Source organism: Kitasatospora sp. NPDC086801 (assembly GCF_044745805.1).
Taxonomy (GTDB): Bacteria; Actinomycetota; Actinomycetes; order Streptomycetales; family Streptomycetaceae; genus Kitasatospora.
In genome coordinates this window covers 479,161-592,217 of sequence record NZ_JBIVAX010000001.1, presented here as the reverse complement: position 1 = coordinate 592,217, position 113,057 = coordinate 479,161, and the positions used below count along the sequence as shown (strand labels likewise).

General features: G+C 72.9%; 100 protein-coding genes, 2 tRNA genes, 1 other RNA gene and 1 pseudogene (2 of these 104 only partly in view). 54 read left to right on the top strand and 50 right to left on the bottom strand.

The window, feature by feature from the left end:
- Positions 1-1,740 carry the 3' portion of a germacradienol/geosmin synthase gene (locus ACIPLC_RS02695; RefSeq protein WP_400470295.1) on the top strand. The gene continues 681 nt to the left of window position 1, outside the view, so the window shows 1,740 of its 2,421 coding nt (coding positions 682-2,421); the start codon falls outside the window, past its left edge; it ends in the stop codon at positions 1,738-1,740.
- A gap of 45 nt (positions 1,741-1,785) precedes the next feature.
- Here ACIPLC_RS02695 and ACIPLC_RS02690 read toward each other — a convergent pair whose 3' ends face one another.
- The gene (locus ACIPLC_RS02690; RefSeq protein ID WP_400470292.1) at positions 1,786-2,472 is read right to left on the bottom strand and encodes an ArsR/SmtB family transcription factor; all 687 of its coding nucleotides are present in this window, start codon (positions 2,470-2,472) and stop codon (positions 1,786-1,788) included.
- Positions 2,473-2,593: 121 nt separating this feature from the next.
- Between ACIPLC_RS02690 and ACIPLC_RS02685 the strand changes: the two genes are divergently transcribed.
- A complete protein-coding gene (locus ACIPLC_RS02685; protein ID WP_400470289.1) occupies positions 2,594-2,755 on the top strand; it encodes a hypothetical protein in 162 nt (53 codons plus the stop codon).
- Positions 2,752-3,525 (top strand): isocitrate lyase/phosphoenolpyruvate mutase family protein, encoded by a 774-nt coding sequence (locus ACIPLC_RS02680; protein WP_400470286.1) that lies wholly within the window; start codon positions 2,752-2,754, stop codon positions 3,523-3,525. Before ACIPLC_RS02685 ends, ACIPLC_RS02680 begins: the two co-directional genes overlap by 4 nt.
- A gap of 7 nt (positions 3,526-3,532) precedes the next feature.
- Here the strand turns inward: ACIPLC_RS02680 and ACIPLC_RS02675 are convergent, their stop codons facing one another.
- Entirely contained in the window at positions 3,533-4,285 is a 753-nt protein-coding gene (locus tag ACIPLC_RS02675) for a TetR/AcrR family transcriptional regulator (RefSeq protein ID WP_400470283.1), read from the bottom strand.
- A 216-nt stretch (positions 4,286-4,501) separates the two neighbouring features.
- Here ACIPLC_RS02675 and ACIPLC_RS02670 point away from each other — a divergent pair, with 216 nt between their 5' ends.
- The 11 genes from ACIPLC_RS02670 (at position 4,502) to ACIPLC_RS02620 (ending at position 15,882) form a co-directional block, all read left to right on the top strand.
- Positions 4,502-6,043, top strand: coding sequence for an MFS transporter (locus tag ACIPLC_RS02670; RefSeq protein ID WP_400470280.1), 1,542 nt, complete (start codon positions 4,502-4,504; stop codon positions 6,041-6,043).
- 314 nt (positions 6,044-6,357) lie between these two features.
- Complete coding sequence (locus tag ACIPLC_RS02665; protein WP_400470277.1) at positions 6,358-6,534, top strand: hypothetical protein; 177 nt, start codon at positions 6,358-6,360, stop codon at positions 6,532-6,534.
- Positions 6,535-6,643: 109 nt separating this feature from the next.
- Positions 6,644-6,889, top strand: a complete 246-nt coding sequence (locus tag ACIPLC_RS02660) for a hypothetical protein (protein ID WP_400470274.1) — start codon at positions 6,644-6,646, stop codon at positions 6,887-6,889.
- Between the two features lie 27 nt (positions 6,890-6,916).
- Positions 6,917-8,518 carry a Rieske 2Fe-2S domain-containing protein gene (locus tag ACIPLC_RS02655; RefSeq protein WP_400470271.1) on the top strand — a complete coding sequence of 534 codons (1,602 nt, stop codon included), beginning with the start codon at positions 6,917-6,919 and terminating at the stop codon, positions 8,516-8,518.
- A 12-nt stretch (positions 8,519-8,530) separates the two neighbouring features.
- Positions 8,531-9,553, top strand: a complete 1,023-nt coding sequence (locus ACIPLC_RS02650; RefSeq protein WP_400470268.1) for a glycosyltransferase family 2 protein — start codon at positions 8,531-8,533, stop codon at positions 9,551-9,553.
- Between the two features lie 18 nt (positions 9,554-9,571).
- Positions 9,572-10,633 (top strand): NAD-dependent epimerase/dehydratase family protein, encoded by a 1,062-nt coding sequence (locus ACIPLC_RS02645; RefSeq protein ID WP_400470265.1) that lies wholly within the window; start codon positions 9,572-9,574, stop codon positions 10,631-10,633.
- Positions 10,634-10,650: 17 nt separating this feature from the next.
- A complete protein-coding gene (locus ACIPLC_RS02640) occupies positions 10,651-11,643 on the top strand; it encodes a decaprenyl-phosphate phosphoribosyltransferase (protein ID WP_400470262.1) in 993 nt (330 codons plus the stop codon).
- Entirely contained in the window at positions 11,637-12,815 is a 1,179-nt protein-coding gene (locus ACIPLC_RS02635) for an endonuclease/exonuclease/phosphatase family protein (protein ID WP_400470259.1), read from the top strand. Before ACIPLC_RS02640 ends, ACIPLC_RS02635 begins: the two co-directional genes overlap by 7 nt.
- On the top strand, positions 12,808-13,806 hold the full coding sequence (locus ACIPLC_RS02630) for a glycosyltransferase family 2 protein (RefSeq protein ID WP_400470256.1): 999 nt from the start codon (positions 12,808-12,810) through the stop codon (positions 13,804-13,806). The genes ACIPLC_RS02635 and ACIPLC_RS02630 overlap by 8 nt, the downstream gene beginning before the upstream one ends.
- A gap of 206 nt (positions 13,807-14,012) precedes the next feature.
- Entirely contained in the window at positions 14,013-14,948 is a 936-nt protein-coding gene (locus tag ACIPLC_RS02625; protein ID WP_400470253.1) for a lysylphosphatidylglycerol synthase domain-containing protein, read from the top strand.
- Positions 14,923-15,882, top strand: a complete 960-nt coding sequence (locus ACIPLC_RS02620) for an aldo/keto reductase (protein ID WP_400470250.1) — start codon at positions 14,923-14,925, stop codon at positions 15,880-15,882. The genes ACIPLC_RS02625 and ACIPLC_RS02620 overlap by 26 nt, the downstream gene beginning before the upstream one ends.
- 52 nt (positions 15,883-15,934) lie before the next feature.
- Here the strand turns inward: ACIPLC_RS02620 and ACIPLC_RS02615 are convergent, their stop codons facing one another.
- From ACIPLC_RS02615 to ACIPLC_RS02600, 4 genes and pseudogenes are all read right to left on the bottom strand, one after another.
- On the bottom strand, positions 15,935-16,912 hold the full coding sequence (locus tag ACIPLC_RS02615; RefSeq protein ID WP_400470248.1) for a LuxR family transcriptional regulator: 978 nt from the start codon (positions 16,910-16,912) through the stop codon (positions 15,935-15,937).
- Between the two features lie 182 nt (positions 16,913-17,094).
- Positions 17,095-17,586, bottom strand: a complete 492-nt coding sequence (locus tag ACIPLC_RS02610) for a hypothetical protein (protein ID WP_400470245.1) — start codon at positions 17,584-17,586, stop codon at positions 17,095-17,097.
- 130 nt (positions 17,587-17,716) lie between these two features.
- Positions 17,717-20,170: a helicase C-terminal domain-containing protein gene (locus ACIPLC_RS02605; RefSeq protein ID WP_400470242.1), complete on the bottom strand. Its 2,454-nt coding sequence runs from the start codon at positions 20,168-20,170 to the stop codon at positions 17,717-17,719.
- Between the two features lie 451 nt (positions 20,171-20,621).
- A pseudogene (locus ACIPLC_RS02600) lies at positions 20,622-20,969 on the bottom strand (DUF4241 domain-containing protein); the annotation flags it as partial.
- 570 nt (positions 20,970-21,539) lie between these two features.
- Here ACIPLC_RS02600 and ACIPLC_RS02595 point away from each other — a divergent pair.
- Positions 21,540-24,620 carry an N-6 DNA methylase gene (locus tag ACIPLC_RS02595; protein WP_400470239.1) on the top strand — a complete coding sequence of 1,027 codons (3,081 nt, stop codon included), beginning with the start codon at positions 21,540-21,542 and terminating at the stop codon, positions 24,618-24,620.
- 197 nt (positions 24,621-24,817) lie between these two features.
- On the opposite strand, the gene ACIPLC_RS02590 is transcribed toward ACIPLC_RS02595, so the two are convergent.
- The 9 genes from ACIPLC_RS02590 to ACIPLC_RS02550 all read right to left on the bottom strand — a co-directional run bounded on the left by ACIPLC_RS02590 (position 24,818) and on the right by ACIPLC_RS02550 (position 31,518).
- Positions 24,818-25,387, bottom strand: coding sequence for a peptide deformylase (locus ACIPLC_RS02590; RefSeq protein WP_400470236.1), 570 nt, complete (start codon positions 25,385-25,387; stop codon positions 24,818-24,820).
- A 114-nt stretch (positions 25,388-25,501) separates the two neighbouring features.
- The gene (locus ACIPLC_RS02585; protein ID WP_400470234.1) at positions 25,502-26,068 is read right to left on the bottom strand and encodes an ATP-binding protein; all 567 of its coding nucleotides are present in this window, start codon (positions 26,066-26,068) and stop codon (positions 25,502-25,504) included.
- A 149-nt stretch (positions 26,069-26,217) separates the two neighbouring features.
- Positions 26,218-26,952 carry a class I SAM-dependent methyltransferase gene (locus ACIPLC_RS02580; protein WP_400470231.1) on the bottom strand — a complete coding sequence of 245 codons (735 nt, stop codon included), beginning with the start codon at positions 26,950-26,952 and terminating at the stop codon, positions 26,218-26,220.
- A 35-nt stretch (positions 26,953-26,987) separates the two neighbouring features.
- The gene (locus tag ACIPLC_RS02575) at positions 26,988-27,674 is read right to left on the bottom strand and encodes a class I SAM-dependent methyltransferase (protein ID WP_400470228.1); all 687 of its coding nucleotides are present in this window, start codon (positions 27,672-27,674) and stop codon (positions 26,988-26,990) included.
- Positions 27,675-27,717: 43 nt separating this feature from the next.
- A complete protein-coding gene (locus ACIPLC_RS02570; RefSeq protein ID WP_400470225.1) occupies positions 27,718-29,085 on the bottom strand; it encodes a hypothetical protein in 1,368 nt (455 codons plus the stop codon).
- Positions 29,086-29,089: 4 nt separating this feature from the next.
- A complete protein-coding gene (locus tag ACIPLC_RS02565; protein WP_400470222.1) occupies positions 29,090-29,854 on the bottom strand; it encodes a hypothetical protein in 765 nt (254 codons plus the stop codon).
- A 42-nt stretch (positions 29,855-29,896) separates the two neighbouring features.
- On the bottom strand, positions 29,897-30,481 hold the full coding sequence (locus ACIPLC_RS02560) for a hypothetical protein (protein ID WP_400470219.1): 585 nt from the start codon (positions 30,479-30,481) through the stop codon (positions 29,897-29,899).
- A 149-nt stretch (positions 30,482-30,630) separates the two neighbouring features.
- Positions 30,631-30,930, bottom strand: a complete 300-nt coding sequence (locus ACIPLC_RS02555; RefSeq protein ID WP_400470216.1) for a hypothetical protein — start codon at positions 30,928-30,930, stop codon at positions 30,631-30,633.
- Between the two features lie 78 nt (positions 30,931-31,008).
- Entirely contained in the window at positions 31,009-31,518 is a 510-nt protein-coding gene (locus tag ACIPLC_RS02550) for a nucleoside-diphosphate kinase (RefSeq protein WP_400470213.1), read from the bottom strand.
- Between the two features lie 426 nt (positions 31,519-31,944).
- Between ACIPLC_RS02550 and ACIPLC_RS02545 the strand changes: the two genes are divergently transcribed.
- Both ACIPLC_RS02545 and ACIPLC_RS02540 read left to right on the top strand, forming a co-directional pair.
- Complete coding sequence (locus ACIPLC_RS02545; RefSeq protein WP_400470634.1) at positions 31,945-32,610, top strand: NUDIX hydrolase; 666 nt, start codon at positions 31,945-31,947, stop codon at positions 32,608-32,610.
- The gene (locus tag ACIPLC_RS02540) at positions 32,607-33,020 is read left to right on the top strand and encodes an NUDIX hydrolase (protein WP_400470210.1); all 414 of its coding nucleotides are present in this window, start codon (positions 32,607-32,609) and stop codon (positions 33,018-33,020) included. Before ACIPLC_RS02545 ends, ACIPLC_RS02540 begins: the two co-directional genes overlap by 4 nt.
- Before the next feature lie 59 nt (positions 33,021-33,079).
- Here the strand turns inward: ACIPLC_RS02540 and ACIPLC_RS02535 are convergent, their stop codons facing one another.
- The 5 genes from ACIPLC_RS02535 to ACIPLC_RS02515 form a co-directional block, all read right to left on the bottom strand.
- The gene (locus tag ACIPLC_RS02535; RefSeq protein WP_400470207.1) at positions 33,080-33,406 is read right to left on the bottom strand and encodes a hypothetical protein; all 327 of its coding nucleotides are present in this window, start codon (positions 33,404-33,406) and stop codon (positions 33,080-33,082) included.
- 164 nt (positions 33,407-33,570) lie between these two features.
- The gene (locus ACIPLC_RS02530; RefSeq protein ID WP_400470204.1) at positions 33,571-35,313 is read right to left on the bottom strand and encodes a relaxase/mobilization nuclease domain-containing protein; all 1,743 of its coding nucleotides are present in this window, start codon (positions 35,311-35,313) and stop codon (positions 33,571-33,573) included.
- Positions 35,303-36,187: a hypothetical protein gene (locus ACIPLC_RS02525; RefSeq protein ID WP_400470202.1), complete on the bottom strand. Its 885-nt coding sequence runs from the start codon at positions 36,185-36,187 to the stop codon at positions 35,303-35,305. Before ACIPLC_RS02525 ends, ACIPLC_RS02530 begins: the two co-directional genes overlap by 11 nt.
- 250 nt (positions 36,188-36,437) lie before the next feature.
- Positions 36,438-37,241: a DUF2637 domain-containing protein gene (locus ACIPLC_RS02520; RefSeq protein ID WP_400470199.1), complete on the bottom strand. Its 804-nt coding sequence runs from the start codon at positions 37,239-37,241 to the stop codon at positions 36,438-36,440.
- A 468-nt stretch (positions 37,242-37,709) separates the two neighbouring features.
- Positions 37,710-39,032, bottom strand: coding sequence for a DUF3631 domain-containing protein (locus ACIPLC_RS02515; RefSeq protein ID WP_400470196.1), 1,323 nt, complete (start codon positions 39,030-39,032; stop codon positions 37,710-37,712).
- 396 nt (positions 39,033-39,428) lie between these two features.
- Between ACIPLC_RS02515 and ACIPLC_RS02510 the strand changes: the two genes are divergently transcribed.
- The 4 genes from ACIPLC_RS02510 (at position 39,429) to ACIPLC_RS02495 (ending at position 42,537) form a co-directional block, all read left to right on the top strand.
- Complete coding sequence (locus ACIPLC_RS02510) at positions 39,429-39,950, top strand: helix-turn-helix domain-containing protein (protein WP_400470193.1); 522 nt, start codon at positions 39,429-39,431, stop codon at positions 39,948-39,950.
- Between the two features lie 260 nt (positions 39,951-40,210).
- A complete protein-coding gene (locus ACIPLC_RS02505) occupies positions 40,211-40,516 on the top strand; it encodes a helix-turn-helix domain-containing protein (protein ID WP_400470190.1) in 306 nt (101 codons plus the stop codon).
- Between the two features lie 14 nt (positions 40,517-40,530).
- Complete coding sequence (locus ACIPLC_RS02500) at positions 40,531-41,766, top strand: tyrosine-type recombinase/integrase (RefSeq protein WP_400470187.1); 1,236 nt, start codon at positions 40,531-40,533, stop codon at positions 41,764-41,766.
- 87 nt (positions 41,767-41,853) lie between these two features.
- Complete coding sequence (locus ACIPLC_RS02495; protein WP_400470184.1) at positions 41,854-42,537, top strand: hypothetical protein; 684 nt, start codon at positions 41,854-41,856, stop codon at positions 42,535-42,537.
- A gap of 165 nt (positions 42,538-42,702) precedes the next feature.
- Here the strand turns inward: ACIPLC_RS02495 and ACIPLC_RS02490 are convergent.
- Positions 42,703-42,787: transfer RNA gene (locus tag ACIPLC_RS02490), tRNA-Ser, on the bottom strand.
- Between the two features lie 110 nt (positions 42,788-42,897).
- Here ACIPLC_RS02490 and ffs point away from each other — a divergent pair.
- The 10 genes from ffs (at position 42,898) to ACIPLC_RS02440 (ending at position 53,149) form a co-directional block, all read left to right on the top strand.
- Positions 42,898-42,988, top strand: an RNA gene (gene ffs, locus ACIPLC_RS02485) — signal recognition particle sRNA small type.
- 82 nt (positions 42,989-43,070) lie between these two features.
- Complete coding sequence (locus ACIPLC_RS02480; RefSeq protein WP_400470181.1) at positions 43,071-45,248, top strand: DNA polymerase III subunit gamma and tau; 2,178 nt, start codon at positions 43,071-43,073, stop codon at positions 45,246-45,248.
- 121 nt (positions 45,249-45,369) lie between these two features.
- Complete coding sequence (locus tag ACIPLC_RS02475) at positions 45,370-45,708, top strand: YbaB/EbfC family nucleoid-associated protein (RefSeq protein ID WP_400470179.1); 339 nt, start codon at positions 45,370-45,372, stop codon at positions 45,706-45,708.
- Between the two features lie 257 nt (positions 45,709-45,965).
- Positions 45,966-46,565: a recombination mediator RecR gene (gene recR / locus ACIPLC_RS02470; protein WP_400470176.1), complete on the top strand. Its 600-nt coding sequence runs from the start codon at positions 45,966-45,968 to the stop codon at positions 46,563-46,565.
- Positions 46,558-47,307, top strand: a complete 750-nt coding sequence (locus ACIPLC_RS02465) for a DUF5063 domain-containing protein (RefSeq protein WP_400470173.1) — start codon at positions 46,558-46,560, stop codon at positions 47,305-47,307. The genes recR and ACIPLC_RS02465 overlap by 8 nt, the downstream gene beginning before the upstream one ends.
- Before the next feature lie 422 nt (positions 47,308-47,729).
- Positions 47,730-49,010, top strand: coding sequence for an aspartate kinase (locus tag ACIPLC_RS02460; protein WP_063348651.1), 1,281 nt, complete (start codon positions 47,730-47,732; stop codon positions 49,008-49,010).
- Entirely contained in the window at positions 49,007-50,086 is a 1,080-nt protein-coding gene (locus ACIPLC_RS02455) for an aspartate-semialdehyde dehydrogenase (RefSeq protein ID WP_400470170.1), read from the top strand. The genes ACIPLC_RS02460 and ACIPLC_RS02455 overlap by 4 nt, the downstream gene beginning before the upstream one ends.
- 335 nt (positions 50,087-50,421) lie before the next feature.
- Entirely contained in the window at positions 50,422-50,967 is a 546-nt protein-coding gene (locus ACIPLC_RS02450; RefSeq protein ID WP_400470167.1) for a SigE family RNA polymerase sigma factor, read from the top strand.
- A complete protein-coding gene (locus ACIPLC_RS02445) occupies positions 50,960-52,138 on the top strand; it encodes a hypothetical protein (protein WP_400470164.1) in 1,179 nt (392 codons plus the stop codon). Before ACIPLC_RS02450 ends, ACIPLC_RS02445 begins: the two co-directional genes overlap by 8 nt.
- A 219-nt stretch (positions 52,139-52,357) precedes the next feature.
- Positions 52,358-53,149 (top strand): SURF1 family protein, encoded by a 792-nt coding sequence (locus ACIPLC_RS02440; protein ID WP_400470161.1) that lies wholly within the window; start codon positions 52,358-52,360, stop codon positions 53,147-53,149.
- A 73-nt stretch (positions 53,150-53,222) separates the two neighbouring features.
- Here ACIPLC_RS02440 and ACIPLC_RS02435 read toward each other — a convergent pair whose 3' ends face one another.
- From ACIPLC_RS02435 to ACIPLC_RS02420, 4 genes are all read right to left on the bottom strand, one after another.
- Positions 53,223-53,786 carry a hypothetical protein gene (locus ACIPLC_RS02435; protein WP_400470158.1) on the bottom strand — a complete coding sequence of 188 codons (564 nt, stop codon included), beginning with the start codon at positions 53,784-53,786 and terminating at the stop codon, positions 53,223-53,225.
- A complete protein-coding gene (locus tag ACIPLC_RS02430) occupies positions 53,783-55,783 on the bottom strand; it encodes a S9 family peptidase (RefSeq protein WP_400470155.1) in 2,001 nt (666 codons plus the stop codon). Before ACIPLC_RS02430 ends, ACIPLC_RS02435 begins: the two co-directional genes overlap by 4 nt.
- A gap of 365 nt (positions 55,784-56,148) precedes the next feature.
- On the bottom strand, positions 56,149-57,735 hold the full coding sequence (locus tag ACIPLC_RS02425; protein ID WP_400470152.1) for an MFS transporter: 1,587 nt from the start codon (positions 57,733-57,735) through the stop codon (positions 56,149-56,151).
- A 76-nt stretch (positions 57,736-57,811) separates the two neighbouring features.
- Positions 57,812-58,189, bottom strand: a complete 378-nt coding sequence (locus ACIPLC_RS02420) for a nuclear transport factor 2 family protein (RefSeq protein WP_063348657.1) — start codon at positions 58,187-58,189, stop codon at positions 57,812-57,814.
- A 194-nt stretch (positions 58,190-58,383) separates the two neighbouring features.
- Between ACIPLC_RS02420 and ACIPLC_RS02415 the strand changes: the two genes are divergently transcribed.
- Positions 58,384-61,194: an AAA family ATPase gene (locus ACIPLC_RS02415; RefSeq protein ID WP_400470149.1), complete on the top strand. Its 2,811-nt coding sequence runs from the start codon at positions 58,384-58,386 to the stop codon at positions 61,192-61,194.
- Between the two features lie 213 nt (positions 61,195-61,407).
- On the opposite strand, the gene ACIPLC_RS02410 is transcribed toward ACIPLC_RS02415, so the two are convergent.
- The 3 genes from ACIPLC_RS02410 to ACIPLC_RS02400 all read right to left on the bottom strand — a co-directional run bounded on the left by ACIPLC_RS02410 (position 61,408) and on the right by ACIPLC_RS02400 (position 63,219).
- Positions 61,408-61,481, bottom strand: a tRNA-Pro gene (locus tag ACIPLC_RS02410).
- 100 nt (positions 61,482-61,581) lie between these two features.
- Positions 61,582-62,526, bottom strand: coding sequence for a metallophosphoesterase (locus ACIPLC_RS02405; protein ID WP_400470146.1), 945 nt, complete (start codon positions 62,524-62,526; stop codon positions 61,582-61,584).
- 66 nt (positions 62,527-62,592) lie between these two features.
- Entirely contained in the window at positions 62,593-63,219 is a 627-nt protein-coding gene (locus ACIPLC_RS02400) for a CGNR zinc finger domain-containing protein (protein ID WP_400470144.1), read from the bottom strand.
- A 106-nt stretch (positions 63,220-63,325) separates the two neighbouring features.
- On the opposite strand from ACIPLC_RS02400, the gene ACIPLC_RS02395 reads away from it, so the two are divergent.
- A complete protein-coding gene (locus tag ACIPLC_RS02395; RefSeq protein ID WP_400470141.1) occupies positions 63,326-63,781 on the top strand; it encodes a GatB/YqeY domain-containing protein in 456 nt (151 codons plus the stop codon).
- A 103-nt stretch (positions 63,782-63,884) separates the two neighbouring features.
- Here ACIPLC_RS02395 and ACIPLC_RS02390 read toward each other — a convergent pair whose 3' ends face one another.
- Complete coding sequence (locus ACIPLC_RS02390) at positions 63,885-66,269, bottom strand: transglycosylase domain-containing protein (RefSeq protein ID WP_400470138.1); 2,385 nt, start codon at positions 66,267-66,269, stop codon at positions 63,885-63,887.
- 423 nt (positions 66,270-66,692) lie between these two features.
- Here ACIPLC_RS02390 and ACIPLC_RS02385 point away from each other — a divergent pair, with 423 nt between their 5' ends.
- Positions 66,693-67,016 carry a WhiB family transcriptional regulator gene (locus ACIPLC_RS02385; RefSeq protein ID WP_030240986.1) on the top strand — a complete coding sequence of 108 codons (324 nt, stop codon included), beginning with the start codon at positions 66,693-66,695 and terminating at the stop codon, positions 67,014-67,016.
- A gap of 219 nt (positions 67,017-67,235) precedes the next feature.
- On the opposite strand, the gene ACIPLC_RS02380 is transcribed toward ACIPLC_RS02385, so the two are convergent.
- The gene (locus ACIPLC_RS02380) at positions 67,236-68,354 is read right to left on the bottom strand and encodes an ArsA family ATPase (protein WP_400470632.1); all 1,119 of its coding nucleotides are present in this window, start codon (positions 68,352-68,354) and stop codon (positions 67,236-67,238) included.
- A 146-nt stretch (positions 68,355-68,500) separates the two neighbouring features.
- Entirely contained in the window at positions 68,501-69,592 is a 1,092-nt protein-coding gene (locus ACIPLC_RS02375) for an ArsA-related P-loop ATPase (RefSeq protein ID WP_400470135.1), read from the bottom strand.
- A 208-nt stretch (positions 69,593-69,800) separates the two neighbouring features.
- On the opposite strand from ACIPLC_RS02375, the gene ACIPLC_RS02370 reads away from it, so the two are divergent.
- The 5 genes from ACIPLC_RS02370 (at position 69,801) to ACIPLC_RS02350 (ending at position 72,499) form a co-directional block, all read left to right on the top strand.
- Positions 69,801-69,959 (top strand): DUF4177 domain-containing protein, encoded by a 159-nt coding sequence (locus tag ACIPLC_RS02370; RefSeq protein ID WP_094743074.1) that lies wholly within the window; start codon positions 69,801-69,803, stop codon positions 69,957-69,959.
- A complete protein-coding gene (locus tag ACIPLC_RS02365; protein ID WP_400470132.1) occupies positions 69,956-70,423 on the top strand; it encodes a RidA family protein in 468 nt (155 codons plus the stop codon). The genes ACIPLC_RS02370 and ACIPLC_RS02365 overlap by 4 nt, the downstream gene beginning before the upstream one ends.
- 64 nt (positions 70,424-70,487) lie before the next feature.
- Complete coding sequence (locus ACIPLC_RS02360; RefSeq protein ID WP_400470129.1) at positions 70,488-71,354, top strand: NUDIX hydrolase; 867 nt, start codon at positions 70,488-70,490, stop codon at positions 71,352-71,354.
- Between the two features lie 126 nt (positions 71,355-71,480).
- Positions 71,481-71,669, top strand: a complete 189-nt coding sequence (locus ACIPLC_RS02355; protein WP_400470126.1) for a hypothetical protein — start codon at positions 71,481-71,483, stop codon at positions 71,667-71,669.
- Positions 71,666-72,499 (top strand): MBL fold metallo-hydrolase, encoded by an 834-nt coding sequence (locus tag ACIPLC_RS02350; RefSeq protein WP_400470123.1) that lies wholly within the window; start codon positions 71,666-71,668, stop codon positions 72,497-72,499. The genes ACIPLC_RS02355 and ACIPLC_RS02350 overlap by 4 nt, the downstream gene beginning before the upstream one ends.
- A 113-nt stretch (positions 72,500-72,612) precedes the next feature.
- On the opposite strand, the gene ACIPLC_RS02345 is transcribed toward ACIPLC_RS02350, so the two are convergent.
- Together ACIPLC_RS02345 and ACIPLC_RS02340 are read right to left on the bottom strand one after the other, a co-directional pair.
- Positions 72,613-73,287 carry a Crp/Fnr family transcriptional regulator gene (locus ACIPLC_RS02345; protein ID WP_030240972.1) on the bottom strand — a complete coding sequence of 225 codons (675 nt, stop codon included), beginning with the start codon at positions 73,285-73,287 and terminating at the stop codon, positions 72,613-72,615.
- A 152-nt stretch (positions 73,288-73,439) separates the two neighbouring features.
- Positions 73,440-74,471, bottom strand: a complete 1,032-nt coding sequence (locus ACIPLC_RS02340) for an ArsR/SmtB family transcription factor (RefSeq protein ID WP_400470120.1) — start codon at positions 74,469-74,471, stop codon at positions 73,440-73,442.
- 120 nt (positions 74,472-74,591) lie between these two features.
- On the opposite strand from ACIPLC_RS02340, the gene ACIPLC_RS02335 reads away from it, so the two are divergent.
- Positions 74,592-75,437, top strand: a complete 846-nt coding sequence (locus ACIPLC_RS02335; protein WP_400470118.1) for an isocitrate lyase/phosphoenolpyruvate mutase family protein — start codon at positions 74,592-74,594, stop codon at positions 75,435-75,437.
- Between the two features lie 55 nt (positions 75,438-75,492).
- On the opposite strand, the gene ACIPLC_RS02330 is transcribed toward ACIPLC_RS02335, so the two are convergent.
- The 3 genes from ACIPLC_RS02330 to ACIPLC_RS02320 all read right to left on the bottom strand — a co-directional run bounded on the left by ACIPLC_RS02330 (position 75,493) and on the right by ACIPLC_RS02320 (position 78,410).
- Positions 75,493-76,110 carry an RraA family protein gene (locus tag ACIPLC_RS02330; RefSeq protein WP_400470115.1) on the bottom strand — a complete coding sequence of 206 codons (618 nt, stop codon included), beginning with the start codon at positions 76,108-76,110 and terminating at the stop codon, positions 75,493-75,495.
- A 282-nt stretch (positions 76,111-76,392) separates the two neighbouring features.
- Positions 76,393-77,832 carry a DHA2 family efflux MFS transporter permease subunit gene (locus ACIPLC_RS02325; protein ID WP_400470112.1) on the bottom strand — a complete coding sequence of 480 codons (1,440 nt, stop codon included), beginning with the start codon at positions 77,830-77,832 and terminating at the stop codon, positions 76,393-76,395.
- The gene (locus ACIPLC_RS02320; protein ID WP_400470109.1) at positions 77,829-78,410 is read right to left on the bottom strand and encodes an NADPH-dependent FMN reductase; all 582 of its coding nucleotides are present in this window, start codon (positions 78,408-78,410) and stop codon (positions 77,829-77,831) included. The genes ACIPLC_RS02325 and ACIPLC_RS02320 overlap by 4 nt, the downstream gene beginning before the upstream one ends.
- A gap of 133 nt (positions 78,411-78,543) precedes the next feature.
- On the opposite strand from ACIPLC_RS02320, the gene ACIPLC_RS02315 reads away from it, so the two are divergent.
- The gene (locus tag ACIPLC_RS02315) at positions 78,544-79,179 is read left to right on the top strand and encodes a TetR/AcrR family transcriptional regulator (RefSeq protein ID WP_400470107.1); all 636 of its coding nucleotides are present in this window, start codon (positions 78,544-78,546) and stop codon (positions 79,177-79,179) included.
- 218 nt (positions 79,180-79,397) lie between these two features.
- Positions 79,398-80,483 carry a sensor histidine kinase gene (locus ACIPLC_RS02310; protein WP_400470631.1) on the top strand — a complete coding sequence of 362 codons (1,086 nt, stop codon included), beginning with the start codon at positions 79,398-79,400 and terminating at the stop codon, positions 80,481-80,483.
- A gap of 36 nt (positions 80,484-80,519) precedes the next feature.
- On the opposite strand, the gene ACIPLC_RS02305 is transcribed toward ACIPLC_RS02310, so the two are convergent.
- From ACIPLC_RS02305 to ACIPLC_RS02285, 5 genes are all read right to left on the bottom strand, one after another.
- Positions 80,520-83,048: an ABC transporter permease gene (locus tag ACIPLC_RS02305; RefSeq protein WP_400470104.1), complete on the bottom strand. Its 2,529-nt coding sequence runs from the start codon at positions 83,046-83,048 to the stop codon at positions 80,520-80,522.
- A gap of 5 nt (positions 83,049-83,053) precedes the next feature.
- Entirely contained in the window at positions 83,054-83,755 is a 702-nt protein-coding gene (locus tag ACIPLC_RS02300) for an ABC transporter ATP-binding protein (RefSeq protein WP_400470101.1), read from the bottom strand.
- 398 nt (positions 83,756-84,153) lie between these two features.
- Complete coding sequence (locus ACIPLC_RS02295; RefSeq protein ID WP_400470098.1) at positions 84,154-84,774, bottom strand: DNA-binding response regulator; 621 nt, start codon at positions 84,772-84,774, stop codon at positions 84,154-84,156.
- Positions 84,775-84,892: 118 nt separating this feature from the next.
- The gene (locus ACIPLC_RS02290) at positions 84,893-86,299 is read right to left on the bottom strand and encodes a glutamate-cysteine ligase family protein (RefSeq protein ID WP_400470095.1); all 1,407 of its coding nucleotides are present in this window, start codon (positions 86,297-86,299) and stop codon (positions 84,893-84,895) included.
- A complete protein-coding gene (locus ACIPLC_RS02285; protein ID WP_400470092.1) occupies positions 86,296-87,834 on the bottom strand; it encodes a flavin monoamine oxidase family protein in 1,539 nt (512 codons plus the stop codon). The genes ACIPLC_RS02290 and ACIPLC_RS02285 overlap by 4 nt, the downstream gene beginning before the upstream one ends.
- A gap of 147 nt (positions 87,835-87,981) precedes the next feature.
- On the opposite strand from ACIPLC_RS02285, the gene nth reads away from it, so the two are divergent.
- The 4 genes from nth to ACIPLC_RS02265 all read left to right on the top strand — a co-directional run bounded on the left by nth (position 87,982) and on the right by ACIPLC_RS02265 (position 91,776).
- Entirely contained in the window at positions 87,982-88,857 is an 876-nt protein-coding gene (nth, locus tag ACIPLC_RS02280) for an endonuclease III (protein WP_400470089.1), read from the top strand.
- On the top strand, positions 88,854-89,621 hold the full coding sequence (locus ACIPLC_RS02275; protein ID WP_400470086.1) for an NUDIX hydrolase: 768 nt from the start codon (positions 88,854-88,856) through the stop codon (positions 89,619-89,621). Before nth ends, ACIPLC_RS02275 begins: the two co-directional genes overlap by 4 nt.
- A 46-nt stretch (positions 89,622-89,667) precedes the next feature.
- Complete coding sequence (locus ACIPLC_RS02270) at positions 89,668-90,852, top strand: MarP family serine protease (protein WP_400470084.1); 1,185 nt, start codon at positions 89,668-89,670, stop codon at positions 90,850-90,852.
- 255 nt (positions 90,853-91,107) lie between these two features.
- A complete protein-coding gene (locus tag ACIPLC_RS02265; protein WP_400470081.1) occupies positions 91,108-91,776 on the top strand; it encodes a metal-dependent hydrolase in 669 nt (222 codons plus the stop codon).
- A 116-nt stretch (positions 91,777-91,892) separates the two neighbouring features.
- Here the strand turns inward: ACIPLC_RS02265 and ACIPLC_RS02260 are convergent, their stop codons facing one another.
- The 7 genes from ACIPLC_RS02260 to ACIPLC_RS02230 all read right to left on the bottom strand — a co-directional run bounded on the left by ACIPLC_RS02260 (position 91,893) and on the right by ACIPLC_RS02230 (position 102,232).
- Positions 91,893-92,102 (bottom strand): hypothetical protein, encoded by a 210-nt coding sequence (locus ACIPLC_RS02260; RefSeq protein ID WP_400470078.1) that lies wholly within the window; start codon positions 92,100-92,102, stop codon positions 91,893-91,895.
- Positions 92,103-92,246: 144 nt separating this feature from the next.
- Entirely contained in the window at positions 92,247-93,278 is a 1,032-nt protein-coding gene (locus ACIPLC_RS02255; RefSeq protein ID WP_400470075.1) for an alpha/beta fold hydrolase, read from the bottom strand.
- Between the two features lie 95 nt (positions 93,279-93,373).
- A complete protein-coding gene (locus ACIPLC_RS02250) occupies positions 93,374-93,850 on the bottom strand; it encodes a phage holin family protein (RefSeq protein WP_400470072.1) in 477 nt (158 codons plus the stop codon).
- A gap of 188 nt (positions 93,851-94,038) precedes the next feature.
- On the bottom strand, positions 94,039-95,415 hold the full coding sequence (gene nhaA, locus ACIPLC_RS02245; RefSeq protein ID WP_400470069.1) for a Na+/H+ antiporter NhaA: 1,377 nt from the start codon (positions 95,413-95,415) through the stop codon (positions 94,039-94,041).
- Between the two features lie 644 nt (positions 95,416-96,059).
- Positions 96,060-98,015 carry an acetate--CoA ligase gene (gene acs / locus ACIPLC_RS02240; RefSeq protein ID WP_400470066.1) on the bottom strand — a complete coding sequence of 652 codons (1,956 nt, stop codon included), beginning with the start codon at positions 98,013-98,015 and terminating at the stop codon, positions 96,060-96,062.
- 348 nt (positions 98,016-98,363) lie between these two features.
- Complete coding sequence (locus tag ACIPLC_RS02235; protein WP_400470063.1) at positions 98,364-100,796, bottom strand: SulP family inorganic anion transporter; 2,433 nt, start codon at positions 100,794-100,796, stop codon at positions 98,364-98,366.
- A gap of 428 nt (positions 100,797-101,224) precedes the next feature.
- Positions 101,225-102,232 carry an ATP-binding protein gene (locus ACIPLC_RS02230; protein ID WP_400470060.1) on the bottom strand — a complete coding sequence of 336 codons (1,008 nt, stop codon included), beginning with the start codon at positions 102,230-102,232 and terminating at the stop codon, positions 101,225-101,227.
- Between the two features lie 218 nt (positions 102,233-102,450).
- Between ACIPLC_RS02230 and ACIPLC_RS02225 the strand changes: the two genes are divergently transcribed.
- Positions 102,451-103,341, top strand: coding sequence for an oxidoreductase (locus tag ACIPLC_RS02225; RefSeq protein WP_400470057.1), 891 nt, complete (start codon positions 102,451-102,453; stop codon positions 103,339-103,341).
- Between the two features lie 505 nt (positions 103,342-103,846).
- On the opposite strand, the gene ACIPLC_RS02220 is transcribed toward ACIPLC_RS02225, so the two are convergent.
- Positions 103,847-104,665, bottom strand: coding sequence for an HAD family hydrolase (locus ACIPLC_RS02220; RefSeq protein ID WP_400470629.1), 819 nt, complete (start codon positions 104,663-104,665; stop codon positions 103,847-103,849).
- A gap of 806 nt (positions 104,666-105,471) precedes the next feature.
- On the opposite strand from ACIPLC_RS02220, the gene ssd reads away from it, so the two are divergent.
- The 7 genes from ssd to ACIPLC_RS02185 all read left to right on the top strand — a co-directional run bounded on the left by ssd (position 105,472) and on the right by ACIPLC_RS02185 (position 111,454).
- Positions 105,472-106,596, top strand: a complete 1,125-nt coding sequence (ssd, locus tag ACIPLC_RS02215) for a septum site-determining protein Ssd (protein ID WP_400470054.1) — start codon at positions 105,472-105,474, stop codon at positions 106,594-106,596.
- A 95-nt stretch (positions 106,597-106,691) separates the two neighbouring features.
- Entirely contained in the window at positions 106,692-107,945 is a 1,254-nt protein-coding gene (locus ACIPLC_RS02210) for a TadA family conjugal transfer-associated ATPase (RefSeq protein ID WP_400470051.1), read from the top strand.
- 147 nt (positions 107,946-108,092) lie between these two features.
- The gene (locus ACIPLC_RS02205) at positions 108,093-109,103 is read left to right on the top strand and encodes a type II secretion system F family protein (protein ID WP_400470048.1); all 1,011 of its coding nucleotides are present in this window, start codon (positions 108,093-108,095) and stop codon (positions 109,101-109,103) included.
- A 215-nt stretch (positions 109,104-109,318) separates the two neighbouring features.
- Positions 109,319-109,918: a type II secretion system F family protein gene (locus ACIPLC_RS02200; RefSeq protein ID WP_400470046.1), complete on the top strand. Its 600-nt coding sequence runs from the start codon at positions 109,319-109,321 to the stop codon at positions 109,916-109,918.
- Positions 109,919-110,170: 252 nt separating this feature from the next.
- The gene (locus ACIPLC_RS02195) at positions 110,171-110,305 is read left to right on the top strand and encodes a DUF4244 domain-containing protein (RefSeq protein WP_400470043.1); all 135 of its coding nucleotides are present in this window, start codon (positions 110,171-110,173) and stop codon (positions 110,303-110,305) included.
- A gap of 292 nt (positions 110,306-110,597) precedes the next feature.
- A complete protein-coding gene (locus ACIPLC_RS02190) occupies positions 110,598-110,966 on the top strand; it encodes a TadE family type IV pilus minor pilin (protein ID WP_400470040.1) in 369 nt (122 codons plus the stop codon).
- Positions 110,954-111,454 (top strand): Rv3654c family TadE-like protein, encoded by a 501-nt coding sequence (locus tag ACIPLC_RS02185; RefSeq protein WP_400470037.1) that lies wholly within the window; start codon positions 110,954-110,956, stop codon positions 111,452-111,454. Before ACIPLC_RS02190 ends, ACIPLC_RS02185 begins: the two co-directional genes overlap by 13 nt.
- Here ACIPLC_RS02185 and ACIPLC_RS02180 read toward each other — a convergent pair.
- On the bottom strand, positions 111,449-113,057 hold the 3' portion of the coding sequence (locus tag ACIPLC_RS02180) for a DEAD/DEAH box helicase (protein ID WP_400470034.1). 920 nt of this gene lie beyond the right edge of the window; only the last 1,609 of its 2,529 coding nucleotides appear in the window; its start codon lies off the right edge, out of view; its stop codon occupies positions 111,449-111,451. The genes ACIPLC_RS02185 and ACIPLC_RS02180 overlap by 6 nt on opposite strands.

Sequence of the window (113,057 nt, the reverse complement as noted above, 5' to 3'; positions counted from 1 at the left end):
CGCAACGACATCTTCTCCTACCAGCGGGAGGTGGAGGACGAGGGCGAACTGAGCAACGGCATCCTGGTGCTGGAGAAGTTCCTGGAGTGCTCCACCCAGGAGGCCGCCGAGACGGTCAACGACCTGCTCACCTCGCGGCTCCAGCAGTTCGAGAACACCGTGTTCACCGAACTGCCCGTGCTGTTCGCCGAGACCGGGCTCGCCCCCGAGGGCCGTGCCCGGGTGCTGGCGTACGTCAAGGGCCTCCAGGACTGGCAGTCGGGCGGCCACGAGTGGCACATGCGCTCCAGCCGGTACATGAACGGCGGTGGTTCGGCGGCCGGTTCGGGCGGTGGCGGCGTCGCGGCGGGAACGGGCGGCGCGCTGCCCGGCGCCGGCAACTGGTGGGACCCGTTCGCGATCGGTGGGGTGGGCACCTCGGCGCTGGACATCCTGCGCAGCGGGGCGATGGGCGGTGCGGCCGGCCCGGCCGGCTCGGGCGGTGTCGGCACCGGCGGCGGCACCGGCGGCGTCGGACCGGCCGTCCGGCGGGCCCGGTCGCACAGCCACGTGCCGTACCAGGCCGTCGGGCCGTCCCAACTGCCCGAGTTCAAGCTGCCGTTCGGGGCCGCGCTGAGCCCGCACCTGGACGGCGCGCGGGACCGGGTGATCGAGTGGGCCGAGCGGATGGGCCTGCTGGCGGAGCAGCCCGGCATCCCCGGATCCGGCATCTGGGACGCCGAGTCCATGCGGGACTACGACCTCCCGCTCTGCGCGGCCGGCATCCACCCGGACGCCACCGCCGACCAACTCGACATCTCCTCCGCCTGGTTGGCCTGGGGCACCTGGGCCGACGACTACTACCCGGTGGTCTTCGGCCGCACTCGCGACCTGGCCGGCGCCAAGCTCGCCAACGAGCGGCTCCCGCTGTTCATGCCGGTGGACGGCAGCCCCGCGCCCGAGCCCGCCAACGCCCTGGAACGCGGCCTCGCCGACATCTGGGAGCGCACCGCCGGTCCGATGACGGCCGACGCCCGGCGGAAGTTCCGCCAGACCGTCGAGGACATGACCGCGAGCTGGATCTGGGAGCTCGACAACCAGGTGCAGAACCGGATCCCGGACCCGGTGGACTACCTGGAGATGCGCCGCGCCACCTTCGGCTCCGACCTCACCATGAGCCTGTGTCGGCTCGCCCACGGGCAGGTCGTGCCGCCCGGGGTGTACGAGCACGGCTCGATGCGCTCGCTGGAGAACTCGGCCGCGGACTACGCGTGCATGATGAACGACCTGTTCTCGTACCAGAAGGAGGTCGAGTACGAGGGCGAGGTGCACAACGCCGTCCTGGTGGTGCAGAACTTCTTCAACTGCGACTACCCGTCGGCGGTCCGGATCGTCGACGACCTGATGCACTCCCGGCTGGACCAGTTCCAGCACGTCGCGGAGAAGGAACTCCCCGTCCTGTACGACGACTTCGCGCTGGGGGCGGACGCGCGGGAGCTGCTGGACGGGTACGTGGGGGAGCTGGAGAACTGGCTCGCGGGCATCCTGCGCTGGCACCGGGACTGCCGCCGGTACCGCGAGGAGGACCTGCTGCGGCACTTCGGCGCGGAGCGGGAGCTCAAGGCGGGGTCGGTCGGGGAACTGCCGGTGGCCGCTGTACCCGCCGCCTTCCCGGTCGGCCCGACCGGCCTGGGCACGGCCTCGCTGCGCCCGCCGCTGGCCGGCGCGGCCCCGGCCGCCGGGGTGGCGGGCCTGCGCTGACCGGCGGGCGGACCGTCCCACGGCGCACCCGCGCGGCCCGATCGGTCAGAGTTCGACGCCGAGCAGCTCGCGCAGTGCGCGGTCGCCGTCCGGGGTGACCCGCAGGGCCCGGCCGGAGCCGATCCGCTCCACCCAGGACCGGTCCAGCGCCGTCCGGCAGAGCGCCGCGCCCAGCGCCCCGCCGAGATGGCTGCGGCGCTCCGTCCAGTCCAGGCAGTTGCGCACCACCGGGCGCCCGCCCCGGCGGCCCGCCCGCTCGGGCAGCTCGATCGCCTGCGCGGCCAGCCAGGCCCGGCCGCGCCCGGTGACGGCGAGCCCGGCGTCGTCGGTGAGCAGGCCGCGGGCGAGCAGCGCGTCAGCGACGGCCACGCCGAGGCGGCCGGCCAGGTGGTCGTAGCAGGTGCGGGCGCGGGCCTCGGCGCTCTGCCGGGTGGCCTCGCGCAGGCCGTGCGGGGTGGGCCGGTCGCCCTGGTCGGCGAAGGCGGTGAGGTCCTCGATCAGGGTGGCGACCCCCGGGGTGGCCAGCCGGACGTACCGGTGCCGCCCCTGCCGCTCCTCGGCCAGCAGCCCGCCGGCGATCAGCCGCGACAGGTGTTCGCTGGCCGTGGACGGCGCGACGCCCGCGTGCCGGGCCAGCTCGCCGGCCGTCCAGGCGCGGCCGTCCAGCAGCGCGGTGCAGAACGCGGCGCGGGTGGGGTCGGCGAGCAGGGCGGCGAAGGCGGCGAGCGACATGCCTCCATGGTCGCCCCGGCACGGTTCGGCGCGGGCCGAAACGTCGGCGGCGCGAGGTGTGGCGGTCGGGGGCGGCACGGTTCGGCCCGGACCGAAACGAGCCGGAGCCAGGATGGCCGGTATGAGCGATCCCACGGTGTTCTCCCGCTGCGGCGAGGTGACCGCCGCCCCGGACGACTCGCCGGGCACCGGCCGGAGCTTGCGCCGACCCGTCCACCCCGTCGTCGGGTCCGCGCTCTGCGCGGACGCCGTCGGCGACCACTCCCCGGAGGTGACCCGATGACCCCCTTCGCCGCCCTGCACCACCGCCCCGGCCGCCCGCTGCTGCTGCCGAACGCCTGGGACCACGCCTCGGCGGTGGCCCTCGCCGCCGAGGGCTACGCCGCGATCGGCACCACCAGCCTGGGCGTGGCGGCCGCCGCCGGCCTGCCCGACGGCGCGGCCGCCACCCGCGCGGAGACCGTGCGGCTGGCCCGCCGGCTGGGCCGCGGCGGGTTCCTGCTCAGCGTGGACGCCGAGTCCGGGTTCAGCGATGATCCTGAGGAAGTCGCCGCCCTGGTCGTCGAGTTGGCGCAGGCCGGGGTGGTCGGCATCAACCTGGAGGACGGCCGGGCGGACGGCACCCTGGTGCCGTCCGCCGTCCATGCGGCGAAGATCGCGGCGGTGAAGGCGGCCGCGCCGGAGCTCTTCGTGAACGCCCGTACCGACACCTGCTGGGCCGGGCGCCACGACCCCGGGCCGGAGACGGTCCGCCGCCTGGAGGCCTACCAACAGGCGGGCGCGGACGGCGTGTTCGTCCCGGGGCTGGCCGATCCGGCCGCCATCGTGGCGCTGGTCGAGCGGCTGGCCGCCCCGCTCAACGTCCTCTGGACGCCGACCGGCCCGGGCTTCGCCGAGCTTGCCGCGCTGGGGGTGGCCCGGGTCAGCCTCGGCTCGCTGCTGTACCGCTCCGCGCTGGCGGCGGCGGTGGCCACGGCGGCGGCCGTCGGTGCGGGTGGCGCGGTCGGTCCGGTGCCGGGCTACGCCGAGGTCCAGGCGCTGAGCATGACATGACGCGTCGTCAACTGCCGGGCAGGTCCTGTCGGGTGGCCTCGATGCCAGCCAGGATCAGCCGGACGCCGTTGGTGAAGCTGCTGTCGCGGTCGCCGTCGGTCGCCCCGGGGACCTCGGTGGTGTAGAGGCGGTGCAGGCGCGGGAAGTCCCGGGATGCCTCGATGACGGCGGGCACGAGTTCGTCCATCCGGCCCTGCTCGTCCCAGCCCTGCCGGGCCAGCGCGCTCAGCCAGGAGGCCTCCGCGCTGGCCGTCCCGATGACGTAGCCGAACAGGGCCCCCATCGCGTCGTTGGCCTCCACCAGGGTGAAGCCGGCCGCTTCCAGGAAGGTGAGGATCGCCTCGGAGAGGCGCATCCAGTTGGGCCCGAAGTAGACGAGCCCCAGGTCGCCGATCACCGACACCATCCACGGGTGGCGCAGGACGACCTGGCGGACGCCCTCCGCGCACTCGGCGATGGTGGTGCGCCAGTCCGCCGGGTCCGCGTCGGTGGTCGCCAGGATCCGGATCTCGCCGAACACCTCGTCGACGACCAGGGCGAGCAGCTCGTCCTTGTTGGCGACGTGGGTGTACATCGAGGTGGCGCCGGCGTTGAGGCGGGCGCCGAGCTTGCGCATGCTCAGGGCCTCGATGCCGTCGCCGTCCAGGATGGCGAGGGCCTCCGCGACGATCTGGGTCCGGCTGAGCGCGGGCTGCTCGCGCCGGGGGCGCTCGGGGCGGCTCCACGGTGCCCCGGGCACGCCCTTCGACCTGGCCGTCATCCGGCCCTCCTCTCGGTCTTCGCCCGCCTGTGCTCGGCTCGGCTGTTCCGTTCAGCATAAGCCGAACCGCACACTGTTCGGCGTTGCGAACAGTGTGCGGTCTCCGTACAGTGTGCGGAGCGGAGCGCGCCGCACCCGGTGGGGACGGGGTGCGGCGTGCCCGCGACGACTTCCGCCCGGCTGCGGCCGGCGCACTCACTTCGAAGGGGGATCGCGGTGGACCGTCATCCGCGTCGCTGGCTCATCCTGGTCGTGCTCTGTCTCAGCAGCCTGGTGCTGGTGGTCGACAACATGGTGCTCACGGTGTCCATCCCGCCGATCGCGGAGGACCTCAAGGCCGGAGCCCAGGACATCCAGTGGATCATCGACTCGTACATCCTGGTCTTCGCCGGGCTGCTGCTCACCTCGGGCAGCCTCTCCGACCGGTTCGGCCGGCGGAAGGTGATGATCATCGGGCTGGTGCTGTTCGGCGCCGCCTCCCTGGTCGCGGCCGTTGCCGACAGCCCCGGCCAACTCATCGCCGGACGCGTGCTGATGGGCGTGGGCGGAGCCCTGGTCATGCCGAGCACGCTCTCCATCCTGATCACCGTCTTCGACGACGAGGAACGGCCCAAGGCGATCGCCGCGTGGAGCGCGGTGGCCATGATCGGCCTGGTCGGCGGGCCGGTGCTGGGCGGTGCGCTGATCGCGCACTTCTGGTGGGGCGCGGTCTTCCTGCTCAACGTGCCGGTCGCGGCGGTCGCCATCGTCGCGGCGGTCCTGCTGATGCCGGAGTCCAAGGGGCCGTGGCGCCGGCCCGACCTGCCCGGCATGGTGCTCTCGATGGCCGGGATGACCGCGCTGGTCTGGTCGATCATCGTGCTGCCCCGGGACGGCATCACCAGCCCCGGCACACTCGGCACGCTCGCCGTCGGGGTGCTCGCGCTGGGCGGGTTCGCCGTCCGCCAGGTCCGGACCGACTCGCCGATGGTCCCGCTCGGGCTGTTCCGCAACCGGGTGTTCACCGGCGCCAGCTTCTCGCTCGTCCTGCTGACCTTCGCCACCGGCGGCCTGATGCTGGTCCTCACCCAGTACCTGCAGTTCGTGCTGAAGTTCTCGCCCACCGACACCGGCCTGGCGTTCATCCCGCTGGCCGTCGCCTCGCTGGTGTTCAACGCGGTCGGCGCCGTGCTCGGCAAGAAGGTCGCCCCGCGGGTGATGACCTCGGCCGGCATGCTGGTCATCGCGGCCGGGTTCGGGCTGCTGGCCACGCTCTCGGTCGGCGACGGCTTCGTCAAGGTCGCCCTGGCCATGCTGGTGCTGGGCGTCGGCTCCGGCCTCGGGATGCCGGCCGCGTCCAACGCGCTGATGGGGGCCATCCCCGGCGAGCACGCCGGCGTCGGCTCCGCGCTCAACGACACCATCCAGCAGTCCGGTTCCGCGCTGGGCGTGGCCATCCTCGGCACCGTCCTGTCCAGCACCTACACCGGTGCGATGCCCACCGACGCGCCCACCGCCGGGAAGCACGCGATCACCGACGCGCTCGCCCTCGCCGCGAGCACCGGGGACGGCGGACTGGCCGCCGCCGCCCGCGACGCGTTCAACACCGCGGCCTCCGTCACCTTCACGGCGGGCGGGATCTCCGTCCTGGCGGCCGCGGGGCTGACCCTGGTGCTGATGCGGGACGGCCGCAAGCCCGGTCCGGCGGCGGGCCCGGCCGAGGACGCGGCCGCAGCCGAGGTCGAGGCTGCCGAGCCGGCCGTCCAGCCGGCGGGCTGAGCCCGCCCGCTCCGGCCCCGCCCGCCCCGGCCCGGCCCGGCCCGACCTCTCCGCGCCGCCCCGTCCCACATGTCGGGACGGGGCCGGAGGCGGCCGCTGGCACCTTCCGTCTGACCGGAACCTGCCAATCTGAGCAATCCCCCAGCTTCTCCCGGGGGTGCCCGGACCTCCCGCGCTGGCCCGAACCGGCCAGGCGGTTGGTGCCAGGGCTGTTCACTGAACCAGGCCGGGGCCGTGTGTGACTGTTGAGCCCGCCCGAGGCCGCGATGCGAACGCGGCCCGCACTCACACCCACACTTCCCGAGGTCGTCCTCATGCCCATTTCCGCGCGCTCCCGCACCTTCGCCCCCCGCGCGACGACCGGATTCCTCGCGCCGGCCGTCGCGCCGGCCGGCGGCTCCCCGGTCCCCGGCCGAGCGGCCGGGGCCTCCGTCCAGGCGTCGCCCCCCGCGGTCTCCGCCGCGCTGGGCGACGGATTCTCCTGGGGCTGACCCGGCCGGACGCCGAGCCACCCGCCCGGGACTTCCCGTTCACCTCGCCTGTGTCCTGCTGGCCGCCCCGGCGGAGCCGCCGGAGGCCCCCCGCCCGACCGCCCGGGCGGTGGCCGAGGCGCTCGACCGCCTGCTGTCGCCCGAGGACGGTGTCGAACACCTCCACGTCCACGTGGCCGTCCGGGCCGTCCGGCTGACGCTGTACCTCGCCGGCTGCGATCTGATCGACGCCGCCGGCCGGGCCCTCGCCATCGCCCTTCGGCTCCTCGGTGACTCGCCGGCGCTCGCCGGGTTCGTCATCGCGGACTTCAACGTGCTCGGCCGACCGCCAGGCCCGCAGGCCGCTCCCTCCTGATGTCAGCGGACCGTCACTTGGAGACTCATGCGCATCACATCCGTCGGCCACGCCGGTCTGCTCGTGGAGACCGGTGCCGGCCGCATCCTGTGCGACCCCTGGTTCAACCCCGCCTTCTTCGGCTCCTGGTTCCCCTTCCCGGACAACGAGGCGCTGGACTCGGCTCAACTCCACACCGCGGAGTACCTCTACGTCTCCCACCTCCACCACGACCACTTCGACGCCGAGTGGCTGCGGACGCGGATGTCCAAGGACACCGTGGTGCTGCTGCCGGACTACCCGGTCCGGGACCTCCGAACGGCCATGGAGGACCTCGGGTTCCGCCACTTCGTCCAGACCCGGGACCTCGAACCGACCCGGCTGGACGGCTCGGTCCAGGTGATGATCAACGCGCTCACCTCGCCGACCGACGGCCCGATCGGCGACTCGGCGATCCTGATCGACGACAACGGCACCCGGATCCTCAACCAGAACGACGCCCGGCCGGTCGAGGACAGCCGCATCGCGGCCTTCGGCCCGCTCGCCGGCCACTTCCTGCAGTACTCCGGGGCGCTCTGGTACCCGATGGTCTACGACTTCCCCGCCCGGATGAAGCAGACCATCGGCCGCCGCAAGCGCCGCAACGGCATGATCCGCGCGCTGAACTACATCGAGCAGTACCGGGCCGAGCACGTCTTCCCGTTCGCCGGCCCGCCGTGCTTCCTCGACGAGGACCTGTTCCACCTCAACGACCTGGACAGGGACGAGTCCAACATCTTCCCCGACCAGTGGGTCTTCCTCGACTTCCTGCGGGAGCGCGGGGTGTCCAACGCCCACCTGCTGCTGCCCGGAACCGTGGCCGAGCTCGGCCCCGATCGCGGCCTGGAGCTGCGGCAGGTCGACGACCGGACGATCGCCCGGATCCGCGACGACCGACGCGGCTACCTGCTCGACTACCGGGAGCGCCGGGCCGGCCAGATCCGGGCCGAGCGGGAGAGCTGGCCGACCGGACGCACCGATCTGCTGCACAGCCTCCAGGAGTGGGTGGAGCCGCTGCTCCGGCACGCCGACCACACCTGCACCGGCATCAACGGCCGGATCCTGGTCGACGTGGTCGACGTGGTCGACGACGAACCGGGGGCCGGCGAGCAGATCGTCTTCGACTTCCTGGACCGCCGGGTGGCGCGCTGGGCGGGCGAGGAGTGCCGCTACCGCTTTGAGCTGCCCCGGCCGCTGGTCGAGCGGCTGGTCGCCGAGCGCTGCCCGGACTGGGCGAACGAGCTGTTCCTGTCCTGCCGGTTCAAGGCCGCCAGGAAGGGGCCGTTCAACGAGTTCGTGACGACCTTCTTCGCCTCCCTCTCGACCGAGCGGATGTCCTACGTCGAGGGCTACTACGCGGAGTTGAGCCAGACCGAGGACCGCGCCCGGGCCGGCGACTACGTCGTCCAGCGGCTCTGTCCGCACCTCAAGGCGGACCTGGTCCGGTTCGGATCCCACCGGGACGGCATCCTCACCTGCCGACTGCACGACTGGGAGTTCGACCTGGCCACCGGGCGCTGCCTGACCAGCGACGACCGCAAGATCATCAGCGAGGCGCGAGTGGCCGAGGGCGACGACGCCCCGGACTTGGCCCGGATCCCCGCAGCCTGAACAGGACCGAACATGAGCCTTCCCCTGGTATCGGTCGTCATCCCGCTCTACAACGACGCCCGCACGCTGCCCGCCTGCCTGGCGGCGGTGGCCGCCCAGACCTACCCCAACCTGGAGATCGTCGTCGTCGACGACGCCAGCACCGACGGATCGGCCGAGGTGGCCGAGCGGCACCCGTGCCGGCTGGTCCGCCAGGAGCGGAACGCCGGCCCGGCCGAGACCCGCAACCGCGGCGCCCTGGAGGCCCGCGGCGAGATCCTCTTCTTCCTGGACGCCGACGTCGGCCTCTCGCCGACCTCGGTCGCCCGGGCGGTGGAGCAGCTGGCCGCCGACCCGGCGGTCGGATCGGTCTGCGGAATCACCGACAAGTACCCGCTGCTGCCGACCACTTGGGTCGGCGACTACCGGATCCTCCAGTCCTACTACTGGCGGATCAGCTCCGAGGGCACCGTCACCCCGTGGTTCTCCGCCCTGGCGGCCATCCGCCGGTCGCTGTTCCTGGAGGCCGGCGGCCTCAACCCCGCGTTGCGCCAGACCGAGGAGATCGACTTCGGGGTCCGGCTCTCGGCCGGGCACCGGATCGAGCTCAGCGCCGAGGTGGTGGGACGCCACAACGACGAGGAGCAACTATCCGGCCTGGTCCGCAAGTTGTTCCGCCGGGCGCGCCTGCGCGTACCGCTCTACGTGGACCACCGGGGCTTCATGCGCGGATTCGAGACCCGCGAGCGCGCCTTCGCCGCGCTCGCCGCCGCCGGCGCGGTGGCCTCGCTCCCGCTGGCCCTGCTGTCCGCGTGGACCCTGCTGCCCACGGCGCTGCTGGCGGCCGGCGCGGTGCTGGCCGACCGCGGCTTCCACGCCTTCCTGGTCGACGAACGCGGCGTCAGGACGGCGGTGGGCTACACCGCCCTGCACTTCCTGGCGGGCGCCGCCGTGGCGGCGGGTGCCGCGGTCGGAGCGGGCCAGTGGCTCTGCAGCCGACGGTTCCGCCTGCTGTACCGGCAGCGCCCGCTGTCCGCCCACTCCCCGACCGTCTGAGCCGCTGGCAGGACACCCATGACTGCTGTTCGCCCCCAACACCTCCTGCTCACCGGCGCGGCCGGCTTCCTCGGCAGCGCGCTCGTCCGGCGGCTCGGGTCCTCACCCGGGCACCGGGTCGTCGCGCTCGACCGCCGGCCGCTGCCGCCCGACCTCTCCGCCCTGCCGTCCGTGCAGGCGGTGGTCGGGGACGTCCGGGACCGCACCCTGCTCGGCCGCCTGGCCGCCGAGGCCGACGTGGTCGTCCACGGCGCCGCCGCACTGCCCAGCCACCCGGCGGCGGAGATCCGCTCGGTGGACGTCGACGGCACCCGCACCGTCCTCGACGCCGCCCGGCGGGCCGGGGTCGACCGGGTCCTGCACATCTCGTCCACCGCGGTGTACGGGATCCCGGACCGGACCCCGACCCCGGAGTCCCACCCGCTCGTCCCGGTCGACCCGTACAACGCCGCGAAGATCGCGGCCGAGGAGATCTGCGCCGACTTCCGCCGCCAGGGCATGTGCGTTCCCGTCCTGCGCCCCAAGACCTTCATCGGGCCGGGCCGGCTGGGCGTCTTCGCGATGCTCTTCGACTGGGCGCTCGACGGCCGGGGCTTCCCGGTGCTCGGCGGGGGCGGCACGCTCAACCAGATGCTGGACGTCGACGACCTGGTCGACCTGGTCGTCGCGATGCTGACCATGCCCGCCGAGCGGATCAACCGCGAGTTCAACGTCGGCGCGGCCGAGTACGGCTCGTTCCGCGAGGACTGCCAGGTGGTCCTGGACCTCGCCGGCCACGGCAAACGGGTCGTCCCGCTGCCGCTCGCCCCCGCGAAGGCGGCGCTGCGGACCCTGGCGGCCCTCAAGCTCTCCCCGGTCTACGGGCGGCTCGTCCAGAAGCTCACCCGGGACTCCTGCGTGGACATCTCCCGCGCCCGCGAGGTGCTCGGGTTCACCCCCCGCCACACCAATGCCACCGCCATCGAGCGCAGCTTCACCTGGTACCGCGCGAACCGGTCCGCGGTGGCCGGCACCACCGGCCGGACCCACTCCGACCGCTGGCGTGAAGGCGCCCTGCGCACGGTCAAGGTCTTCTTCTGACAGCGAAGGGAACGGAATTGAGTACTACGAGCCAGTACCGGAAGGGCATCGTCGGTCCGCCCTCCCATCCACCCGACGGAGGCGCCGGGCCCCCGCCCGGCGAACTCCCGGGCGAACCGGGGCCGGGCTCGCTGGTGCGCGGCCTGCTGCGGCTGGTCCGGCCGTACCAGTGGTCGAAGAACGCGGTCGTCCTGGTGCTGCCCCTGCTGGAGGCCCGCACCACGCCGTGGCGGACGGTCGGCAGCGCGCTGTCCGTCCTGGTGCTCTTCATCGTCGCGTCCTCGGCCACCTACGTCGTCAACGACCTCGCCGACCGGGAGCGGGACCGCCGGCACCCGGTCAAGCGCCACCGCCCGATCGCCTCCGGGGCCGTCCCCGTCCCCGCCGCCGTCGTGCTGGCCGTCCTGCTGTACCTCGCGCTGCTGGCGGGCTCCGTGGCCGAGGGCTCCGCCGCCGTCCCCGTGCTCGCCTACGCCGTCACCAACATCTGCTACAGCTTCGTCCTCAAGCACATCTCGGTGGTCGACGTCTTCGTCATCGCGACCGGCTTCGTGCTGAGGGTCTGCGCCGGGGCGATGGCCGCCTCGGTCTCGATCTCCTCGTGGTTCCTGCTCTGCGTCTTCTCGGTCTGCATCCTGATCGGGTTCGGCAAGCGCCGGCACGAGATGACCTCGGCCCAGACCGGACCGTCCGAACTGCACCGGCCGGTCCTGCGCGCCTACTCCGTCCCCTTCCTCAACAGCATGGTCACCTTCGCCGCGTCGGTGACCGTGCTCGCCTACGTGTCCTTCCTGCAGAACGACGCCGCCGACGGCGGCATGCGACAGCTGCGCATCCTGCTCTCCACCCCCCTGGCGGTCTTCGCCATCGCCCGCTACCTGCAGATCCTGCTGGTCAGCGAGGGCGGCGGCGAGCCGGCCCGGACCCTCTTCACGGATCGGATCATGCTCGTGGTCGGTGGCCTCTGGCTGACCGGTTTCGCCGTCCTGCTGGCGGTGGAGTCATGGTGACGCGGCCGCGGTTCCTCCGGCCGCGCACCGGCCCGGCCGCCACTGCCCCGGGTGCCACCAGCCCGGCCGCCACCAGCCCGGCCGCCACCTGGCCGGTACGGCTGCTGACCGCGGCCAGCGCCGGGTGGCTGCTCTTCTGCCTGTTGCAGGAGGCGCTGACCGGGCGGGCGTGGTTCTGGGTGGTGCCGGGGGCGGCGCCGCCGCCGGTCCTGCTCGGCGTCCCGCTCCTGGTGCTGGCGGCCGTGCTGGCCGTCCGGCTGCGCCGCAGCCGCAGCAGGGTCCGCTGGTCGGCCGCGATGGGCGTGCTCTCGCTCGTCGTCGGGCTCGACCAGTCGGGCCTGACCCTGGCCGCGGTCGCCGCCGACCGGACGGTGCCGGCCGGGGCGCTGCACATCGTCGCGCAGAACACCGAGTACTGGGGCTCCGACGTCGACCCCGACCGCTTCTACGCCTACCTCAAGGCCCAGAACGCGGACGTGTACCTCCTCCAGGAGTACCTGCACTGGGACGACGCGGCCGGCGCGGACGGTGCCAGGGAGGTGGACGACACCGCCCGCCTGAAGCGCGAGTTCCCGGGCTACCACCTGGCCACCCGGGGGGAGTTGGTGACGCTGTCCAGGTTCCCGATCGTCGCGCAGCCGCCGGTCGGCCCGGACCGGGAGCTGCGGGCGAGCGGGGACGCCGACTGGTCGCACGCCTTCGCCGGGGCCAAGGTCCTGCGCACCGACCTCGCGGTCGACGGCTCGGTGCTCTCGGTCTACAACGTCCACATGCTCGTCCCGGTCGCGTACGGGATGCCCCCGCAGGACTTCCCCGGGGACGTGCACCGCCGCCAGCGCGAGCGCAAGCAGCAGTTCGACGGTCTGGCGGCGGACGTCCGGGCCAACCCCGGCCCGCTGTTCATCGCCGGTGACTTCAACACCAACGCCGGCATGGGCGACCTCAACGAGCTGCGCGGCCTCACCCACGACGCGGCCGACGCCGGCGACACGATCCTGCCGATGTCCTGGGACGCCGGCAGCTGGCACGACTGGTGGCGCTTCGACTGGGCGTTCACCGCGCACGGCGCCAAGACCTACCGGTACTCCCTGAGCAGCCCCCAGGGCACGTCCGACCATCTACGCCAGGACGCCTGGATCTCCAGGCCGACTTCGGGAGGAACCCATGGCTGACGCCCACCCCACGGTGTCGGTGATCATCCCCAACTACAACTACGAGAAGACGATCGCCGCGGTCGTCGAATCGGTGCTGGCCCAGACCCACCCCGTGCACGAGGTGCTGGTGGTCGACGACGGCAGCACCGACCGCTCCCCGGAGATCGTGCGGGGCTACCCGGTGAAGCTGATCCCGCAGCAGAACGGCGGCGTGTCCGTCGCCCGCAACCGGGGGGTGGCGGAGAGCACCGGCGACATCCTGTTCTTCCTGGACTCCGACATCGCGCTGGCCCCGGACGCGATCGCCAACGCCGTGGCGCTGCTGCGGGAGCAGCCCGACCTCGGCTGCGTGCACGGGGTCGTGGACAAGCGGGCGCTGTTCGACGACGGGCAGGTCGAGCGCTACCGCGTCCTGCACGAGCACTACTGGCGCCGACGGGCCACCGGCCGGGTCAAGACCGTCTTCTTCGCCATGTGCGCGATGCCGCGGGCGGTGTTCGAGGAGATCGGGCCGCTCAACGAGACCCTGCGGGAGTCGGAGGACGTGGAGTACAGCGAGCGGCTCGCGGAGAAGTACCCGATCCTGCTCACCGCCTCCGTCACGGGCCGCCACGACGACGAGGAGCGGCTGGGCTCCATGCTGTCGGAGCAGTACCGCCGTTCGCAGCTGCTGGTGGCGTTCGCCGGCGCCCACCGGTTCCGCCCGGGGGCGATCAAGGCGAACCGGATGCCGGGCCTCCTGGCGGCCGCGGCCACCTGGGGGAGCCTGCCGCTCGTGCTGGTGACCCCGAAGGCGGCCGTGCTCCCGGCGCTGGGCCTGGCCTGGTTCGCGGTGGCGGACCCGGGGCTGGCCCGGTTCGTGGTCAAGGACCAGGGGGCCACCTACTACCCGCGCTTCGTCGGCTACCACTTCCTGCTGCACACCGCGCTGTTGGCCGGTGTCGCCCGCGGCGCGCTCCGGGCGGTCACCGACCGGGACTTCCGGCGGCCGCGGTTCGCGGCCTCATGACCGACGCACCCGGGAAGGACCCGTCCGGGAACGATCCGTCCGGGAGGGACCCGTCCGGGAACGATCCGTCCGGGAGGGACCCGTCCGGGAACGATCCGTCCGGGAGGGACCCGTCCGGGAACGATCCGTCCGGGGGCCTGGTCGGGGGCCCGGCCGCCCACCGCATCCGGCCCGGCCGGCGCCGGCTGCTGACCGTCGCCCTCCTCGTGGCCAGCGTGATCGGCCTGGTCGCGGTGGCCCGGAACGAGGCCTGGTCCCTGGTGGCCCGGATGGCGGACGGCCGGTTCCTGGCGCTGCTGGCGGTGTCCGTCCTGACGAACGTCGGCGGGCTGCTGCTCGGGATGCTGTCCTGGCGCGCCGTCCTCGACGACCTCGGGCCGTCCATCGGCCTGTTCGGCACCGCGCGGATCTTCTTCTGCGGGTTGCTCGGCAAGTTCCTCCCGACGCCGGTCTTCGGGCTGCTCGCGCACGTGCAGCTCGGCGCCGAGTACGGGGCCACGGCGGGGCGGATGATCACGACCTACGTGGTCAGCCTGGGGATCACCATGCTGACCGCCTGCCTCGCCGCGCTCGGGATCGCGCCCGCGGTGCTCGGCGGGAACTCGTGGTGGCTCGCCCTGCCGCTGCTCGTCCTGCTCTGCTTCGTGGTCCGCCCGGGGCTGATCGGGGCGGCGGTGGAGCACGGCGCGCGGCTGTTCCGCCGGCCGCCGCCGACCGGGCGGGTCTCGGCCCGCGCGGTGCGGGTCTCGCTGGGCCTGGCCCTGCTGTCCTGGTTCTCGGCCGGCCTGCACCTGTGGGTGATCGTCCTCGCCCTGGACGGACCGGCCGCCCGCTCCCTGCCGGCCGCCGTGGGGGGCTTCGCGCTCGCCACCGTCGCCGGCACCCTGACGATCGTGCTGCCGGACGGCCTGGGCGCCCGGGAGATGGTGCTGGTGCTGTCCCTCTCCACGGTCCTGCCGGTCACGACGGCGGGCGCCGCCGCGATCGTCTCCCGTCTGGTCTGCACACTGGCCGAGTTGGGCACGGCCGGGGTAATGATTCTGGTGACCCGATCCCGGCGCGCCACGCCCCCGATCGCGGCCCGCACCACCACCGATCCCCTGGGAGGGAAGACTGATGTTGTACCGCAGCCTCGGAGTTGACGGACCGAAGGCCAGCGCGCTGTGTCTCGGCGCGATGACCTTCGGCACCACTGTGGACGAGCAGACCGCGACGGCGATCCTGGACCGGTTCACCGAGGCCGGTGGGACGTTCGTCGACACCTCGAACAACTACGCCTTCTGGGCCCCCGGCGGGACGGGGTACGAGAGCGAGGAACTGCTCGGCCGCTGGATCGCCCGCCGGCGCAACCGCGACGAACTGGTGCTCGCCACCAAGGCGGGAGCCCGCCCGGTGCCCGAACTCCCCTTCCCCGAGCACATGGAGGGGCTGTCCGCGGCCGCGCTGCGCAACGCGGCCGAGGGCAGCCTGCGCCGACTCGGCACCGACCACGTGGACGTCTACTACGCCCACGTGACGGACCCGTCCACCCCGGTCGAGGAGACCCTCGGCGCCTTCGCCGAGCTGGTGGCCGACGGGAAGGTCGGCCGACTCGGCTGCAGCAACCACAGCACCGCGGAACTGGCCGCCGCCAACGAGCTCGCCGAGCAGCGGGGTTGGCCCGGCTACCGGTGCGTCCAGCAGCGCCACAGCTACCTCCGGCCGCGGCCGGACGCGGACTTCGGCATCCAGAAGCACGCCGACGAGGAACTGCTGTCGTACGTCGCGCAGCGGCCGGAGCTGCTGCTGCTGGCGTACTCCCCGCTGCTCGGCGGCGCGTACTGCCGGCCCGACCGTCCGCTCTCCGAGAAGTACCAGTGGCCGGTGACGGAGGCCCAGTTGGCCACCCTGGCCGAGGTGGCGAAGGAGACCGGGGCCACCGTCAACCAGGTGGTGCTCGCCTGGCTGCTGGGCCACCCGGTGCCGACGGTCCCGGTCGTGGGTGCCAGCTCCGTCGCCCAGCTGGAGGAGAGCCTGGCCGCCCTGGACCTGGTGCTCGACGAGGACCAGCGCCGGCGGCTGGACACCGCGGCCTGACCGCGGCCTGACCGCGGCGTTCCGCGGCGTTCCGCGGCGCCGGGCGGCCAGGTCACAACCAACCCTCCTTGGCCGCCCGGACCCCCGCCTCGAACCGGCTGCGCGCACCCAGCCGAGCCATCAGCTGGGAGCTCATCCGCCGCACCGTGCGCAGCGACAGTCCGAGCCGCCGGGCGGCGACCTCGTCGGTACAGCCGATGCCGAGCAGCAGCAGCAACTCGCGCTCCTGGGGCTTCAGGTCGTTCTCGTCCCGGCGCGGCCCCTCGCCGAACGGCGTGCCCGCCGCCCAGAACTGCTCGAACAGGACGGTCAGCGCGCCGACCACACCCGGGGTGCGGATCTCCAGGGCCCCCGCGCGGCCGTCGGCCGGATCGATCGGCACCAGGGCGGTCTGCCGGTCCACCACCACCAGCAGCATCGGCAGGACGGGCACGGTCCTGGCCTCGCCGCCGAACCCGGTGAACCAGCGGACGTACTCCAGGGTCGCCGGATCGTTGCGGAAGCTCTCCTGGTAGATGCTCCTGATGCGGACCCCGCGCTCCAGCGCCTGGCGGTCCAGCGGCTGGCTGGCGTCCATCGTGTCCGGCAGCTGCCCGCCGCCCGACATCAGGGACAGGCACTCCTGCTCGGCGGTCGCGGCCAGGTCCTCCAGGCGCCTTCGGACCGCGTCCAGCCCCTCCAGCCGGTGGATGATCTCGTGGCGCGAGGCCCGGTTGGCGTTGAAGCGCGCGCTCAGCGCCGTCACCGCCTGCTCGGCCGACTCGATCTGCCGCTGGCGGCGGCTGAGGTCGGCCGTGGCACGGGAGAGCAGGAACCCGAAGCCGACGTCCGGACTGAACGGCACGGCATCGCGGCTGCCGTCCTCCAGGTGCACCAGGTCCAGCTCGGCCAGCCTGCTCAGCGCGGCCCGCACCTGGTCCTCGTCCCACCCCAGGTGCGCGGCCATGTCGCAGACGCGGAATCCCGGTTCGTTCACCAGCAGCCGGTAGACGGCCTCGGCGGCCGGCTCGACGCCAAGAGCTTCAAGCACAGGTATCCCCCCAATATCCCTGCCCGGATCTCTAGGGAGGTTAGGTCGAGAGCGCCCAGTAGGTCTATACCAATTTCCGCGCCGCAGCACGATGGGCGAACCCCCGGGCCACTCGCCTCGACCGCCGGCGCCCCGACCGCCGGCGCGTCTGGCCGCCTGCGCGTCTGGCCGCCTGCTCGCCGTCAGCCCTGGGCGCGGACCGCCCGCCACCGGTTGGCCGTGGTCTCGCTCACCGTGTAGAAGAACTCGGACTTGAACTCGGCCCCGTCGCTGAGGGCCTCCACCCAGCTCATCGGCCAGTTCCGCCGGCCGTAGTGCTTGTGCACGACCCGGGTGAAGGCGGACAACACGCCGCGCAGCCGCTTCCGGTCCACGTCGAGCAACTCGACCAGGGACGTGTAACTCACCCGCTCGCCGGGCTGCTTCGCCAGGATGTCGAGCACCCCGGTCACCACCTGCACCGAGTCTAGCGGATCGGCCGTCAGCCGGCGCAGATCCTGCACGCTCCACTCGACGAACGGCCACTCACCGTCCTCCTGCGGTCCCCCCTCGGCCGACGCCGCCACCGCGGACCCCGCAGTGGCACCCGAGAGCTCCGCGAGGAACGCGTACACCTGCGTGACGTACTGGGCCGGCACCGGCACCGAGATGAACTGCTGGTCGTCCTGCGTCATGTTTCTTCCCCTCCGACGTGTCGCCTGTCTGGCGGCAGGACAGATACTTGCACGCCGCGTGTCCAGGTGTCCAGGTACTAACCTGGACTAATTCCGGGACTAAGGATCGGTTAGTGCCGCCCGCGGCGGGCTACCCGAGCATCACCCCGTGGATACGGGAGAGGGTGAAGACGCGTTCGTCGTCCCGCAGGTGGCACCAGGCGTTGAGGTACGGGGCGTCCAGTGCGAGTCGGCTGAGGGTGCGGACGGTCGTGTTGCCCGAGGTGGCGACGTACTCGATCGTGACCGCCAGGCCGTCGTCGACGGCATGGGCGAGCTGGCGGACATCGGTGAAGGACAGCTTGCGTGCGTGCCCGGCGATGATCTCCTCGGTGTCGCTGTCGTAGGGGCGGCCGTCCCGTGGGCCGGGCTCCGGGGCGTCCGGCGCGACGGCCCGCAGCCGGGCGGCGAGGGCGCTCAGGTCGACGGCTGCCCGGGCGTCGGCGGTCCGGGCGTCGGCGGTCCGGTCCGCCGACCGCCGTGGCCGGGACCGGCCGCCGGGCGGGCGCGGTGGCGGGACCGGGTTCGCCGCGCGGGTGCGCTGGGCCCGCTCGATGCGGACGGACCCGTCGGGCTTCTCGGCGACGGGGGCGTAGCCCGCGGACCGCAGCGCCGCGAGCGTCTGCTCCGGAGGGGTCTGGCTGATCAGCACCGTCGGTGCCAGCTGCCGCAGGCCGAGCCGGCCGAGCGTGCGGTGGGCGGCCAGTTCGGCCAGGAGGGCGGGCTCTTCACCGTGGATCACACAGGCGGCGGAGACGACGCGGGCCCGGCCGTGGCTGCGCGCGGTGTCGTGGATCAGGTAGGAGAGCGGCTGGGGAAGCGGTCCGACGGCGAGGGCGGCCAGTTCGGCCGTGATCGCATCGGGGGTGAAGCCCGCGTCGAGGGCCCGGCGGACGCTTCCCGGGCCGAACCGCCACACGGACGCCGCACCGGAGGCCTCCCGGTCCGCGACGGAATCCAGCAGGGCGACGAGGGCCGCTGACGGCGTGCCGGCGACCACGGCCGTGAGATCGCTGCCGAAGCGGGCGGCCCCGGTGGCGGCGGGCAGCAGGCGCCGACAGGTGTCCGCCAGCGCCCGGACGTCATCGGCGAGCAGGGCGGCCCCGATCGGGGACAGGGCCCCGAGGGCGAGTACGCCGAGCAGTTCCGATTCGCGGATCAGGGTGGCGAACGGGGCGGCGTCCTGGGGGAGTTCGTCGACGAGCGGACGGTGCCACCCGATCAGCGGCCCCAGGTCCGCCGGGTCCGTCGCGCCCTCGCCCGCCGGGAGCCGGGACGCGGCTGCGAGCAGCCCGTGTCGGGCCTGTGCGCAGCCCCCGCAGGGCGGTGTCCCGGCGAGGGCCGGCAGCGCCTTCCCGTCCTCGTCGCGGCTCCCGCCGGGGGTCAGCGGCAGTGTCCACCAGGCCCGGAGGAGCACGGCGAGCTGGTCGGCCGGTTCCTCCTCGGACCAGGCGTCGTAGGCCGCGGTCGCCGCGACCCGGTCACCGTCCCGGGCCAACAGCCCGGCCGCGCCCGCCGTCTCCAACGCGAGGCGCACCACGATCTCGTCGCACTTCGCGGCCTTGCCGATCCGGGACAGTTCGCGGGCGCCGATCCCGCCGGCCTTCAGCCGGGTCGGGGGAGCGGCGGAGCACACCCGGAGGACGGAGGCGGCGTGGGCGGCGAAAGCCGGCGCGGCGGCCGCCGCCTCCTGCTCGATCCGCACGGCGGTCACGGAGGCCGACCGCACGACGGGCGGAGCGGGCGTGAAGGGGGCGTGCCAGTCGGGGCCGCGCAGCGTGAGCGCCACCTCGGCGGGCATGCGGGCCGAGCCGTACCAGTGGCGGCCCCGGATCAGCAGCCCCCGTTCCAGCGCCCATCGTTCGCCCGGCGCGGAATCGGGCTGCGGAGTCCCGAACATGATGAAGCCCGGTTGCTCCGGCGTCCGACCCGCCTGCCGCTCAAGGAGCTTCCGGGTGGCTGCGGGAGCCCCGGCCACCAGCGCGGCGACCCGAGCCGGATCGGTGTGGTGGTCGACCAGCGCCGCCAGCCGCTTCTGCTTGCCGGTGCCGGCGGGCTTGACGCCGAGTGCTGCCAGCATGCGGCCCAGTTCGTCCGAGGTGGTGTCCGCCAGCAACTGCGCCAGCCGCGGGCCCAGCCCCAGCGGCGTGCTCCAGGCCTGCCGCAGCGGCGCCGCCACGCGCAGCAGCCCGTCGCCGTCCGGCCACACCAGCGCACGATCGGCCAGCGCCTCCAGCGCCGCCTCCAGGCCGCGGGCGCGCTCCCCGTCCGTCGCGTCCAGGAGACCCGCCAGGGCGTCCCGCGAGGTCGGCGTGAGTGCGGCCAGAGCTTCCGCCACCTGTAGGTACGGCAACACGAGCCGGGGCAGCGCCAGCGCCACCGAAGCCGGGCGCTGAAGACGGTCCGCCAGTTCACCGACCGACCGCGGCTCCGGCGCCGACGCCGCGTCCGGGCGCGCCGCCAGGACCCGTTCCAACGCGGGGGTGTCGAGCCCGTGCAGCCACGTGGCCAGGGCCGACCCGCTTGCCTTGCTGATGGAGACCACCTCACCGACTGGGAGAGAACACCGTCCGGCACCGGTGCCGGACGGGGACTCCAAGAATGGCGCATCACGGGAGGGCGGAAGTCTCATTCCCCGCCCCTGTCCCCTGTCCCCTGTCCCCTGTCCCCTGACCCGTGCAACCGAACCGCCCGGCGTGCGGAGCTCACCCGGCGGTGTCCCCGCAGCAAGAAAACGACGAAGGCCCGGACCGTTGAAACGGTCCGGGCCTTCTGCCGGCGGAGGATACGAGATTCGAACTCGTGAGGGGTTGCCCCCAACACGCTTTCCAATTCTCCCGAATGGGGTCCGCCGGGGTTCGCGCCCGTCCTGAACTGTGGCGGAGTGAATGTCGGGGCAGGGGTTGAACCTGCCCGGACGGGGCTGAATGAGACCAGAACTGAGACCACGATCTGGCGTCGGCGCTGTCAGTGCTACTCGTCGACGGGGCCGCGGCTCAGCGGCGGTACCACGAAGAGCTCCGATACGAAGCCGGTGATCGTGCCTGCGATGTTCCGGCCGATCCATGTCGGGTAGTGGCCGCCCCAGCCCCAAGAGGAAGCAACGAGGCTGCGGCCGCTCTTGGGGTCAGAAGAACAACTGGCGTGCGCACCATGAAGTTCTCCTCACCGAACAGGGCCCTCGTCAGGAGTTCGTAATCCTCGCCCAGCAGGTCGCCGAGCGGGGCCCCGGCGGAGGCATCGATGAAACAGCCAGTCCCGGCGTCGACGCCGTAGCCGAGGAACTCCGTGTTCTCAAGGTTGTCGAGGGCCCGGCCGTCGCTCAGGGCCAGTGTCCACTCGACAGTCGGTTTGTCCGCTCACCTGCAGCCAGGCGGCGGCGACACGTTCATCCACGGCCTCGGGGAGTCGGCTCGGGCGATCTCGACATCTGAGAGGGCGATCAGGTGGATGCCCGGACCCACCTCAGGGGTGAAGGGATCCAGGTCGCCGCCGAGGCCGATGAACGGGTCGCAGGCCGCGACTTTGCCTGAAGGGAGGCAGCGTCGCCTCGGGCGGTGCCGTCACTGTGGCCTCATGCTCTGGCCGCAGTCGTACGAGCTGCCACCTGTCAGAAGGCGCAGCACCTCAGGGGCAGCAAGCGGTATCAGTCTTCAACCTCGCAGTGGTGGAACGGATGGCTGATGGGTCGGCGCCTCCATAGCTTCCCCATGGTGCGGCCGACCCTGAAGGATGTCGACGAGGCGTCCCTGCACCGGATCGAACGCGCCCCTCCACGTGTGGCAGATCCTGGCCGACCACCCCTTCTCCGGGCAAGGACTGTGCCGGCACCGACCTCCTGCCCCACAATGGCCAACGGGACCAGCAATCCCCTTGCCCCGTCCGTACACCTTGATGCTCTTGGAGCTCTCGCCTTGACGCTCTCCGCCCCTCCTACGCCTACCGCGCTCGAAACTGTGTTCAAGCGGGTCATCGAGCGCAAGGCTGTCCGCGCTGAGGCGACACTACAGGCCGATATTCGCCAGTTCCTACTGGATGCAGACCTCAACCTCGGCGAGCAGGACCTCCTGAATCCCGAGCTCGAAGCGCAGGTGGGTGACGGGACCGGCCATCGCATCGATATTGAGATGGGCGCGACCGTTATCGAGGTAAAGAAGGACATCAGCCGTCCGAAGCTCCGCAAGGACGCGGTCGAGCAACTCGCGAAGTACGTGCGGGCCAGGACGGAGCAGCGGGAGCGACGGCACGTCGGTATCGTCACCGATGGTGCCGACTGGCGTGCTTACGCTCTGGTCAACAATGACCTGAGCGAGGTGAACCGCTTCGATGCCCGGGAGCGTGGCGGCAACGCTCTGAACTTGGTCCGATGGCTCGAAGGTGTCCTGGCGACGTCCGAAGGTGCAGCGCCCACGCCAGATGCCATCGCGGCTCGCCTTGGAGCAGACAGCGTTGCGCACTCCATCGATAAGGCGGTCCTGGTCGCGCTGTACGAGGAGAACAAGCACCTACCGACCGTCCAGCTGAAGCGTGATCTATGGGCGCGCCTGCTCCGCAGCGCCTTGGGCGCCCAGTTCGAGGCCAGCGATGACCTGTTCATCGAGCACACGCTCCTCGTGAACACTGCCTCGATCATCGCTCATGCGGTGATGGGCATCGACGTGAAGGACACCGCTCCAGCCTCACTGGTCTATGGCCAGCTGTTCATGCAGGCGAGGATTTCGGGTGTGGTTGAGTCGGACTTTTTCGGCTGGCCACTGGAGACCGAAGGCGGAAAGGGATTTATCGAAGACCTCTCTCGGCGACTCGCTGGCTTCGACTGGTCGAAGGTCGAACACGATGTGCTGAAGGTGCTGTACGAATCGGTAATTGCCGCGGAGACCCGCAAGAAGCAGGGGGAGTACTACACCCCGGACTGGCTGGCAGAAGCAACGGTGGCCGAGGCCGTCTCTGATCCACTGAATCAGCGGGTCATGGATCCGTCATGCGGCTCTGGCACGTTCCTCTTCCACTGCGTCCGACGCTATCTCGCTGCCGCACAGGACAGCGGATTGCCCTTGCATGAAGCTTTGGACGGCCTGCATGACCATGTCGTCGGCATCGATCTCCACCCTGTCGCTGTAGCACTGGCCCGCGTCACTTATCTCCTTGCCATTGGCAGAGAAACGCTCACCTCCGATGAACGCGGCCCGATAAGCGTCCCTGTCTACTTGGGCGACAGCATCCAGTGGGACCAGCGCACTGATCTCATCGACCATGGCCATCTCGTCATCCAGACCGGCACGGGCAACCAGCTCTTTGCCAATGACTTGCGCTTCCCCGAAAATCTGCTGCAGGATGCCAGCCGCTTCGACGCAATCGTCAACGAGCTCGCCGATAAGGCAGCCGACCCGCATCGGAATCAAAGCAAGCTTCCCTCCCTCGTCAGCGTCTTCAAGCGACACGGGGTCTCTGGCGAAGCCGACCGAGACGAACTGACAGAGGCCTTCCGCATCCTGTGCACCTTGGTCGACGAGGACCGAAATCACATCTGGTCCTATTACGTCCGTAACCTTGCCCGCCCCATGTGGTTGTCGCGCGCGGAAAACCGGGTGGACGTTCTCATCGGCAATCCGCCCTGGCTCTCCTATCGCCATATGCCGGCCGACATGCAGACGACGTTCAAGGAGATGATGCAGGCCCGCGGCTTGTGGCGAGGCTTCGAGGTCGCCACCCACCAGGACCTTTCCGGCTTGTTCATCGCCCGCGCAGTCCAGCAGTATCTGCGCGAGGATGGCACCTTTGCCTTCGTCGTGCCCAACCCAGTTCTGGACCGCCCCTACTGGACTGGCTTCCGAAGCGGAGAATGGGCTGACCCTGAACACCCCGTCAAGGTCAAATTCACTGGCTCCTGGGACCTGCGGCGACTGCGACCGCACTTCTTTCCCCGTGCCGCTGCTGTCGTGTTCGGTCGCCGTCTTCCCATTGCTATCGGGCAACTGGGCAGCGGGGCCGTCGCGCTACCCAGGCAGACCGAAATTTGGGCCGGGAAGATCTCCAAGAGTGCCGCTCGCTGGGAACATGCCAAGGGTTGGATCGCCCGGAATAAGGGTGAACTGCGCTACCCGAAGGAAGGGCTGATCAGCTCGCCGTACCGAGCTCGATTCTTGAATGGAGCAACCGTCTTCCCCAAGGTCCTCTTTTTCGTCGAGGAGCAGGCTGCCAACCCCCTTGGTCTCGGAAGCGGCCGAGCCTCAGTCCGGTCCCAGCGGAGCACTCTGGAGAAGAAGCCCTGGAAGCAACTCCCCGATCGGGAGGGGGCAGTCGAGAAGCAGTTCATCCGGCCCATCCTGCTCGGCGAACACGTCGTCCCCTACCGGGTTATGGGCGCAGATAAGGTCGTTCTGCCCATTGAGGGAACGAATACCCTCATGCACGGTGAGCATGACCATCTCGATCAGTACTCGGCCCTGGCAGCATGGTGGCGTGACGCCGAACGGCTGTGGGATGCCAACCGCTCCACCGAACGGCTCTCACTGGTTGAGCGCCTTGACTTCCGTAAGGGGTTGACTGCACAGCTCCCCGGCGCGCCTCTGCGGGTGGTCTACGGCGCTTCTGGCATGTACGTCACGGCAGCGCTGGTGGACGATCCAAATGCCATCATCGAACACAAGTTGTACTGGGGTAGCGTCGCCACGCGCCAGGAGGGTATGTACCTATTGGCCGTTCTCAACTCGCCGTATACGACCGAAGCTGTACGCCCACTCATGTCCTACGGTAAGGACGAGCGCGACATCGACATGGCTGTATGGGAGCTGCCCATCCCGGACTTCGACCCGGCTGACGCCAAACACGCACGAATTGCTGCGATCGGCGAAGCCGAGGCTCAGAGAATCGCGGAGCTGCAGTTCGACGAGGGCAAGAGCTACATCCAGATCCGCCGTACCCTGCGCGACTTCCTCCTGAGCTCCACCGACGCTGAGGAGCTGGACCAACTGGTTACCGAACTACTCGGCTGACCCGGCGGCGTTCAGGGTGTCGCCGCAAAAAGTACGGACCCTGGGAGGTGGCATCGCACGGGGATGTCACGGCCAGCTTGCCCGATGCCGCGCGTTTGAGGGGGGTGCTCGGCGAGTGTTCCCCCAGACGGCACGAGGGCGTAGTTGACCAGCTGATACTGCTGACCGTGAGCGCTCAGTGCGAGCTGTGCTGGCGCTCACTGCTCGTAGGACCACGCTTTGCCGGTCTGCCGGTACTGCTCGACAGGGATGGGCTCGACGCCGGCAGCCATGTGTGCGGTGTAGAGCAAGCCGTCGAGGTGATCGATCTCGTGGTGGATCAGGCGGGCGAGTCCGCGTTCGTAGGTGGTGGTGGCCACCTGGCCGTCCAGGGTGGTGGTCTCCACGGTGATCCGCAGCGGACGGGGGACCAAGCCGCGAACGTCGAAGAACGAGAGGCAGCCCTCGAACTGCTCGTCCGCCTCGTCGGCGTGGTCGGTGATGTGGGGGTTCAGCAGGACGATCGGCGGGCTGTCAGGGTCGGCAGGCTGGACGATGGCGGCGGCCCGGCCGATCCCGATCTGCGATGCCGCGATGCCCATGCCCTTGGCGAATGGGTGGACCTGGCCGATGCGTTCCATCGCGGTGAACAGCTTCTCGACGACCTGCTCGGCGGCCCCGCGCTCGGTGGGCAGGTCGAACGGGCGGGCGGGCTCGACGAGGATGGGCGCGCCCTCCTGGGCGACGCCGAGGTCGCGCATCTGGTCGCTGGGCCGCACCTGGATCACCTGAACTCCCCTTGGTTCGTGTCGTGTTCGGGTCGGGCCCGGAATCGCCATTCCAGACGGTACCGGGCGTGGAGGGCCGGCGTGGACGTGCTTCAGGGGCGCCTTCCGGCGTAGCTACAGCTCACGCAGCCCGACCAGCACCCTGCCGATCAGCAGGGGGTCGGAGATCGGGCCGGTAGCTTCGGTGGGTTGCCCACGTTCCTTAGCCTGCCCCGTGTGGCCTGAACCTGACCGCCCGGAACCGTGAAGGAGAAGTTCCGCCCAGACGACCTTCCCCACCGCCGTGGCGGGATAGTAGTAGCCCCAGCGGTTGGCCATCTCGCTCACCAGGAACAGCCCGCGTCCGCCAGTGGCCTCCACGCCCACCTCGCGCCTTACTGGCGGCCGGGGGTCGTGGTCTGCGACTTGGACGAGCAGGCCCGTTCCGGTCAGCTGGAGGGCGAGGGTGAACGTGCTGACGGCGGAAAGGCTCGAGTATCCGGAGCTCTGCGGCTCGTTGTCGGCCGGATGCCGGACCGCGTTGGTGGTGAGCTCGGAGACGATGAGGTTGGCGGTCTCGATGACAGCGCCCGGGATCTGCCACCGACGCAGGATGTCGGCGGAGTGCCGGCGGGCCCAGGGCACCGCGTTCGGGGTATCGGCCAAGGTCAGGTGGCTGATGTACGAATGGCCTTGCGACATGAGGTGCCTCCCGCTCAGGCTGCGTAGGCGTGCAGGTGCCTGCTGTTGGCGTTAATCAGTGGTTCCGCCGTCCCGTGGTGGCCGGATTGCCGGCCACCACGGTCAGAGGTCCTCTGCGCTCCCGTGCGGCTCGCTTGCGGGCTACGCGGCTACTTCGTGGCGACCACGTAGACGCTGGCCCACTGGCGCTTCGGGTTGGCCATCGAGGGGTCGAAGGTCCACGGCTCGACGGTTCGGAAGCCCGCCTCGGTGAAGAGCTGGGCGAGCTTCTCGTGGTCGTACGCCCAGTAGTGGGGGTTGTAGGTCGGGTCGTCGTCCTGGTCACGGAAGACGTAGTTGATGAGGTCGAGGTAGGTGTTCATGTCGCCTCGGCACTGCCGCTTGGCGTACCACCGTTCGATCATCTCGGCGGCCCGCTCCGGCGGCGTCGGGTACTCGTTCAGGACGAAGGCGGCGTCGGGGACGCCGGTGATGAGCTGGCCTCCGGGCGCGAGGACGCGGTGGGCCTCGCGGGCGTAGGACTTGGCGGAGCGGGGGTAGTCGATGTGTTCCAGGAAGTGCTCGGAGAACACCGTCTCGGTGCTGGCGTCGGCGAGCGGAATGCCCTCGCGCACGTCCCACAGGAGGTCAGCCGGCGGGACGATGTCGATGTTGAAGAAGCCGTCGATGCGGTGTCCGCCGCCGCCGATCTGAACCTTGGTGGGACCGGGCTTGAGGACGCAGTCGGGCAGGGCGGCGACGCTGGCCCGGTGGTGGCGGTGCAGTTCGATTTCCTTGACCGTCGCCCGGAGGGAGCGGGCGAGGCCGTGCGTGGTCGCGGGTGAGTCGAGGGCCTGGTCGAGTTGGGCAAGGAGGGCGGTTATCTGCTGGTCGTGCGGGCTCATCGAGGGTCTCGCTTCCTGGGGCGCCTGGGTGATGGTCAGGTGGTTCGGGAGCTGAGCTGGTCGATCTTCCACAGGCCCAGCCCGTTGCCGGGGTGGTGTCGGCCGCCGTCCGTGAAGTCGGCGTCGAAGTGCGCGACTGGTTCGGGCAGGTGGAACGGGGCCGCCTGGAGGTTGAGCGGGCGCCAGTGGGTGTCGGTAGTGTCGCGGTTCTCAGCGAGGCTGACGTAGGTGGTGGCGAGCAGGTACGTCGAGCCGCTGGTGGCCACGCGGTCGAGGAAGGAGAGCACCTCGTGGTGGGTGAGGTGGACGAGGCAGTCCCGTGCGATCACGAGGTCCGCGGCCGGGATGTCGTCCCTACTCAGGTCAGCCTGTCGGAAGGAGACGCGCTCGCTGCCGTGCCGTTCCTGGTTGAGCTGGACGAGGTCGGGGACGACGTCGAGGCCGAGGTAGGAGTCCAGCCGGTCGAATCCGTCGACGTGGCGGATCCAGTTGACGTCGCCGCACCCGGCGTCCGTGACAGTGCAGATCGGGTAGTGCGCGAGCACCGAGGTGAGGGCGGCCCGGACGGCCTCGGTCTGGCGCACCTCGGAACCGGGCCCGGAGACCGACTCGGGGGATCCCCAGTGGTTGGTGCGGTAGATCTCGGTGAATAGCGCTTCGGCGGGCTGGGTGGGCGCCGGCCAGGCGATGGTGGATGGGGTGGTAGGGCCGTGGGTGGGCATGCGTCTCCTCCGCGATCGGTCGTCGAGGGGTGTGGGGCAGCTGTCAGCGGCTGCTGTTGCGCATGAGCGTGTACTTGATGTCGACCAGGCGCGGCGCGATGCTCAGCGCCATCTGCTCGGTCGGGTGGAGGTGCCCGGAGTCGTCTGGCTCGGCACGCCAGACGCGGTAGTCCAGGTTCGGGTAGGCCGGGTTGATGCCGATCTCGCCCTTGGGCATCGTGCCGTTGAATGGCACGACGATGTCCATGTGGTTCCAGTAGTTCCAGGCTTGCAGGGCCTTGTGCTGGTCGAAGTAGAAGTAGAAGTCGGGGTAGCGGCCGAAGCTGCGGAGTTCGCGGTGGATGAGGTGGCCGAGCAGCGGGCCGAGCTGGGTGGCGAGGCTGTCGAACTCCCAGCGTGTGCGGTGCCAGGCTTCGGGCACCTGACCGCTGGTGAAGAGCCGGGCTGCCACGAGGTAGCTGATCCGCTCGACCATGTACGCGCGGGCGTGGTCAGCGTCGATGGTCGGGTCCACCCGCTGCAGAAGTGCCGCCAACTGGTGCGGGCGGGGACGGAACCTGGCGAGGTTGAACTTGCCGGCCATGTCAGGGAAGGAGGCGAACAGCATCTCCTTGTAGAGCCAGTTGTTGAACTCCCCGAGGTCTGCCAGCTGCCGGGTCCGTGCAGAGGTGGAGTGGAGCATCAGGTACTCGGCGAGGGCCTCGAAGTAGAGGTAGCCGAGGATCGGCAGCCGGGGGATGGCCGCATCCAGTAGCTGCAGGAAGCCCTCCGTGGCCACGGTCGAGCCCTGGTAGACGATGCCGGCGGCCAGAGCCAGGAACGCGGCCGAGTTCTTGATCCGGCCAACGACGGTCTCGCGCAGGTGGTGCCGCTCGGTCTTGCTGAGCAGGTACTCCAGGTCGGTGTAGATCTGCAGGTGGATCGAGCCCAGCCGCAGGTAGTCCACGCCCGCCAATCCGCGGTACGCCTGGGGCGGTGCGGTGATCTCGAAGATCAGCGGCGTGGGTGCGCGTCCGCTCAGGCCGACCTTGGCGAGGGAGGCGGGGGCCTCCTTCGTGAGGACGTAGGCGGCCAGGTTGTGCATGCGGAAGCCGCGCTCGGTCGCTGTGAGCGGCGCGCAGTAGATGCTGCCGACGAGGCACCCGCCGGAGGGGTAAAGCACCCCCTCCTCGCTGATCTCTTCCAGGGCGTGGGTGACGTGGAGCAGGTGCAGCTTGCCGTCGCTGCTCAGGCTGTCGAAGAGCGCGTTCTTGCGGAGCAGGCTGCCGTTCGGCGTCTCGTCGGTCAGGCGCTTGTGCCAGGCGGCCGTCTGGGCTGCAAGTGGGTCGGACCGCCCGGCGTCGGGCAGCAGCGCGGAGTCGAAGAAGGCGTGCGCGTCGGCCCACAGGTCGTAGGCGTCGCGGAGGCTCACGGGGTTACACCAGCCCCTTCTCGGCGAGCGCGTACAGGACGGCTTCGGCGCTGCTTGCCCCGGCGAGGTGCGCGGTCTCGGAGACGGCGACGAGGTCGAAGGCCACGGCGCGGAGCTGGTCGAAGGCCGGCTCACGAACGTGCCGCGCGTCGGGCCACCAGCTGAGCTTGGGCAGGCGGTAACGGTCGAGCGCGTCTGCCGCCTTGACCAAGTCGCAGATGAGCCCGGCGCGGTGGTAGTCGCCCTGGTCGTCCAAGCAGAAGGCGCCGTACGGCACGTCGTGCAGGCGGACGGCGGTTGCTGCCTGGATGATCCGCCGGGGCGTGGCCACCAAGCCGAAGTGGGTCCAGACGGTGTCAGCGTTGGCGGCCAGCCAGACGGCGGCACGAGCACCGTGGCCACGGTCGTCCTGGTCGTGCAGGCGCTGGCAGTCGTGGACGGCTGCTGCCAGGACCACCGTGGCGGTCTCGGTGTCGTCCAGCTCGTGGATCTCAGCGAGCAGAGCGGCCATTGCGGCGGTTCGCATGCTGTGCCGGACGCCGTGGAGCGAGTCATGCAAACGGGGTTCCGCCAGCCACGTCGCCGGAGGCGCGGACCGGCTCAGGATGTGCTTCGAAGCCGGCCGCAGGGGCGGCGGCCAGGCCGTGCCGAGGTCCGGCCGGTTGGCCTTGATCCACTCGATGGTGACCGGGTCCATGTACTGGTGGTGCGGCAGCTGCTTGCGTGCAGCCAGGTCGACCAGACTCGTGGTCGTCGGGGTCGTGCTCATCTGTGCCCACCCCCTTCTGGTGGTCTACCGCGATGAGGGCTCCTACCGGATCGGCGCGGCCTGTGCCTCGCGGGTCTTGCGCTCCTGTTCGGCGGCCTCGAAAGCGGCGGCGAAGTCGGCCAGCTCCTGCTCGCTCATCAGCGTCACCCCGAGCTCGGCGGCGGCGTCGATGATCTGGGCGGACGCCTCGTCGCGGGCGGCGTCCGAGGCGCCGTCGTCGAGCAGCACCTCGAACTCGGCGTGGTAGCCCCATGCCTCGCTCCACTTGAGCGCGATCTCCACGCCCTGGTAGCGGAAGTTGTGGCGGAAGTTGAACGCCTCGTGCATCGCGCCCTCGAAGCCGAGCGCGTTGAACACCTTCACGGCCGCCGGGACGTCCTCGCGGGCGATGGCGAACTCGGTCTCGGGGAAGGCGGCGCCCTGGCCGATCCTGCTGCCCTTGAGGGTGATCTTGGCGGTGCCGGCGGCCGTGTTGTCCGTGACCTTGAGCAGCTGCTCGGGCAGCACGTAGAAGTAGATGTGTTTGGCGTCGTCGCCCAGGTCCTCGCCGTCCTTCCGCAGACGGTCCATGAGCTGGGCGTGGGTCTCCTTGTCGAAGCGGGCGCGCATCTCGATCTCGACAGCCACGGTCGTCTCTCCTCGTTTCAGGCATGGCGGATCCAGCCGAACCAAGGCAGGGCGGCCCCTGGCTGGTCCGGATGGGTTGTATGGAGTTGGTGGTGGAGCCGGGTGGTGCGGCGGGCCGTCACTTCACCTGCCGCACCACCCGAGATGGATCAGCCCAGCTCGCCGAATCGCTCGCGGATCACGCCGGCGTGCAGGTAGTTCGGCAGCGGGACGCCGCCGACAGCCACGCGGGTGGTCGCCACCTGGTCCTCGGTCTCGTTCGGGAAGCCCTCCAGGAGCTGGAGGCACTGCTGAACCCACTCACGGGACTTGGGCCAGTCGCCGGCGTCGCGGAGGCGGACCGCCAGCGCGTAGGCGGTCTCGGTGGCCGCCCAGCGGTCGGTCGCCAGCTCACGCTGGAAGATCGACTCCAGCTCCTCGGCGGAGGCCAGGCGGGTCTGGTTGGTCATGGTGCCCTCTCAGATCGGACGGTGGTGCCCCGGTGGTGGTCAACGCAGCGGCGTCTCAGCGGTGACGCCGCGATCGGCCTAGTTGGTGAAGATCTCGGCCAGCGTGCGGTACTCGTGCAGCTCGTCCTTGTCGAACCACAGCTCGACTTCCTGCGCGGCCTCCTCCTTGTTGCCGGATGCGTGGACCAGGTTGGCCACGGCCTTGCCGACCGCCACGCTGCCCGCAGAGCTCATGTGCGAGAGGTCGCCGCGGATCGTGCCGGCTGGAGCCTGGTTCGGGTAGGTGCTGCCCACGATCTTCCGAACGGTGGCGATGGCGTCGTAGCCCTCCAGCACCAGGGCGATGACCGGCCCCTGCTGCATGAAGGTGGCGGTGAGGTTGTAGACCTCTGCCCCAAGCCGCTCTTCGAGGTCGAAATAGTGCTTGCGGGTGAACTCCTCGTCCATCCACTTCATCTTGACGCCGACGATCTTCAGCGCGGCGTCTTCGAAGCGCGAGATGACCCTCCCCGCGAGGCCGCGTACCAACGCGTCGGGCTTGAGTAGGACGAGCGTGCGCTCGACCGTGTGTACCTGGTCCTCGGCCATCAGTTCCCTTTCAGCGTTCCAGCATAACGATCATGACGAATAGTCAGCACGTCATGATCTGAGGTTACCGGCGCTGGCGAGCCACTTTCGGCACTCCGACCTACCCCCCGAACGGGTGAACTCTGCGCGGCTCGGTGGCGTTCGATCCGCCCTCCTGCCGAGACGGCGATCTCGCGGGTGCAATCGCCCAACTCGCTGCCCTGCTTCGGGTACTCACCTAGAATCTCCGAGGGGGTTGGCGTGTATGTCTTGTCACTCCCGGGCACCTCCCAGGGCTCAAGTTGCCTGGATGAGCCTGGCCTTGGGGTGCCGACCGCAAGTCTTCCGGCATCCACGCCGCGCAGCGATGAAGCGCCAGTGCAGTCGATGTGCATCTTCGACGCACGCCTCCTGCACTGCAGCGACCACGACGGAGAGGGAACGGCGTTGGACGTCATCGAGGTCTGGAGCGGGCGTTACGCCTGCTTGCTCCAGTCCGCCCTCCGCCTCACCAACGAGGCTTTCGCCAATCAGCTCGGGATCGCGGTGAGAACGGTGGCCACCTGGCACGCCGACTCCTCCGTTGTGCCGAGAGCCGAGATGCAGCAGCTCCTCGACGCCGCGCACGAGAGAGCTTCCGACGCGGCTCGTCAGCGCTTCGCCCTCCTGGCAGCGAAAGAACGCGGCGACGGATCCTCGGAGCACGGCACGCCAGCTGCGCAGTCCCTGCGGGTGGCCATCGCGGTTGTCCTCCGGCAAGGCGACGTGCTGTTGGTCTGCCGACGCGACGACGACGCGTCCGGGATCACCTGGCAGTTCCCGGCTGGGGTGATCAAGCCCGGCGCGAAGCCGGAGACCGCGACTGTCCGAGAGACGCTGGACGAGACCGGGGTTCACTGTGCTGTACGCGGGAGCCTGGGCAGCCGTGTCCACCCGGTGACGGGCGTGCTGTGCGAGTACTTCCTGTGCGAGTACCTGGCTGGCGAGGCAACCAACAGTGACGCCGTGGAGAACGTCGACGTGATGTGGGTTCCTCGAAACTCGGTGACCCGCTTCATCAACGCCGATACGATCTTCCCACCCATCCTGGCCGCCCTGGAGGAGCAGACGTGACACAGCAGACTGCGGAGGAACGCCCGGGTATTGCCGCCGCGATCGTGGTCCATGAAGGCCGCGTCCTGATGGTGAGGCGGCGGGTGAGCGAGGGCCAGCTCTCCTGGCAGTTCCCGGCCGGTGAGATCGAGGCTGGCGAGTCGCCTGAGGAGGCGGCTGTCCGTGAGACGGCGGAGGAGACCGGACTGGCTGTGGCCGCCGTCAAGCTCCTGGGCGAGCGGGTGCATCCGAAGACCGGTCGGCTGATGTCGTACACGGCCTGCGAGGCCGTCAGCGGCACCGCCGAGGTGGTCGACACGGACGAGCTGGACCAGCTCGCGTGGGTGGCTCTCGCCGAAATCCCCGAGTATGTGCCGTACGGGCTCTTCGAGCCGGTGCAGGCGTACCTGGACATTGCGCTCACTGCCTGACCGAGGCTCAGGCTCTACGGGCGGCCACCCAGCGGGTGGCCGCCCGTAGAGCCGTTGGTCTAGTCCCAGGTGGTGCCGGCGAGCAGGCCGTCGAAGGCGAGTGCCCGCATGGCGGTGTTGTAGTCGTCCCACTCGTCCCACTCGTGTTCGGGGGCGGTGAAGTGCAGGTCGAAGTAGGCGCGGGTGAGGTCGGGCTCGTGCCATTCGGCCGCGCAGCGGCAGCGGACGAAGACCTGGTGGCGGACGTTGAGGAGGAGCCAGTCTCGGCGGGCACGGCAGGTGGGGCAGGTGATGGGGATGCCGCGGGCGTCGAGTTCGCCGGGGTGGGGGACGGCGCGGATGACGGCTCTGTGGTGGCCGTCGTGGTCGGTGCTGGGGTTGGTCAAGTGGTGCCCTTCGATGGCGGGTGACGGTTGGCAAGCACACAAGACGCACGGCGGCCGGGATGGTTCCCGGCCGCCGAAGAAGACATCGAAGAGACATCTGTGCGCACGGGCGTTCCTGTGGCTGGGTGGGCGGGGCTCGAGGCATCGGGTGTCTCCGGTCGGGGTCAGCGTCGGCGGGTGGGGTCGTTGGCGGCCCTGGTGCCGGTCGGCACAGCGGGTGTTGTGGGTGTGGGTGTCGGGGTGGTGCGGCTGCCAGTGCGGGCGCGTGCGGCCTGGGTGCGCTGGTCGATGCGGTCGCTGGTGGCGTTGCGCAGGCGCCAGAGGAGAACTTCGGCGGGTCGGTCGGCGGTGGTGAGCTCCCGTTGCTGGGCGGCCTCGGCGAGGGCTCGGCGGGGTGGTTGGCCGGAGGATTCGGCCTGGGCGAGCGCGGTGGCCAGGGCGGGCCAGGCCGGGTCGGTGAGGATGCGCTGGGCGTGGTCGGGGACGGCGGCGTGGACCTGGGCGGCGAGGCGGTCGGTGGTCTTGGGGGTGGGGGTGCAGCGGGTGAGGTCGGCGATGACCGGCTCGGCGGTTTGCCGGTAGGCGGTTCGCAGGTGGACGAGGGACTGCTGGGCGGCGTGGGCTTGCTGCTGGTGGCCTCGGGTCTGGTGCCAGCGGGCGATGGCGATCACGACGAAGACGGCGGTGGACAGCAGGGCGGCGGCGGTGGCGCCGTCCTCGCCGGAGCCGGCGGTGCGCAGGAGTTGCTTGGCGGCGGTGCGGAGGGCTGCGGCCTGTTGGTGTTCGGCACGGACCTTGGATCGGTTGGCGCGGTTGAACGCGATTGCGGCGGCTCGTAGTTCGGCGCGGGTGTGGGCGGGTGCGGTGAGGGCGGCGGTGTGGAGGAGTTCGCCGAAAGCGGCGGCCTGGGCCTGGACGACGGTGTCGAACGCGTCGACGTCGGGGTGGTGTTGGTCCTGGTAGGCGAAGCGGACGGTTTCCCGGAGGGTGGTCTCGGCCTGTCGCCAGCGGTCCGGTTCGACCGTGCCCCGTGCGGGCGTGGTGGGCTGCTGGGCGGCGAGGCGTTCGCGCAGGCGGTTGATGGACAGGTCGGGGGAGAGCTTGGAGCCGCCGAAGTAGACGGGTTCGCCTTGGGCGTTGACGTCGCCAGGGCGGGCGAGGCTGTAGCCGATGACGTCGCCGCTCTCGGGGCCGATGCGGTAGCGGACCTGGATGCCGAGGGCGGTGAGGGTGGAGAAGTACTCCGCCTCGTTCAGGGAGGCGGCGGCGACGGCTTGGGCCTGTTCCTGCAGCCACTCCTTGGCGGTCTGCTGGTGGCCGGTGCGCTGGGCCTTGGCCTGCTCGGCGCTGGTGGGCATCGGGGCGGCGGTGTGGTCGCCGGAGTTGAGCTGGCGCAGGCCGAGTTCCTTCTCGATCTTGCGGCACTCGGCCTGGGCGCGTTGGCCGTCGCGCTTGTTGCGGGGACGGCGGCCGTCCTCGCGGACGCTGGTGGCCATGATGTGGATGTGGTCGTCGGCGTGACGAACGGCGATCCACCGGCAGCCCTTGTCGTCGCCATCGGGCGCGATGCCAGTGGCGTGGACGACCCGGCGGGCGACCTCGGCCCACTCGGCGTCGGTGAGGTACCGGTCGCCGGGCGCGGTGCGGACGGGGCAGTGCCACACGTGCTGCGGGACCTTCGCGCCCAGGCGCATCTCGCGGGCGCGGACGGGCTGGTCGAGGTAGTCGGCCAGTTCGGTCAGCAGGTCATGGTGCTGGTCGAGGGGCGCTCGGCCGGGGTCGGGCAGGCCGGGCATGGCGAACGAGGCGACGATGTGCGGGTCTGTGTGCTCGTCGCGCCGGCCGGGGCCGAAGAGGTAGGAAAGCAGGCCGCGGGTGCGCGAGCCGGTGGAGACGTCAGGCACCACAGCGGCCTCCCGGCAGGACGCGCTGGTAGGCGAGGCGGGCCTCGATCGCGCAGGCGTGAAGGGCATCCAGGACCTGCATGGCGCGCTCGGGGAGCTCGCCCCGATAGATCTCGACCATGAGCTGGTTGAGGTTGTTGCCGGCCCGGTCGATCGCCCGCTGGTGGGTACCGACCGCTTCGGTGAGCTGGTCGACGGCCTTGCGGTCGGGCAGGGGGACGAAGCCGTCGGGGCGGCCGGTCTTCACGACCTCCAGGGCGACGCTCATGCCGGAGTTCGCCAGGAATGCGGAGCGTGAGAGTTCGAGCTTGGCGGCGGCGAGGTCGATCATGACCTTCTCGGTCGGTTCCACGGAGCAGGTGAGCTGGTCGTCGCGCTTGGTTCCGGAACGCGGCTGGTACATCCGCTTGGCAATCGCAGCGATGCGCTCGTCCTCCGGAAGCGGCGGCCGGTCCAGTACCGGAACGCGCTCGTGGAGGAACTCGGCTGTGGTCACGGTCGGCGCTTCACGCACGACACGGACGTCGGCGGGCTCGGCGTCGCTGCTCGACAGCGGCTCGGCGCTGGGCTCGGAAAGCTCGTCCTGGTCGTGGCCGCCCCCGGTCACGACCTCCTGGTCCGGCGCGCCCTCGCGCCGGTCCTGCCCCGCCACCCCTGGGGCGGGGTCAAGCGCAAAGTCCGCGTCGCCAACGGCGATGTGGACTTTGCCCCAGCTTGCTCCGTCGTTGTCGTGACCGCCGTTGGTCCAGGGCAGCGCGTGCTTGACGCGGGCGAATATGCCGCCACGTCCGGGCTTGGCGCTACCGGTTCCGCGGGGCTGTGCTTCGTGCTCGGGAGTGGCGGAAGCAGGGGCGAGGTGGTGCTGCTGGTCGGGCACGAGGATCTTCCGGTTCTTCTGTGAGGGCAGGTGGTTGTCGGTTCGTGGGGCGTTCGCCGGATGCGGGGTGATGGTCCGGCGGAAGAGGGGTTTGGCGTTGCCGGTGTTCCGGTGTAGACGTCGCCGGTTCAGGACTTCCGGGATCTCCGGATGGGCGCTGGGGGAGTTCCGGTGAGCGTCGGTCAGCGTCGGTGAGGGGCCGCTCGCCCGGTCCGGAAGCGGGCCGGTGCTCGGGCGAGCGGCGGGGGCGTCAGGCCGCCGAGGCGCTGGCTTGCGCGTCGGCCTGCTGGCTGGCCTGTTCGTCCTTGAAGCGCTGGGTCAGCTTGCCGAGGCGGTCGCTGGCGATGGGTATGCCGGCTTCGCGCAGGACTGTCCTGATCACGGCCTGGGTGGGGCCGTGCTCCTGGACGGCGGGCTGGACGATCTCGGCCAGCTCGTCCATCGAGGCGGCGGGCTTGCGACCGGTGCGCTTGGTGCCCACTACCGGTTTCCGGCTGTTGCGCCGGACGTCGTGGTCGGGCTCGGGCACCGGTTCGTCGGCGGGTAGGTCGTACTGCTCCGCGTCCGTCACCGGTGCGGACTCGGTTACCGGTGCAGGCTCGGGGTTTTCGCGGAGCGGGAGCTCGCCCTCGGCGCGCTTCGGGTCGATGGCGGTCGCGGTCGCGGTGGTGTTGTGGGCGAGGAGGGTGCCGCCGAAGAAGGCGAGGGCGGGCCATCCGGCGACGAGGATCCGCAGCCAGGCGGGGACGTGGGCGAGGTCGAGGAGTCCGGCGGTGGCGACGTTGGCGCCGAGGGAGGCGGTCAGGGCGATGGCGAACCAGGTCCAGGCGGTGCCGGCGGGCTGTCCGGTGGTGCGCAGGGTCCGCATGCGGTGCCAGGCGGCGACGAGCAGCAGGTCGACCGAGACGGGGTAGGCCCAGGCTTTCCAGCCGTGTTGTCCGGCGGCTTCGGCGATGTCGTGGAGGTGGGCGAAGGAGAGGGCGCCTGCGATGGCGGCCTGTATGAGGACGGCGTCCGGGCGGGGCAGACGCCGCGTTGGGGTGGTGGCGGTCATGCGGAAGGTGGTCCTCGCGGGTCGGGCGGTGGTGGTTTGTGGGATTGCCGTCTTTGCCGTCTTGCCGTCTTGGTGCTGCGGGACGGTCTCTGGGCTGGGGCGGGCTCGGCTGCCCGGGTGGCGCCGTGGACACGGCGGAGTTCGGGTTCGGGACGGTGCGGTATCCGTCTTGGAGCTCGTATCCGTCCCGGAGGCATGGCCTTTGACCTGCGGTTTTACGACAGGGACGGCTGGGACGGCACAAGACGGATGTGTTTCCCGTCCCGGCCAGGGCCCGCCGCTCGCGCCCCGGACGGGGGCGGCGGCGGGCCGCTGGTGGGAGTGGACGGCTGCCGTCTTGGCGTGGGCCTGATCCGTCTTGGTGCGGATGCCGTTGCCGTCTTGGGGTGCCGTTCCGTCTCGGCGGCAGGCGTGGTGACCTGCGCTGTTACGGCTGGGACGGCAGGGACGGCATTTCGGGGAGGGTGGTCAGCCTCTACTGCCCGCTGCGGTGGCGTTCACGGGGTGGACTGCGGGGCAGTAGCGCCGCCAGGCGTCGAGGAACTTGTTGCGCAGGTAGCCCTTGCGCTGGGTTCCATCGGGCATGCGGACGTTGCCGGAGGAGATGCCGAACTCGCGGAGCATCGCGCCGAGGCCGCGCGGGGTCAGCCCGCCTCGGCTGGTCTCGGCCCAGGGGGCCTCGGGGTCGCCGTTGAGGTTGAACAGCAGCTGGTCGGTGGCGATGCTGTCCGGCTCACCGGCGGCGTGGAAGATCCGCCGGATGTCCGCGAGGATCCGCGCGCCGCCGGGGTTGTCCTCCTCGGTCTGGACCTCGGCGTCGACCATGCGCTTGCACGCCTGCCGGGCCAGGCGGGGCCACGGTCCTCCGGCGAGGTCGGCGATGATCACCAGCGGTTCCCAGGTGTCGGCCGCGCGGTCCTCAACCGGCATGGCGGGCTCCAGGCGCAGGGCCCGGTCAGCGAGCGGTGCCGCCCAACGGGCGATCTTGTCGCGGATCGCGTGCAGGGCGGGCCGGTCCCGCTGGGTGCGGTACGGGGCGACGCGCTCGCCCTCGGCTCGGCGGCGCATGCGGATCACGATCGAGCGATCCATGATCGTGTCGGGGAGGTCGCCGATGCCGGCGATTGCCGCCATGGCGAAGGTGGGGAACTTGCGCGGGGTGTGGTCGTTGCCGACCACCCGCAGCACGTAGCGGTCGCGCTGGTGCCCGGCGTTGAGCAGGCCGCGCATCTCCTCGTTCTTCTCCGCCGCCTTTGGACTGCCGAAGATCGTGTCCGCCTCATCCACCAGCAGGGTGGGCGGCTCCTCGCTGATCGTGCGGAAGATGGCGGCCGGAGAAGAGTTCACCGTCAGCATCGGCTGATGGACCGTCTCGGCGAGCACGTCGAGCAGGCGGGACTTGCCGCAGCGCTTGGCCGGGCCGACCACGGCCAGGCGCGGGGCGTGCTGCCACGAGCACTGCAGGTGGGTCGCCGCGACCCACAACGTGGTGGCGTCCAGGGCCTGCTGGGAGGGAAGGATCACGAACTTCGCGATCTGGGCCCTCAGCTGCGCGAGCAGGTCGGCGCCCTCGGTCGCCTCGGCGTCGGGCATCAGGTCGGTCCCGTCCGGGACGGTGGGCTTGGCAGGCGCCGCCTCGGCGTCGCGTCCACAGGCTGTGGACACGAGGGCCTGCTGGGCGGGCAGGTAGGTGCCGGGCTCGCCAGCCTTGGCCACGGGCGGCCATGCGACAGCGGGCTTGTCCGCTGCGAGGGGTGTGGCGTGGGCCTGGGAGGCAGTAACCTCGGTCATGGAGATCCTCACTCGGCGGCTCCGGGGGGCAACCCGGTCCGCCGTAGGTCGACTGTCCTGGGATGGGCGGTGGCGAGGTTTTCGATCAGCCCCCGGTGTTCGTAGCGCCGGGGGCTTCGCGTTTTCCTGAGGGCATTCGGGCTGGCGCCCGGCCCAGCTTAACCTCCTCTCGGTTGGTCATTTCATGCTGACATGGTCGAACGTAGCGGGACGTCGACCCCCTGTCAAGCGATTCGCGCATGATGATCTCAACCTCTATCGGCATTCGCGCTGGCTGGACTGATCCATGGAGGTTTTGTGAAGGTCAGCTCAACCGCTTGGCGGTTGGTTGCTTCATGCTGCTACATTCACTCCTGTCGTCGCGCCGCGCCTGCTCGCAATCGGAAGGAGGTTGGTATGGTCAACCCCATGGTGCATCGGTACAAGGCCCTGGAGGGCGAGGCCCTCGTGGCCCACAACCTGAAGGTCTTGCGCAAGGCCGCCCGCCTCTCCCAGGAGGACGTGGCCGAACGCATGACCCGGCTCGGCTTCAAGTTCCACCAGACTCAGGTCGCCAAGATCGAGAACGGAACCCGCCCGGTCCGCTTCGACGAGGTGATCGGCCTGGCCAAGGCACTCAGCGTCCCGCCGGCGAACTTCATGACCGAAGCCGTGGCTGGCCCGGACGAACCGGACTACGAGCTGCAGGAAGCAGGCTTCGCCGTCGAGAAGGCCGAGCAGGAGTGGAGAACCGCCCACGACCTCGAACAGGCCGCCAAGGCCCGGTACGACGAGGCCCTGCGTACGTACGAGGAGATCGCCGAACGGCTCGAAGCCCAAGGCGTCGACCTCGGGCCCTCCGGTGCCGAGCCCACGTGGTACCCGGCCCCCAACTCCCAGTGGGACCCGCTCCGCCAGGACCCCTCGGCTGACCGGTAAGCGAGCCCGCCCGGCTCGCCGCCTGGGCATCATTGCCGCGATCCGGCCGGAAACCTAAAAAGGTCGGACTGGTGCACGCGCCCAAGATCTTTTTTCGTTTCCGGCCGGGGCCGCCGTAGTGTGCCCGTCCCGCCCACCACCCCGCTGCCCGACCCCCGGCGCTACGAACGTCGAGGGCCGCCCGGCAACCCGCCGATCCACCGCCCATCCCAACAGTCGCCACGGCGGCGCGTTGCCCCGCGCCGCTGGGAGGAACACCTATGCCTGAAACGCCCCTGTCGCTCTCGCGCCTTGCCGGCGCAATCGGCCTCACGGAGCACCAGCTCCTTGCCCTCGTCGCCAGCTGCGGCACAGAGGTGCCGGACCCGACGCTCGTCGCCCTCACCGTGGAGGAAGCCGCCCGTCGTCTCGGCGTCGGCAGGACGACCATGTACGCCCTGGTCGCCTCCGGCGAAGTCCCGTCCGTGACGATCGGCCGTCTCCGCCGAGTGCCCGCCGAGGCGCTCAAGGAGTACGTGGCCGCCCGTACGCAGGCTGCCCCTTCGACCGTCGCGCTCGCGGCCTGAACGGGGGAAACCGAATGACGAACACCCGCAAGCCCAACGGCGACTCCTCGATCTACCAGGGCAGCGACGGCCGCTGGCACGGTCGCGTCACGGTCGGCGTCAAGGATGACGGCACTCCCGACCGCCGCCACGTCAGCGCCAAGACCCGCCCCGAGGTCACGGCCAAGGTCCGCAAGCTGGAGAAGCTGCGTGACGACGGCGCCGTGCCCAAGGCCGGCCAGAAGTGGACGGTCGGCAAGTGGCTGACCCACTGGATCAAGGAGATCGTGCCGGGCACTGTCGGCGAGAACACGTACGCCGGATACGAGGTCGCTGTCCGCGTGCACCTCGTTCCCGGCCTCGGCGCGCACCGCCTGGAGAAGCTGGAGCCCGAGCACCTGGAGCGCTTCTACAAGAAGATGCAGGCCAGCGGCAGCGCCGCCGGTACTGCCCACCAGGCCCACCGTACGGTCCGGGTAGCCCTCGGCGAGGCGGTTCGGCGCCAACATCTCACCCGCAATGTGGCCACGATCGCCAAGGCCCCGAAGCTCGAAGAGGAGGAGGTCGAGCCGTTCGAGATCGAGGAGGTCCAGACGCTCATGGACACGGCGCGCAAGCGTCGCAACTCCGCCCGCTGGATCTTCGCGCTCGCCCTCGGTCTGCGTCAGGGCGAGGTGCTCGGGCTCCAGTGGAAAGACGTCGACTTCGCCCGAGGCGTCGCCTGGGTCAAGCGCGGCCGACTGCGGCCCAAGTACCGGCACGGCTGCGGCGACCGCTGCGGGCGCAAGCCCGGCTTCTGCCCGAAGAAGGAGCCGATCCGACGCGAGACCAAGGACACCAAGTCCCGAGCCGGGCGACGCGCGGTGCCGCTGCCCGAGCAGCTCGTCGCGATCCTCCGGCTGCACAAGGAGGAGCAGGACCGCGAGCGGGCCCTCGCCCGCGACCTCTGGACGGACAAGGGCTACGTCTTCACCTCGGAGACCGGCGAGCCGCTCAACCCCAGCACCGATTACCACCACTGGAAGCGGCTCCTGCGCGAGGCCGGCATCCGCGACGGCCGCCTCCACGACGCCCGCCACACCGCCTCGACCGTCCTCCTCCTGCTCGGCGTGCCGGAACGGATCGTCATGGCGATCATGGGCTGGTCCTCGACCTCGATGGCCCAGCGCTACCAGCACGTCACCGAGCCGATGCTCAACGAGGTTGGCAAGAAGCTCGACGTGGCCCTGTGGGGTGGGCCACACCTGGATGGTCCAGGACGCGACAGCTGATCTCCGACTAAGGCTGGCCCCGCCAACTTGGTGGGGCCAGCCTTCTCTGGGCCGCTTTGTCGGAGACGCTCCCTACGCTGGGCTGCTATGACCGACATCCTCACTCTGAGTTTCTCGGCGGCTGCCGTGCTGATCAGCATCGTGGCGGTCTTCTACAGCCGTGGCCAGACTCGGGCCGCCGTCCAACAGCTTCAACTGGCGCAGCAGATCCGCAGGGACGCTGCCGAACCGTACGTGTTGGCGGACATCGTTCCGCAGGTTGGGGGCTCGGGCCTGTTGCTGTTCCGCATCGAAAACGCCGGGCCCACGCTTGCCCGTGATGTGCGATTGACCATCTCTCCGCCGCTTCAGGGAGGGGAGAAGGAGGAGTGGGACCGGAGGCTGGCACGAGTTGTCGCGCGGACGATCCCGCTGCTTCCTCCTGGTCGACGCATCGAGTGGCATTTCGCCTTTGGGCCGAGATTGTTCGCCAACTCGGACCTGCCACGGCAGTACACCGTGACGGTTAACGCGGTGGGGCCTTTCGGACCGACGGCGCCCTTGACCTACACGATCGACCTGGACGCCATCGACGCATCCGCGCTTGAGCGGGGAACGGTCGAGGCGAGCCTGGCGAGGATCGCCGACCAGACGCTGACCTTGAAGGACATCCCTCGCGCGATCGGATCCGTCGAGAACGTGCTGAAAGCTCCTCCGGCCGGACCCGGGGCAAGTTTGGCGAGTCCCGAAGGCGTTGGTGCGCATGAAGAGCCGCCTGCACAGCAGGAGTGAACCAGACTGGTTAGCCGAGCGGGGCGTCGCCGAGGCCCAGGCTGCGCGGTCGAGCACCGGCTTCCTGGCCCAAATCGCAACTGAGACCAAAACTGAGACCAGGGCACGAAGAAGGCCCCGACCGGGAACCCGGTCGGGGCCTTCAACTGCCTTGCTAGGCAAAGGCGGAGGATACGAGATTCGAACTCGTGAGGGGTTGCCCCCAACACGCTTTCCAAGCGTGCGCCCTAGGCCTCTAGGCGAATCCTCCGTGGGAGAGCTTAGTACATGTTCGGGGGTGGTCGCGACCAGCTATCCCGTAGGTGGGAGGGCGGGGGTGCCTGTGGATCGTCGGGGCCCGGATCCGGTAGTGTGGGGGTCAGCCCCTCGTGTGGCGTTATCTCTCTGAACCCCCCCAGGGCCGGAAGGCAGCAAGGGTAGGAGGGCTCTGGCGGGTGCACGGGGGGTCTTTGCGTTCCCGGGCGGGGGCCGGGGTGGCGGTGGCGAGGTGAGGGGCGACGCGTTTGTCGGTGCGTCCCGATATCGTCGGGGGTGTGTCCCTAGCCCTGTACCGCCGCTACCGCCCCGAGACCTTCGCGGAGGTCATCGGGCAGGAGCACGTGACCGCTCCGCTCCAGCAGGCCCTGCGTAACAACAGGGTCAACCACGCGTACCTGTTCAGCGGGCCGCGCGGCTGCGGGAAGACGACGAGTGCGCGCATCCTGGCCCGCTGTCTGAACTGTGAACAGGGGCCGACGCCGACGCCCTGCGGGGAGTGCCAGTCCTGTCGCGACCTCGCGACCGGCGGGCCCGGCTCGATCGACGTGATCGAGATCGACGCGGCCTCGCACGGTGGTGTGGACGACGCGCGCGAGCTGCGGGAGCGGGCGTTCTTCGCGCCGGTCCACAGCCGCTACAAGATCTTCATCCTGGACGAGGCGCACATGGTGACCTCGGCCGGCTTCAATGCGCTGCTCAAGGTGGTCGAGGAGCCGCCGGAGCACCTCAAGTTCATCTTCGCGACCACCGAGCCGGAGAAGGTGATCGGGACGATCCGGTCCCGGACGCACCACTACCCGTTCCGGCTGGTCCCGCCGGGCACGCTGCGCGACTACCTGGCGGAGGTCTGCGGCCGGGAGGGCATCCAGGTCGAGGACTCGGTGTTCCCGCTGGTGGTCCGGTCCGGGGCCGGGTCGGTGCGTGACTCGATGTCGGTCATGGACCAGCTGCTGGCCGGTGCCGCCGAGGGCGGTGTGACGTACCAGATGGCGACGTCGCTGCTCGGGTACACCGACTCGGCGCTGCTGGACGAGGTGGTGGACGCCTTCGCCGCGCACGACGGGGCGACGGTGTTCCAGGTGATCGACCGGGTGGTCGAGGGCGGGCACGACCCGCGCCGTTTCGTCACCGACCTGCTGGAGCGGCTGCGCGACCTGGTGATCCTGGCCACCGTGCCGGAGGCGGGGGAGAAGGGGCTGATCGACGCCCCGGCGGACCGGGTCGCGATCATGCAGGCGCAGGCGGACGCGTTCGGCTCGGCGGAGCTGAGCCGGGCGGCGGACCTCGTCAACACCGGGCTGACCGAGATGCGCGGCAACGCGGCGCCGAGGCTGCAGCTGGAGCTGATCTGCGCCCGGGTGATGCTGCCGGGCGCGTACAGCGACGAGCTGTCGTTGCAGGCGCGGCTGGACAAGCTGGAGCGCCGGGCGGCGACCGGAGGGTTCGCCGCGCCGATGGTGGTGGGGGCGCCGTTGGCGGCGCCCGTGGCCGCGCCCGTTCCGGTGCCGGCCCCGGTGGCGGAGGCCGCGCCCGTCCAGGCCGCGCCGGTCGCGGCGGCCCCTGCGGCGGCCCCTGCCGTGGCTCCCGCGCCGCCCGCCCCGGCGGCGCCCGCCGGGCCCGCGCCGGGTGCCTGGCCGATCCGGCGAAGCTTCCCGCCGGCGGGTGGGGCCCCGGCCCCCGCGCCGCAGCCGCCGGCCCAGGCCGGCGGGGCCACCGAGGCCGCCCCGGTGTCCGCTCCCGCCCCTACAGCCCCAGCAGCCCCCGCCCCGGCGGCGCCCGCGCCCGCTCCTGCCGGGCAGCCTGCCGGGCAGGCGTCGCCCGCCGCGCAGCAGGGCGCGGCGCAGGTCCGGCAGCTGTGGCCGCAGATTCTGGAGGCGGTGAAGAACCGCCGCCGCTTCACCTGGATCCTGCTCAGCCAGAACGGCCAGGTGGCCGGGTTCGACGGCAGCGTGCTCCAGGTGTCCTTCATCAACGCGGGCGCCCGGGACAGCTTCGTCGGCAGCAACAGCGACGACGTGCTGCGCCAGGCACTGGCCGACGCGCTGGGGGTGGACTGGCGGATCGAGTGCATCGTCGACCCGTCCGGCGGCGGTTCCCTCGGCGGCGGTGCCATCCCGAGCGGTGGCGGTGCCGCCCCGAGCGGTGGTGGCTGGGGGGCCCCGGCCCGTCCGGCGGCCGCCGCGCCGCCGGTGCCGGCTCCGGCTCCGGTGCCCGCGCCGGTCCAGTCGCAGCCGTCCCCGCAGGTGCAGGCCGCCCCGGCGCCCGCGCCGGTCCAGGCCCCGCCGCCGGTGGCCGCGCCGCCGGCCCGTCCGGTGCGGGCGGTGGCGCCGGAGGACGACATCCCGGAGGAGGACGACCCGGACCTCAACGAGGAGGCGTTCTCCGGTCAGGAGCTGATCATCCGGGAGCTGGGCGCGACGGTCCTGGAGGAGATCCACCACCGCGGCAACTGAGCGACGGCCCGCCCCGGCAGCACGTAGGCTCGGCCGTGACGACGCGAGCGGGACTGCAAGCGAGCGTGACCGCGGGCAGGACGGCGACGCAGGACAGCAAGCACGAAGCGAGGAGTGAGCCGTGTTCCCCGGTGGTGGCCAGCCCAACATGCAGCAGCTGCTGAAGCAGGCGCAGAAGATGCAGCAGGATCTCGCGCAGGCGCAGCAGGAGCTGGCGGAGACGAAGGTGAGCGGTTCGGCGGGCGGTGGCCTGGTCGAGGCCACGGTGACCGGTGCCGGTGAGCTGGTGGCGCTGACCATCGCCCCGTCGGCCGTCGACCCGGAGGACACCGAGACCCTGGCGGACCTGGTCCTGGCGGCCGTGCGGGACGCCAACCAGTCGGCACAGAAGATGCAGGCCGAGCGCATGGGCCCGCTGACCCAGGGCCTGGGCGGGGGCATCCCCGGTCTGCCGTTCTGACCTGGCAGGGCTCCGTTCTGACCTGGCAGGGTTCCGAACAGACCTGGCGGGGCTCCGAAACGGGGGTTCCGAACAGACCTGGCAGGGTTCCGAACAGGGGTTCCGGCCTGGTAGGTCTGAGGTCCTGAAGTTCTGAAGTTCAGACAACGGACCCATGTGATTTATGTGGGAGTCGGGCGTCGGGCGGTGTGTCCGGCGCCCGATTCGTTGGATGATGGCACCGGAGCACCACCGACCATCCGAGGGAAGGCGCGACGTTGTACGAGGGCGTGGTTCAGGACCTGATCGACGAACTGGGCAGGCTGCCCGGCGTCGGGCCCAAGAGCGCCCAGCGGATCGCCTTCCACATCCTGCAGTCCGACCCGACCGACGTGCGCCGCCTCGCGCACGCGCTGCTGGAGGTCAAGGACAAGGTCCGCTTCTGCGCGGTCTGCGGCAACGTCGCAGAGGCCGAGCGGTGCCGGGTCTGCCTGGACCCGCGCCGCGACCTCGGCGTCATCTGCGTGGTCGAGGAGTCCAAGGACGTCGTCGCCATCGAGCGCACCCGCGAGTTCCGCGGCCGCTACCACGTGCTGGGCGGCGCGATCAGCCCCATCGAGGGCGTCGGCCCGGACGACCTGCGGATCCGCGAGCTGCTGGCGCGCCTCGCGGACGGCACGGTCACCGAGCTGATCCTGGCCACCGACCCCAACCTGGAGGGGGAGGCGACCGCCACCTATCTGGCCCGGCTCTGCAAGCCGATGGGCCTGAGGGTGACCCGGCTGGCGAGCGGCCTGCCCGTCGGCGGGGATCTGGAGTACGCGGACGAGGTCACCCTCGGCCGCGCCTTCGAAGGGAGACGACTGCTCGATGTCTGACCGGACGCTCAACCAGCAGCCCCACACGCCCCACCAGCCGTCCCACGGGCAGGCCCACCAGCCGGCCCCCGGACAGCCGCACGGGGAGCCGCAGAGCCACACCCCGCACATCCATGCGCACGGTTCGGAGCCGGACGACTTCGCCGTGCAGATCGCCGACTCGGTGGAGAGCTTCGTGCTCGCCGTCACCGAGGTCGCCAAGGGCGACGAGCCGGGCAGCGCGGTCTCGCTGCTGCTCCTGGAGGTCTCGCAGCTGTTGCTGGCCGGTGGCCGGCTGGGCGCCATCGAGGACGTCGTCCCGGAGGACCGCTTCGAGCCCGACGCCGGGCCGGAGCCGGACGGCGAGCAGCTGCGCGAGCGGCTGGCCGAGCTGCTCGCGCCGATCGACGTCTACCACGAGGTCTTCGACCCGTACGGCCCGCCGGAGAAGCCGAACGCCTTCCGGATCTCGGACGACCTGGCCGGCGTGGTCGGCGAGCTGCAGCACGGGCTGACCCACTACCGCGAGGGCCGGGTCAGCGAGGCGCTGTGGTGGTGGCAGTTCTCGTACCTCTCCAACTGGGGCACGACCTGTACGGCGGTGCTGCGGGCGCTGCAGTCGCTGATCGCGCACGTCCGGCTGGACAGTCCGATCGGCGCGGTGCCGGACGGCGCCGACACCGACGACGACGGGCTCACCGACGAGCAGCTGGAGCAGCAGGCGGGCGACCTGATGGCGGCCGAGCTGGGCCTCGGGCGGTAGCACCGCCCTCCGGTGCACCGTGCCCCTCCGGCGTGCCCGCGTCCCCCGGCGTGCCACCGTCCCGGGCCGTCCCGGGCCGTCCCGGGCCGCTCCGGCTCCCCGGGGCGCGCCGGTTTTCGGTGCGCCCCGGCGGCCGACGACTGATTGTGACGAATGCCTCAGCATTTTGCGCGGAAAAGAAATCCCGCCGGATCGCCGTCCGTTGATCCGCCGATTCTTCGGGGCGGTGGCGAATTGCCCGCAGACCTGCCGGTGGCGCGGCCCGTTCCGCCGACCACCTGCTGAAACGGGCGTCTCATCATATGGAAAGCGCCGGTTGGGGCACCCCTGCTCGGTAGACTGGCGCCGACCGCACACCCCCTTTTCCATGGGGGTGCGGGGGCCTGGTGCCCCCGGAAGACGACACAAGTCGAGGAGCGCACGTGGGCCTTGTCGTGCAGAAGTACGGCGGCTCATCCGTTGCGGATGCCGAAGGCATCAAGCGCGTTGCCCGCCGAATCGTTGACGCCAAGAAGGCCGGCCATGAGGTCGTCGTCGTGGTGTCCGCAATGGGCGACACGACGGACGAGCTCATCGAACTCGCGGAGCAGGTGTCACCGCTCCCTGCCGGCCGTGAGTTCGACATGCTGCTGACCGCTGGAGAGCGCATCTCCATGGCGCTGCTGGCCATGGCGATCAAATCGCTGGGGCACGAGGCGCAGTCCTTCACGGGCAGCCAGGCCGGTGTCATCACCGACTCCGTCCACAACAAGGCGCGCATCATCGACGTGACGCCTGGTCGCATCCGCACCGCCCTGGACGAGGGCAACATCGCGATCGTGGCCGGCTTCCAGGGCGTGTCGCAGACCAGCAAGGACATCACCACGCTGGGCCGCGGCGGCTCGGACACCACCGCCGTCGCCCTCGCCGCCGCGCTCAAGGCCGAGGTCTGCGAGATCTACACCGACGTGGACGGCGTCTTCACCGCCGACCCGCGCGTGGTGGCGAAGGCCCGCAAGATCGACTGGATCGCGTACGAGGACATGCTGGAGCTGGCGTCGTCCGGTTCCAAGGTGCTGCTCGACCGCTGCGTGGAGTACGCCCGGCGCTACAACATCCCGATTCACGTACGCTCGTCCTTCTCGGGTCTTCCCGGGACGATCGTCAGCAACGAGAACCCGCACAAGCCCGAAGGGGGCGAGATGGAGCAGGCCATCATCTCCGGAGTCGCCCACGACACGTCCGAGGCCAAGGTCACGGTCGTCGGCGTGCCCGACAAGCCGGGCGAGGCGGCCCGCATCTTCCGCGCCATCGCGGACGCCGAGGTCAACATCGACATGGTGGTGCAGAACGTCTCCGCCGCGTCGACCGGGCTGACCGACATCTCCTTCACCCTGCCCAAGGCGGAGGGCCAGAAGGCCATCGACGCGCTCGGCCGGGTCAAGGAGGGCATCGGCTACGAGTCGCTGCGCTACGACGACGCGATCGGCAAGATCTCCCTGGTCGGCGCGGGCATGCGCTCCAACCCGGGTGTCACGGCGGCCTTCTTCGAGGCGCTGTCCGCCGCGGGCGTCAACATCGAGCTGATCTCCACCTCGGAGATCCGGATCTCGGTCGTCACCCGCGCCGAGGACGTGCCGGAGGCCGTCCGGGCCGTGCACAGCGCCTTCGGACTGGACAGCGAGACGGACGAGGCCGTCGTCTACGGAGGCACCGGGCGATGACCCGGCGAGCGAACCTCGCCGTCGTCGGCGCCACCGGCGCGGTCGGCGAGGTGCTGCTCGGCCTGCTCTCCCTGCGCCAGGACGTCTGGGGCGAGATCCGACTCGTCGCCTCCCCGCGTTCGGCCGGCCGCAAGCCGGTCGTGCGCGGGGAGCCGGTCGAGGTCGTCCCGCTGGCCGAGGAGGCCTTCGAGGGGATCGACGTCGCCGTGTTCGCCGTCCCCGACGAGGTCTCCGCCCAGTGGGCGCCGATCGCGGCCGCCAAGGGCGTCGTGGTGGTCGACGACTCCGCCGCCTTCCGCACCGCCGAGGACGTGCCGCTGGTCGTCCCCGAGGTCAACGCGGCCGCGCTGCGGCTGCGCGCCCGCGGCATCGTCGCCAGCCCCGCCAGCACCACCCTCGCGATGATCGCGGCCGTCGGCGCCCTGCACGCCGAGTACGGGCTCGCGCAACTCGTCGTCGCCTCCTACCAGGCCGCCTCCGGCGAGGGCCGGATCGGCGAGGCGGCGCTGCGCGAGCAGACCGCCCTGGTGGCCGGCACCGAGGTCGGCCGGCAGGCCGGCGACCTGCGCGCGGTGATCGCCGACCACGGGCCGTTCGCCGCCCCGCTCGCCCTCAACGCGGTGCCCTGGACCGGCTCCCTGGTGGACGGCGGCTGGTCCTCCGAGGAGGTCGGCATCCGTGCCGAGGCCCGCAAGATCCTCGGCCTGCCCGCCCTCAAGGTCTCCGCGACCTGCGTCCGCATCCCGGTCGTCCGCACCCACGCGCTGGCCGTGCACGCGCTCTTCGAACGCGAGGTCACCCAGGAGCACGCGCAGCAGATCCTCCGCGACGCCCCCGGCGTGGTGCTCTACGACGACCCGGCGGCCGGCGAGTTCCCCACCCCGAACGACGTGGTCGGTACGGACCCGGTCTGGGTCGGGCGGGTGCGCCGGGCCCTCGACGAACCGGCCGCGCTCGACCTCTTCCTCTGCGGCGACAACCTGCGCAAGGGCGCGGCGCTCAACCTGCTGCAGATCGCGGAGCTGGTGGCCGGTGAGCTGACGGTGACGCAGGAGGAGCCGCAGGGAGAAGCCTAGGAAGAAGGCCGGGGAGAAGCCTGGGAAGAGGACTGGGAGGAGGCCTTGGAAGAGGCCCGGGACCGCCCGCTCCCGGGCCCGCCCGGCCCTCGAACCGGGGAAGGCGTGTCCGCTCCTCGACACAATCTGTCCGGAATCCCGATGGAATCCCCTGGAGGCCTCTTCCGCCGATGCGGAAGAATGGCCCCCGGGCTGGGCAACCATGACAGGGGATCGAGTGTCCAACGGACGTGGCGAACGTGATGGTGGGAGCAGGGGCGGGCATTCCGGCGAGAGCCGCGGTGGCCTTCCCCTCGCGCGTCCCGTGGCCGGCGAGTAGGCCGGAAGACGACCAGATGACCGCGGTCGCACCCGGTGCGGCGGGCTCCGGTGCCGGTACCGACGCGGGTACCAGCGAGGACCTGCTCACCGAGACCTACCAGGCCCACTACCGCTCCCTGCTGCGGCTCGCCGCGCTGCTCCTGGACGACCTCTCGACCTGCGAGGACGTCGTCCAGGAGGCGTTCATCCGGGTGCACGCCGCCCGGCGCCGGGTCCGCGAGCCCGAGAAGACCCTGGCCTACCTGCGGCAGACCGTCGTCAACCTGTCCCGCTCGACCCTGCGCCGACGGATCCTCGGCCTGCGCCTGCTGCCCAAGCCCATGCCTGACATGGCCAGTGCAGAAGAAGGCGCTTACGATGCGCTGGAGCGCGACCAGTTGAAGGCCGCGCTGCGTGGTCTGCAACGCCGTCAGCGGGAGGTTCTGGTGCTGCGTTACTTCGTGGACATGACGGAGGCGCAGGTCGCCGAGACCCTCGGCATCTCGCTCGGCTCGGTGAAGGCCTACGGTTCGCGCGGACTCGCCGCCCTGCGTACCCAGATGGAGGCCGGACATGGCTGACGGCGCCGGGCAGCGGCCCTCGGACGGCGCGGACGGCGGGCTCTCCGCCGAGGAACGAACCGTCCGCGACCTCATGCGGAGCGCCGTCGCCGGCATCCAGCCCGAACCCGGCGGCCTGCCGCGGATCCGGTACGCCGTCCCCCGCCGCCGGGCCGCCCGGCGCGGAGCCTGGACCGGCGCCGCCGCCCTCGCCCTCGCCGTCGCCGTCGCCCTGCCCGCCCTGCACGACGGGGAGCACCTCGGGCTGTCCGGCGGCCCCGGCTCGGCCGACGCCAGCAGCCCGGTCGTCGCCGCCCCGACCGGCACCACGACCGGCGGCACCACCGGCACCGGCACCCCCTCGCGGCCAGGCCCCAGCGGCACCGGCGACACCGCGTCGCCCTCCGGCACCCCCACCGCCTCACCCAGCCCCGGCGCCAGCACCACCCGCGCCGACGGAACCACCGCCCCGCCCGTCCCCGCCGCCAGCACCGGCGACAACCCGATCACCCCGCTCTGCACCCGGGCCGACCTCGGCCAGGGCGGCGCGCAGGTCGGCTCGGCCGACGCCGGCGGCCGGATCCACGGCTCGTTCACCGTGTACAACGTCTCCGGCCGCAGCTGCCGGCTCGGCGGCCCCGGCGCCGTCGCCGTCACGGCGGTGAGCGGCACCGACCGCAGCCGTGTGCGCACCGCCGACCACACCGCCGGTGACCCGGCCGGCGACCTGCCCGCGATGGACGCGGAGCCCCCCGTCCTCGCCCCGCAGGCCGGCTACCGGGTGCCGTTCGCCTGGGTCCCCGACCGGACCTGCCCCACCTCCGGCGGCACCGCCACCACCGGGCCCACCAGCCAGGGCGGCGCCAACCCGGCCATCGGCGGCTCCCAGGCGCCCGCCGCCACCGACGCCGCCCCGGCCTCGGACGCCTCGGCGGCCCCCAGCGCCAACCCCCAGGCCAGTTCGTCCGCCAGTGCCGGGCCCACCAACGCCCCCAGCCCCACCGCCACCCCGACCGGCAACCCCACCGCCCCGCCGGCCACCGCCACCATCGCCCACACCCCCGCCCCCGGCAGCCCCGCCGCCGCCACCGCCACCCTCCCCGTGGCCTGCGCCGGCACCCTCTACCGCGGCGGCGTCCAGGCGGTGGGCGCACCGGCGCCGCAGCCGTCGGGCACGCCCCTGACGGGCTGACGGGCTGACGGGCTTCGCGGGCTGTCGGACGGGCGGCGGGCGGCGGGCGGCGGCTTCGGGCGGGCTCGGACGGCGGGTGGCTCCGGGCACTTTCCGGAGGTTTCGGGCGGTTTCGGGCGGCTTCGGGGAGTGGGCCCGGGCACCTACCGGGCGGGCCGTCGTGGTCGGCGGCGGACCCCTGGGGCCGGGACGGGTGTGAGGAGTGGTTACCGTGGGGGTGTGTACCGGTTCCTCCTGACTCCGCGCTGGCTCGGCGGCACCGCGCTGGCCGTTGCGGCCATGGCGGTGTGCGTCTGGCTGGGCTCCTGGCAGCTCGGCCGGTTCGAGGACCGGTTCTCGTCGCACCAGGACATCAAGCAGGCCGTCACCGCTTCGAGTGATGTGCGGCCGATCGACGGCCTGCTCAACCAGGCCACCCCGCAGGTGACCACCGAGACCGTCGGCAAGCCCGTCACCGTGACCGGCAGCTACGACGCGGAGCACCAGCTCCTCGTCCCGGACCGGCTGGTCGACGGCAAGCAGGGCTACTACGTGCTCACCCCGCTGCGCACCGCCGACGGCCGGGTCGCCGCCGTGGTCCGCGGCTGGGCGCCCGGCACGCCCGCCGAGGGCGCGTCCGCGGCCGCGCCGCCGCCTCCCGGCCAGGTGACCGTCACCGGGCGGCTGCAGGCCGGTGAGGCCAGCGGCAGCAACGGCGCCGTGGCGGGCGGTCTGCCGGCCGGCCAGCTCGGCACGATCAACCAGGCGGCGCTGCTCAACGTGCTGGCGTACGACGGCTGGTACGACGGCTGGGTGGCCGCCGACGCGGTGCCGGCCGGGCTGACCTCGGTGCCGACGGTCCAGCCGCAGGGCGGCGACGGGCTCACCCTGCGGGCGTTCCAGAACCTCGGCTACACCCTGCAGTGGTTCGTCTTCGGGGGCTTCGTCATCTTCATGTGGTTCCGCCTGGTGCGCCGCGAGGGCGAGGCGGAGCAGGACCGGGCCCTCGGACTGGACCCGGTCCTGGACTGACCTTCGGCTGACCTCCGCGGTTCGGCGTGTCGGTTCGGCGCGTGGTTCGGCGTGTCTGCTTGGCCCGTCCGCCTCAGCGCGCTGGCTTGCCGGGGGCGGACGGAGTCGTCGGCAGGGCCGGGACGACCGGTGCGGTCGTCGGCTTCCCGGGTGCCGTCGGGGCGGACGGCACCGGCGTCGGCGACTCGGTGAACACCGGCTCGTCGTGGCACCGGCCGTGGCCGCCGTTCACGTCGTCGTTCGAGTCGTAGTGGTCGATGTGGTGGTGCACGGTGCGCCCGGTCTTCGACCCCTTGGATCCGGAGCCCTTCGAGCCGGACGAGCCCTTCGACCCGCTGGATCCCTTGGCGAGCTGGACCGCGTCCTCGCCCGCCGCCGGCGCGTACGCCGCCCGCACGACGGCCGCCCCTGGCTCGGCCCCCGGCCCAGCCCCCGGCCCAGCCCCTGGCCCCGCCGCGCTCGCGCGCGTCGCCGTGGCGGCCGGTGGGGTCGGCGCGGCCGTGGTCGGCGTGGGGCTGGGCACCGCAGGGCCGGCCGGGGGCGGGCAGGCGGCCTCGGCGCCGTGCCCGCCCGAGCAGCCGGTGAGCACCAGGGCTCCGGCCACCGCCACCCCCGCGAGCGTCAGCAGACGCCTCACACCGACCCCCCGCCGCCGGCCCCGCTGTCGGCCCCGGCCCCGGCCCCGGTCTCCGACGCCGCGTCGAGGTGCCGCCGGACGAAGTCGATCTCCAGCCGCAGCTGCTTGATCCGCTCCTCCACCACCAGCGACCCGTGCCCGGCGTCGTACCGGTAGACCTCGTGCGGCTTGCCCAGCTGCTCCAGCCGCTCGACGTAGTTCTCGATCTGCCGGATCGGGCAGCGCGGGTCGTTGACCCCGGCGCTGATGTAGACCGGCACCCGCACCTGCTCGACGTAGCTGAGCGGCGAGGAGGCGGTGAAGCGCTCCGGGACCTCCTCCGGGGTGCCCCCGAAGAGGGTGCGGTCCAGCGACTTGAGCGCCTCCATCTCGTCGGCGTACGCGGTGTGGTAGTCCGCGACGGGCACGGCGGCGACGCCCAGCGACCAGCTGTCCGGCTGGACGCCGATGCCCAGCAGGGTCAGGTAGCCGCCCCAGCTGCCGCCGGTGAGCACCAGTCGGCGCGGGTCGGCGAGACCGCCGGCGACCGCCCACTCCCGGACGGCCGCGATGTCCTCCAGCTCGATCAGGCCGACCCGCTCGTGCAGGGCGTCCGTCCAGGCCTGCCCGTAGCCGGTGGAGCCCCGGTAGTTGACCCGGACCACCGCGAAGCCGTGGTCCAGCCAGGCGGCCGGGCCGGCGGCGAAGGAGTCGCTGTCGTGGTGGGTGGGGCCGCCGTGGATCTCGAACACGGTCGGGAAGGGGCCCTCGCCCGCCCCGGTCGGCCGCTGCACCAGGGCGTGCACCCGCCCGCCGGGCCCGTCCACCCAGACGTCCTCGACCGGGACGGAGCCGGGCGGCACCGAGCCGGGCGCCCGCAGCACGACCGTCCCGGCGGTGGAGCGGACGGCGGAGGGTTCGGCGGCGGAGGACCACAGGTACTCGACGGTGCCGTCCGGACGGGCGGTGGCGCCGCCGACGGTGCCGCGCGGGGTGTCCAGCCGGGTCAGCCGGCCGTCGGCGAGCGTGTACGAGAACAGCTCGCTGCGCGCCTCGTACTCGTGCTCGACGAGCAGCGCCTCGGCGCCCGGGCACCACTGCGCGGAGACGTCGCCCGGCAGTTCGCGGCCCTGCTCGTCGCGCAGCGGCAGCGCGGTCTCGGCGCCGGTGGCGACGTCCCAGATCATCGGCTCCCAGCGGCCGGTGCGCTGGTGGGCCACCAGCAGCCGGGTGTCGCCGTCGACCGGGGCGAAGCCGAGGCAGGCGACGCCGCGCGGCTCGTCCCGGCCGGTCACCTCGTCGAGTTCGGCGACGGTCTCGACGCGTTCGACGGTCTCTGCGGTCTCAGCGGTGTCTGCGGGCTCGCCGGTCGTGCCGGTGGTGTCGGCGCTGCCGGTGGTGCCGCTCGTGGCGGTCGCGCCGTCGGAGAGGCGGACGATCCGGATGGCGGAGTGCATCGCGTCGCCGTGCTCGGTGTGGTCGATGGCGAGCAGCGTGCCGTCGTAGCTGAGGTCGCCGACGCCGCCGTACTCCGCGTGCCGGTAGATCTCGACGGCCTCGGCCGCGCCGGGGCGGCGCAGGTGCAGGGTGGTGCCGTCCTCGTCGGTGGAGCGGCCGACGACCACCGTGCCGTCGCGGCCGAGCGCCAGGCCGGCCGAGTAGGAGGGGGCGAGGCCGGGCACGGCCTCCTCGTCGGGGGTGTCGGCGTCGCGGTCCGCGGAACGGCCGGCGAAGGGCTGGCGGCGCCAGACGCCGAACTCGTCGCCGTCGTGGTCGTCGAACCACCACACCCAGGCGCCGTCGGGGGACAGTTCGGCATCGGTGGTGCCGTTCGGCCGGTCGGTGACCTGCCGGTGGGTGCCGGTGACGCGGTCCCAGGCGTAGACCTCGTAGGTGCCGGTCGCGTTGGACACGTACAGCGCCCGGTCGGGGGCGTCCTCGGCCCAGTCGGGGAGTGACACCCGTGCTGCCCTGAACCGCTGCTCCCACGCCGGTACGGCGCTCTTCTCCTCGCTCATCCGACCATCCAACCCGATCGGGGGGACAGAACGGAACGGGCGGGGGACGGAACGGGGCGGGCGGGTGGCCGCCGGGGCCCCCCCCCCCCCCCCCCCCCCCCCCCCCCCCCCCCCCCCCCCCCCCCCCCCCCCCCCCCCCGGCCGGCCCCCCCCCCCCCCCCCCGCCGCCCCCCCCCCCCCCCGGGGGGGGGGGCCCCCCCGCGGGGGGGGGGGGGGGGGGGGGGGGGGGGGGGGGGGCCCCCCCCCCCCCCCCCCCGCCCCACCCGCCCGTCCCTCCTGCCCCTCACATCCCTCCTGCCCCTTGTGTCCGTCCCGTCCTTCGCGTCCGTCCTTCCCGTCCGCTCCCGTGAGCTCGCCCGTTCCCGCTAGCCCTTCCGCGGCAGCAGCCGGACCAGGCCCACCAGCACCAGCTCCAGCACCGCCAGCGCCGTCACGCTGCGGCCGAACGCGGCCGCCGGGTCGCCCCCGCCGTAGTAGAGCAAGCCGATCAGCGCGATACCCAGTGCCCCGCCGACCTGCTGCACGGTGGCCAGCACCCCGGCGGCCGAACCGATCAGCTGGGGCTCGACCCCGGCCAGCACCACGGAGGTCACCGGGGCGATCACCAGACCCATCCCCAGTCCGTCCACGAACAGCCCCGGCGTCAGCCACCACACGCTCCCGCCCGGTGCGCCGTACACCGCGAGGGCGAGCAGACCCAGCCCGGCGGCCATCAGCAGCCCACCGACGGCGATCGTCCGGGCCCCGCCGAGCCGGGCGGAGACGCGGTGGGTGGCGTTGGAGGTGAGCAGGTAGCCGAGGCCGATCGCGGTGAACACCAGCCCGGCGCCGAGCGCGTCCAGACCGCGGCCCAGTTGGAGGTACAGGGCGAGCACCAGGAAGAAGGAGGCCTGGCCGAGCCAGAAGGCGAGCTGGGCGAGCAGACCGGCGCCGAAGGCCCTGGTCCGGAACAGCCGGGTGTCGACCAGCGGGGAGGTGGAGGTGGAGGTGGAGGTGGAGGTGCCCCCGGCCCTGGCTCCGGCTCCGGCTCCGGCCCCGGAGCCGGTGGTCCGGGTCCGGGTCCGGGTCCGGGTGCGGTGCTGGTGCACCACGAAGCCGGCCAGCAGGGCGACCGCGCCGCCCAGACAGAGCCAGGTCCACAGCGGCCAGCCCTGTTCGGGGCCCTGGATCAGCGGCAGCACCAGGGCGGTCAGCGCGGTGGTGACCAGTAGCACCCCTACCGGGTCCAGGCCCGGCCGTTGCGGGGCGCGCGACTCCGGCAGGCAGCGGCGGACGAGCGCCAGGGCGACCAGGCCGACCGGCAGGTTGATCAGGAAGCAGCTGCGCCACCCGAGGCCGAAGAGGTCCGCCCGGATCAGCAGCCCGCCGATCAACTGGCCGAACACCGCGCCGACACCCATGGTCAGCCCGTACCGGGCGAAGGCCCGCGCCTGCGCCGCGCCGCTGAACGCCGTCCGCAGGATCGCCAGCACCTGCGGGCCCATCAGCGCCGCCGCCAGGCCCTGCACCACCCGGGCGCCGACCAGTGCGGCGGCGGTGGGGGCGAGGCCGCAGCCCGCGGAGGCGAGGGTGAACAGGGCCAGGCCGAGCCCGAACACCCGGCGCCGGCCGTACCGGTCGCCGAGCCGGCCGGCGGTGACCAGGCCGGCCGCGAGGGCCAGGCTGAACCCGGCGATCACCCACTGGACGGCGGCCGGTCCGGCGCCCAGGTCGGCCTGGACGGACGGGACGGCGACGTTGACGACGAAGAAGTCGAGGGCGGTCATGAAGGTGGCGGTCAGGACGACCGCCAGCAGGCCGCGCGGGGCGTCGGCCGCCATCTCGGCCGCCGTCTCGGCCTCGGGCGCGGTGCTGCTCGCGGTGCTGCTCGCGGTGCTGCTCGCGGTGCTGGGCGCGGTCTTGCTCTCGGTCTTGCCCGCGGTCGACGGGCGGGCGGTCAGGGCGGAGCTCATCTCGGCTTCTCCTCAGTGGGGTTGGGGGAGTGGGTCGGGGGCGGTGGGGGTCGCCCCCGACCCGTCCGGCCTGCCGTCAGGCGCCCGGGACGCGGTCCAGGAAGCCGTACACCGAGCCGATCCGCCCGTCCGGCGAGGCCACCAGCACGTCGAAGCCGATCACCACCGGCTCGGCGCCGGCCGGCCCGAGGTTCCAGGTGAACCGGGCGATGTCGTGGTGCGCGTCCACCGGGCCGAGGGTGAACTCCAGTCCGGGGAACTGGGCCTGGGCGGCGCCGATCAGCGCGTCGATCGCGTCCCGGCCGGCGACGGCGGCCAGCGGGTCGGTGTACCGGCCGTCAGCGGCCCACACCTCGTCGATCAGCTTGCGGCGGGCGGCCGGGTCGGTCTCGTTCCAGACCGCGAGGTAACGCTCGGCGAGCTGCTGGAGGGCGGTGGCGGTGATCTCGGTCATGGTCTTCTCCGGTGTCCTGGTGGGTGGTTGAGCGGCTCGTTCCCGCTGCTCACAAAGGTAGGGAGGAGCCGGTGCGGGCGAATCAGTCACGTATCGGCATGGGGGTACGTAGCGTCCGGCGGGGGGGGGTACGTGGGCGCGCTCGGCGGGCCCGTCCGTACCTGCGCTCGGGAGGGCCTCGGTAGGGTCGGGGGATGCTGTACGGGAGGGAAGACGAACAGTCCGTCGTGGCGGGACTGTTGGACGCGGCACGCGAAGGCCGCAGCGGGGTGCTGCTGCTCCGGGGCGAGCCCGGGATCGGCAAGACCGCGCTGCTGGACCACGCCGTCGAACGGGCGGGCGGGACGTTCCGGGTGATCCGGGCGGCGGGCGTCGAGTACGAGGCCGAACTGCCCTTCGCCGGGCTGAGCCTGCTGCTGGCACCCGGCCTCGACCGGCTGCACACCCTGCCCGGGCCGCAACGGCGCGCCCTGGAGGCGGCGTTCGGGCTCGCCGAGGAACGCGCCCCGGCCGACCGGCTGCTGGTCGGGCTCGCCACCCTCGGACTGCTGGCCGAACTCGCCACCGAACAGCCCCTGTTGTGCGTCCTCGACGACGCGCAGTGGCTGGACGACGCCTCCCTCGACGCGCTGCTGCTGGCCGCCCGCCGACTCCAGGCCGAAGGCGTCGCCCTGCTGCTCGCCGCCCGCACCGGCGGCGCCGCACCGGAACTCCCGACCACGGGCTTCCCCGAGCTCCGGCTGACCGGCCTGCCCGAGCCCGACGCCGCCCGGCTGCTGGAACACCGGGCCGGCCCGGACCTGCCCGCCGCCGTCCGTGAGCGGCTGCTCGCCGAGGCGGCCGGCAACCCGCTCGCCCTCACCGAACTCCCCGTCACCACCGGGGCGCCCGCGAACACCCCCGGCTCGCCGGCGCCCGCCCCCGGCGGCCTGCCGCTCACCAGTCGGCTGCTGATCGCCTTCCACGGCCAGGTCACCGGTCTGCCCCCGGCCACCCAGACCCTCCTGCTGGTCGCCGCCGCCGAGGAGACCGGCGGACTCGACGTCGTCCTGCCCGCCGCGGCCGCCCTCGGCGTCCCTGCCGAACACCTCGGCCCCGCCGAGGAATCGGGCCTGGCGACCGTCACCCCCGACCGCCGGATCGCCTTCCGCCACCCGCTCCTGCGCGCCGCCATCCTGCAACGCGCCCCGCACCACCAGCGACTGACGATTCATCGGGCCATCGCCGGGGCGCTGCCGGACGGCGACCGCCGCACCTGGCACCAGGCCCTCGCCGCCACCGCCCCCGACGCCGCGCTCGCCGACGCGCTGGAACGCACCGCCCTCCGCGCCGAAGCCCGCGGCGCCCACGGCGGCGCCGCCGCCGCGTACGAGCGGGCCGCCCGGCTCACCCCGGACCGTGACGCCGCCACCCGCCGCCTCGTCCTGGCCGCCGAAGCTGCCACCGAAGAAGGCAAGTTGGCGCAGGCCGAGGCGCTCGCCGACGAGGCCGGGGCCCGCACCGACAACCCGCTGGCACACGCCCTGCTCGACCAGGTCCGGGCCACCGCGCACTTCTGGCGCGGCTCCTACCCGACCGCCTACCGGCTGCTGCTCGACGCCGCTGGCACCGCCATCGAGGCGCCGCACGCCGCCCGGATGCTGTTCCAGGCCTTCCACACCGCCTGGTACGCGGGCGAGGAATCGGTGATCGCCGTCCTCGACCGGTTGGCCGCGCTACCGCTCGCCGACGACGACCCGCTCACCCCGCTCGCCCGCCACCTGCCCGCCGCCGTGCTCCCCGCCCTCGCCCGCCACCTGCCCGCCGCCGTGCTCCCCGCCCTCGCCCGCCACCTGCCCGCCGCCGTGCTCCCCGCCCTCGGCCGGCCCGCACCGCAGCCCCCCGCCGCCCGCGACACCGCCGCGGCCGCCCGCAAGGCCGGCGCCGAGACCCCCGTCGACCTCGTCCAACTCTGCGGCGCCACCCTCATCCTCGGCCGCGACGACGAGACCGCCGAACTCGGCGGCGAACTCGTCGCCGAAGCCCGCGCCAAGGGCACCGTCGGTGTGATGCCCACCCTCCAGTTCTTCCTCGCCGAGGCCGAACTCTTCCACGGCCGCCACCGTGACGCCGAAGTCACCGCCGCCGAAGCCCTCGCCCTCGCCCGCGACACCGGCCAGCACCAGTGGACCAGCCAACTCACCGCACTCCTCGCCTACCTGGCCGCCCTCGACGGTGACACCGACCGCTGCACCCGGCTCGCCGCCGAATCCCTCGCCACCACCGGCCCGCAGACCGCCGCCCCCGCCGCCGGCCGCCCTTGGGCCCACTGGGCGCTCGCCCTGCTCGACCTCGGCCACGGCCGCGCCGGCGACGCCGCCGACCGCCTGCACACCCTCACCACCGGCCCCCACCGGCACCACGTCAGCGCCACCCGGGCCGTCCCCGACCTGGTCGAAGCCGCCGTCCGGCTCGGCACCCCCGAACGCGCCGCCGAACCGTACGAACGCTTCGCCCGCTGGACCGCCGCCGCCGACCGCCCCTGGACCGAAGCCGTCCGGCTACGCTGCCAGGCCCTGCTCGGCCCCGACGAACTCGCCGAATCCGCCTACCGCGCCGCCCTCGACCTCCACGAAGGCACCCACCGCCCCTTCGAACAGGCCCGCACCGCCCTCCTCTACGGCGAATGGCTGCGCCGCTCCCGCCGCCGCACCGACGCCCGCCCCCACCTGCGCGCCGCCCTCGAAACCTTCGAACGCCTCGCCGCCCACCCCTGGGCCGCCCGCGCCCGCACCGAACTCACCGCCACCGGCACCCCCGCCCCCACCGGCACCCCCACCGGCACCCCCGGCTCTCCCCTCACCCCTCAGGAACTCCAGATCGCCCGCCTGGCCGCCCGAGGCCTCACCAACCGCGAAATCGCCGCCCAACTCTTCCTCAGCCCCCGCACCATCGCCCACCACCTCTACAAGGCCTACCCCAAACTCCACATCACCTCCCGCGCCGACCTCCCCACCACCCTCTGACGCCCCCACCTACGCCAGGGGCCCCGCCGGATGATTCCGGCAGGGCCCCAAGCCTCACTCCTCGGCGTCGACACCACCGTCGTCGCCGGCTCCATCGTCCTGCCCGTGCTTTCACCTCAGGTGGGCGTTCCGTCCTGAGGCTCAGTCACTCAGTCGGTCACGCACAACGCCAGAGGGCCTACCGGATTTCTCCGATAGGCCCTCTGGACTGGGTCGGGGTGGCGGGATTTGAACCCACGGCCTCTTCGTCCCGAACGAAGCGCGCTACCAAGCTGCGCCACACCCCGGTCTTGCGGTTTGTTGCTCTGTCTCCGTCGCAACGAGTAGAACTCTACCGGACGCTCGCCGAGACACGAAATCCGGTTCTCGGCAGGCGTCCGGTGCAGGTCAGCGGGGGGCTGGGGTGAGGGTGAGGAGGGTGGCTTCGGGGGGGCAGGCGAAGCGGACGGGGGTGTAGCGGTTGGTGCCGCAGCCGGCGGAGACGTGGAGGTGGGAGCGGCGGCCGCCGGCCTGGTGGGTGGAGAGGCCCTTGACCCGTCGGGCGTCGAGGTCGCAGTTGGTGACCAGGGCGCCGTAGAAGGGGATGCAGAGCTGGCCGCCGTGGGTGTGGCCGGCCAGGATCAGCGGGTAGCGGTCGGCGGTGAAGGCGTCGAGGACGCGCAGGTAGGGGGCGTGGACGACGGCGAGGGAGAGGTCGGCGTCGGGGGAGGGGCCGCCGGCGACCTCGCTGTAGCGGTCGCGGCGGATGTGCGGGTCGTCGAGGCCGGTGAATTCGAGGTCGAGGCCGCCGATGGTGAGCCGGCCGCGGGTGTTGGTGAGGTCGAGCCAGCCGGCCGCGTCGAAGCCGTCGCGGAGCTTCTCCCACGGGTTGTGGACGGCGCCGGTGATGCCGCGGCGGCCGGTGCCGTCGGCGTTGTTGAGGCCGTGGGAGCCGCTGCGCATCGCCTGGAGGTAGCGGGCCGGGTTCTTGCGGGCCGGGCCGTAGTAGTCGTTGGAGCCGAAGACGTAGACGCCGGGGAAGTCCATCAGGGGCCCGAGCGCGTCGAGGGTGGCCGGGACGCCGAGGGGGTCGGAGAGGTTGTCGCCGGTGTTGACGACGAGGTCGGGGCGCAGGCCGGCGAGGCTCTGCAGCCAGCGCTGCTTCTTGCCCTGCCCGCTCACCATGTGGATGTCGGAGACCTGCAGTACCCGGATGGGCCGGGCGCCGTGGGGCAGGACGGGGACCTCGACCCGGCGGAGCCGGAAGGAACGGACCTCGTACCCGGCGGAGTAGGCGAGGCAGGCGGCGCCGGCGGCGGCGAAGCCGAGGGGAACGGAGTACAGCGGTCGCATCGCTCCATGCTCTCAGACGGTGGATCAGCGGGTGAACGCCCGGCGGCCGTGCGCGGACACGGGGGACTACTCCGCTCCGGGGCGGTCTTCGGCCCGCCGGGCCCGCAGGGCCTTGACCTTGGCCCGGTTGCCGCAGCGCTCCATGGAGCACCAGCGGCGGCGGCCGGGCCGTGAGGTGTCGACGAAGATCAGTTGGCAGTCGTGCGCGCCGCATTCGCGGATCCGGTCGGCGTGCGGGCCGGTGAGCAGGGCGATGGCGTCGCGGGCGAGGGTGGAGGCGAGTTGGCCGCCGTCGGCGGGCAGGGGGGCCGCGGCGGTGCCGGCGGGGGTGATCTGGGGGGCGAGTGGCGGGTGGGCGGCGGCCCGGTTGAGGACGGCGTAGTCCGCGGCGGTGCCGGGCCGGCCGTGGGCGCGGGCGGCGGCGAGCCGCCAGAGCGCGTCGCGCAGGGTGCGGGTGGCGGCGAGCTGGGCGGGGTCGATGCGGACGGCGTCGGCGGGTAGCCGGAGCCGGGAGTGGGGCAGCCAGTGGGTGAGGTCGGCCGGCTGGCGCAGGACCTCGTAGCGGGCGTACGGGCCGGGGCCGCCGGTGGTGAGCAGTTCGAGGCAGAGGGCGCCGGGGTCGAAGTGGAAGCGGGTGCCTCGGGGGGTGGTCAGGGTCAGTCCGGCGGTGGCGCCTCGTTCTCCGTCCGTCATGTAACCAGGATAAGAGGTTACGGCGGCGAGGGGGGAATCCCGCGGATCCGTCGGCGGACCGGTTAATGGCAAGCGACCGAACGTCGCAGGTGGGAGACTCAGGGCCATGACGACGCTCAAGGAGCGGCTGCGGGAGGACCTCACGGCTGCCATCAGGGACCGGGACGAGCTGCGCTCGTCCACCATCCGGCTCACGCTGACTGCTGTCACCAGCGAGGAGGTGTCGGGTGAGGAGAAGCGCGAGCTGTCCGATGACGAGGTGCTGAAGGTGATCGGCCGCGAGGCGAAGAAGCGCCGGGAGGCGGCTGCGGCGTTCGACACCGCAGGCCGGGTGGACCAGGCGGCCCGGGAGCGCGAGGAGGGCGAGGTGCTGGCGGAGTACCTGCCCAAGCAGCTCTCCGACGAGGAGCTGACCGCGATCGTGGCGGCCGCCGTCGCCGAGAGCGGGGCGACCGGCCCGCAGGCGATGGGTGCCGTGATGAAGCTGGTGAAGCCGAAGGTGGACGGCCTGGCGGAGGGCGGCCGGGTGGCCGCCGTGGTGAAGGCGGCGCTGCTGGGCTGAGTCCCACGCCCCGGGCCCGAAGGGCCCCGTCCGCCAAGCCCGAAGGGGCGCCCCCGAGATCACTCTCGGGGGCGCCCCTTCGTCGCGTCGTGCCGGGGGCCGCTCAGCCGTTGTTGCCGCCGTGCTTGCCGCCGTTGCCGTTGCCGCCGCCGGCCCCGTTGCCGCCGATGATGCCCGGCGGGAAGGTGAATCCGCCGCCGATCATCCCGCCGGCGTTGTTGCTGCCGCCGCCCGGGTTGCCACCGGGGTTCCCACCCGGGTTCCCACCCTGGGGCGGCGGGTTGCCGCCGGGCTGCTGGCCGGCGTTCGGGTCGGCCGGCGGGGTGGCCCCGCCGGTCTGGTTGGCGTTGGGGTCGGTCTTGGGCGCCGGGTCCGGGATGTTGATGGTCTGGATCTGCTCCGTGGGCGCGCCCTTGAGCGCCTGGTTCATCGCCAGCTGCCAGATCGGGCCGGGGCCGTCGGCGCCGAACACCTCGTCGAAGTGCTTGCCGCCGATGTTGATGTTCTTCATCTTGACGCCGCCGGCGGGGCCGCCGAGCCAGACGGAGGTGGCCAGCGACGGGGTGTAGCCGCTGAACCAGGCGGCCTTCTTCTCGTCGGTGGTGCCGGTCTTACCGGCGATCTGCCGGCCGTCGTCGAGCTTGAGCGCGGCCGCGGTGCCCTTCTCGGTCACGTTGAGCAGGACGGTGTTGAGGGCGTCCGCGGTCTGCTCGGAGAAGGCCTGGCTGCAGGTGGACTGCGGGACCTTGACCTCCTTGCCGTCGACCGTGGTGATCTTGTTGATCGCGATCGGGGTGCAGTACTTGCCGCGGGCGGCGAAGGTCGCGTAGACGTTCGCCATGGTCAGCGGGCTGAGCTCCAGGGTGCCGAGGACCATCGAGGGGACCTCCAGGAAGGCGTCGCCCTTGGCGGACTGGGTGATGCCCAGCTTGTTGGCCATCTGCTTCATCGCGCAGAGGCCGACCTGCTGCTCCATCTGCACGAAGTAGGTGTTGACCGAGAGGGCCATGGCCTGCTTGAGCTCGTACGGGCCGACCTCGCTGGTCGACTCGTTCTTCACCGTGGCCCTGGGCTTGTCGGTGTTCCTCCAGGTGCCCGAGCAGGTGGACATCTGCGGGTAGTCGATCTTGTTCTCGGAGGGGAACGGCTGGGTGGGCGACAGGCCCGACTCCAGGGCCGCCGCCGCGAGGATCGGCTTGAACGTCGAACCGGTCTGGAAGCCGTTGCCGCCGCCCATCGCGGAGTCGACGTTCAGGTTGACGACGGTCTGGTTCTTGTTCGGGTCCAGGCCGTACGGGCGGGTCTGGGCCATCGCCAGGATCTTGCCGGTGCCCGGCTCCATCATGGTCGCGGCGGCCGAGACCGTGTCCGTCACGTTGACCTTCTTGGTGACGGCGTTCTGGGCGGCGGCCTGCTTGTCCGGGTCCAGCGTGGTGTAGATGTTCAGACCGCCGGTGTCCCACAGCTTCTTGCGGTCGGCGGCGTTCTTGCCGAACGCCGGGTCCTGCTTGACCACGTGGCGCACGTAGTCGCAGAAGAAGCCCATGCCGGCCTGGGCGGTGATGCAGCCGTTCTGCGGGTCCTTGTACTTGAGGCCCAGCGGGGCGGCCTTCGCCTCCTTGGCCTGGTCCGCGGTGATGTGCTTGTTCTCGAGCATCTTGTCGATCACGACGTTGCGGCGCTTGACCGTGTTCTCGGGGTAGCGCACCGGGTCGTAGGACGACGGGTTCTGCACCATGCCGGCCAGGGTGGCGGCCTCGGCGACGGTGAGGTCCTTGTTGCTCTTGCTGAAGTAGCGCTGGGAGGCGGCCTCGACCCCGTAGGCCTGGTGGCCGTAGAAGGTGATGTTGAGGTAGTTGGTGAGGATCTGATCCTTCGACAGGTCCTCCTCCAGCTTGATCGCGACCTTGAGCTCCTGGATCTTGCGGCCCAGGGTCTTGCGCTGCGCCTCCAGGACCGCGGCCTGGTCGTCGCCGGCCTTCTCGACGTTGACGTTCTTCACGTATTGCTGGGTCAGGGTGGAGGCGCCCTGCGAGGTGGTGCCGCTCTCGGCGTTCTTGCTGATCGCGCGGAGCACGCCCTTGAGGTCGACGGCGCCGTGCTCGTAGAAGCGGGCGTCCTCGATGTCGACCTGGGCGTGCCGCATGAGCGGCGACATCTGGTCGGCGGCGAGGACGGTGCGGTCGCGCTCGTACACCTTGGCGATCAGGCCGCCCTTGGCGTCGAAGATCTGCGTCGCCTGGGTGAGCGGCGGAGTCTTGAAGTCGTCGGAGATGTTGGAGAAGCTCTCCGCCGTGTCCTTGGCGGTCAGCCCGATGGCGCCGACGGCGGGCAGGGCGAGGCCTGCCAGCAGGACTCCGGAGAGCACGCTGACGCCCAGGAACTTCACTCCGTGTCCCGCGATGTCGAGCGGCGACTCGCGACGCTTGTCGCGCGGAGCTCCGGTGTTGCCTGGGGGCTGGGATGCCTGGGGGCGCTTCGGTGCCATGAGGAGAACCCTACGTCGCGGAATCCCGCACATAGGGGCAGGTGTTCGCCTAGGCTTGTCACAAGCTTGCGACAGCTTCGGTGCGTCAACATCATTCACTCTTGTGAGTGCAGAGACTTGCCCGAATTGCCCGATCTTAGAGGGTTTTTGAGGCAGCTGTGGCCTGCCGTGCCCGCGTGAACGGTAGCGCTCCGTGATGGCGCGCGTGGCGAGAGTTGCCGCGTCGCGACTGGCAAGGCTTGCGACCTGCGATCACTCCAACGAGTGAGCTAACCGGTACCCATAGTCCAATCGGGTCATTCGAGATTGAGCCCGGAGGGGCTGTTGCTCGCTGTCGTTCTTCCGTAACGTCCTCAACTGGCAACGGTGAATATGCCGTTGCCGCCGTGGGGGAGCCTCGATACGGGAGAGGACGGCGCCGGGATGGGCTGGGTTGACGACTGGAGTGCGCAGGCCGCCTGCCGCACGAGTGATCCGGACGAGTTGTTCGTCCAGGGGGCGGCGCAGAACCGCGCCAAGGCGGTGTGCAGCGGTTGCCCCGTCCGCACGGAGTGCCTGGCGGACGCACTGGACAACCGGGTCGAGTTCGGAGTCTGGGGCGGGATGACGGAGCGGGAGCGCCGGGCGCTGCTGCGCCGCCGCCCGACGGTCATCTCGTGGCGGAGACTGCTGGAGACGGCCCGCACCGAGTACGAGGAGTCCCTCGCGACCGGCGTGATACTGACGGACTACGCCCAGGCGGGCTGAGCACACCGGCGCGGTGCAGACCCGCGCCGTGCAGATCCGGTGCCGGGGGACATCGGGGCTGAGGACATCGGAGCCCAGCGCACCCGCGCCGACGGCATTCATGTCTGACGAGGCCCGCGCTGACGAGGCCCGCGCTGACGGCATTCATGCCGACGGCATTCGCGCCGAGGCCATCCGTGCCGGGCACACCGGTGCCGAACGCCCGGGCCGGGCCGGCGCCTACGCGGTGCCGCTGAGCCGGCCCCCGATGGCGCGCAGCCCGTCCAGGTCGTGCACGTCGCCCGGCAGCGCGGCGACCTCCACGATCGGCACGTCCGGGTACACGGAGACGAAGCGGTCGCGGGTGCGGCGCTCCCGCCCCATGATCTGCATCCGTTCGGCGTGCAGCCTCAGCAGCCCGGCCGCGAGCAGTTCGGCCTCGGGCGAGGCGTGCTCCGAGCCGTTCTCCTCCAGTGCCTCGGCGGCGGCCAGCGCCCGTTCCGCGGTGAGCTGCGGTGCGCCCGAGCCGTGCACCCGGTTGAGCACCAGCCCGGCCAGCGGCATCCGGTCCGCGGCGAGCCGGTCGACGAAGTACGCCGCCTCGCGCAGCGCGTCCCGTTCCGGCGCGGCCACCACCAGGAACGCCGTGCCCGGCGCCTTGAGCAGCTGGTACGTGCGGTCGGCGCGCTCGCGGAAGCCGCCGAACATCGAGTCCATCGCGCTGACGAAGGTCTGCACGTCGGTGAGCAGTTGGGCGCCGAAGATCTTGCCCAGGGTGCCGGTGATCAGGCCCATGCCGGCGTTGAGGAACCTCATCGCGCTGCGGCCGCCGACCTTGGCCGGGGCGGTCAGGATCCGGATCACCCGGCCGTCGAGGAAGGAGCCGAGCCGGTTGGGCGCGTCCAGGAAGTCCAGCGCGGAGCGGGACGGCGGGGTGTCGACGACGATCAGGTCCCATTCCTCGGCGGCGCGCAGCTGCCCGAGCTTCTCCATCGCCATGTACTCCTGCGTGCCCGCGAAGCCGGCCGACAGGGACTGGTAGAACGGGTTCTCCATGATCGCCTTGGCCCGTTCGGGTTCGGCGTGGGCGAGCACGACCTCGTCGAAGGTCCGTTTCATGTCGAGCATCATGGCCTGCAGTTCGCCGTCGCCGGTGACCCCCTTGACGACCCGGGGGGTGTTGTCCAGCTCGGTGAGGCCCATCGACTGGGCGAGCCGGCGGGCCGGGTCGATGGTCAGCACCACGACCTTGCGGCCGCGTTCGGCGGCCCGCAGGCCGATCGCCGCGGCGGTGGTGGTCTTGCCGACGCCGCCGGAGCCGCAGCAGACGATGATCCTGGTCTTCGGGTCGTCGATCAGCCCGTCGACGGCGAGCCGGCTGCCGGTGGCCCGGACCCCGACCCCGTCACTGCCGACCCCGCCGCCGCCGACCCCGCCGCCGTCGCGGTTGCTGCCGCCGCCGTGGGCCCGGCCGTTCCCGCCGTTCCCGCTGTTCCCGCTGGTGGTCACGCCGCCCCCTGCCGTTTCAGTTCGCCCGCCAGCCGGTACAGCCCGCCGAGGTCCACGCCCTCGCCCAGCAGCGGCAGTTCGTACGTGGGGAGCCGCAGGTGCTGCAGGTCGGCGCGCTGCTCGCGCTCCAGCTCGACCCGCTCGGCGTGCTCCCTGGCCTGCTCCAGCAGCGGGTCGAGCAGCGGCTCCACCGCCGCCCGGACCGTCTCCGGCTTGCGCGAGCGCCCCCCGAGCCCGGCCTCGCCGAGGGCCAGGGCGACCTCCTCGCGGTGGTCCCCGTCCACCGCGGCCACCGCCGCGGCGTCCAGCACCGGCGGCCGGACCATGTTGACCATCACCCCGCCCACCGGGAGCCTGGCCTCGCGCAGCTCGGCGAAGCCGTCGACCGTCTCCTGCACCGGCATCTCCTCCAGCAGGGTGACCAGGTGCACCGCGGTCTCCGGCGACTTCAGCACCCGCATCACGGCCTGCGCCTGGGTGTGTATCGGCCCGATCCGGGCCAGCCCGGCGACCTCGGCGTTCACGTTCAGGAACCGGGTGAGCCGCCCGGTCGGCGGCGCGTCCATCACGACCGCGTCGTAGCGGCGGCGGCCGTCCGGGCCCTTGCGCCGGGCCGCCTCGCAGGCCTTGCCGGTGAGCAGGACGTCCCGTACGCCGGGCGCGATGGTGGTCGCGAAGTCGACGAAGCCGACCTTCTGCAGCGCCTTGCCGGCCCGGCCGAGCTTGTAGAACATCTCCAGGTACTCAAGCAGTGCCAGCTCGGGGTTGATGGCCAGCGCGAACACCTCGCCGCCGCCCCCGCCGCCCCCGCCGCCCCCGTCGTCCGGGGGCAGGCCCAGCTGGGCGCGGGAGACCGCGGCGATCCGGCGCTCCTCGTACGGGAGGGCGGCGATGCCGAAGAGTTCGGCGATGCCCTGGCGCCCCTCGACCTCGATCAGCAGCACCCGGCCGCCGTCGGCGGCGAGCGCCAGCGCCAGTGCGGCGGCCAGCGTGGTCTTCCCGGTGCCGCCCTTGCCGCTGACCACGTGCAGCCGGACGCCCTCCCAGTCGGGGTCGCGCCGGGCCGCCTGGCCGGGGGTGCGTGCCACGCTCCGTCTCCGTCCGTCTCGTGGGCCGGGGCCGCTCCGTCGGCCGGCCCGTCCTACCGGTGCCCTCTCGCGAGGGTAACCAGGGAGCGCGCCGGATGCCCGGAGCACCAGGGGGGCCGGGCCTGAATCATGCCCCCTTTGTGGGCCACCTCACACGCCGGTCCGTGGGCGGCGCCGATCGCCGCGGCCGCTCGTCTAGAGTCTGGCCATGACCAAGTGGGAATACATGACGGCGCCTCTGCTGGTACACGCCACCAAGCAGATCCTGGACAACTTCGGCGAGGACGGCTGGGAGCTCGTCCAGGTCGTGCCGGGCCCGAACCCGGAGCAGCTGGTGGCCTACTTCAAGCGGGAGAAGAACGCATGAGCAAGGTCGAGGCCAAGCTCGCCGACCTGGGTCTGACCCTGCCGCCGGTGGCCGCTCCGGTCGCCGCGTACGTGCCGGCCCTGCGCTCGGGCGAGTTCGTGTTCACCTCCGGCCAGCTGCCGGTCGTCGGCGGCAAGCTGCCGAGCACCGGCAAGGTCGGCGCCGAGGTCTCCCCGGAGGAGGCCAAGGAGCTCGCGCAGACCTGTGCGCTGAACGCGCTGGCCGCGATCAAGTCGGTGATCGGCGACCTGGACCAGATCGAGCGGGTCGTGAAGGTGGTCGGCTTCGTCGCCTCCGCCCCCGACTTCACCGGTCAGCCGGCCGTGATCAACGGTGCCAGCGAGCTGCTCGGCAAGGTGCTGGGCGAGGCCGGGGTGCACGCCCGCAGCGCGGTCGGCGTCGCGGTGCTGCCGCTGGACGCCCCGGTCGAGGTCGAGCTCCAGGTGCGCGTCAAGACCAGCTGAGTGTGATCGCGAAAGGCGGGGTTGGGCCTGTCCAACCCCGCCTTCGTGCGCTTAGCATCCGGGCATGGACCATCGAGCGACGACGCTCCCGATGCCGCCCGGTTGGCCTGCCCGGATCCGGGCGGTCGACTCCGGCGTACTGACCCCGCCGGTGCCCAGGCCCGCCGCGACGGTCGTGCTGCTGCGCGACGCGGCCGCCGGGCCGCAGGCGTACCTGCTGCGCCGGCGCACCTCGATGGCCTTCGCGGCCGGTATGTACGCCTACCCGGGCGGCGGGGTGGATCCCCGCGACGCCGAGGTGGAGACGGGCTGGGCCGGACCGGCGCCCGAGGAGTGGGCGCGGCGGCTCGGGGTGGACACCCGGACGGCGCGGGCGGTGGTCTGCGCGGCCGTCCGCGAGACCTTCGAGGAGGCCGGCGTCCTGCTGGCCGGCCCGGACGCGGACAGCGTCGCCGCGCCGCGCGACTGGAGCGCCGAGCGGGCCGCGCTGGAGGCGCACGAGCTGTCCTTCGCCGAGTTCCTCCGCGACCACGGCCTGGTGCTGCGCAGTGACCTGCTGGGCGGCTGGGCCCGCTGGGTCACCCCGGAGTTCGAGGAGCGCCGCTACGACACCTGGTTCTTCGTCGCCGCGCTGCCGGCCGGGCAGAGCGCGGCCCTGGAGGTCGGCGAGGCCGACCGGGTGGCCTGGCTGACGCCCGCCGAGGCCGTCCGCGGCCACCGGGAGGGCCGGTTCGGGATGCTGCCGCCGACCGTGACGGTGCTGCGCGAGCTGGAGCCGGTGCGCACCGCCGCCGAGGCGCTGGCCGCGGCCGCCGGGCGGTCGCTGGAGCCGGTGCTGGGCCGGGCCGAGGTCCGGGGCGACCGGATGACGGTCCGCTGGCCCGGGTACGACGAACTGACCATCGACGGGGACTTCCCCGAGGACGCCTGACCGCACCGGCGCCGACACCACTGGTACTGCCGGTACTGCTGGCATCACTGGTACTGCTGGCACCACTGGAACCGCTGGTACCACCGACGACGCCGAACAGAGTCGAACAGAGAGGACCGACGCCCGATGACCCACAACGCCGTGGCTCGCCGGACGGCACCCGAGCTGCCCGCCCGCCGCCTGATCCCCCGCACCCCGGCCTGCGAGAGTCCGGTCCCGTTCGTCGAGACGGCCCAGCGGCGGCTCGTCCGGGCCCTGCCGCTCGGTGTCCTGCCGCTCCGGGCCCTGCACCGTGACGGCGGGGGCAGCCGGTGAGCGGGCTCCTGCCGGGCGACCCCGCCGCCACCATCGACGGCGAGGCCACTCCCCGGGCGCTGTGCGTGCTGGCGCCGAACCCGTCGCCGATGACGCTGGACGGCACCAACACCTGGCTGCTCTCCGAGCCCGGCTCGGACCTCGCCGTGGTGATCGACCCCGGCCCGCTGCACGAGGGCCACCTGCGCCGGGTGGTCGACCTCGCGGAACAGCAGGGCAAGCGCGTCGCGCTGACCCTGCTCACCCACGGCCACGCCGACCACTCCGAGGGCGCGGCCCGCTTCGCCGAACTCACCGGCACCGAGGTGCGCGCCCTGGACCCGGCGCACCGGCTGGGCTCCGAGGGCCTGGTCAACGGCCAGCGGCTGGACGTCGGCGGCCTCGACCTGCGGGTGGTCGCCACCCCCGGCCACACCTCGGACTCGCTGACCTTCCACCTGCCCGCCGACGGCGCGATCCTCACCGGCGACACCGTCCTCGGCCGCGGCACCACGATGGTCGCCCACCCCGACGGCCGGCTCGGCGACTACCTGGACTCGCTGCGCCACCTGCACACGATGGCCTCCGCGCACGGCGTGCGGACGGTGCTGCCCGGCCACGGCCCGGTGCTCGCGGACGCGCTCGGCGCCGTCGACTACTACCTCGCCCACCGGGCCAACCGACTCGCCCAGGTGGAGACCGCGGTCGAGGCCGGCTGCCGGAGCGCGGACGAGGTGGTGGCCCGGGTCTACGCCGACGTCGACCGGGCGCTCTGGCCGGCCGCCGAGCTCTCGGTCCGGGCGCAGCTGGAGTACCTGGAGGAGCACGGGCTGATCCCGGGCCTCGACTGATCCCGTTGTGGCGGCCTCGTCGTGGGGCCCGGGAACGCCGAAGGGCCCGTCCGCTCGGACGGGCCCTTCGGCGTTTGCGGCGTTTGCGGCGTAAAGGCGTGAACGCGTCGGCGTCAGCGCGAGCGGCGGGACAGCCGCTCGACGTCCATCAGCACCACCGCGCGCGCCTCCAGCTTCAGCCAGCCGCGGCCGGCGAAGTCGGCGAGCGCCTTGTTGACCGTCTCGCGGGAGGCGCCGACCAACTGGGCCAGCTCCTCCTGGGTGAGGTCGTGGGCGACGTGGATGCCCTCCTCGGACTGCACGCCGAAGCGGCGGGAGAGGTCCAGCAGGGCCTTGGCCACGCGGCCGGGCACGTCGGAGAAGACCAGGTCGGACATCACGTCGTTGGTCCGGCGCAGGCGGCGGGCGATGGCCCGCAGCAGCGCGATGGAGACCTCGGGGCGGGCGTGCAGCCAGGGCTGCAGGTCGCCGTGGCCCAGGCCGAGCAGCTTGACCTCGGTCAGCGCGCTGGCGGTCGCGGTGCGCGGGCCCGGGTCGAACAGCGACAGCTCGCCGATCATCTCGCTGGGGCCGAGGACGGCGAGCATGTTCTCGCGGCCGTCCGGCGAGGCGCGGTGCAGCTTGACCTTGCCCTCGGCGACGACGTACAGCCGGTCGCCAGGGTCGCCCTCGTGGAACAGCGACTCACCACGGGCGAGGGTCACCTCGGTCATGGAAGCGCGCAGCTCGCCGGCCTGTTCGTCGTCGAGTGCCGCGAAGAGTGCGGCGCGCCGCAGAACGTCGTCCACGTGCTTCCTCCTTCTCGGCCGTTCGGCGGGTGGGCCGTCCGGCGCAAGTTCCGTACCGTGCTCTGCATCACCAAGCATGGCGCATGTCGCTCCGATCATATGAGGAGGGGGTGTGCCGAGGTGTGCCGTGCGGGGCCATTCGTACCGGCGGGTCACCGGGCGGGGCGTCCCGGGGGCGGTGCCGGGTCGAACGCCTCCTCGGCCGGTTCGAACAGTGAATCGCCCACCGCCGTACGGGCGTAGAGGACGCTGTGGCCGGCCCGGTGGGCGCTGGTCAGACCCGCTGCGCGCAGGGCGGTCAGGTGCTGCGATACGCCGGCGGCGGACAAGCCGGTGCGGCGGGCCAGCTCGGTGGTCGAGGCCGGGGAGTCCAACTCGGCCAGCAGCCGGGCCCGGGACCGGCCCAGGACGGCGGCCAGCGCGTCCGGACGCCCGCCCGGGCGCGGCTCCCACAGGGTGGCCGCGCCGCGCGCCGGGTAGCTCAGCTGCGGCGGGTCCGGCGGCAGCACCCGGGTCAGCACCCGCGGCCAGGCGAAGGCGGACGGCAGGAGCAGCAGCCCGGCCCCGGCGCTCAGCCGGGTGACCGCGCAGTGCCGCCGCTCCAGGCGCAGCGCCGTGCCGTCCCAGCGGACCGTCTCGTGCAGGTCGTCCAGCATCCGTGCGGTGCCGTGCTCGGCGGCCTGCCGGGAGCGGTGGAACACGTCCGCCTCCAGCAGGGCGCGGATCCGGGCCCAGTACGGGGCGAGCGCGAGCTGCCAGTACGCCTCGATCTCGGCGGCGAGCCGGGGCAACTGCGCCGCCGGGTCGCGGTACAGCGGCTCCAGGACGGGCGGCAGACGGCCGCCGCCCTCGGCGGCGAGGATGTCGAGGTCGGCCCGGACCTGCCCGGCGCCGGTGGCGGTGATCGCGGCCAGTTCGTCGGCGAGGGCGGGGGAGAAGCCCGCCGGTGCGGGATTGAGGAAGTCGGGCAGGTGGCCGGTCGGCGGGACCATGACGGCCAGCCGGCCGCGGTCCAGCCCGGTGGCGGCCAGCCGGTCGCGGACCTGGCCGGCCCAGCGGCGGTGCAGCGCGGGGACGGGGGAGTGGGCGAGGGCGCGGAGGCTGGTCACCACCTCCTGCATGGGGGAGAGGGCGAAGCGGGTCAGCGCCAGGTCGTTCGCGGAGAAGTGCAGTGCCGTCCGCATGTCGGGCCCCTCCCGGAAGATTCGGGCCCAGCTTAATCACTGGTGGCCCACTCGGGCCGGGCCGCACGATGCGGGGGAACCGAGGCAGCACCCGACGGCACGGAAGAACGGTGACCCCGCATGTCCACTCCCCCTCAGGCCCCCACCCCCACCCCCACGCCGCGCGAGCGGGCGTTGCGGCTGCGGGAGCTCGTCGCGGACGGCCCGCTCGTCCTGCCCAACGCCTGGGACGCGGGCAGCGCCGCCGTCATCGCCTCGGTCGGCGCCCCGGCGATCGCCACCACCAGCGGCGGCGTCTCCTGGTCACTCGGCCACGGCGACGGCCACCGGCTGGACCGGGCGCAGGCCGTCGAGGCGGCCCGCCGGATCGTCGCGGCCGTGGACGTGCCGGTCACCGTCGACGCCGAGGGCGGCTACGGTCCGGCGCCCGCCGACGTGGCCGCGACCGTGGCGGCGCTGGTCGGGGCGGGCGCCGCCGGCGTCAACCTGGAGGACTCGACGGTCGTCGGCGGCCCGCTGTTCCCGGTGGCCGAGCAGGCCGACCGGCTGCGGGCGGCCCGCACGGCGGCGGCCGAGGCGGGGCTGCCCGAACTGGTGGTCAACGCCCGCACCGACGTCTTCCTGTTCGGGCTGGGCGGGCTCGACGACGTGCTGACCCGGGCCGAGGCCTACGCCGAGGCGGGCGCCGACGGCCTGTTCGTCCCCGGGCTGCTGGACCTCGACGCCCTCGCCGGACTGTGCGAGCGCTCCCCGCTGCCGGTCAACGCCATGGCCGTCGCGGGCGGACCGACCGTCGCCGAACTCGCCGCCACGGGGGTGCGGCGAGTCAGCGTCGGCACCGGCCTCGCCCAGCTCGCGTACACCGCGACCCGCCGCGCCGCCGCCGAACTGCTCGGCGCCGGGACGCTGGCGGAGCTGGACGGCGTGCTCGGCTTCGGCGAGTTGAACGGGCTGTACCGGGGCTGACCGCGTGCCCGCCGGGGGCCGGCCGCTCGGCCCGTTCAGCTGGGCCGGGCCGGGTTCAGCCGGTGAAGCCCAGCTCGCCGAGGGTCTTCTCGATCCGGGCGCGGTGCGCCGCCTCCCAGTCGTCCAGCGTCTCGGCGGCCTCCTTGGCCAGCTTGGCGCGGGCCGCCTCCAGGGCCTCGGCGCGCCGGGCGGCGGGCACCACCACGACCCCCTCCTCGTCGGCCACCACGATGTCGCCGGCCGCCACCAGCACGCCGCCGCACCGCACCCGGGCGCCGTGCGTGCCGAGCTCCCGCTTGGCCCCCGGGATCGGGATCACACCGCGGGCGAAGACCGGAAAGCCCAGCTCCCGCACCTCGCCCAGATCCCGGATCAGGCCGTCGGCCACGAATGCCGCGACGCCCCGCCGCTGCGCGACGGCACACACGTTGCCGCCGGCCAGCGCGTAGTCCAGGTCGCCCGACTCGACGACGATCACGGCACCCGGCTCGGCCCGGTAGATCGCCGCGTGCAGCATCAGGTTGTCGCCGGGCGGGCACTGCACGGTGAACGCCGGGCCGGCCACCCGGGGCGCCCCCGCCCACAGCGGGCGGATGCCGATGTCCATGACCTGGGCGCGCCCGAGCACATCGGCCAGGGTGGTGGTGGGGATGTCCTTGAAGTCCTGGTCCATGCTTCCTCGTTCTTCGGTGGGCAGGGGCGGCTGGGGCCGTCATCGGTCACGCTAGCCCGCGGCCGTTCGGGGGAGGAAGGCCGTTCAGGCGAAGAACTTCACCAGCTCGGGCGCCGGCACCTCGGCCGCCACCTCGTGGGTCTGGCCGGCCGGCGTCAGGTGCGCGGCGCCCGGCACGGCCGTCGCGTTCGGCGCGGTCGGCCGGGACCGGGCGCCGCCGCAGAACTCATCGCTCCGGCCGGGATTCTTTCCACGGCGGCTTCGAAGGGGCCTGGCGACACGTCACCTCCGCTGCTCGTGGCGGGAGTGCCGCCACAGCAGCAGGGCCCCGCCGGTGGCGGCGACGGCGGTGGCGAACTGCCACCACAGCGCGGTGCGGAAGGCCTGGTCGGCGCCAGCCGCGAGCCCGTGCGACAGCAGGGCCGAGAACAGGGCCGCGCCGAGCGCGCCGCCGAGCCGGACCATGATGCTGACCTGGACGGTGGCGTCGGGCAGCCGGTCCCGGCCGACCGCGCCGAACGCGGCGACCGTCAGCGGCGTCGAGACCAGCCCGCCGCCCATGCCGAGGACGAACAGCAGCACCTCGACGGCCGGGAGCCCGGGGGCCGTGGCGGCGAACAGCCCGGTGGCGACCGCCCCGAGCACGGCCCCGAGCACGGCCACCGGCCCGCCGCCGTACCGGTCGGTCAGCCGGCCGCCGAACGGCAGGGTGACGGCGGTGCCCAGGCCGAGCGGCAGCAACTGCAGGCCGGAGGCCACCACGCCGTCCGAGTGCAGGAGTTGGAAGTAGAGCGGGAACAGCAGCGCGCTGCCGAAGCCGAGCGCCCCGTTGGCCAGCAGCCCCACGCCCGCCGCGGCGAAACCGCGGTGCCGGAAGGTGCGCATGTCGACCAGCGGCTGCTCGCGGCGCAGGGACCGCCGGACGAAGGCGGCCAGCCCGGCGGCGCCGACCGCCAGCGGGAGCAGCACCTGCACCGGCTCGGGCGAGCCGGTACGGCCCCAGGAGGTGAAGCCGTAGACCAGCAGCGGCAGGGCGAGTCCGATCAGGGCGTACCCGACCCAGTCCAGCGGAGCGGCGGCCGACGCCCGGCCGCGGTCCATCGGCAGGTGCCGGCGGCCCAGGACGAGCGCGGCGGCGCCCAGCGGCACGTTGAGCAGGAACAGCCAGTGCCAGGACAGCGAGTGCAGCATCAGTCCGCCGAGGGTGGGCCCCAGGGCGGGGGCGAGGACCACGGCGATGCCGAGCCGGGCCATCACCCGGCCCAGCCGGCCAGGTCCGACGGCCTGGCCGAGGACGGTCTGGCCGGTCGGGATGAGGACCCCGGCCGCGAGCCCCTGGAGCGCCCGCAGGGCGATCAGGGCCTCGATCGTCGGGGCGAGGGCACACAGGACGGAGGCGAGGGTGAAGGCGGCGACGGCCGCGAGCCAGAGCCGGCCGGGGCCGACCCGCCGCCCCAGCCAAGCGCAGGCGGGGAGCGCGACGGCCAGGGCGAGCAGGTAGCCGCTGGCCACCCACTGGGTCAGTTCGAGGTCGGCGTGGAAGCGTTGCTGGATGGTGTCCAGCGCGATGTTCATCAGCGAGGTGTCCAGGCCCGCGGTGAAGGCGCCGAGGGCGATCACCCAGGCCAGCCGCCAGGTCCGCGGGGAGATCTCGTCGTCCTGGTCGGCGGACGGGGGTGCGGGAGCGGACGCGGGGGCGGGCTTCCGGACGGCGGTGGTCACGCCGTCACCCGCAGCGGGGCCAGGGCCTGCGACCAGGCGACGACCTCGTTCAGCAGCGCGGTCACGGACTGCTCCTGGTGCGCCGCCGGGGTGAACTCGCCGGGCTGGGTCACGTCGGGGATGGTGAAGTCCTGCCATAGCGACAGCGCCACCTGGGAGCGGACGGTGGCGACCCTGAGCTCGGCAAGGATCAGCCGCAACTGCTCGACGGCGCGGGTGCCGCCGCTCACGCCGTACCCGACGAAGCCCGCGGCCTTGTCGCCCCACTCGTTGTACAGGTAGTCCAGGGCGTTCTTCAGGACGGCCGGGATGGAGTGGTTGTACTCGGGGACGACGAACACGTAGCCGTCGTAGCCGTCGACCGCCGCCGCCCAGGCCCGGGTGTGCTCCTTGGTGTACCGGCCGAACATCGGCGGGTGCGGCTCGTCGAGGAGCGGCAGCGCGAAGTCGGCGAGGTCGACGATCCCGAACTCGGTGTCGGGCAGCAGTTCCGCGCCCTTCTTGGCGACCCAGTCGGCCACACCCGCGGCGCGGCGGCCCGGGCGGGTGCTGCCCACGATGATTCCGATCCTGGTCATGGCGGTTCCTCTCGTCCGTTCGACAGGCGTTGGTGCAACGCTCATGGCAGAAGTTACAACGACAATGGCAAAACATGCAACGGTCGTTTTACTTACTTGCCACGATCGTTGCACCTGGCGTACGGTTGCGGGCATGAGCACGGACGCCACGACTCCCCGCCCGGCCCCCCGGTCCGGCAAGCGGCAGGCCATCCTCGACGGCGCGCTGACCCTGTTCGCCCGCGACGGCTACACCCGCGCCAGCCTGGACGGCATCGCCGCCGCCGCCGGGGTCTCGGTGCGGACGATCTACAACCACTTCCCGGACAAGGCCCAGCTGTTCCTGGCCGTGATCCTGGACGGCTCCCGGCGGGTCGCCGACGTCCAGATCGACGTCATCGACCGCCACCTGCGCAAGATCGTCGACTTGGAGGCCGACCTCGTCGACTTCGGCCTCGACTGGCTCGCCGTCCTCGACTCCGACCTGGCCCTGCACTTCGCACTCGTCCGCCAGATCAACGCGGAGGCCGAGCACATCCCCGCCGACGCCTACCGCGCCTGGCAGGAGGCCGGCCCGCTACGCGTCCGCCGCCACCTCGCCGACCGGCTGCGCCGCGTCGCCGCCCTCGGCCACCTCCAGACCGCGGACCCCGAACGCGCCGCCCTCCACCTCACCCTCCTCCTCTCCGTCGGAGGGCTGACCCGTTCTTGCGACTTCGGCACCCCCGCCGAACGCCGCGCCACCGTCGAAGCCGGCGTCCACGCCTTCCTCCACGGCTACGCGGCCTGACCTGGCGTCACCGTCCGTATGCTCGGGGTGGGGCCGGCGGGGGTGCGTGAGCTGAGCGACGGGCCTCCCGCGTGCCCATGGCGGGTCAAGTCGGCTTTCGGGAGCTCTCATTGGGTCACGGCGCGTACCGGCCGGGCGGCGATCGCCACGCGGAGTGGCCGGACGGACGGCCGGTCCCGAGAGACCCCCTGTCGCGTCTCACCCAGGGGATCGTGGTCATGGTCGCCCTCGGCTTCTTCACCGCCTCGGTCGTGGCCACCGTCCGCAATCGCGACGGCCTCGCCTACCAACTGACCGCCGTCATGGTGCTGTTGGTCCTGCTCGGCTTCCAGATCCTGCACGCCGGGCCCCGGCGCCTTGAGCGGTCGTGGTGGCCGTGGAGCCTGCTCGCCCACGGGGTGGCCACCTACCTGCCGTTCCTGGTCTTCGACGGTTCGTGGGTCGGCATCCCCGGTTCGTTCGCCGGGTCGATGCTGCTGACCGTCGCCACACCCGGAGCCTGGCTCCTCTTCGCCGCGCTGGTGGCGGGCCAGTACCCGATCTGCGCGGGGCTGGGCGGCACCCCCGGGCAGTGCCTCAACGCGAGCGTCTCCACGGTGGTGGGCGGCAGCGTCGTCTACGGCGTGGCCCGACTGGCCGAGCTGACGGCGGAGTTGCGGGCGGCCCGCACCGAGCTGGCCGAGCGTGCCGTGGACCGGGAACGGCTGCGCTTCTCGCGGGACCTGCACGACCTGCTCGGCTACAGCCTCTCCGTGGCGGCGCTGAAGTGCCAGCTCGCCGAACGGACCGTGCTGGAGGATCCGCAGCGCGCCCGGGCGGAGATCTCCGAGGTGCTGGCGATGGTGCGGCAGGCGATGTCCGACACCCGTTGGATCTCCAGCGGCGATCTCCGGGTGTCGTTGACGCGGGAGACCCGCTTCGCCGCCTCGGCGCTGCGGGCGGCGGGGATCGGTGTCGAGGTCGAGCTGGACCAGGGCACCCTGCCGCCCGAGCACGACGCCGTGCTGGCGACCGTGGTGCGGGAGGCCGTCACCAACCTGCTGCGGCACAGCGCGGCCCGGCGCTGTGTGATCCGGGCCGGCCGGGACGAACTCGGCGCGGTGAGCCTGCTGGTGTCCAACGACGGCGTCCCGGCGGAGAACGCCCCGCAGGAGCCGGGCGGCGGCCAGGGCATCGGCAACCTCACGGGGCGCCTGCTCGCCGTCGGGGGCCGGCTGACCGCGCAGGAGGGCGAGAGCGGCTGGTTCCACCTCTCGGCGGTGATCGCGGCCCGGCCCGTCGGGGAGAGGCCCGGGGCCGGCTGACCGTGCGACGCCGGGGCCGCCGCCGTACGGCTCCCGCTACTCGCGGAGTCCCACGGCCTCGACCGGCTCCCTGCGCAGCGCCAGCCGGGTGGTCAGCAGGACCGTGCCCAGACCCAGCAGCGCCGCCCCGCCCAGCACCGCGGCCGCCCAACTCCCGGGCAGCGACGGCCAGGCCGTACCGGTGAGCGCGAGGCTGACCGGGACCACGACGGCGGCGGTGACCGCCGCGCCGAGGGCGAGCGCCACGGCGACCGTGATCCCGCCCTCCCAGGCCATCATGCGCAGCACCTGGCGACGCGTGGTGCCCACCAGGCGCAGCAGGGCGAACTCGCGCAGCCGCTCGGTGGTGGCCATCACCAGGGTGTTCACGACGGCGATGGCGGTGAAGAGGGCGATCATGCCGAGCAGCAGCCGGCCGACGGCCGTGGCCGACTCCTGCCGGTGCCTGCGCGCGTCGTCGTACGCGGCCCGGTCGCTCGCCCGGGCCATGGGGTAGGCGGCGGTGAGGCCCCGGAGCTCCCGGTCGATCTGCCGGGGGTCGGCGTCGGGGGCGGAGCGGACCAGGACCGTCGGCGCGAGCGGGTCCGGCAGGTGGGCGGCGGCGAACCCGGAGGGCAACAGCGCGTCGGCGAACCGCGCGTCGCGGTCGTAGACGGCCGCCACCGTCGCGGTGCTCTCGGCGCCGTCCTCCCACCCGATCCGGACCGTGGCGCCGATGCCGACCTCGAGCGCGGAGGCCGCCCGCCGCCCCAGCGCGATGCTCTCGCCGCGCAGCCGGTCCAGCGAGCCGGCCGTCACCCCGGGGTCGACCAACTGCTCCAGTCCCGGCGGGTCGACGATCCGGGCGTCCACCCACTGGGTGCCGATGCTGCCGGCGGACACCGTGGCCGTGGTGGGCACCAGGCCGCCGGCCGCCTCGACGCCGGGCAACTGCCGGACGGCGGCGACGAAGTCCGGGGGCAGGCCGACGCCGTCCGCCTGGACCACGTGGTCGGCCAGCAGCCGCCGGCCGTCCTCGGCCACGGTGGCCCGGGCCTTGACGACGGGCACGAACAGCACCGTGCCGGTGAAGGCCACCGCCAGCGCCAGCGGGGTGACGGCGGCGGCGAACCGGCGGGGCTGCGCCCGCAGGGCGGCGGCGGCGAGGAACCCGGCGACCGGGAAGAGCCGGCCCACCGGCCCGCCGATCGCCACCCCGGCGACCCGGCCGATCAGCGGCCCGAGCAACGCCACCCCGAGCAGCAGCACCAGCACCATGCTCTCGGCCGTACCGGCGCCGCTGCGGCTGCCCGTCGAGTCGGCCAGCACCGCGCCGCACACCGCGAGCGTCACGACCCCGAGCCCGGTCCGCAACCAGCCGATCCGGGTCGGCGGCGCCGAGGAGTCGCGCAGCGCCCGGGTCGGCTCGACCCGGGAGGCCCGGCGCGCGGCGGCCCAGACGGCCAGTTGGGCGGTGACGACCGTCCCGCCGAGGACGACCAGCGGGGCGGTCGGCCCGACGTGCAGCGGCACGCCCGAGTCGACCACCCCGCGGTCGGCCAGCTCGCTCCGCAGCAGTGCGGCGAGGCCGATCCCGGCCGGGACGCCGACGGCCGCGGCCGCGAGGGTCAGCACCAGCGTCTCCAGCGCGATCATCCGCCGCACCTGCCCGGTGGTGGCGCCCACGGCCCGCAGCAGGGCCGTCTCCCGCAGGCGCTGCTGGACGGAGAGCGCGAGCGCCCCGGCCACCACGAAGACCGAGACGAACAGCGACAGGACGCCCGTCGTCCCGGCGAGCGAGGAGAGACCGTCCCCGGGCCCGGGAGCGTCGGAGAACTCCAGCTCGCCGCGCTGGTCGCCGGTGCGCACCGTGGGCCCCGACGAGTACGCCTCGTCGTCGAGCGGCCGCGCCTCGGCGAGGACCTGCCCGGCCTGCGCGGCCAGCGCCCGCAGGTCGGCCCCGTCCTTCGCGGTGATGCCGATGGCGTTCGCGCCGGTGGTCGTCCCGGCGAGCCGGGCCGCCTGCTCGGGGCTGAAGAAGAGCGCACCCTGGCGGACCGACTCCCGTGGCGGCGAGGCCAGTCCGGCCACGGTGTAGCTGCGGGGCGCCTCGGTGCCGACCAGCCGTACGGTGTCGCCGGCCGAGACCCCGGCGCGGGCGGCCGTGGCGGCGTCGAGGACCACCTCGTCGGGGCCGGCCGGGGCGTGGCCGGAGGTCAGCCGGAACGGGGCGAGGACGGCGCTGGACCAGGAGTGCCCGAGCGAGGGGCCGCCCTGCGGTCCGGACAGGACCTGCCCGGACGCGGTGACCGGGGCCGCCGGGAAGGAGACCTCCGGGACGGCGGCCGCGGCGTCGGGCAGCTCGGCGAGCCTGTCGGCCAGCCGTCCGGCGTCGGGGATGCGGGTCGAGCCGCCGATCACGACCGGGGCCGCGGCGTAGCGCTCGGTGGGCGTGCCCGCGCGCAGGGCGGACTCCAGCAGGACTCCGCAGGCGGTGGTCAGGACGAGGGCGAGCGTGAGCGCGGTGAAGGCGCCGGCGAAGCCCGCCTTGTGGGCGCGCACCGTCTGCCAGGCCAGGAGGAGCATGCCGGTCAGCTCCTTCCCAGGTGGGTCATCCGCTCGGCGACCCGCTCGGGTGACGGTTCGGCGAGGACCTCGACGAAGGAGCCGTCCGCCAGGAAGAACACCTGGTCCGCGGAGGAGGCGGCGACCGGGTCGTGCGTCACCATGATCACGGTCTGCCCCAGTCCGTCGACCACGTGCCGCAGCAGCCGCAGGACCTCCGCCCCGGTGGTGCCGTCCAGGGCGCCGGTGGGTTCGTCCGCGAAGACGACCTCGGGCCGGGTCACCAGGGCCCGCGCGATCGCCACCCGCTGCTGCTGACCGCCGGACAGCTGGGCGGGCAGGTGGCGCACCCGGTCGGCGAGGCCGGTCCGGTCGAGGATCTCCGCCAGCCACGCCCGGTCGGCCCGGCGGCGGGCCAGCCGCAACGGCAGGGTGACGTTCTGCTCGACCGTCAGGGACGGCAGCAGGTTGAAGGACTGGAAGACGAAGCCGATCCGCTGCCGGCGCAGGACGGTCAGCTCGGTGTCGCCGAGCGGACCCAACTCCAGGCCGGCCAGCCGGACCTGCCCGGAGGTCGGGCGGTCGAGCCCGGCGGCGCAGTGCAGGAACGTGCTCTTCCCGGAGCCGGACGGCCCCATCACCGCGGTGAACCCGCCCCGCCGGAACTCCATCGACACCTCGCGCAGGGCGTGCACGGCCCCCGCCCCGCGCCCGTACACCTTGCTCACCCCGTCGAGTCGGACCGCCGGGTGGGGCGCCGAAAGGGAATGGGTCTTTTCCGGATCGCCGGAATCCGCAGTCCGCGAGAAAACGGGAATCCCCTCCTCGGTGTGGCGCCCTGCCGCATCGACCGGGAGCCTAGCCAGCTCCACGGGCCCCGCCGGAGCCCCCGGCGGCGTCCGGACGGCGGTCGGGAGGCGGCTCTGGGGAGCGTCGTCCCAGGTCAGCCGGTCGCCGAGCCCGCGGTCCGGCCGTCCGGGAGGGTTCGGGGGTGGACGATCCACGGGCACATCCATGCGAATCGCATGGGGTGTTCCATGGATTTCCCGGTGGCCGACAGCGCGCCGGGAATGCCGGTGGGGAAAGCCGCCCGTTTCGGGGCCGGGATTTCCGGTGGTCCGGCCGCTCAGCTGCCGCCGACGGGGAGCCAGCCCATGTCCTCGGCGATCCGGATGGCGTCCACCCGGCTGCGTCCCCCGGTCTTGGCCACGGCGGCGGCCAGGTGGTTGCGGGCGGTTCCCGCCGAGATGAAGAGCCGGGCGGCGATCTCCGTGACGGTGGCCCCCTCCGCCGCCAACCGCAGGGTGTCGAGCTCCCTGGGTGTCAGCGGATTCTCGCGCGCGTCCAGGGCGGCGACGGCCAGCTCCGGGTCGATGACGCGCCGACCGGCGGCCACCTCCCGGATCGCCGCGGCCAGTCGGTCGGCCGGGGCGTCCTTGCCGAGGAAGCCGAGCACGTGGGCGGACAGCGCACTGCGCAGGTGCGCGGGTCTGGCCAGCCCGGTGAGGACGAGCGTCCGGCACCCGGGCAGCCTGTCGTGCAGCTCGGCCGCGGCCCGGAGCCCGTCCAGGCCGGGCAGGTCGATGTCGAGCACCGCCACGTCCGGCCGGACCCGCAGGGCCGTCGGCACCACCAGGTCGCCGCGCTCGACGTCCGCGACGACCTCCAGGTCGTCCTCGTACGCGAGGAGGGCCATCAGGGCGCCGCGCACCATGGTCATGTCCTCGGCCAACAGGACCTTGATCATCTGCCCCTCCCCGGTCGGGTCACCGCCTCCTGCGGTGCCATTAGACAACAGGGCCCGCGGGCGGCCCGGCGCGAGAGCCCCGTGCCCCGGTGCCCATCGGCCGAGGCGGGTGGCGGGTTCAGACGCGGAAGGCCGCGACGTAGCGGCGGGGGTCGCGGCGCAGGTCGGTGTCCCAGCGGGCCGTGCACTGTTCGGCGAAGGTCTTCCCGGTGTGCAGCACCTCGTCGAGCGGGTCGAGGTAGTCCAGCACCTTGGGGTGTTCCAGGCCGGTGGAGACCCGGGCCCGCAGGCCTGCCCGGGCCAGCCGGACGAGTTCGACGGCGAGTTCGCGGATCCGGTCGCCGCCGAGCAGGGTGTCCAGGCCGTCGGCGGGGAGCCCGGCCTTCGCCGCGCGGTGCTCCGCGACGTCGTGGTGGCGCAGCAGGTCCCAGGCCGCCGTCCGTGACGGCGGGTGGTAGCCGAGCCCCACCCACAGTGCCGGTACGGCCGGGATGTGCTGGTAGGGCGGGCCGTCCCCGGCACGCAGTTCGAGGGTCCGGCGGACCCTGACGTCCGTCCAGATCTGCGACATGTGGGAGACCCAGTGGTCGAAGGTCGGCATGGAGCCGTCGTCGAAGCCCTGCCGCAGGATCGTGGCGAACGGCCGGTCGGGGGCGGGCCGGTACCGTCCGTCCGGGCCGCGGTAGTAGATCATCGGGATCCGCAGTGCCCAGTCGATGACGTCGTCGGCGCTCACGTCGTGCCGCAGCGCGGGCGGCAGGACGCCGCAGCGGCGCGGGTCCATCCGCAGCCAGTTCTGTGACCTGTGCGAGAGCAGCCCGTTCGATCGGCCGCCCTGCAGCGGTGAGTTGACGAGCAGTGCGGCGACCACCGGGGACGCTGCGTTCAACATCCGCAGCTTCTGGGTGAAGTCCTCGTCGGACAGGTAGTCCAGGTGCACCTGGGTGGACAGCGACATCGACATGATCTTCGGGGCCCCGCTGCCCGCCTCGCCGATCCGGTCGAAGAAGTCGCGCATGACGGCACCGCGGTGCATCGGCACCCAGGAGACGGTGTCGAGCCGGTCGAAGGGGAGGTTGCCGCCGGGCAGGAGGGCCAGGCCGAAGCGTCCGACGAGTTCCGAGAGGCGTTCCATCGTGGCCCGCATGTCGTCCACGGCCGTGGCCAGGTCGGGGGCCGGGGCGGAGGAGTACTCGACCTGGCCGCCGTGTTCGAGCGTGATCTGGGCGGTGTCCGGCAGGCCCACGCCGGTCAGCCGGCCGTCGTCGCGCCGGTCCGTGCCGCCCCATTCGGCGAGTACGGCCTCCAGGACGGCCCGGACGCCGTTCTTCCCCTCGTAGGGGGCGGCCCGCCCGGTCTCCGGGTCGACGATGCCGTTCTCGATCTCCAGCCCGATCCGCTCGGTCGCGGCCGCCGCCGGGGCGAGCAGCGGTCCGAGGTCGTCGCGGTGCAGCGTCGCCGCTCCCCTCGCCGGGTCGCCGCCGTCCTCGCCGGGTCGGCGCCGGGGCGCCGGTGCGGCGCTCATCCGGCCCGCAGCCGGGCGGTGTCGTCGGCGTGCTGCCCCCGGTCGAGCACCTGGCCCACCGCGGCCAGGGCCGACTGGGCGGCGCCCTGCATCCAGGCGTGCGCCCCGGACAGGTGCTCTCCGGCGAAGAAGATCCTCGGGTCGTCGGTCGGGTGCGGGGTGCCGAGCCCGGTCAGGTAGCGGGTGTGCTCGCCGGGCGCGAGGTGGGCGAAGGCGCCGCCGCCCATGCCGACCTGGTCGTCCCAGTTCCAGTGCACGATGTCGTCCGCGTCGCGGAGGATGCCGGGGTGCAGCCGTTCCAGGCACTTCAGGACCAGCAGGTCGCGGTCGGCCGGCGGCAGGGTGGTGAAGCGGCGGGCGTTGGCCCCCCACAGGTAGGCGCCGACGAGCACCGCGGGCTCGTGGGAGCGCTGCGTGTCGCGGGCGACCCAGCGCCGTCTGCCGACGGTGCTCCCGTTGGTCCGGCCGTCGACGGGCCGCGCGTTGTCCGACGGGTACCAGCACTGCTGGATCGGCATGTCGGTGAAGCTGCCGCCGCCGAAGATCCGGTCGTCCAGTTCCCAGCCGCGCCGTTTGGTGTGCACGAGCGTCTTCGTGCTGCTGGCGTAGCTGATGCCGCGGATCGCGTGGCGCTGGTGGTGGGGCAGGCCGGGCCGGATGCTGATCTGGTCGAGGGCGGGGACGGGGACGCAGCAGACGACGAAGTCGACGTCCTCGGTGATCGTGCCTCCCAGCCGCCGCCCGTGCACCCGCACGCCCCGGCGGGTCAGCGCGAGTTCGTCGATCTGGGTGGACAGCTGGAGGGTCCTCGGCCGCAGTTGGCGCACGAACGCGTGCACCAGGCGGTCCGTGCCGTCGACCAGTTCCACCTGGCCCGCGTGGAACAGGCCGAAGTAGTCGACGAGGACCTCCAGCAGGGAGGACTGCTCGTAGTGGACCAGGCCGCTGGCGTGGCCGAGGAGGTCCCAGGCGTCCTGCGACAGGTGCTCGTGGACGTACTGCCACAGCGACACCGAGACGAGCCGGTCGAGCGCGGGATCGTCCCAGTGGCCGTCCAGCACCCGCTGGCGCTGGTCGGGGGTGAGCGTCTCCCAGGCGGCCCTCAGCAGCCGGTCGAGGATCCGCACCGGGTCCTGCTTCTCGGTGGCGCGCAGCGAGAACGCCGGGTGCAGCGCGTGCACCTCCTGGACGCGGGCGCGGCGGCCGCGCAGGTGGTAGTAGGCGTCCGGGTTGAAGTTGACGAACGGCCTGGTCCGCAGGCCGAACTCGGACACGTAGTGGAGGACGCAGTGGTGGTTCCCGGGGATGCGCATGGCGCCCAGGTCGGCGTGCGTGCCGTCCCAGAAGCGGTGCGTGCGCACCCGTCCGCCGGGCTGGTTCGACCGCTCGTACAGGACGATGCCGAAGCCCCGGCGCTGGAGCTCGTAGGCGGTGACGAGGCCCGCCACCCCGGCCCCGATCACCGCGACCCGCCCGGTGGCGCCGGGCACCGGGTGCAGCAGGCCGCTGGGAAAGGCGAAGCTCTCGTCGAACATGGGCACCTCGCGTCGTCGTGACCCCCAGCCTGGAGCAGCCCGCCGTCGCGAGCCACCGGACCGCGCCCGTCCGAAGGCCGGTCCGCCGCTCCTGCGGGCTCCGGTGATCCGCTGCCCGCCGTCGGCCGTTCGGCGTAGCCTTCGTGCATGGCAGAGAGCAAGGTCCGGGAAGCGGCGGCACCGAAGGCGAAGGCCAACCCTGGGGTGAAGCCGGGGAGGCCGGAGTCGCACCTGGCGATGGTGCGGCGGGCGCGGCGGATCAACCGCGAATTGGCGGAGCTGTACCCGTACGCGCATCCGGAGCTGGACTTCGAGAACCCGTTCCAGCTGCTGGTGGCGACCGTGCTGTCGGCGCAGACGACGGACCTGCGGGTGAACCAGACGACGCCGTCGCTGTTCGCGAAGTACCCGACGCCGGAGGACATGGCGGCGGCGAACCCGGAGGAGCTGGAGGAGGTCATCCGCCCGACCGGGTTCTTCCGGAACAAGGCGAAGTCGCTGATCGGCCTCTCGATCGCCCTGCGCGACGACTTCGGCGGCGAGGTCCCGGGCCGCCTGGACGACCTGGTGACGCTGCCGGGCGTGGGCCGCAAGACCGCCAACGTGGTCCTCGGCAACGCCTTCGGGGTGCCCGGGATCACCGTGGACACGCATTTCGGGCGGCTGGCCCGGCGGTTCGGCTGGACCGCCGAGGAGGACCCGGTGAAGGTCGAGGCGGCCGTCGCCGAGATCTTCCCGAAGTCGGAGTGGACGATGCTGTCGCACCGGGTGGTCTTCCACGGCCGCCGGATCTGCCACTCCCGCAAGCCCGCCTGCGGCGCCTGCCCGATCGCGCCGCTCTGCCCGTCGTACGGGGAGGGCGAGACCGACCCGGAGAAGGCGCGCAAGCTGCTCAAGTACGAGCTGGGCGGGCAGCCCGGACAGCGGCTGAGGCCGCCGGGGGACTTCCCGGGGGAGGCCGCCGCCCGGGCCGACGCCGCCGAGCACCAGGGGCGGATCGCGGACCTGGCGGTGGGCGAGTGACCCGCGAGGCGCGGCGGACTCCGGAGCCGTCGGCGGTGCGGGTGGTCGAGGGGGACGGCCTGCCGGCCTGGCTGGAGCCGGTGCGGGAGGCGGCCGAGCGGGTGCTGCCGGAGCAACTGAGCCGCTTCCTGCCGCCGGTGGAGGGCGGCCGGGCGGCGGCGGTGCTGATGCTGTTCGGCGAGGGCCCGGACGGGCCGGACCTGCTGCTGATCGAGCGGGCCCGTTCGCTGCGCTCGCACGCCGGGCAGCCGTCCTTCCCGGGCGGTGCGCTGGATCCGGAGGACGGTGACCCGGACGGCCCGGGCCCGGTCGCGGCGGCGCTGCGCGAGGCCTGGGAGGAGACCGGTCTGGACCCGGCCGGGGTGCAGGTGTTCGCGGTGCTGCCCGCGCTGTACATCCCGGTCAGCCGGTTCGTGGTGACCCCGGTGCTGGGCTGGTGGCGCGAGGAGTCGCCGGTGCGGCCGGTGGACCGGGGGGAGACCGGCGCGGTGTTCCGGGTGCCGGTCGCCGACCTGGCGGACCCGGCGAACCGGGTGCGGCTGCGCCACCCGTCCGGGCACGTGGGGCCGGCCTTCGCGGTGGCCGGGCGGCTGGTCTGGGGGTTCACGGCCGGGGTGATCGACCGGGTGCTGCACCACAGCGGACTGGAGCTGCCCTGGGACCCGTCCCGGATCGTCGACCTCTCGGACGAGGCGCTGGCCCTGGTGCAGGGCGACCTCGACCACTCCCGGGCGCTGCCGGGCGGCGACTCCGGCCCCTCGTGAGGGGCCGTCTGCACGGCCGGCCCGCGGGCCGTGGGAGGGTGTCCGGGTGAACGTCCTGGATGTGCTGCTGATCGCCGCTGCCGTGGGATTCGCCGTGTCGGGCTACCGGCAGGGCTTCGTGGTGGGTGTCCTGTCCCTGGTCGGCTTCCTGGGTGGCGGCCTGCTGGCCGTCCAGCTGCTGCCGCTGCTGCTCGACCACCTCAGCCCGGGCACCACGGCCTCGGTGGTGGCCGTGGTGGTGGTGATCGTGTGCGCCGCGATCGGCCAGGCGGTCACCGCGCACTTCGGCTGGAAGCTCCGGGGCCACATCGGCCGCCGTCCGGCGCGGGTGCTGGACGCGACCGGCGGCGCGGCCGTGAACGTGGTCTCGATGCTGCTGGTGGCCTGGCTGATCGGATCGGCGCTGGCCGGGGCGTCGCTGCCGACGGTGTCCAAGCAGGTCCGCTCCTCGGCGATCCTCGGCGGCGTGCAGAACGCGCTGCCCGACGACGCGCCGAACTGGTTCTCGGACTTCTCCAAGGTGCTGGCCCGCAACGGCTTCCCGCAGGTCTTCAACCCCTTCGAGCACGAGCCGATCACCCAGGTCGACACCCCCGACCCGGCGCTGGCCGGCAGCCCGGCGGTGGCGCGGGCCAAGCAGAGCCTGGTCAAGGTGGTCGGCACCGCCACCTCCTGCGGCAAGACCCTGGAGGGCAGCGGTTTCGTCTTCGCCCCGCACCGGGTGATGACCAACGCCCACGTGGTCGGCGGGGTCGACGAGCCGACCGTGCAGATCGGCGGGGTCGGGCAGCTGTACGACGCGACGGTGGTCCGCTACGACTGGCAGCGCGACATCGCCGTCCTGGACGTGCCCAAGCTGAACGCGCCCCCGCTGGCGTTCGCGGGCGAGGCGAAGACCAACGACAGCGCGATCGTGGCGGGTTTCCCGGAGAACGGCGCCTTCAACGTCCAGCCGGCCCGTATCCGCGGCCGGATCCAGGCCAACGGCCCGGACATCTACCACCGCGGCCAGGTGGTCCGCGACGTCTACTCGGTCCGCTCGCTGGTCCGCCAGGGCAACAGCGGAGGCCCGCTGCTCACCCCGGACGGCCAGGTCTACGGCGTGGTGTTCGCCAAGTCGCTGGACAGCGCCGACACCGGGTACGTGCTGACCGCGGCCGAGGTGCGGGAGGACGTGGAGAAGGGCGGCACCGCGAGCGCCCGGGTAGACACCCAGGGCTGCGCGCTCTGACCGGGCTCCTGGCCGGACTCCCGGGCGGGCTCCTGGGCGGGCTCCTGGGCGGGCTCCCGGGCGGGCTCCTGGGCGGGCTCCTGGGCGGTCCGACGCGCCGGGTCCGACGATCCGATATCCGTCACACCGTCAGTCCACCCTGGTAGCCTCTGCCGCGCTCACCCGTTCGGCTCAACCGGGCGCCGTCCCGGAGTGAGTCTTACGGGAGGTCGTGGTAGTCCGATGATGGGTCACTCGCACGCGGTCAGTGGGGCGATGCTGTACGCAGCCTCCGCGCCGTTCCTGCCCCCGCTGCTGCTGCACACCACGCTGCAGCCGGCGGACATACTGATGGGCACGGTGCTGTGCGCGGGTGCGGCCCTGTTGCCGGACCTCGACCACCACGACGGCTCGATCGCCAACTTCCTGGGCCCGATCTCCAAGGCGCTCTGCCGCTTCGTGGCCTGGGCCTCCGGCGGGCACCGGCACGCCACCCACTCGCTGCTGTTCGTCGCGCTGATGGGCGCCGGCACCTGGGCGGGCGTCACCTACCTGGGCCGCAACTTCACGCTCACGCTGACGTTCTTCCTCATCGCGCTCGCGATCCGGGCGCTGCGGCTCTGCCCGCCGGGGGACGGCCCGGAGAGCTGGATCACCGTCATCGGGCTGTCCGCGCTCGGCACCTTCGGGATGAACACCTGGATGCCGAACTCGCCGGGCTGGCTGCCGTACGCGGTGGCGCTGGGCACCCTGGCGCACCTGCTGGGCGACTGCCTGACCAAGAAGGGCGCGCCGCTGCTCTGGCCGCACAAGGAGCGCTACGAGGTGGTGCTGATCAAGCGCAGCGGCAACAACGTCGAGACCAAGGTGCTGGTGCCGATCATGTCGGTGGCGACCTTCGTCCTGCTCTGGTTCACCGCGGTGTCGCCGACGATCGTGAACTGATCAGCCGGCCGAATTGACCGACCGGCCGGCCGACCGACCGGCCGAATCGGCCGACCGAACCGGCCGACCGGCCGGAACCCGCTCGCCGGACCGGCCGGATGACGCGGCGCGAGGCCTCAGGTCTCGCGCCGCAGTCGTGCGCCGACCCAGCGGGCGCGCCGGCCGAGGATGCGGGGGATGCCGAGCTGTCGCTGCGCCGGGCGCTGACGGCGGTCGGGGCCGTCGTAGCCGAGGTCGTCCGCCCAGTCGGGGCGGTGGGCGGAGCGCTGGGAGCTGTTGTGGCGTCGGGCGCGCGGGGCACCGCCGCGATCGGGCATCCAGGTCATACCGGAATGGATGCCCCTGGGCCGGTGGAGGTAACCGCCCGGCACGCGTCGAAATTGGCCTATGCGGTTGTCATATGAGCGTCAGGTCAAGGGAGTTGGGACCAAGGGCCCTTCCCCCATGGTCCCTTCACCGGCCCTCCGCCATCACTCCTTGTGACGGCCGACCCAGTCCAGCAGCTCCGCGGTGAACTGCTCCGGGGCCTCCTCGTGCGGGAAGTGCCCGACCCCCGGCAGCAGCCGCCAGCGGTACGGCGCCGCCACGTACTCGCCGCCGCCCAGCGCGGTGTGCGACAGCAGCACCGGGTCCGCCGCGCCCTGGACGTGCAGGGTCGGCGCCGTGATCGGCTTCTTCATCCGCCGGGCGAACTGGATGCCGTCCGGGCGCGCCATCGAGCGCAGCAGCCAGCGGTACGGCTCGATCGAGCAGTGCGCCGTGCTGGGGATCTGGATGGCCTGCCGGTACGCGTGCACCGCCTCCTCGTCCAGCCGGTTCGGGCCGGCCCAGGCGTCCAGGTAGCGGCCGACCAGCGCGGCGTCGTCGGCCACCAGACGGCGTTCCGGTATCCACGGCCGCTGGAAGCCCAGCACGTGCTCGAAGGCGGCCGCCTGGCGGCGGTCGGTCAGCAGGGCCCGGCGCAGGTCCCGGGGGTGCGCGGCGGAGACCACGGTGAGGCTCTGGATCACCGACGGGCGCATCACCGCCGCCACCCAGGCCAGCGTGCCGCCGGAGGCGTGCCCGACCAGGTGCGCCCGGCGTTCGCCGAGCGAGCGGATCACCCCGGTGATGTCCAGGGCGAGGTTGCCCGGGTCGTACCCGCGCGGGGTGCGGTCGCTGCCGCCGACGCCCCGCAGGTCGAGCGCCACCGCTCGGTAGCCGGCCTCGGCGAGCGCGGTCAGCTGGTGGCGCCAGGCCCACCAGTACTCGGGCCAGCCGTGCACCAGCAGCACCAGCGGGCCCGAGCCCAGCTCGGCGATGTGGAACCGGGCGCCGTTGGCCGCGAGGTCGCGGTGCGTCCACGGGCCGCTCTGCCGGACGCTCCAGGCCTCGGCGCCGCCGTCGGGGGCGGTGCCGGGGGTCTCCTCGGCGGGTTCCTCGGCGGGCTCCCCTCCGGGGGCCAGATCGGGTCCGGAGTCGGCGGACGGCTGCGCGGATACGGGCTTCTGGTCAAGCGGCATACCGAGAGCGTGTCACATCCGTGCGCCGGACGGCGCCCGGCACTCGCTCCCGGGTGGGTCCGGGCGGGCGGCGTGCGCCGCCACCGGACGGACCGTTACGGGATGCGGCCCAGGGCCCGGTCGATCTCCTCCTTGGTGGCCGGGCGCGGCCGGGCGTTCTTCAGCACGTCGGCGGTCTTCTGGGCGCCCTCGATGGTGCGGTGCGGCTTCTCGATCCGCTTGAACGAGCGCCAGGCCATCAGCCCGAGCAGCACCGCGAGCAGCAGGTAGGCGCCGGCCACGATGAGGAACGACCAGCCGAGCGACAGGCCCAGCGCGTGGATGCCGAAGGCCGCCGCGGCGCTCAGCATCGGGACGGAGGCCAGCGCCACCACGCCGGCGACGCCCAGCGAGACGCCCCCGGAGACGCCGCGCTTGACGTCCGCCCGGATCTCGGCCTTGGCGAGCGCGATCTCGTCGTGGACCAGTGCGGACAGGTCGGCGGTGGCCGCCGCGAACAGCTGCCCCACCGAACGCTCGCCCTCGTAGGGCGCCCGGCCGTTGCTGGACGGGTCTGCGGCTCCTGCGGGCATCAGCGGTTCTCCTCTGCGGCTGTGCGGCGTGACGCCGCCGCGTGGTGCGGTTCGGGGGGCCGACGGGGGCCCGGAGGCGTCAGTGGACTGTCGACAGCTCAGAATCATGCCCCTACCGGTCAGTCGCACACCACTCCGGGGCCCCGCCGGGGGGACGTGTCCGCGGGCGGCCGGGCCGCCCGCGGGCCTCAGCGGGGCTTCTCCGACCCCTCGTCGTCGGGGCGCGGGGCGAGCCCGGCGACCTGGGACCGCCAGGCCGGGTCGTCCTCCTGGTAGACGTCCGGGACGCCGTCGCCGTCCAGGTCCCGGTCCTCCTCCTCGCACAGCTCGCGGTAGTGCCGGTTGCGGAGCTTGAGCAGCACGGTGGCCACCGCCGCACAGAGCAGCGAGCCGACCAGGACGGCCGTCTTGGAGAGGTCGGCGAGGGCCACGTCGTCGCGGAACGCCAGTTCGCTGATCAGCAGCGAGACGGTGAAGCCGATGCCCGCGAGCACCGAGACCGCGAACATGTCGGCCCACCTGAGCTGCGGGTTCAGCTCGGCCCGGGTGAACCGGGCGGCCAGCCAGGTGCCGCCGAATATGCCCACCGTCTTGCCGACCAGCAGGCCGATGACGATGCCGAGCGGCGTGGCCTGGGTGAACACCTCGCGCAGCGCCGAACCGGAGATCGTCACCCCGGCGGCGAACAGCGCGAACACCGGGACGGCCAGGCCTGCCGAGAACGGGCGGACCAGGTGCTCGATGTGCTCGCCGGGGGAGTGCTGCTCGTCGCCCTCCTTGTGGCAGCGCAGCATCAGGCCCATCGCGACGCCCGCGACCGTGGCGTGGATGCCGCTCTCGTGCATCAGTGCCCAGTTCACGACGGCCAGCGGCACGAACAGGTACCAGCCGTGCACCCCGCGCCGGTGCAGGAACCAGAACAGCACCAGGCCGGCGAAGGCCAGACCGAGCGCCCAGAACTTGATGCCGGAGCTGTAGAAGACCGCGATGATCAGGATCGCGATCAGGTCGTCCACCACGGCGAGGGTGAGCAGGAAGGCGCGCAGGGCGGACGGCAGGTGGCTGCCGACCACGGCCAGCACGCCGAGCGCGAAGGCGATGTCGGTGGCGGTCGGGATGGCCCAGCCGCTGGGGTGACCGCCGCTGCCCGAGTTGACGAGGGCGAACAGGATCGCCGGCAGCGCGACGCCGCAGACGGCGGCCACCACGGGGAGCAGCGCGGCGCTCGGGGTGCGCAGCTCACCCGCGACGAACTCGCGCTTGAGCTCGATCCCGGCCACGAAGAAGAAGATCGTCAGCAGGCCGTCCTTGGCCCAGTTGCCGAGGGTGAGGTCGAGGTGGAGCGGGGCGGACGGCCCGACGGTGTAGTCGAGGACGCTCTCGTACGCGTGCGGCCAGACGTTGGCCCAGACCAGTGCGACCACGGCGGCGACCAGCAGCAGCACGCCGCCGACCGTCTCGGTGCGCAGGGCGTCGGTGATGAACGTCCGCTCGGGCAGGGACAGCCGGCCGAGCAGCTGCCGGCGGCGGGTCGTCGGCTCGTGGACGGGCGGCTGGTCGGTCACGAGGACCTCCTGAGGGGGCTGGGAGCGGCAACGGATGCACGGGTGGTGCAGTTGCCGACCAGACTTCCCGGCGCGCCCTGTGACGCCCGGACTCCTGCTCAAGGATCTTGATGCGTCGTTAACAGTCTAGGGGATCGTTCGGGTGACATCCGGATTGTCCTATTCAAGGACTTAAGCCCTGCGGGCCGATTCTGCACTCCGGAGGAGCAGCGGCACGGCACCCGAATGGCCCTGGTCACATGCAGACGGGTGAACGCGTCCCTATCGTCGGTCGCAGGCGCCGCCCACACCTCGGGCCTGCCCCGGCTGCCGGTCGGCCTGCTGCCGGCCATGGCCCCCCGGTGGTTCACCCGCCCGTACGCCACGTTCGGCCCGGCCCACCTGCTCAGGGCGTTGCCGCGGACCCCCGTGCGGGGGGACCCCGGGCACGCAGGTGCGCTACACCAGCCTCGACTGCGGACTGCTCGGACTGCTGCTGGCCAACGCGGCCGGGCAGCGCTACGACGACCTGCTGGCCGCCCGGGGGAGGGCGGCGGACTGACGGCACGGCCGTGCCCCGGGCGGTGGTCACCGCCCGGGGCACGCTTCACCAGGCCAGCCGGCCAGCCGGCCAGCCGGTCAGCCGGTCAGCCAGGTTAGCCAGGTCAGCGGTTGCCGCCCGCCGGCGGCAGCTGGGCCTGGATCTGGCTCATCACCGTGCTGTCGGCGAGGGTGGTGGTGTCGCCGACCTCGCGGCCCTCGGCGATGTCGCGCAGCAGACGGCGCATGATCTTGCCGGAGCGGGTCTTCGGCAGCTCGCCGACCACCTTGACCTGCTTCGGCTTGGCGATCGGGCCGAGCGTGCGGCCGACGTGCGCGCGCAGCTCCTCGACCAGCTCCGGGCTCTCGGTGGCGCCGCCGCGCAGGATCACGAAGGCGACGATGGCCTGGCCGGTGGTGGCGTCCGCGGCGCCGACCACGGCGGACTCGGCCACCGACGGGTGGCCGACCAGGGCCGACTCGACCTCGGTGGTGGAGATGTTGTGGCCCGAGACGAGCATGACGTCGTCGACCCGGCCGAGCAGCCAGATGTCGCCGTCCTCGTCCTTCTTGGCGCCGTCACCGGCGAAGTAGCGGCCCTCGAAGCGCGACCAGTAGGTGTCGATGTAGCGCTGGTCGTCGCCCCAGATGGTGCGCAGCATGGACGGCCACGGCTCGGTGATCACCAGGTAGCCGCCGGAGCCGTTCGGGACCTCGTTGGCATCGTCGTCGACCACGGTGGCCGCGATGCCCGGCAGGGCGCGCTGGGCCGAGCCAGGCTTGGTCTCGGTGACGCCCGGCAGCGGGCTGATCATCATGGCGCCGGTCTCGGTCTGCCACCAGGTGTCCACGATCGGGGTCTTGCCGGCGCCGATGTGCTCGCGGTACCAGATCCAGGCCTCGGGGTTGATCGGCTCGCCGACGCTGCCCAGCACCCGCAGCGAGGACAGGTCGAACTTCGCGGGGATGTCGTCGCCCCACTTCATGAAGGTGCGGATCGCGGTCGGCGCGGTGTAGAGGATCGTCACGCCGTACTTCTGGACGATCTCCCAGAACCGGCCCTGGTGCGGGGTGTCCGGGGTGCCCTCGTAGATGACCTGGGTGGCGCCGTTGGAGAGCGGGCCGTAGACGATGTACGAGTGGCCGGTGACCCAGCCGATGTCGGCGGTGCACCAGTAGACGTCGGTCTCCGGCTTGAGGTCGAAGACCGCGTGGTGGGTGTAGCTGGCCTGGGTGAGGTAGCCGCCCGAGGTGTGCAGGATGCCCTTGGGCTTACCGGTGGTGCCCGAGGTGTAGAGGATGAACAGCGGGTGCTCGGCGTCGTGAGCCTCGGGGGCGTGCTCGGTGGACTGGCGCGCGGTGATCTCGTGCCACCACACGTCGCGACCCTCGGTCCAGGAGACCTCCTGCCCGGTGCGGCGGATCACCAGGACGTGCTCGACGCCGTCGACCTTGGTGAGCGCCTCGTCGATGGCCGGCTTGAGCGCGGACGGCTTGCCGCGCCGGTAGCCGCCGTCGGCGGTGATGACGAGCTTGGCCTGGGCGTCCTCGATGCGGGAGGCGACGGCGTCGGCGGAGAAGCCGCCGAAGACCACCGAGTGGGTGGCGCCGATCCGGGCACAGGCGAGCATCGCGACGACCGCCTCGGCGATCATCGGCAGGTAGACCGCGACCCGGTCGCCCTTGCGGACGCCGAGCTCCAGCAGCGCGTTGGCGGCCTGCGAGACCTCGTCCTTGAGCTGGGCGTAGGTGATCGAACGGCTGTCGCCGGGCTCGCCCTCGAAGTGGATCGCGACCCGGTCGCCGAGGCCGGCCTCGACGTGGCGGTCGACGCAGTTGTAGGCCACGTTGAGCTTGCCGTCGGCGAACCACTTGGCGAAGGGCGGGTTGGACCAGTCCAGCGTCTCGGTCGGCTCGACGGCCCAGCTGAGGCGGCGGGCCTGCTCGGCCCAGAAGCCCAGGCGGTCCTCGGAGGCCTGCGCGTACGCGGCCGCGGTGACGTTGGCGGCGGCGGCGAGCTCTGCCGGCGGGGCGAATCGCCGCTCCTCCTTGAGTAGGTTGGCCAGGCTCTCGTTGCTCAACGCGCACTCCTCATCGAGTCATGATCGGAGACGATCCCGTGCGTGGGGATTGTCCCGTGTGTCCCAGCGCACAGCTCACCAGGCGAATGGGGCACTTGACAAGAGGCTCCGGATAATTGGTGTAGACCTTTGACCGACACTCGAACGGCGCGTCGTGGGGGGGGCCGCCCCCCCCGGGGGGGGGGGCCGCCCCCCCCGGCGGGGGGGGGGGGGCGCCCCCCCCCGCCCCCCCCGCGCCCCGCCCCCCCCCCCCCCCCCCCCCCCCCCCCCCCCCCCCCCCCCCCCCCCCCCCCCCCCCCCCGGAGGGCCCGTGCCCCGGCCCGCCCGGCGGGGACACGGGCCCGGCTCTCAGGCGGCCAGCTGGGGGCCGTCCGCGTCGTCGTCGGCGTCGTCGGCGGGAACCCGGCCGCCCTCATTCACCCGTTCGGGCGTGTCGCCCGCCACCGGCGCCGTCCCGGTCGGCCCTGTCCCGTCGGCCGTGGTCCTGGCCGGCGCCGTCCCGATGCGCGCCTCGACCGGACTGAACGTCCCTTCGGCCCGGTCGAGCACGTAGGCCTGGGCGGTCGCGAAGTCGAAGTACATCCCGACCAGCCGCAGGGTGCCCTCCTCCACCCGGCGCTCCACGGCCGGGTTGGCCAGCAGTTGGTCCAGTTGCTGGACGACGTTGGTGATGCAGAGCTGCTCCACCAGGTCCACCACCGGCCGCGCGTCGAACCCGGCGGGGGCCCGGCGGAGCCGGTCCAGCGAGCCGCGACCGTTGCGCAGCCAGCGGGCCAGTGGGGTGGGTGGCCCGGGGCGCTCGTGCACGCCGTCCAGCAGGGCCTTCATCGCGCCGCAGCCGGAGTGGCCGCAGATCGTGATCGAGCCGACCTCCAGGACCTCGACCGCGTACTGCACGGCGGCCGCCACCGAGTCGTCGGCCGCGCCGGGCTCATACGGGGCCGGCACCAGATTGCCGACGTTGCGGACGGTGAACAGGTCCCCCGGGCCGCTGTTGGTGATCATGCTGGTGACCATCCGCGAGTCCGCGCAGGTCAGGAAGAGCTGGGAGGGCGTCTGTCCCTCCCGGGCCAGCCGGGCGAGTTCGGGCCGGATCAGCGGGGCGGTGTGCTGTTGGAACACCCGGACGCCGTCCAGCAGCCGGCCGTGCGGATCCTCCTGCTGCTCGATGCAGTGGTGGCCGACCCAGGGCGTCCAGGCCCGGCAGCGGTGCGGGCCGGGTGAACTGCCGGCCCGGACGGTGCCGTCGGGGTCGAGCACCTCGTCGTCCCTGCGGCGCGTCACCATCGCGACCCGGCCGCCCGCGGCCTGGTGGCCCGTCCGCCAGCTGTGCAGCGTCTCGTACGCGGCGTGGTCCAGGAAGGAGCCGTCGTGGACCACGGTGACCTCGGCGCGGGACGGGATCCCGGCCAGCGCCCGGCTCAGCCGCGGTACGGCGGTGAAGGTGAGCGGCCCGTGCGTCTGGACGGTGACCGCGCCGTCCGGGCCGGCCAGCACGTCCACGTGGGCGCGGGTCAGCCGGTGGAGCGCGAGCAGCACGGCGGTGCCGGCGCCGAGCGCGACGCCCCACAGCACGCCGAGCGCCACCACGCCGAGCACGGTGGTCAGGTAGACCGGGAACTCGCGGTGCCGGTGCACGTTGCGGATGTGCGCGAAGCTGACCATCTGCAGCCCGACCACCAGCACCAGCGCCGCCAGCGCGGCCAGCGGGATCCGGCGCAGCCCGCCGGTCAGCGCCAGCGCGGCGGCGAGCACCCAGACGCCGTGCAGCACCGAGGACCACCTGGTCTGGCCGCCGGCCCGCACGTTGGCGGTGCTGCGGACGGCGCCGCCGGCGATGGGCAGCCCGCCGACCAGCCCGCTGACCAGGTTGGCCAGGCCTTGGCCGCGCAGTTCGCGGTCGAGGTCGCCGGTACGTCGGGACATCCGGTCGACCGCGACGGCGGACAGCAGCGACTCCACGCTGGCGACGGCGGTGACGGTGAGGACGGCGGCCAGCACCCCGGCCAGCGGGCCGTGCGGCAGTGCGGGCACGAGGGCGTGCGGCTGCCAGGCGGGCAGCCCGATGTGGGCCAGCCGCAGGTCCAGGGCCAGGGCGAGCGCGGTCGCGGTGGCGACGGCGGCCAGCGGGCCCGGCACCTTGGTCAGCTTGGCGCCGAACTCGCCCGCACGGCCGGGGAGTCGGCCGAGTCGGGGCCAGCCCAGCAGGACGGCCACGGTCACCGAGCCGACCAGCAGCGCGGGCGGGTGCGGCCCGGCCAACTGGCCCGGCAGCGCGAGGAGGTTGGCGAGCGCGGAGCTCTGCGGGGAGCCGCCGAGGACGACGTGCAACTGCGCGATGGCGATGGTGAGCCCGACCCCGGCCAGCATGCCGTGCACGATGGCGGGCGAGACGGCGAGCGCGGTCCGGGCCACCCGGCGCACGCCGAGCAGGAGTTGGAGCAGCCCGGCGGCGAGGGTGATGGCGCAGGTGGCCCGCCAGCCGTACTGGACGATCAGTCCGGCGGTGATCACGGTCAGCGCGGCCGAGGGGCCGCTGACCTGGAGCGGGGTGCCGCCGAACAGCCCGACGACGATGCCGCCGATGGCCGCGGCGGCGAGGCCGGCGGTGAGCGGGGCGCCGGTGGCGAGCGCGATGCCGAGGGAGAACGGCACGGCGATCAGGAAGACCACCAGGGAGGCGGAGAGGTCCTGGGCCCAGCGGGCTCTGGTGCCGGGGCCCGGTGGTGCGTGGTCGGTGGTGTCGGAGGCGATGGGGGCGCTGGAGATGTCGAGGGTCATTGTCTTCCCGTCTGTCCGGGGGAACGAACGCAGTCAGGTCCGGCGGTGGGTCCGGGGTGGGGCTCCGGGGCGGATCGGCTGTCGTGGGTCGCGACGGTGTGGCGGGATGGCGTGGGCGCGGCGGGGAGTGCGGGTGTCACCGGCCGGACCTTGACCATCAGGGCCCGCCAGGGGCCTGGGCGAGGTGCGGGACGTCTCGCCGAGGGCCGTCGGGACGGACCATCAAGACTCGGTAAACCGAGGGTAATGAAAGCTTTGCACAGCGTCATTCCGGGAGGGAAGGGGAAAACCCCCTGATTCACCCCATTGGGTGGTGTTCGAACCGCTGGGAATCTGCAAGTGGCGCCGGGCGGGCCGGGCATGCGGAACGGGCCGTGGCCCTCCCCGGGGAAGGGGGGAGGGCCACGGCCCGTTCGGGCGGAGCGGCGTCAGGCGCGCGCGCCCGCCGGGGCGGGCCGCTCGCCGCCGGTCGCGAGCCCGCCCAGCACGAAGGCCTCGTCCACCTGGGTCGCGAGGTCGACGCCGACCTTGGCGCTGGCCCAACTCTCCGCGTTGCGCAGGTGGAACAGCACGGCCTGCTCGGTGTAGCGGCGCACGTCCCGCTGCCCGTACGCGGCCTCGGCCTCGGCCCGCAGCTCCTCCAGGACGGCCCGGTTGGCCGGCTCCAGCGACTTCAGCGGCGGCTCGGCGCCCTGCTCCAGTCGGCGCACCCAGTCCGAGTGCCCGAAGGTGGTGAGCAGGTCGTCGCCGACCTCGCGGCGCAGGAACGCCAGGTCGTCCGGGCCCTGCACCTTGTTGCCGATCACCCGCAGCCGGACGCCGAAGTCGTGGGCGTAGTCCTTGTACTGGCGGTAGACGGAGACGCCCTTGCGGGTCGGTTCGGCCACCAGGAAGGTCAGGTCGAAGCGGGTGAACAGGCCGGAGGCGAAGGAGTCCGAGCCCGCCGTCATGTCGGTGACCAGGTACTCGTCGGGGCCGTCCAGCAGGTGGTTGAGTAGCAGTTCCACCGCGCCGACCTTGGAGTGGTAGCAGGCCACGCCGAGGTCCTCCTCGGTGAAGGCGCCGGTCGCCAGCAGTCGGACCGAGCCCTCGTCCAGGGCGATCGGGCGGGCGCAGGCGGCGTAGACCGGGTTCTCCTCGACGATCCGCAGCAGGCGCGAACCCCGGCCGGGCGGCGTGGTTTTGATCATCTCGTCGGCCGAGCGGATCAGCGGGTTGCTGCCGCGCAGGTACTCCTTGATCTCCGGCAGGTGCGCGCCGAGCGAGGGCAGCTGCGCGGCCTGGGCGTCCGTCAGCCCCAGGGCCGGGCCGAGGTGCTGGTTGATGTCGGCGTCGACGGCGATGACCGGCCGGCCCGCGGCGGCCAGATGGCGGATGAACAGTGCGGACAGCGTGGTCTTCCCGCTGCCGCCCTTGCCGACGAAGGCGATCTTCATCTGGGACTCCGGCTCTCGCTCTGGGCCCGCGCTCGGGCCGCCTGCTCAGGGGTCGCGCATGCCGAGGCGCCCCTAATTGGAAATCGTTATCGTCTCCGATAGTGGCCATGCTAGCCGGGGTTTGGGCCTCCTCGGCGAAGGGAAGTGAGGATTGCCTCTAACGGGTGATCCGGGGTTGCTGTTCCGGGAGGGGCCAGCTGTTCATTACTCTCGGGTAGGTGAGCACTGGAACAGATCCCCTCGCCCCGCTGGCCCAGCTCCCCGGGGTGCCCGACGCCGTGGCCGAGGTCCGCAAGGCCGTCGACCGGCTCTACGGCCACCGGGTGATGCGCCGCCGCGCGGCCGAGGTCACCTCCGAGTCCGCGCTGCGCGGCGCCCGCGCGTCGGCGGCGCTGGCCGGGGCGGACTGGCCGTTGGAGGAGGTCCGGCGCCGCAGCGACTTCAGCGCGGACACCGAGGCCCGGACCGTCGGCGCGGCCCTGCGGATCGCCGCCGAGGCCGGCCAGCTGCTCAGCATCTGGCGGCACTCGCCGCTCCAGGTGCTGGCCCGGCTGCACCTGCTCGCCGTCGGCGACGGCGAGCCGTCCGCCGGGCGGCCCCGCCGCGCGGGCGAAGGCGTCGAGGACCTGTTCCCGCTGGAGCTCGAGCCGGTGGAGAGCGTCGAGACCGTCCGGGTGGACGAGCCGCTGCCCGCGCTGCCGCCCGCCCCGGGCGCCGAGGAGGTCGCGGCCCGGCTCGACCAGCTCTCCCGGCTGCTGGTGGCGCGCGCCGAGGGCCAGGGCGTGGGGACGCCGGCCCTGGTGGTCGCCTCCGTGGTGCACGGCGAACTGCTCGCGCTGCGGCCGTTCGGCGCGTACAACGGCGTGATCGCGCGGGCCGCCCAGCGGATCGTGCTGCTCGCCGAGGGGCTCGACCCGAAGTCGATCTGCCCGGCCGAGGTCGGTCTGGCGGAACTCGGCACCGACGCCTACCGGCGGGCCCTGGCCGGCTACCTGGCGGGCACGCCCGAGGGGATGGCGGCCTGGATCGCGCACTGCGGCCGGGCGCTGCGGCTCGGTGTGCGGGAGAGCACGGCGGTCTGCGAGGCGATGCAGCGCGGGATGGTCTGAGCGGGATGGTCTGAGCGGGCGCGGGGCGGCCCGGAGCGCGCGGAGCGGCCGGAGGGGCGCGCGGTCCGGGAGTCGCGCGGTCCGGGAGTCGGGCGGTCCGGGAGTCGCGCCGGGCACGAAAATGCGGCGGCACCTGATCCTGACTGGTGCCGCCGCTGGTGCAGATACCGGGTGACCATGCATGCACCGGAATTGCTGATCAGACGGGGATCCTGCCCGTTCGTCTGGTCCAGCGGCCCGACAGCGGGTCGGCTGCATGTGGGTGCTCGGACATCTGTACACGCGGTCCGTGGGGCCTTAACTGCGTTGTCGGTTTGACCTCTTCGGGTCCTGACCGGGTCTCGCGGGCCGTGCTTCATTTGTATCGCGTTTCGGGCGAAAGGGGAACCCGAAAAGAGAACTCTGTGCTGATTGCCCGATTTGCCTGCGTTGTGGGGCCCGCAGTGGGTGGCCTGTGGGCCGCGCCTGTGAGCCGTGCCTGCGGGGGTGTCCTGCGGTGGGTGGCTCAGGCCGCCGGGCGGCGTCGGCGGGCCAGGTACCAGATGACCCCGGCGGTCACGGCCGCCGCCCCGATCGCCACGGCCGTCAGCGCCGAGCCGCTCGGCGCGGAGAACTCCGGGAGTCGCCGCCGCAGTTCCACCGGCCGGTCGAAGACCAGCACCGGCCACTCCCGGGCCTGCGCCTCCTTCCGCAGCGCGCGGTCGGGATTGACCGCCGACGGGTGGCCGACGGCCTCCAGCAGCGGCAGGTCGGTGGAGGAGTCGCTGTAGGCGTAGGACGCGGCCAGGTCGTAGCCCTCGGACTCGGCCAACTCCCGGATGGCGGCGGCCTTGTTCTCGGCGTAGGCGTAGTACTCGATCTCGCCGGTGTAGCAGCCGTCCTCGACCTTGAGCCGGGTGGCGATCACGTGGTCCGCGCCGAGCAGCGCGCCGATCGGCTCGACCACCTCGGAGCCCGAGCTGCTGACGATCACCACGTCCCGCCCGGCCGCGTGGTGCTGCTCGATCAGCGAGGCGGCCTCGTCGTAGATGATCGGGTCGATCAGGTTGTGCAGCGTCTCCGCGACGATCTCGCGGACCTGCTGGACGTTCCAGCCCCGGGTGAGCGAGGAGAGGTACTCGCGCATCTTCTCCATCTGGTCGTGGTCCGCGCCGCCGACCAGGAAGACGAACTGGGCGTACGCGCTGCGCAGTACGGCCCGACGGTTGATCAGGCCGCCCTGGTAGAACGGGCGGCTGAAGGCCAGCGCGCTCGACTTGGCGATGATGGTCTTGTCCAGGTCGAAGAAGGCCGCCGTGCGCGGCCCGCCCGGCCTGGGGCGCACGGGTGAGCGGGTCTGCGCGGGCCCGGTGGCCTCGCCCGGGGACTCGTCGGCGTGGTCGTCGGCGTTCTCGGTGGTGTCCACGGGAACCGAGGATAGAGGGAGCCGCAAAACAGGCCGCCATTCGGTGTACTCGTGGGCGTGCGGGTTTGTGTTTCTGGCCGCTCGGGTACACCATGGAAGTCACGGATCGTTCGCGACCGTGCTAACCCGGTCCGGCTCCTCCCCCCCGAGTCGGGCTGTGGATAGACGACCCCCGCTCTCCCCCCCGGCGGGGGTCGTCGCACGTCCGGGGCCATTTTCAGGGCCTGAAGGCCCTTCGCGGCGAGCGCCGCGGCCGCCCCGCCGACGGTGTACAGGGGGTGTCGACACCCTGGTCCACTGACCACCTTTCGTCACTCTGCGTCGCTGTTTGCTCATGGCTGCCCGTGGCGCTTCGGCCGGTTCCGATCGGTGGGCCGGGCTGCGGCGGGCCGTCCGAGTGGCGGCCGGGGAGTGCCCGCCGGGATGGTCGGCCGGGGCGCGGCGGGCTTCCGGTTCATCTCCGTGATCCCCGATCGTCAATTCTTTGACGATTAATCCCCCGCCCGGGTGAACGTTTTCCTCCACAGCCCATGAGTTGTCCACAGGGATTCGCAACGTGGATGACGGAATCCCGATCTCCCCCCACCGTGATGGTCGGCGGCGGTCGCCGGGCGGATCTCATCTCCCTCTCTCCCAGGAGGTCTGCCGGGCGGCCGCTCGCCGGAACCGTCCGACGCGCGCCCCGGACCGCCCCTGGCGGCCGTCGGCGCAGAGGGGAGCCCGCCATGTCGACGCCGATCGCCGACCACGCCACCACCGAAGGGCCCGGGGCCACCGGCCCGCTCGTCGTCACCGAGGACGAGGGCCTGGCCGAGCACCTGCTGCGGCTCTGCGCGGCCGCCGGCACCGAACCGAGGCTGATCCGGGGCGCACCACCGCCGCGCGAGCTCTGGGAGGGCGCCTCACTGGTGTTGGTCGGGGACGACCAGGCCGCCCGGTGCGCAGGGCTCGGCCGGCGCGGCGGGGTGCTGCTGCTCGGGCTGGACCTCGACGACGCCGGGGTGTGGGTCAGAGCCGTCCAACTCGGCGCCGAGCACGTGCTGTTCCTCCCCGACGCCGAGGCCTGGCTGCTCGACCGGATCGCCGACGCGGCCGAGGGCGTCGGCTCCCCGGCGCTCACCGTCGCCGTGCTCGGCGGCCGGGGCGGGGCCGGGGCCTCGACCCTGGCCTGCGCCCTCGCGGTCACGGCCGCGCGGGCGGGGCGGCGGACGATGCTCATCGACGGCGATCCGCTGGGCGGCGGCCTCGACATCCTGCTCGGCGGCGAGGCGGCCCGCGGGCTGCGCTGGCCCGATCTGGCCGGTTCGCGCGGGCGGGTCAGCGGGGCCGAACTGGCCAGGGCGCTGCCGGTGCTCAAACGGCTCTCCGCGCTGTCCTGCCTGTCCTGGGACCGCGGTGACACCCTGACCGTGCCACCGGAAGCCATGCGCAGCGTGCTGGCCGCCTCCCGGCGGCGCGGCGGGCTGGTCGTCGTCGACGTGCCGCGCCACCTCGACGCGGCCGCCGGGCAGGCGCTGGAGCAGTCCGACCTGGCGCTGCTGGTGGTGCCGGCCGAACTGCGCGCGGTGGCCGCCGCCGACCGGGTCGCTGCGGCCGCCCGGATGCGGCTCGGGGACGTCCGGGCGGTGGTGCGGTCACCGCGCGCCTTCGGACTCCCGGCCCACCGGATCGCCCGCGGGCTGCGGCTGGAGCTCGCCGGGGAGTTGGAGCCGGAGCCCGGGCTGGCGGAGGACGTCGAGAAGGGCGTCCCGCCCGGGATCCGGGACGGCGGCCCGCTCGCGCGTTTCTGCGAGACCTTCCTGGACGAGGTGCTGCCGCCGGTGCCGGCGGTCGGAGGAGGTGTGTACTGATGGTCCGTCTACGCAGAACAGGCCCCACCGTGCGGGCGGGGGGCGGTCCGAAGGGCCGGGGAGACGGTGCGCGGGAGCAGCGGCCGCTCAGGAGCGTGCCGCCGCCCGGCGGGCCGCCCGAGGCGCCGCGCCACCCCTGCCCGTACGGGCGCACCGCCCGGGAGGAGCGGACGGCGGAACTGGTGGACGCGGTCCGGCTGCGGCTGGCCGAGTCGGGTGCGGCCCCGACGGCGGGGTCGGTCGCGGCCGTGCTGCGGGCCACCCGGCCGCCGCTCGGCGGGGACGAGGTCCTGGACACCGTGCGCTCGCTGCGCGCCGAACTGGTGGGTGCGGGCCCGCTGGAGCGGTTGCTGGCGGCGCCCGACGTCACGGACGTCCTGGTGAACGGTCCGGACGAGGTGTGGGTCGACCGTGGCGGCGGCCTGCACCGGGCCACCGGAATCCGGTTCGCCGACGCCGAGGCGGTACGGCGGCTGGCCCACCGGCTGGCCACCGCGGCCGGGCGGCGGCTGGACGACGCGCGGCCCTGGGTGGACGCCCGGCTGCCGGACGGCACTCGCCTGCACGCCGTGCTGCCGCCGATCGCGGCCGGCTGCACGCACATCTCGCTGCGGGTCTGCCGGCCCAGGCCGTTCACGCTCGATGAGTTGGTGGCGGGCGGGGCGCTGCCGCCGGAGGGCGCCGGCCTGCTGGCCGGCATCCTGCGGGCCAGGCTGTCGCTGCTGGTGTCTGGCGGGACGGGCACGGGCAAGACCACGCTGCTCGCGGCCTTGCTCGGCCTGGTCGGGCCGGAGGAACGGATCGTCATCGCGGAGGACTCCGCCGAACTGCGGCCGGCCCATCCGCACGTGGTCCGGTTGCAGAGCAGACCGCCCAACCAGGAGGGGCTGGGCGAGCTCACGTTGCGGGACCTCGTCCGGCAGGCGCTGCGGATGCGCCCGGACCGGCTGGTGATCGGGGAGGTTCGCGGGGCCGAGGTGTCGGACCTGCTGGCCGCGCTGAACACCGGGCACGAAGGCGGCTGCGGCACGGTGCACGCCAACACGGCGGCGGACGTGCCGGTCCGGCTGGAGGCGCTGGGCTCGCTCGCCGGGCTCGACCGGCCCGCGCTGCACAGCCAACTCCGGTCCGCGCTGGACCTGGTGGTGCACCTGGTCCGGGAGCCGGGTTCGGGGCGCCGCCGGGTGGCGCAGATCCACACGCTGGCTGCCGGTCGTGACGGCCTGGCCGTCACGACCCCGGCGGTGGAGTTCCCGGCGGCGGGCGGCCTGGTCCCCGGGGCGGGCTGGGAGCGGCTGGTCGGGCTGCTGGCGGTGCGCGGGGTGTCGCTCGGGGCGGGGCCGACGTGACGGCGGCGGTGGCCGGGTTGGCGGGTGCGGCCGTGCGGGCGGCGGAGCTGGCGTTCGTGCTGCTGCTGGGCGGGTGTGCGGCGGGCGCCCTGGCGCTGCTCGGGGTGTGGAACAGGAAAGACCGACGACCGGGAGGGTCCTGACGTGATGAGTGATCAGAGTTCGTTCTGCTGGGTTGTGGTGCTGTGCCTGGTGGCCGTCGCCGGGTGGCGTGCGGTGCAGGAGCAGTTGCCGGGCGGGCGGCGGTACAGGCTGGTGCTGGCCGGCAGTGGGCCCCCTCCCGTTCCGGCGCCGGGCCCGCCGGCGGCGGCCGAGGGGCGTGCCCGGCCGCGAGCGTCCGACTGGCTGGCGCCCGAACTGCTGCTCCTGCCCGTGGGGTTGGCCGTCGGGCAGGCGGCCTCCTCGCCGGTTCCGGTGCTCGCCGCCGGGCTGGCCGTACTGCCGCTGCGGCGGTGGCGGCTGCGGCGTCGCGTGGCGGTGGAGTCCGGGCGGCGGGCGGCCGCCGTGGTGGAGCTCTGCGCAGGGCTGGCGGGGGAGTTGCGCAGCGGGGCGACGCCGGAGCAGGCGCTGCACCTGGTCACGGCCCGCCTCGCGGCCGACCCGGACGGGCTGCGCCGGCTCGGCGAGGAGCCGGTGGCGCGGCTCGCGGCGGGCCGGTACGGCGGGGACGTGCCCGCCGCGCTACACCTGCTCGCCGAACTGCCGGGCGGGAGCGGGGCGTCGGCGATCGCGGCCTGCTGGCGGGTCGCCTCCGACGGCGGGTCGGGGCTGGCCGTCGCGCTGGACCGGGTGGCGGAGGCGCTGCGCGGCGAGCGGGCGCTGGCGGAGGAGATCGCCGGGGAACTGGCGGGGCCGCGGACCACGATCGCAGTCCTGGCCGCCCTGCCGGCCGCCGGGCTGCTGCTGGGGGCGGCGCTCGGGGCCCGGCCGGTGGACGTCCTGCTCCACACGCCGGCCGGGCTGGGGTGCCTCGCGGCGGGGGCGGCACTGGAGGGTCTGGGCGTGCTCTGGACGGCGCGCATCGTCCGGTCGGCGGCCCGGGGCGCCCTGGAGGCGCCCCGGCGGGTTCCCGGGGCGCGGGGTGGTGGCGGCGGGAGCTGCGGGCTCTCACGGGTACGGACGCGGACGCGGGTGCGGGCGGAGGTGGTGTCGGGGTGATCCGGGGAGCCGGGTGGGCGGTCGTCGGAGGTCCGGTGATGGTGGCCGTTGTGGTGCTGGCGCGTGGGTGGGTGCGGCAACGGCGGGCGTTCGGTCGGGTGTTGGCGCGGGTGCCGTCGAGAGTGGGGTCGGGGTCGGGAGCGGGGGCGGGTGCGGGGCCGGGTGTGCGAGCGGGGCCGCTGACTTCGGACGGCGGCGGCGGGTGTTGGCGGCCGGTGGCCCTGGCAGCGGGCGCCGGGGTCGGTGCGGCGGTGCTGCTCGGCGGCGCCGTCGGGGTGGCCGTCGGGGCACTGGTGGCGGCGGGCGTGCACCGGTGGTCGGCCCGGGCGCGCTCCCCGACGGAGCGACGGGCGATCCTGGAGGAGGAGCTGCTGGACAGGCAACTCCCGCTGAGTGCGGAGCTGTTGGCGGCCTGCCTCGGTTCGGCGGCCTCGCCCTCGGCGGCGGTGTCGGCGGTCGGGCGGAGCGTGGGGGCGCCGATGGGGCCCCGACTGGTCGCGATCGGTGCCGAACTGGCCCTGGGCGCACCGCCGGAACTGTGCTGGAGCCGCCTGGGCGAGCAGCACCCGTCGCTGGCCCCGCTGGCCCGTTGCCTGGTCCGGACGAGCCTCGGCGGGGCTCCGGCGGCCGGGCCCTTGATCGGGCTCGCGCAGGGGCGGCGGACGGCGGCCGCCCGGGCGGCCCACGTCCGGGTCCGCCGGGCGGGGGTGCTCGCCACCGCTCCGCTCGGGCTCTGCTTCCTCCCGGCCTTCGTCCTGATCGGCGTGGTGCCGGTCGTCATCGGCCTCACCACCCGCTTCGCCCAGGGCGGGTGAACGAGGGGCCGTGCCAGGCGGATCGGCGGCGGAGCCGTTGGCGGCAGGGACGTTGCTGGCACCGGGGGCGTCGCCATGTCGGAGACATCGGTATTTCGTTGACAGGAGAGACTCATGACCGCAGTGATCGCAACGAGGCCCGGCAGTGGGCGCCCGCTCCGGCAGGTGCCCGGGGTGTGGCGGCGCAGGAGCCGCCGGGCGGCCCGCCGGATGTGCGGGATGGCCCGGAACCGGGGCCGGTCGGACGCCGGGATGACCACGGCGGAATACGCCGTCGGCACCTTGGCCGCGTGCGCCCTCGCGGCCGGGCTGTACAAGGTGGTGACCAGCGACACCATCATGGGGGCGCTGACCGACGCACTGGAACGGGCGCTTCATGCGACCTAGCGACCGTCCGCAAACGCCCGACTGCGCGGCGGCATCGGGGCACGGGTCTCGCCGTGTTGTCGTCGATCGCCCGACGGCCCCCAGCCCTCGACCGGGAGGCGCCACCACCGCATCGTGCCCCTCCTCCGCCGTGCGGTGCACGGACCCCGACACCGTCGCGCCCGACCTCCGGGCGGATGACGGGACGTCGAGGACTCGACCGGGTCGGGCGGCGGCAGGTGGTGGCGGGCGGGTGTGGTCGCTGCGGCCGGGCCGTCGCGGCGATGCGGGCTTCGTCACGGCGGAGACCGCGGTGGCCCTGCCGGCACTCGTCCTGCTCGCGGCGATGCTGATCTGGGGCGTGCTGGCGGCGGCCGCACAGATCCGCTGCGTGGACGCGGCCCGGGTCGGGGCCAGGGCGGCCGCACGCGGGGAGGCGGACGCCGCCGAACTCGCCCGCGCGGCCGCGCCGCCAGGGGCACAGGTGCGGGTGGCGGTGGCGGCGGACGTGGTGCGGGTGGAGGTGGACGCGCCGTGCGGGGCGCCGGGCAGGCTCGGCGGGCTGCTCGCCGTACGGCTGGGCGCGGCCGCGGTGGCGGCGAGGGAGGACACCCTCGTGGGGGTCACGGGAGGTGCGGGAGCCGTGGGAATCGCGGGAGGTGGTGGTTCATGGCCGTCCTGACCGGGGTGCGGTCGGCGGCGCGGCGGTGGGCGAGGGCGCGTACCGCCCGGGCGGCCGCCGTCGGCGGGCACGGGCCGGACGCCGGCTCGGCGACGGTCTGGCTGCTCGCCCTGGCGATGCTCGGCACGGCGGTCTTCGCCGGGACGATGGCGGTCGGAGCGGTGGTCGCCGCGCGGCACCGGGCCGAGTCGGCCGCCGACCTGGCGGCCCTCGCGGCCGCGGACCGGCTGCTGCTGGACCCGGACGGCGGGTGCGGGCGGGCCGTGGGGATCGCTGCCGCGCAGGGCGCGGGTCTGGTGTCCTGCGCGGTGGACCGGGCAGGGGACGCCGTCGCGGTGGTGGCCGAGGTGACGGTCGGCGGGCTACCGGCGCGCCTGTCGGTCGGCCCGGCACGGGCGAGGGCCCGGGCCGGACCGGTGCGGGCCGCGGTCACCGCCGCCGAGGACGGTCTCGACGGGCCGTCCGGCGGGTCGGCGGTGGGCTCATGAGCCGGTCGGCGGCCCACCGTCCGCGCCCGGCTCGGGCTTCGCTCCGGAGTCCGCCTCGGGGGCTGCTTCGGATCCCGCTTCGGATCCCGCTTCGGAGTCCGCTGACGGGTTTGTTGAGGGAGCCGCCGTTCCGGAGTCCGTCCCGGGGTCCGCTTCGGAGTCCGCTGAGGGGCTCGCTGAGGGGCCCGCCGCCCTGGCGCCTGCCGTCTCGGGGGCGCCGGCCAGCAGGACGTCCAGGAGCCGGACGGCTGCGGCCTTGTCCAGCGGCTCGTTCCCGTTGCCGCACTTGGGCGACTGGACGCAGGACGGGCAGCCGCGCTCGCACTCGCAGGAGGCGATCGCCTCGCGGGTGGCCGTCAGCCACGCGATGGCCCGCTGGAAACCGCGTTCGGCGAAGCCGGCCCCGCCCGGGTGGCCGTCGTAGACGAACACGGTGGGTAGTTCGGTGTCGGGGTGCAGCGGGACGGAGACGCCGCCGATGTCCCAGCGGTCGCAGGTGGCGAACAGCGGCAGCAGCCCGATCGAGGCGTGTTCGGCGGCGTGGGCGGCGCCGGGCAGCCGGTCGAGCGGGACGTCCGCGTCCAGCAGCTGGTCCTCGGTGACGGACCACCAGACCGCGCGGGTGCGCAGCGTGCGGGGCGGCAGGTCGAGCTTGCTCTCGCCCATGATCTCCCCGGTGGAGATCCGCTTCCGGAGGTAGCCGACCACCTGGTTGACCACCTCCACCGAACCGAAGCTGAGTCGGCCCTCGCCCCAGGGAACGGTGGTGTCGGTGTCGAGCACGGAGATGGAGGTGATGTCGCGGGCGGCCGTGGTGTACGGCGGGTCGGCCGGTTCGACCAGGGCGACCGAGTCCTCCAGGTCGAGTTCCCGGACCAGGAAGGTGCGGCCCTGGTGCAGGTGGACGGCCCCGGTGTGGACGGTGGTGTGGGCGGCCGCGGCGTCCACTGTGCCGAGCAGGCGGCCGGTGTCGGCCTCGACGATCTGCACCGGACTGCCGCCGCTGCCGCGCAGGTCGACGGCGTCGGCCGCGCGTTCGCGGCGGGTCCAGTACCAGGAGCCGTCGCTGCGCCGGCGCAGCAGGCCGCGCCGTTCCAGGACGGGCAGCAACGGTGCGGTGGAGGGGCCGAACAGCTCCAGGTCGGCGTCGGTGAGCGGGAGTTCGGCGGCGGCCGCGCACAGGTGCGGCGCGAGGACGTGGGGGTTGTCCGGGTCGAGCACGGTGGCTTCGACGGGCGCCGCGAACAGCGCCTCCGGGTGGTGCACCAGATAGGTGTCCAGCGGGTCGTCCCGGGCGATCAGGACGGCCAGCGCGCCCTGGGCCTCGCGGCCGGCCCGCCCGGCCTGCTGCCAGAGCGAGGCCCGGGTGCCGGGGTAACCGGCCATCAGGACGGCGTCGAGGCCGGAGACGTCGACGCCGAGCTCGAGAGCGGAGGTGGAGGCGAGTCCGAGCAACCGGCCGCTGTGCAGCGCGCGTTCCAGGGCCCGGCGTTCGTCGGCGAGGTAGCCGCCGCGGTAGGCGGCGACCCGGTCGGCGAGCGGCCGGCCGAGCTGGTCCTGGGCCTGGAGGGCGACGAGTTCGGCGGCGCGGCGGGAGCGGACG

Excerpts from the sequence above, each read along its gene's own strand:
- ACIPLC_RS02565 (WP_400470222.1), bottom strand. The coding sequence starts at position 29,854 with ATGAGCACGACCCCGACGACCACGAGTCTGGTCGACCTGGCTGCACGC.
- ACIPLC_RS02635 (WP_400470259.1), top strand. The coding sequence starts at position 11,637 with ATGGTGACGCGGCCGCGGTTCCTCCGGCCGCGCACCGGCCCGGCCGCC.
- ACIPLC_RS02265 (WP_400470081.1), top strand. The coding sequence starts at position 91,108 with ATGCTGTACGCAGCCTCCGCGCCGTTCCTGCCCCCGCTGCTGCTGCAC.
- ACIPLC_RS02620 (WP_400470250.1), top strand. The coding sequence starts at position 14,923 with ATGTTGTACCGCAGCCTCGGAGTTGACGGACCGAAGGCCAGCGCGCTG.
- ACIPLC_RS02685 (WP_400470289.1), top strand. The coding sequence starts at position 2,594 with ATGAGCGATCCCACGGTGTTCTCCCGCTGCGGCGAGGTGACCGCCGCC.
- ACIPLC_RS02550 (WP_400470213.1), bottom strand. The coding sequence starts at position 31,518 with ATGGCCGAGGACCAGGTACACACGGTCGAGCGCACGCTCGTCCTACTC.
- ACIPLC_RS02290 (WP_400470095.1), bottom strand. The coding sequence starts at position 86,299 with ATGAGCGCCGCACCGGCGCCCCGGCGCCGACCCGGCGAGGACGGCGGC.
- ACIPLC_RS02610 (WP_400470245.1), bottom strand. The coding sequence starts at position 17,586 with ATGACGCAGGACGACCAGCAGTTCATCTCGGTGCCGGTGCCGGCCCAG.
- ACIPLC_RS02335 (WP_400470118.1), top strand. The coding sequence starts at position 74,592 with ATGTCCACTCCCCCTCAGGCCCCCACCCCCACCCCCACGCCGCGCGAG.
- ACIPLC_RS02315 (WP_400470107.1), top strand. The coding sequence starts at position 78,544 with ATGAGCACGGACGCCACGACTCCCCGCCCGGCCCCCCGGTCCGGCAAG.
- ACIPLC_RS02400 (WP_400470144.1), bottom strand. The coding sequence starts at position 63,219 with ATGACGGACGGAGAACGAGGCGCCACCGCCGGACTGACCCTGACCACC.
- ACIPLC_RS02395 (WP_400470141.1), top strand. The coding sequence starts at position 63,326 with ATGACGACGCTCAAGGAGCGGCTGCGGGAGGACCTCACGGCTGCCATC.
- ACIPLC_RS02255 (WP_400470075.1), bottom strand. The coding sequence starts at position 93,278 with ATGCCGCTTGACCAGAAGCCCGTATCCGCGCAGCCGTCCGCCGACTCC.
- ACIPLC_RS02690 (WP_400470292.1), bottom strand. The coding sequence starts at position 2,472 with ATGTCGCTCGCCGCCTTCGCCGCCCTGCTCGCCGACCCCACCCGCGCC.
- ACIPLC_RS02575 (WP_400470228.1), bottom strand. The coding sequence starts at position 27,674 with ATGCCCACCCACGGCCCTACCACCCCATCCACCATCGCCTGGCCGGCG.
- ACIPLC_RS02515 (WP_400470196.1), bottom strand. The coding sequence starts at position 39,032 with ATGACCGAGGTTACTGCCTCCCAGGCCCACGCCACACCCCTCGCAGCG.
- ACIPLC_RS02205 (WP_400470048.1), top strand. The coding sequence starts at position 108,093 with ATGAGTGATCAGAGTTCGTTCTGCTGGGTTGTGGTGCTGTGCCTGGTG.
- ACIPLC_RS02305 (WP_400470104.1), bottom strand. The coding sequence starts at position 83,048 with ATGCTCCTCCTGGCCTGGCAGACGGTGCGCGCCCACAAGGCGGGCTTC.
- ACIPLC_RS02385 (WP_030240986.1), top strand. The coding sequence starts at position 66,693 with ATGGGCTGGGTTGACGACTGGAGTGCGCAGGCCGCCTGCCGCACGAGT.
- ACIPLC_RS02390 (WP_400470138.1), bottom strand. The coding sequence starts at position 66,269 with ATGGCACCGAAGCGCCCCCAGGCATCCCAGCCCCCAGGCAACACCGGA.
- ACIPLC_RS02645 (WP_400470265.1), top strand. The coding sequence starts at position 9,572 with ATGACTGCTGTTCGCCCCCAACACCTCCTGCTCACCGGCGCGGCCGGC.
- ACIPLC_RS02340 (WP_400470120.1), bottom strand. The coding sequence starts at position 74,471 with ATGCGGACGGCACTGCACTTCTCCGCGAACGACCTGGCGCTGACCCGC.
- ACIPLC_RS02355 (WP_400470126.1), top strand. The coding sequence starts at position 71,481 with ATGACCCACAACGCCGTGGCTCGCCGGACGGCACCCGAGCTGCCCGCC.
- ACIPLC_RS02415 (WP_400470149.1), top strand. The coding sequence starts at position 58,384 with ATGCTGTACGGGAGGGAAGACGAACAGTCCGTCGTGGCGGGACTGTTG.
- ACIPLC_RS02665 (WP_400470277.1), top strand. The coding sequence starts at position 6,358 with ATGCCCATTTCCGCGCGCTCCCGCACCTTCGCCCCCCGCGCGACGACC.
- nth (WP_400470089.1), top strand. The coding sequence starts at position 87,982 with ATGGCAGAGAGCAAGGTCCGGGAAGCGGCGGCACCGAAGGCGAAGGCC.
- ACIPLC_RS02360 (WP_400470129.1), top strand. The coding sequence starts at position 70,488 with ATGGACCATCGAGCGACGACGCTCCCGATGCCGCCCGGTTGGCCTGCC.
- ACIPLC_RS02320 (WP_400470109.1), bottom strand. The coding sequence starts at position 78,410 with ATGACCAGGATCGGAATCATCGTGGGCAGCACCCGCCCGGGCCGCCGC.
- ACIPLC_RS02260 (WP_400470078.1), bottom strand. The coding sequence starts at position 92,102 with ATGACCTGGATGCCCGATCGCGGCGGTGCCCCGCGCGCCCGACGCCAC.
- ACIPLC_RS02450 (WP_400470167.1), top strand. The coding sequence starts at position 50,422 with ATGACCGCGGTCGCACCCGGTGCGGCGGGCTCCGGTGCCGGTACCGAC.
- ACIPLC_RS02510 (WP_400470193.1), top strand. The coding sequence starts at position 39,429 with ATGGTCAACCCCATGGTGCATCGGTACAAGGCCCTGGAGGGCGAGGCC.
- ACIPLC_RS02520 (WP_400470199.1), bottom strand. The coding sequence starts at position 37,241 with ATGACCGCCACCACCCCAACGCGGCGTCTGCCCCGCCCGGACGCCGTC.
- ssd (WP_400470054.1), top strand. The coding sequence starts at position 105,472 with ATGTCGACGCCGATCGCCGACCACGCCACCACCGAAGGGCCCGGGGCC.
- ACIPLC_RS02365 (WP_400470132.1), top strand. The coding sequence starts at position 69,956 with ATGAGCAAGGTCGAGGCCAAGCTCGCCGACCTGGGTCTGACCCTGCCG.
- ACIPLC_RS02430 (WP_400470155.1), bottom strand. The coding sequence starts at position 55,783 with ATGAGCGAGGAGAAGAGCGCCGTACCGGCGTGGGAGCAGCGGTTCAGG.
- ACIPLC_RS02230 (WP_400470060.1), bottom strand. The coding sequence starts at position 102,232 with ATGAAGATCGCCTTCGTCGGCAAGGGCGGCAGCGGGAAGACCACGCTG.
- ACIPLC_RS02445 (WP_400470164.1), top strand. The coding sequence starts at position 50,960 with ATGGCTGACGGCGCCGGGCAGCGGCCCTCGGACGGCGCGGACGGCGGG.
- ACIPLC_RS02505 (WP_400470190.1), top strand. The coding sequence starts at position 40,211 with ATGCCTGAAACGCCCCTGTCGCTCTCGCGCCTTGCCGGCGCAATCGGC.
- ACIPLC_RS02370 (WP_094743074.1), top strand. The coding sequence starts at position 69,801 with ATGACCAAGTGGGAATACATGACGGCGCCTCTGCTGGTACACGCCACC.
- ACIPLC_RS02330 (WP_400470115.1), bottom strand. The coding sequence starts at position 76,110 with ATGGACCAGGACTTCAAGGACATCCCCACCACCACCCTGGCCGATGTG.
- ACIPLC_RS02680 (WP_400470286.1), top strand. The coding sequence starts at position 2,752 with ATGACCCCCTTCGCCGCCCTGCACCACCGCCCCGGCCGCCCGCTGCTG.
- ACIPLC_RS02555 (WP_400470216.1), bottom strand. The coding sequence starts at position 30,930 with ATGACCAACCAGACCCGCCTGGCCTCCGCCGAGGAGCTGGAGTCGATC.
- ACIPLC_RS02675 (WP_400470283.1), bottom strand. The coding sequence starts at position 4,285 with ATGACGGCCAGGTCGAAGGGCGTGCCCGGGGCACCGTGGAGCCGCCCC.
- ACIPLC_RS02465 (WP_400470173.1), top strand. The coding sequence starts at position 46,558 with ATGTCTGACCGGACGCTCAACCAGCAGCCCCACACGCCCCACCAGCCG.
- ACIPLC_RS02580 (WP_400470231.1), bottom strand. The coding sequence starts at position 26,952 with ATGAGCCCGCACGACCAGCAGATAACCGCCCTCCTTGCCCAACTCGAC.
- ACIPLC_RS02495 (WP_400470184.1), top strand. The coding sequence starts at position 41,854 with ATGACCGACATCCTCACTCTGAGTTTCTCGGCGGCTGCCGTGCTGATC.
- ACIPLC_RS02655 (WP_400470271.1), top strand. The coding sequence starts at position 6,917 with ATGCGCATCACATCCGTCGGCCACGCCGGTCTGCTCGTGGAGACCGGT.
- ACIPLC_RS02420 (WP_063348657.1), bottom strand. The coding sequence starts at position 58,189 with ATGACCGAGATCACCGCCACCGCCCTCCAGCAGCTCGCCGAGCGTTAC.
- ACIPLC_RS02185 (WP_400470037.1), top strand. The coding sequence starts at position 110,954 with ATGGCCGTCCTGACCGGGGTGCGGTCGGCGGCGCGGCGGTGGGCGAGG.
- ACIPLC_RS02405 (WP_400470146.1), bottom strand. The coding sequence starts at position 62,526 with ATGCGACCGCTGTACTCCGTTCCCCTCGGCTTCGCCGCCGCCGGCGCC.
- ACIPLC_RS02425 (WP_400470152.1), bottom strand. The coding sequence starts at position 57,735 with ATGAGCTCCGCCCTGACCGCCCGCCCGTCGACCGCGGGCAAGACCGAG.
- ACIPLC_RS02585 (WP_400470234.1), bottom strand. The coding sequence starts at position 26,068 with ATGTCGCAAGGCCATTCGTACATCAGCCACCTGACCTTGGCCGATACC.
- ACIPLC_RS02235 (WP_400470063.1), bottom strand. The coding sequence starts at position 100,796 with ATGACCCTCGACATCTCCAGCGCCCCCATCGCCTCCGACACCACCGAC.
- ACIPLC_RS02250 (WP_400470072.1), bottom strand. The coding sequence starts at position 93,850 with ATGCCCGCAGGAGCCGCAGACCCGTCCAGCAACGGCCGGGCGCCCTAC.
- ACIPLC_RS02285 (WP_400470092.1), bottom strand. The coding sequence starts at position 87,834 with ATGTTCGACGAGAGCTTCGCCTTTCCCAGCGGCCTGCTGCACCCGGTG.
- ACIPLC_RS02295 (WP_400470098.1), bottom strand. The coding sequence starts at position 84,774 with ATGATCAAGGTCCTGTTGGCCGAGGACATGACCATGGTGCGCGGCGCC.
- ACIPLC_RS02630 (WP_400470256.1), top strand. The coding sequence starts at position 12,808 with ATGGCTGACGCCCACCCCACGGTGTCGGTGATCATCCCCAACTACAAC.
- ACIPLC_RS02455 (WP_400470170.1), top strand. The coding sequence starts at position 49,007 with ATGACCCGGCGAGCGAACCTCGCCGTCGTCGGCGCCACCGGCGCGGTC.
- ACIPLC_RS02195 (WP_400470043.1), top strand. The coding sequence starts at position 110,171 with ATGACCACGGCGGAATACGCCGTCGGCACCTTGGCCGCGTGCGCCCTC.
- ACIPLC_RS02310 (WP_400470631.1), top strand. The coding sequence starts at position 79,398 with ATGGTCGCCCTCGGCTTCTTCACCGCCTCGGTCGTGGCCACCGTCCGC.
- ACIPLC_RS02500 (WP_400470187.1), top strand. The coding sequence starts at position 40,531 with ATGACGAACACCCGCAAGCCCAACGGCGACTCCTCGATCTACCAGGGC.
- ACIPLC_RS02650 (WP_400470268.1), top strand. The coding sequence starts at position 8,531 with ATGAGCCTTCCCCTGGTATCGGTCGTCATCCCGCTCTACAACGACGCC.